The organism is Longimicrobium sp., from assembly GCF_048594345.1.
Lineage (GTDB): Bacteria > Gemmatimonadota > Gemmatimonadetes > Longimicrobiales > Longimicrobiaceae > Longimicrobium.
Genome location: NZ_JBMDXM010000278.1, coordinates 1 through 87,848 on the forward strand (window position 1 = coordinate 1; position 87,848 = coordinate 87,848).

Genomic DNA, 87,848 nt, shown 5'->3' on the forward strand with positions numbered 1-87,848 from the left:
GGGGCGGCGGCCTGCGGGGCCGGCGCGGGCGTCCGCGGCTGGCCCGGCGCGGGGGCCACGGTGGGCGCGCCGGTGCCGCCGGCCAGGGCCACGTCCGTCAGCGCCACCTCGGGGGTGGTGTCCGGCTTGAGGGCCAGGTCCAGATCGCGCTCCAGAGCCTCGCGCTCCAGCGCCGCCCGGTCGGTAGTGTCCTCACCGCCGCCGCAGGCGACCAACAGAGAGGACACCGGCAGGGCCAGCGCGAACGCCAGGGCCAGGTTTCTACGCGTCATCAAACTGCTCCTTTACCCGCGTGGTTGCTTGCTTTCCAGTCGGGGGCAGGGTACGATGCACTTCTCGGCGCGCCCCCCGGTTGAGTACACCAGAGGGGCAATGGGCGTGCCCCACTGCTACATCAGATGCCTCAAAGCTGCTACAAGCGGGATTCATGCGAGAATTGAAGGCGCTTTTGCCGTACCTGCGGCGCTACCGCGGCGCCATTGCCGTGGGGCTGGGGACGGTGGTGGTGTCCAACGCGGTGAACGTCGCCAGCCTGGAGTACATCAAGGCGGGGGTGGACGCCCTGGCGGAGCCGGGTGCCACGCGCTCCGTCGTAGGCAGGTACGCGCTGTTCTCCGCGCTTCTGGCCGTGGTCGCCGGCGTGGGGCGCTTCTACATGCGGCAGATCCTGAACGGCATCAGCCGCAAGGTCGAGCTGGACCTGCGCGACGACTTTTTTGCCCGCCTGCTGCGGCTGGACGCCGGGTTCTACGCCACCAATCCCACGGGCGAGATCATGTCGCGGGCCACCAACGACATCTCCGCGGTGCGGATGGTGGCGGGGCCTGCGTACATGTACCTGGTCAACACGCTGGTCTTTGGCGCCTTCGCCATCGTGCGGATGGCGATGATCGACCCGTGGATGACGCTCATCTCCCTGATCCCCCTGCTGCTGCTGCCGCCGGTGACGGTGGGCTTTGGCAACCTGATCCACAGCCGCTTCGAAAAGATCCAGGAGCAGCTGGGGATTCTGAGCACCATGGCGCAGGAGAACCTGGCGGGGCAGCGCATCGTCAAGGCGTACGGGCAGGAGGCGGCGCAGACCACGCGCTTTCGCGCGCTGGCGCACGAGTCCATGCGCCGCAACGTGGACCTGGCGCGCACGCAGGGCCTCTTCTTTCCCTCGCTGGGCCTTCTCGCCGGGTTGGGGATGGCGGTGGCGCTGTGGGTGGGCGGACGGGCGATGGTCGCCGGCCGCATCACGGTGGGCGACCTGGTCATCTTCCTCATCTACCTGGGGATGCTTTCCTGGCCGATGATCGCGCTGGGGTGGGTGGTGAACCTGTTCCAGCGTGGCGCGGCGTCGATGGGCCGCGTGTCACGGGTGCTGGAGACGCGCCCGTCCATCCAGGACGCGCCCGGCGCCGTGTCGCCCGCGGCGGTGCGCGGCGAGATCGAGTTCGCCGGCGTCACCTTCCGCTACCCCGGCACGGAGCGGGCGGTGCTGCAGGACGTTTCGTTCCGCGTCCCCGCGGGCGCCACCGTCGCGGTGGTCGGCCCCACGGGATCGGGAAAATCCACCGTGGTTTCGCTGCTCACGCGGCTGTACGACCCCACGGAGGGCGAGGTGCGGGTGGACGGCATTCCGCTGACGCAGTGGAAGCTGGAGCGTCTGCGCGAGGCGGTGGCGCTGGTGCCGCAGGACACCTTTCTGTTCTCCGACACCATCGCCGAGAACCTGGCGCTGGGCTTTGACGAGGCGGACGAGGCGCGGCGGCTGGAGCGCATCCGGGGCGCGGCGCGGGTGGCGGAGCTGGACACCACGGTCGAATCCTTTCCCGGCGGATACGACACGGTGCTGGGGGAGCGCGGCATCAACCTGAGCGGCGGGCAAAAGCAGCGCGCGGCGCTTGCCCGTGCGGTGGCGCGAGACGCGCCCATCCTGGTGCTGGACGACGCCCTGAGCGCGGTGGATACGCACACGGAGCACGGGATTCTTCAGGGGCTGCGCCGCGTGTTCGAAGGGCGTACCAGCCTGATCGTGAGCCACCGGGTAACGGCGGTGATGAACGCGGACGTCATCCTGGTGATGGATGGCGGGCGGCTGGTTGAGCGCGGAACGCACGCGGAGCTGCTGCGAGCCGGTGGCGTGTACGCGGCGCTCCAGCGGCGCCAGCTGCTGGCGGAGCAGGTAGAAGGAGACGACCTGCTTGCAGCGGCGCCAGGCGCCGTCTAGATTGGCGCCTACAAAGGTTCCCCCCTCTTCGACCCGCATGGACGACCTCCGCCTTTACCTTCAGGGCGATCAAGCGACCGCGGAGCGCCTGCGCGAGGTGCTTGCCCGCGAGGGTTTCCGCATCGTGGACGCGCCGCGCGCGGAGTCCGCGCCCGGCATCGTCCTGGAGATCGACGGCCTTCCCGGCACGCCGCCCTCCGTGCGCGAGGTGGCCGGCCGCGTGCAGGAGCTGGAGCGCGCGGTGCTGGAGCTGCGCAACCTGGACGTGGCCAAAAGCCAGTTCCTCACCAACGTGTCGCACGAGCTGCGCACGCCGCTCACGGCCATCGTCACCTACGGCGAGATCCTGCGCGACGGGCTGCTGGGCGAGATCAGCCCGCGGCAACGCGAGGCCATCGAATCGATGATCGGCAGCTGCCGGCAGCTGCTGGCGATGATCGAGGAGATCCTGACCTACGCGCGCACCAACGCCCCCGCCATCGACATCCGCCCCGCCGAGTTCCGCCTGCACGACGTGGTGGAGAACGTGCGCGAGATGAACGGCTCGCTGCTGGAGCGAAAGGGCCTTTCGTTCACCACGGAGTACGACGGCGACATCCCCGCGGCGTGGGCGGACCGGGACAAGGTGGCGCACGTGCTGGGAAACCTGATCGGCAACGCCATCAAGTTCACCCCCGAGGGCGGCTGGGTGAAGGTGGAGGCGCAGCCGGCGCCCGGGCAGCCCGGCTGGCTGCTGGTGGAGGTGCGGGACAGCGGCATCGGCATCGACCCCGAGCACCACGAGCTGATCTTCCGCGAGTTCGCGCAGGTGGACGCGTCGCGGGCGCGGGTGCACCACGGCACGGGGCTGGGGCTTTCCATCGCCCGGCGCTTCGTGGAGCTGCACGGCGGGCGCATCTGGGTGGAGAGCACGCTGGGCGAGGGAAGCCGCTTTTTCTTTACGCTGCCGTCGGTGCACGCGGCGGGGATGCCGGAAGAGCTCGTCAACGGCGGGACGGACGCGTGAGCGCGGATCCGGGGATGAAGACGGTTCTGCTGGTGGAGGACAGCGACGCCATCCGCGACGCGTTCACCATTCTGCTGGAGGACGCCGGCTACACGGTGCTGGGCGCGGAGAACGGCACGGACGCGCTGCGCCTGGCGGAGGAGCGGGTGCCGGACCTGGTGCTGCTGGACATGGGCCTTCCCGACATGACGGGGCTGGACGTGGTGCGACGGATGAAGGCCGAGCCGCACACGGCCTCCATCGCCGTCGTGGCCGTGACCGGCCGCGACGAGGAGGCGGACCGCCGGGCGTGCCTGGCGGCCGGCTGCGCCGCGTACGTCGTAAAGCCCGTGAACACGCAAAAGCTGGTGCGGGACCTGCCCGGGTGGATGGCGGCGGGTGTGTAGGTGAAGGGGGGAACGGGTGGCGGGGTGAACGGGTGACAGGTGATGGGTGGATTCAGGTTGAGGGAGTGCGCCGGCCGGCTCTTCCCCGGCGGTTGAAACCGCGGCTGGAACGTCACGAAGTCCGCCTGCGCGGACTGTAGCCGCATCTGCCCGCCGAACAGACGACCATGCATCCCACAAAGCCCCGCGCAGTTCGCGGGGCTTTCGCTTTTCCAGCCGCGGGTCCACCAGACTCCGCCGTAGTGCTCCCCCGCTCGCCCGTTCGCCCGTTCGCCCGTTCACCCGTTCACCCGTTCACCCGTTCACCCGTTCACCCGTTCACCCGTTCACCCGTTCACCCGTTCACCCGTTCACCCGTTCACCCGAAGATGGATGCTGGACGCGGCGGCCGTGAACCCGCATCCGCGCAGCCGGCGCCGATGCAGCCGTGCATCCGCGCGCACGCGGCGGAGAAGGAAAGTACGTGATTTGCGTCATCCCTCCGCATCCGCAGCCCGCCGGCTTTCCCTCGCCGGTTGTACGGCGCCGCGCGTCCTCATCGACCGAGATCCCCATGCCCGCCAAGACCGTATTCCGCACCGTGCTGCTGATGGCCGCGCTTTCGGCGTGCGCGGGGCAGGCGTCCCGCCCAACCGCCAACGGCGCGGCGTCGGGGGAGAGCGAGCACCAGAACCTGCAGGTTCTGCCGGACACCATCTCGCACGACGCGCTGATCGCGGTAATGCGCAACTTTACCGGCGCGCTGGGCGTGCGCTGCGCCCACTGCCACGTTCCGTACGACCCGGCCAAGCCCGACTCGCTGAATTTTGCCTCGGACGCAAAGCCGGCCAAGGACGTGGCGCGCGGGATGATGCGGATGGTTCGGGAGATCAACGGCGAGCTGCTTCCGGAGATCCCGGAGCTGGGCGAGAACCCGATGGCGGTGGGATGCGTGACCTGCCACCGCGGCGCGCCCCGCCCGCTGATGCTGGAGGACACGCTGCTGACGGTGGCGCGCACGCAGGGCGCGGATTCCGCCGTGGCGGCATACCGCGCGCTGCGGACGCAGTACTACGGCCGTTTCACGTACGACTTTGGCGAGCGGTCGCTGAACACGCTGGCCACGCGCCTGGCGGCGCAGGGGCGGCAGGCGGAGTCGCGGCGCATCCTGGAACTGAACGTGGAGCAGTTCCCCAACTCCGCCGGCGCGGCGTTCGAGCTGGGGCGCACGCTGGAGGCGCTGGGCGAGCGCGACCGCGCCATCGAGCAGTACCGCCACGCGGTCACGCTGCAGCCCAACCACCGCGGCGCGCAGGAGCGGCTGCGGGCGCTGGGGCAGCCGTAGGGGCTTGGTCGTGCGGCGTTTCCAGGAGGTTCGCGCGGGACCCGCAAGGGCGAATAAATTCGCTGCAACAACTACACAAAGTCCGCCTGCGCGGACTCGGCGGCATGGGTGGGTGCGGCGTCCCAGGCGGTTGCGCGTCCGCAACCAGGGAACCCGCTGGGGTGGCGCTCCTTCGAAATGACGATTCGTGGCGAGGCGCGACGGATCGCCCCCCCACGTGCAGTTGAAGCCCCGTCTGGCGAGCGCAAGCGAGCCGGACGGGGCTTATCGCTTTCCCAGCAGCGGGTTTACCCGCTCATCCCACGCTGATCCGCATCTGCTCATCCTCGCCCGCTCATCCTCGCCCGCTCATCCTCACCCACTCACCCTCACCCGCTCATCCGCATCTGCTCATCCGCATCTGCTCATCCTCACCCGGTCATCCTCACCCGCTCATCCTCACCCACTCATCCTCACCCATTCGTCCTCACCCACTCATCCTCACCCACTCATCCGCACCCGCTCATCTCCACCGCTCGCGCCTCAGCTCCTATCCGCCGGTGAGCAGACCGTACACGCCGCCCAGAAAGATCCCCGCCGAACCACCCAGGATGCAGCCGTTGAAGGCGACGGCGGCCTTCTCACCCTCGTCCGCGCCGCTGTGCATCACCAGCGCGCCGGCCGCGCAGCCAACAGCGGCCCCGATGAACATCCACTGCACGCTCGATCGCGCGGCCCACGCCGTGGCATCGCGCTCCCCCGCGGGCGCGGACGTGAGGTCCACGCGCAGCCGCGCATCCGGCACGGGCATCCGCATCCACGCGTCCGTGGCCGCCGCGGGCTCGCCCGGCTGCGCGGCAAGCGGCGCCGCGAACAGGATGGCGGCCAGCGCGATCATCATCATCCGCATCAACATTCTCCCGGTCTGATTCGGTGGACTAATCCAGCCTCACGATCACGCCCTCGTCGCCACGCAGTTCGATCGTCTGCTCCACGCGTCCGCCCTCCGTCTCCGGCAGCGTGCTCAGCACCGTTTCGCCCGCTCCCTCGAAGCCCAGGGACGCGGGCTCGGCACCAAGGTTCAGCGCGATCAGAAAGCGCGAATCACCGTGCGAGCGCAGGTAGGCGAGCACGTCGCCCTGCGCATCCACCGGCGCCCAATCGCCCACGGAGAGGGCGGGCTCGCGGCGGCGCAGGTCCATCAGCGCGCGGTGCAGGGCGAGCATGGAGGCGGGGTCTACCCGCTGCGCGGCCACGTTGTTCGCCGCGAAGTCGGCGGCGACGGGGAGCCAGGGCTCGCCGGTGGTGAAGCCGGCGCTGGGTTCGGCGCTCCACTGCATGGGCGTGCGCTCGGGGTCGCGCCCCAGGCCGCGGCCGGGAAGGTTCTTTTCCCACGGGTCCTGCACCCGGTCGGGCGGGATGGGAACGTCGCGCATCCCGATCTCGTCGCCGTAGTAGACGGTGGGCGTGCCGCGCAGGGTGAGCAGCAGCATGGCGGCCACGCGCGCCTGCGCCGGGCCCACGCGGCTGGCGATGCGGTGCCTGTCGTGGTTGCCCAGCACCCAGTTGGGCCACGCACCGGGGGGAAGCAGCTCTTCGTAACGCCGCACGGCCGCGTCGATGGTCCGCGCGTTCCAGGGGAGCTTGATGAGCTGGAAGTTGTAGGGAAAGTGCACGCCACGGCCATCCTGGCCGTAGTACGCCATCATCCGCTCCACCTCGTTGTAGATCTCGCCGATGAGCACACGGCCGTCGTACCCCTCCACCACCTGCCGCATCCGCTCGATCAGTGCGTGCACGTCCGGGCGGTCGGCGGAGTGCTGGCGGAGCAGCGCGTCGTACGGATCATCCACCCCCTCGCGGTAGTTAGGATTGGGCGGATTGTCGCGGAAACCGGCATCTTTCATCACCACCTGGATGGCGTCCACCCGCACGCCGTCCGCGCCGCGGTCCAGCCAGAAGCGGAGCACGTCCAGCATCTCCACCTCCACCGCCGTGTTGCGCCAGTTCAGGTCCGGCTGCTCGCGGAGAAAGGTGTGCAGGTAGTACTGCCCCGTGGGCGCGTCCCACTCCCACGCGCTGCCACCGAACGCGCTGAGCCAGTTGTTGGGCGGCCCGCCATCCGGCGCCGGGTCGCGCCAGACGTACCAGTCGCGGCGGCGGTTGTGGCGGGCGGCGCGCGCCTCCACGAACCACGGGTGGCGGAACGAGGTGTGGTTGGGGATGTAGTCCACGATCACGCGGATGCCGCGCGCGTGCGCCTGCTCCACGATCCGCCCGAAATCCACCATGCTGCCGTAGGCGCGGTCCACGGCGCGGTGGTCGGTGACGTCGTAGCCAAAGTCGTCCATGGGCGAGGGATAGAACGGGCTGATCCACACCGCGTCCACACCCAGCCACCGCAGGTAGTCCAGCCGCTGGACGATGCCGCGCAGGTCGCCCACGCCGTCGCCGTCCGTGTCCTGGAACGAGCGGGGATAGATCTGGTAGATGACGCCGCGCTGCCACCACGCCGGCCCCTCCCCCGCCCCGCCGCCCTCGATCCCCTGCGTCATCGCTGCACCGGGCTCAAAATGACGATTCCACCGCCGCGACCCTGCCGCGGCGGTGGACGAACTCCATCCGTGTCTCGCGGGTTGCTTTCCCGCACGCCCAGCGTCAGGGCTGCACGATCTCGACGCGAAGGCCGGAGAGGGCCCAGCGCAGGCGGACGCGCACCACGGTTCCAGCCGCCGGCGGCGCGCTGAACTGCAGCCCGTGGGCAATGGTGAGCGCGGGGACCCGGAAGTTCGTGTTGCTCACACGGATGTCCGTGGCCGATTGCACGGTGCCGTTCTCGTCGAGCGTAACCTCCATCAGCGCGTCGCCCCGGACGCCGGCGGACGCCATGCTGGGCGGATACACGCTCCGCATCTGCTCCAGCACCTTCTCCTCATTCACGATGCGCAGCGGACCGCCCACAACGGGCTGCGGCGCGCCGGGCGTGGCCACGGCGATCACGCCGGCGGGCGCGGGCACGGTGGCGGGACAGGTGCACTGGGGCGCGCAGGCGGCGGCGCCGGCGGAAAGGAGAAGGACGGCGGCGATCGCGAAAGGCGGACGGCTCATCGGCGTATCGGGGTTCCAGGCGTGGTCATGGGTTGGTTCCGCACTCAAAGGAGCGGGGGAGCGGCCCTACGTCAACGTTTCGCCAGCCGCGGCAGGACGCGCTCGCCAAACACGTCGATGAACCGCTCCTGCTGGTCGCGGTGCACGCAGTGCAGGTTGATCTCCTCGAAGCCCATCTCCACGTCGCCGGCCAGCCACTCCAGGTGCTGCTCCACGTCCGCGGAAACGCGCATCTTCTTCTTCACGTCTTCTTTGCTCAGCGACGCGCCCGCCGCGTCAAAGTGGGAGGGCAGGCGCAGGTCGGAGAGCACGGGGCTGGGCAGGTTGAGGGTGCGCCACTGCTCCCACGCCCCGTGCAGCGCCTCTTCCTCCGTCCGCGCGCAGGAAAGCTGCGCCTGCAGGTAGATGGGCTTCCCCTCCCCGCCACCGCGGCGAAAGGCGTCGATCATCCCCTGCATCGATTCCCGCGTGCCCACGACGGTGATCATCCCGTCCGCCCATCCGCCCATCCACTCCGCCGTCTGCGGGCTGAGCGCCGCGCCCACGATCCTGGGCGGCTCCTTGGGGAGCGAGTAGATGCGCGCTTCCTCCACGGTGATCAGCCCGTGGTGCGTCACCGTCTCCCCCGTCCACAGGGCGCGGATGATGTCGACGCCTTCGCGCAGCCGGGCGTTGCGCTCGGCCTTGGTGGGCCAGCGCTGGCCGGTGATCCCCTCGTTCAGCAGCTCGCCGCTGCCGGGGGCGATCCAGAAGCGGCCCGGATACATCTCCGCCAGCGTGGCCGCCGCCTGCGCGATGATGGCCGGGCTGTAGCGCCAGCCGCCCGGCACCGTGACCACGCCGAAGGAGAGCGACGTGGCCTGCAGCGCGGCGCCCAGCCAGCTCCACGCGAACCCGCTGTGCCCCTGCGTTTCGCCCCAGGGGTGAAAGTGGTCCGAGCACATCCCGCTTCCGAACCCCGCCTGTTCCGCGCGCCGCACCAGCCGCAGCAGTTCGCCCGGCGCGTACTGCTCGTGGCTGGCGTGGTAGCCGATGCGCGCCATCAGCGGCTGCTGGTCTTGCCCGTGATCGCCAGCACCTCGCCGGAGATGTAGCGCGCGTCGGCCGACGCCAGGTAGACGAAGCCGGCGGCGATCTCCACCGGCTGCGCCGCCCGCTTCCACATGCTGTCCTGGCCGAACTTCTTTACGTGCTCGTCTTCCAGCGTCGACGGGATCAGTGGCGTCCACACCGGGCCGGGCGCCACCACGTTCACGCGGATCCCCTTGTCGGCGACGCTCTGCGCCAGCGCCTTGGCAAAGGTGTGGATGGCGCCCTTGGTGGCGGAGTAGTCGATAAGCCCGGGGTTCCCCTCCAGCGCCGTCACGGAGCCGGTGTTCAGGATCACGCCGCCGGCCTTGAGGTGCTTGAGCGCCGCTTGGGCCATGTAGATGTAGCCGAAGATGTTCGTCCTGAAGGTGCGGTCCAGCTGCTCTTCGGTCACGTCCTCCAGCTTCTCCTGTTCCATCTGATAGGCGGCGTTGTTCACCAGGATGTCCAGCCGCCCGAACTCCCTGGCCGCGCGGTCCACAAAGTCGGTGCACGCCTGCTTTTCGCGCACGTCCAGCCGCTGCACGATGCACTTTCGCCCCGCCGCCTCCACCTGCCGCCGCGTCTCCTGCGCGTCCTCGTCCTCCGCTTCCGACAGGTAGCCGATGGCCACGTCGGCGCCTTCCTTTGCGAAGCAGATGGCGACCGCGCGCCCGATGCCGCTGTCGCCGCCGGTGATGACGGCGGCCAGCCCCTCCAGCTTGCCGCACCCCTGGTAGCTGGTTTCGCCGTGGTCGGCGCCGGGCTTGAGGGCGTCGTCGGTGCCGGGGTACGACTGGTCGGTCTGCTTGCCGGACGGGTCGGGGCCGGCCAGCGGGTTGCGGTCCAGCATATCGAACTTCCCTGCCTGCGGGTTGATGGATGCGGATTTTTCGGCGCGCGGCGCAGGTGCAGGGGTTGTGCCGGGGGTGGGGCAGGGTGTGGGGGTGTGAGGGTGAACGGGTGTGGGGGTGAACGGGTGTGGGGGTGAACGGGTGTGGGAGTGAACGGGTGTGGGGGTGACGGTCCGTAGGCGGGTTGATGGATGTGTGCCCCGCACGGCGCCGGTCGTGTTGGATGGATGTGTGCCCCGCCTCCGGTCCCCCGGGCTAAAGCCCGGGGCTATGAATGCCATAAGCCCCGTCTCGGCTCGCTTGCGCTTGCCGAACGGGGCTTCACCTGCATGCACGCCACATGCTCCTCGCCGGACCGAACGGACCTCGCGCTAGAACACGCCCGCGTGACGGCGGGAGGCCGACGAATCACACCCCGACCGTCTCCGCCTCCTCCAGCGGCTCGGGGCGGCGCGAGACAGGGGCGGGACGCTTCGGGGCGCGCCACTGGCGATAGCGGCGCCACGTGAGCGCCAGGCCCGTCCACACCAGGAACGCGGCGCCCAGTGACACCAGTCCCGCCAGCGTTTGCCCCGGAATCCCCAGCACCTCGCCCGTGTGCGCAAAGCGCAGGATGCCGCGCAGCCGCCGCCCAGGCGACTGCGAGGGGAACGGCTCCCACTTGCTCACCTCGCCCGTCGCCGGGTTCAGCGCCAGCGAGGCGCGCTTGTGCGGCTGCCCGCCATCCCCGCGATCGATGGAGAAGGCGATCGGCTCGGCGGCCTCCTTGGGGAGCGTGAGCGTGATGCTGCGCCATCCCTCCACCTGCCGCTCCGCCCGCGCGGCCAGCGTGCCGATCCCGTCCAGAGACACCGGCGGCTTCGCATCACCGCCGCCCCGCCCGCCGCGCTCGCCCTGCCCGCCCCGCTCACCCGAGGGCCGCGCCGCCGCGGACGCTCCGCCCGCCGCGCCCGGTCCGCCCGGCGCGCGGCCCTCGCCCTGGGGCGGCGGCGGAGTGTCGCCGACCACGCGGTAGACCAGGTTGCCCGCCCAGGGATAGGAGATCACGACGCCCGAGACCACGATCACGAACAGCGGCACCAGCGACCAGATGCCGATGACGTGGTGCCAGTTGAAGTCGCGCGCCTTGGGGGTGAGGCCCTTGCGGAACCACGCCACGTTGCGGAACGCCTTGCGCGTCCAGTTGCGGGGGAACCACAGGTACAGGCCGCTGATCACCAGGAACAGAAAGGCAAGGTTGGCCGCGCCGCTGATGGACTTGCCCAGTTCGCGCTTTTCCTCGCTCTCGGCCCCCACCCAGCGGTGCAGCGCCACCACCTTGCGAAAGAAGCCGCGCATGCCGGCGTGGCCTTCGCTCAGCACCTGGCCCGTGTAGGCGCTCACGAACAGCGTCTTCTCCCGCCCGAACGCCACCTGCGCCGGCGCGTCCGCATCCGCGAACCACTTGAGCGTCGTGGGCTTGCCGGGGTGCGCCTGCGCCACGCGCGCCAGCAGGGCGTCCGGCGCCAGCCGCGGGGCACCGGGCGCGGGCGGCCCCGCCTCCAGCCCGCGCAGGTCCGCCCAGGCCGTCATCTGCCGCTGGTACGTCAGCAGCACGCCCGTCACCGACATCAGCAGGATCACCAGCGCCGCGCTCACGGCGGTCACCAGGTGCATCCAGAACACCACCTTGCGAAACAGCTTCACGGACGGGCCCACGAGTCTGGAAGGATGCGCTGCCACACGGCCGGACGCGCGGTGAACGGCGGCGGGGATCAGCAGCAGAATGCGGTTGAGAATCTTTCTCAACTTCGGTGGATCGGGTTCTTCCGTCAAGACCCGGCGCCCTGACCATCACACCTCCGAAGGCTGGATCTTCACAAGCTCGAAAGACTTGCATTGAATCCCCAAAGAGGTGTCACGCGGAGGGCATGGAGACGCGGAGAGCCTCTTTTCGTGTCTCCGCGCCTCCGCGCCCTCCGCGACTCCGCGTGAGAGATGTTCTTTTTGCGGATCTCGCGCCGGGCAGATCCGTAGCCGCGACCGGACGGATGCCCTTGCACCTGTATCCTGTATACGGCATTATGCGCCGTCCTTCCCCGCGACACCCCGGCAACAGACATCTCCCAGGCCCGGCAGTCCGCCTGCGGGTGCTAAAAAACCTGGCCGCCGACGTGTCGCACCCTTCGCAACGCGTTCCGGAGAAGCACATGAAGCGTGCGTTGTGCGCCCTGGCGCTGGCGGCCGCCACGGCTGCCTGCTCGCAGGGGCAGGCGCGGCCCGCCAGCACACCGGCGTCCCAGGCGGCGCCGCAGTCGCCGGCAGACCCGTTCCCGTCCACCTACCGTCCCTTTCCCTCGCAGCCCACGCTCATCCGCGGCGGCACCGTGATGACGGCGGCGGGGCAGATCATCCCCAACGGCCAGGTGCTGATGGTGGATGGCCGGATCGCCGCCGTGGGGCAGACGGTGCAGGCCCCCGCCAACGCGGTGGTGGTGGACGCGACGGGCAAGTGGGTCACCCCGGGCGTCATCGACACCCACTCGCACCTGGGCGTGTACGCCAGCCCCGGCGTGCAGGCGCACAGCGACGGCAACGAGGCCACCAGCCCCAACACCGCCGAGGTGTGGGCCGAGCACTCGATCTGGCCGCACGACCCCGGCTTTACCCGGGCGCTGGAGGGCGGCATTACCTCCATGCAGATCCTTCCCGGCAGCGCCAACCTGTTTGGCGGGCGCAGCGTGACGATCAAGAACGTCCCCAGCCGCACCGCGCAGGGGATGAAGTTTCCCGGCGCGCCGTACGGGCTGAAGATGGCGTGCGGCGAAAACCCCAAGCGCGTGTACGGCGAGCGCGGCGGCCCCAGCACCCGCATGGGCAACGTGGCCGGTTTCCGCAACGCGTGGATCCGCGCCGCCGATTACCGGCGCCGCTACGACGAGTGGAACAGCAACGGTCGCAACGCGTCCAGCATGCCCGCCCGCGACCTGGAGCTGGAGACGCTGGCCGGAGTGCTGCGCGGCGAGATCCTGGTGCACAACCACTGCTACCGCGGCGACGAGATGGCGCAGATGATCGACATCTCGCGCGAGTTCGGCTACCGCATCCGCTCGTTCCACCACGGCGTCGAGGCGTACAAGGTGCGCGACCTGATGGCCCGCGACAGCATCAGCGGCAGCCTGTGGGCGGACTGGTGGGGCTTCAAGATGGAGGCGCTGGACTTTACCCGCGCCAACCTGGCCATGGTGCACCAGGCCGGCGCCCGCGCCATCGTGCACTCCGACGACCCCACCGGCATCCAGAAGCTGAACCAGGAGGCCGCCAAGGCCATCCAGGCCGGCCGCGAGGCGGGCATCGAGGTCAGCGAGAACGACGCGCTGCGCTGGATCACGGCCAACGCCGCGTGGGCGCTGGGCATCCACGAGCAGGTGGGCACGCTGGAGCCGGGCAAGCAGGCCGACGTGGTGATCTGGTCGCACAACCCGTTCAGCGTGTACGCCCGCGCCGACCGCGTGTACATCGACGGCGCCCTGATGTTCGACCGCCTCGATCCGTCGCGGCAGCCCCGCACCGACTTCGAGGTGGGACTTTTCCCGGCGGAGGCCTCGAATGACTAAGCGTTTCCTTGCCGCGGCCGCGGCCGCGGCGTTGGCGGCCGCCCCGGCGGCGGCGCAGACCATCGCGATCACGGGCGGCACGGTCCACCCCATCTCGGGGCCGGCCATCCCCAACGGCACCGTCATCATCACCAACGGCCGCATTACCGCGGTGGGTGCGGGGATCGCCGTTCCGGCCGGCGCGCAGCGCATCGACGCCACGGGCAAGATCGTCACGCCGGGGCTGATCGAATCGTCCACCAACATGGCGCTGGTCGAAGTGGAGTCGGTGGGCACCACCAACGACTACCGCTTTCAGGACAACGAGGACCAGGTGGCGGCGGCCTTCAACGTGGCCGACGGCATCAACCCCCGCTCCATGGTGATCCCCGTCACCCGCATCGCTGGCGTGACCACGGTGGTCAGCCGTCCCGCGGGCGGGCTGATCGCGGGCCAGGGCATCGGCATCGACCTGGTGGGCAACAACGTGGGCGACATGATGATCCGCCAGGCGCCCATGGCCATGTTCGCCTCGGTGAGCGAGAACGAGCACCAGGCGGGCGGCGGCACGCGCGGCGGGCTGTTCATGCGGCTGCGCGAGGTGCTGGAGGACGCGCGGGTGTGGAACCGCAACCCGCAGGCGTACGAGCGCGGCGAAACGCGCGAGTTCTCGGTGAGCCGGCTGGACCTGGCCGCGCTGCAGCCGGTGCTGCGCGGCGAGATGCCGCTGGTGGTGGAGGCACACCGCGCCAGCGACATCCAGACGGTGCTGCGGCTTGCGGACGAGTACGACCTGAAGGTGATCATCGCCGGCGGCACCGAGGGGTGGATGGTGGCCGACGACCTGGTGCGCGCGCGGGTGCCGGTGCTGGTGAAGGTGCTGCGCAACCTGCCCGAGAGCTTCGAGTCGCTGGGCGCCCGCTACGACAACGCGGCGCTGCTGCGGCGCGCCGGCGTGCAGGTGGCCATCACCACCGGCGAGACGTTCAAGGCCTTCAACATCCGCCAGGAGGCCGGCAACGCGGTGGCCTACGGCCTTCCGTACGACGAGGCGCTGCGCGCCATCACCCTCTACCCCGCGCAGATCTACGGGATGGCCGACCGCTACGGCACGCTCGAGGTGGGCAAGGTGGGCAACGTGGTGGTGTGGGGCGGCGATCCGCTGGAGCTGCTCACCCCCGTGGAGCACGTGATCATCCGCGGCCGCGAGGTGCCGCTGGTGAGCCGCGAAACCATGCTGCGCGACCGCTACATGAACCTGGACGAAAACGTGCGGACGTACCGGCAGCCGTAAGGGCGGTACGAAGGTACGGCGTACGAAGGTGCGGAAGTGCGTGAGTGCGTGAGTGCGTGAGTGCGTCCGGAAGTCTTAGTCTCACGCGTCGGATCAAGCTCCCGCAGAACGAACCGCCCCCGCGGACCGATGGGTCCGCGGGGGCGGTTTGCGTCAGGCATCCATAATCCGCCTCAGCAGGCACGGAAACCGGCGAAAAGCGCGCCTATGTGGCCAGGTAGCGGGCCCACTTTCCGCCAGCACTACCGGGCGCTTCCGGATGCTGTTATGCTCTGTTCACTGTGATCACGTCCAAGGGAGCGACATGGGTGAGCGGGGATGGCACGACGAGAGGCGCAGGACGAATGGCTGGCGGTGCTTCGGCCGGCCTACGCGGCGGCACGCGACCGGCATGCACGCATGCGGGCGAATGCCTACGACGTCGCGAGGCATGATGCGCTGGCAAGGCAAGCGTGCGGGCCGAATCTCCAGTTCACCGATATCGACGCATACGCGCTTGAGCGGTGGGCGCAATCGTGGCGCGGAGCTCATCCTTCAGGCTCGGGTGGATGGAAGTGGCCCTCACTTGTCGAGAGCATTCCACATCGTGCCGCGGTGTTGCCGGTCGCGATCTGGTACGGTGAGGACCTTTGCGGGCTGGCGATCGGACGTGCATCCCGCCGCCGGTTCAACAGGTCACGCCACACGGTGACGCTCACCCATCTGGAGAGAAGGCCGGAACCACCGAACGTCCCATTGCGCGGCCACGTCGCGGACCTCGCCGTCGGGGTGGCAAGAGCGTACGGAGAGGCGGTCGGCGCGCGAAGACTCCGGCTGCTGAACCCGGATCGCAACCTGCTCCCCTACTACGAGGGGATGGGATTCAGGACAATCTGGAGCGCCGGGATTCCACGGTACTGTGAAAAGGAGCTTTTTCCATGACATCAGAAGAAATTCTGGCGCGACCGATTGTCAGGCCGAGAGGCATCCGCGCCTTTTTCAAAAATCTGCTCTACTGGATTCTGGATTGGGACGACGAGATCACACTCGCAGAAGGCCGGCAGCGCATGCGCAACAGCCCCGGATTTTACGGCTCGCTGACGCCAGAACAGCGGGAGTTCCTGCGGACCCACGAAGGGCCGGATTTCCTGAGCCCGCCGTTGACGCGGCGGAACCGCCGTTTCCTGCTCCAGGAGAGCCCTCCGGCGCCGTAACGCGGCTCGCGCGTGTCCACGTGGCGCTTCCCCGACCTCGGGTCGAGGAAGCGCTTTTCATATCACATTGCCGGAGAGACGCCTGAACGCTGGCTACCCGCGCTCCCGCACTCCCGCACTCCCGCACTCCCGCACTCCTTCGCGTACGCATACGCACGCGCGGTCACGCGCACGTGTGCGCACCTGCGCGCGCACTGGCGAAAAGCCCGTCCAGAGCGTAGTTTGAGGGCCTTGCCAGCCCCCCTCTTTCCGGGGCACCGGACAGCCTACCCGGGGTATCAGTTACGCACGGCGCAAACGCGTCTGCGGCAGCAACTTCCCTGACGGTCCCACGACGCGACGAATGTCCGACGACTTCACGCCAGAGATCCCCGACATGGACGGCGGCGACGACAACGCGGGCGACATGCCCGCGACGGCGTCTCGCATCCTTCCGCGCCTGATCGAAGCCGAGATGCGCGAGTCGTTCCTCGATTACTCGATGAGCGTCATCGTGCAGCGCGCGCTTCCCGACGTGCGCGACGGGCTCAAGCCGGTGCACCGGCGCATCCTGTACGCCATGCAGGAGGCCGGCCTGGTCCCCACGCGGCCGTACAAGAAGAGCGCGACCGTGGTCGGCGACGTGCTGGGCAAGTACCACCCGCACGGCGACCAGTCCGTGTACGACGCCCTCGTGCGCATGGTGCAGGACTTTTCCCTGCGCTACCCGCTCATCGACGGCCAGGGCAACTTTGGCTCGCTGGACGGCGACAGCGCGGCGGCGTACCGGTACACCGAGGCGCGGCTGGCCCCGCTGGCCACGGAGATGCTGGCGGACATCGACAAGGAGACGGTGGACTTTGCGCCCAACTACGACGACCGGCTCATGGAGCCGCGCGTCCTGCCGGCCAAGTTCCCCAACCTTCTGGTCAATGGGTCCAGCGGCATCGCCGTTGGGATGGCGACCAACATTCCGCCGCACAACCTGCGCGAAGTGGTGGCGGCCTGCGTGCACCTGATCGACAACCCCGACTGCACCTGGGAAGACCTCCACAAGTTCGTAAAGGGGCCGGATTTTCCCACGGGCGGCGTGATCTACGGCATCGACGGCATTCGCGAGGCGTACGAGCACGGCCGCGGCCGCGTGGTGGTGCGCGCGCGGGCCACGATCGAGGAAAAGGAGGGCGGCAAGGGCGAGCGCATCATCATCACCGAAGTGCCGTTCCAGGTGAACAAGGCGCGGGTGATCGAGTACATCGCCGAGCTGGTGCGCGACAAGAAGATCGAGGGGATCGCCGACCTGCGCGACGAGAGCGACAAGAAGATCCGCGTGGTGATCGACCTCAAGCGCGACGCCATTCCCCACATCGTGCTCAACCAGCTGTACAAGCACACGCAGCTGCAGAGCACCTTTGGCGTGATCATGCTGGCGCTGGTGGGCGGGGTGCCGCGCGTGCTGGGGCTGCGCGACATCATCCACCACTTCGTGCAGCACCGGCACGAGGTGGTCATCCGCCGCACCACCTTCGAGCTGCGCAAGGCCAAGGAGCGGGAGCACATCCTGGAAGGCCTCAAGATCGCCGTCGACAACATCGACGAGGTGATCGCCATCATCCGCGGCAGCGAGACGACGGCCGAGGCGGGCGCAAGCCTGCGGACGCGCTTCGGCCTTTCGGACCGCCAGTCGGACGCCATCCTGAACATGCGGCTGGCGCGGCTCACGGGGCTGGAGATCGAGCAGCTGGAGGCGGAGCTGGGCGAGGTGCGCGCGACCATCGCCGACCTGGAGGACATCCTCTCCAACCTGGATCGCCGCAAGGGGATCATCAAGGACGAGCTGAACGAGGTCGCGGACAAGTTTGGCGACGAGCGGCGCACCGACCTGCTGGGGATGACGGGCAGCTTCTCCATCGAGGACCTGATCCCCGACGAGGAGATGGTGATCACCGTCTCGCACAGCGGCTACATCAAGCGTGTGCCGTCGGATACGTACCGGGCGCAGGCGCGGGGCGGGCGCGGGATCGAAGGGATGAAGACCAAGGAAGAGGACTGGGTGGAGCACCTGTTCCTGGCCAACACCCACGACTACCTGATGTTCTTTACCCGCGACGGCCAGTGCTACTGGCTCAAGGTGCACGAGATCCCGGTCGGTTCGCGCAACAGCCGCGGCAAGCCGGTGGTGAACCTGATCAACATCGCGCCGGACGAGAAGATCGCGGCGCTGGTGCCGGTGCGCACGTTCAGCCCCGACCGCTCGCTTATCTTCGCCACCCGCAAGGGGGTGGTGAAAAAGACGTCGCTGGCCAGCTACGGCAACCCGCGGCGCGTGGGGCTTAACGCCATGAACGTGCTGGAGGGCGACGAGCTGATCAGCGTGCACCTGGCCGACGGCACCTGCGACGTGGTGCTGGCCACGCGCGACGGCATGGCCATCCGCTTCGAGGAGCGCGACGTGCGCGAGATGGGGCGCGCCACCACGGGCGTGCGCGGCATCACGCTGATGGACGACGACGTGGTGATCGGGATGGTGGTGACCAAGCCCGGCTCGTCGCTCCTTGTCGTCAGCGAGCTGGGGATGGGCAAGCGCACGGTGCTGGAGGCGTACCGCTGCCAGCGCCGCGGCGGCAAGGGCGTCATCAACCTGCGCACGGGCGACAAGACGGGTCGCGTGGTGGCGGTCAAGGAGGTGCACCCGGGCGACGAGCTGATGATGATCACCCGTGAGGGCATCATCATCCGCAGCCCGGTGGACCAGATCCGCGTGATCGGGCGCAACACGCAGGGCGTGCGGCTCATCAACCTGGGTCCCAAGGACGCGGTGATGGACGTGGCGCGCGTGGTGAACGAGGACGAGGAGCCCCAGCCGATCTCGGTCGACATTCCCGAGGGCCAGGAGGTGGTGGATTCGGTAGCGCTGGAGGAGGAGCTTGGCATCGACGACCTGGATGACGACGACGCCGGCGACGAGCCCGACGACTTTATCGAGGAGGATGAAGGCCCCGACTCGGTGGACGAGCTGCTGGACGACGGCGAGGTCTGATTCTCGGCGTCGGTGGATGACGGATGATGCGAACGGGGCCGCGGCGACGCGGCCCCGTTCGCGTGTTGTTATTGATCGTTGCGCCGGTCGGATCGCGAGCAGGCCGATGGTTCTCCAGATCGCGCATCAGGTGGTGCGATCGACGTGCTTCCGCTACGCTCCGGACGCATCCACCGATCCTCATCCCTCGGCGCCTGCAGCCACGCGATGTGGATGGCGGGAATGGTGTTCCCCCCAAAAACGCGGATGGCCCCCTGCCGCATTCCATCTACTTCCCGCTTCCGACGCCCTCACAAAAGATCCTGCCTCGTCGACATCCCCCATCCGCACCCGACACCTGGTATCCTGCTTCAGCCCGCGAGAGCAGCGGAATCGCCACGTAAAACTCTGTTGACTCTGCTAACTCTGTGTGAGGCCCATGTCTTTGGTGACTCGGAGTGAATCCGGAAGAAACGGCACGAGAAAACTCCGTTCACTCCGTTGACTCCGTGTGAGCCCATTCTTCTCAGCGCTGCCGCGTCGACGGTCGCGCGGGCACAGGCCCGGTACGCGTTCGTTGCAGAGGGATTACGCGTGGGGCGTATGCTTCCCGTCGCCGGAACCGCGCATGGAACCGGCGTGGACCCAATCCTCTGCATCCGGAGATCATGAAGGTTCCCGTTTCGCCGCCTCGCCTGCGTTCCTGGCCGGGCGGCGTTCTGCGTGCAGGGCCCGCGCTGCCGCTGCGGTGGCAGCTCATCGTCATGAGCCAGGCGGTGGTGCTCTGCACGCTGCTGCTGATGCTGGTGCCGGCGTACGTGAGCACGCACACGCAGGTGCGCGAGGCGTACCGCGAACGGCTGCAGGCGCTGGCGCGCGGCGCCGGGCTCGACATCCCCGCGCAGACGGTGCGCGCCGTATCCGACGCCGGCCCGCGGATGAGCCTGCCGTACGCGCAGGTGCAGCGCCGGCTGCGCAGCTTCTGGCCGTACGCTGCGGCCGGCACGGCGCACGACGGGCTGGCGCTGGTGCGCCCCGAGGCGGGCGGCTACCGGGTGCTGGTGCACTCCGCGTGGCCGGAAGGGCCGTCCGCCGGCGCGCGGTGGCAGCCGCCCGCGGCGCTCGCCGACAGCCTGCGCGGCTTTCGCGCGGGGGAGGCGCCGGTGTTCTGGCTGGCGGACGGCGAGCGGATGGCCGCGGTGGTCCCCGTGCTGGACGCGGACAACCTGGTCGCCGGGCTCGTGGTCGCGTCCGTGGACGCGGGCGAGGCGGTGCGGATCGCGCGGGCGCGGCTGGTGCGGTCCGCGTGGCTGCCGGTGCTGGCGCTGGGCGTAGCGTTCCTGCTTTCGCTGCTCCTGGCACGGCAGGTGGCGCGGCGCATCGGGCGCGCGGTGTCGCAGGCGGAGGCGGTGGCGCGGGGCGAGCTGACGACAGGCTCCCAGCGCGGCGGCACGGACGAGATCGGGCGGCTGGAAGACGCCATGGGGGCGATGTCCGTGCGGCTGGCGGGGGTGATCGGCGAGGTGCGCGAGGGCGCGGCGTCCGTGTCCGCGGCATCGGCGCAGCTGAGCGCGACGTCACAGAGCCTGGCACGGGGGACGGTGGACCAGGGCGCCTCGGTGCAGGCGGCCGGGGACGCGCTGGAGCAGATGATCGCCTCCGTCACCGGCACGGCGGAGAACAGCCGGATGATGGAAGAGGCCGCGCTGCGCGGCGCCGCCCGGGCCGAAGAGGCGGCGGCGGCGGTGCACGAGACGGTGGCGGCGATGCACGCCATCACCACCCGCATCTCGGTGGTGCAGGAGATCGCCCGCAAGACGGACTTGCTGTCGCTGAACGCGGCCATCGAGGCGGCGCGGGCGGGCGAGCACGGCCGCGGTTTTCGCGTGGTGGCCGAGGAGGTTGGAAAGCTCTCCGCGCGCAGCAACACGGCGGCACGGGAGATCGCGGAGCTGGCGGTGCGCAGCCTTCAGGTGGCCGGCCGCTCCGAGCAGCTGATCGGCGAGCTGCTGCCGGCCATCCGCACGGCGGTGGCGCGCGTGCAGGAGGTGACGCGCGCCTCCACGCAACAGGCGGCGTCCGTCGATTCCATCGGGCAGGCGATGGAGCGCGTCGACAGCGTTGCCGAGCACAACGCCGCCGCCGCCGAGGAGCTGGCGGCCACCGCCCAACAGCTCTCCGCCCAGGCCGAGGCCCTGCACGCCGCGCTCGGCTTCTTCCATGTCCGCCGCGAGCACGATGCGCAGGATGACGCGTCATCCGCCTCGGCCACACCCTCCGCGGACGGGTCCCGCTGGGCCGCTCCCACTGAGGGCGTCCCCGAGCGGGAGATGGTGGGCGTCTGATCCCGAATCCCACAAGCCGGCAGCAACGATCTCGATCGACGATGAATGGGGGATGCGAATAGGGTCGCGGCGACGCGGCCCCATTTGCGTGTTGTTGTGGATCCTTGCGCCGGTCGGATCGCCAGCGGGCCGAACGTTCTCCAGATCGCGCATCAGATGGTGCCATCGACAGGCTTCGGCGCGCTCCGGACAGCATCCACCGATCCTCATCCCTCGGCACCTGCAGCCGCGCGATGTGGATGGCGGGAATGGTGTTCCCCCAAAAAACGCGGATGGCCCCCTGCCGCATTCCATCTGTTTCCCGTTCCCGAGATCCTGTACCCGACACCTCGGAGGCCCCACCCCGAGATCAGAGGACACGGCACGAGAAAACTCTGCTAACTTTGGTAACTCTGCGTGAGAACATTCTTTTCGCAGACTCGGCACGAACCAAGACGAATCGGCACGAGAAAACTCCGTTCACTCCGTTGACTCCGTGTGAGCCCATTCTTTTCAGCGCTGCGGCGCCGACGGTCGCGCGGACACAGGGCCGCCCGCCAGCCGCGGCATCTACCGCGTCGCGTCGCTCCAGGCGAAGACGGCGTCCGATCCGCGCACGATCGCGACGACGGTGGTGCGTGGGACCCGAGCGCGCGCGCCGCGGAACAGGAAGTCGGCGCGATGGCCGCGGATCCGCGAGGGCGGTTCAGCCTACACCACGATCATCCACCCCGGCATCCCCGGCAGCTTGACGGGGGTGCCGGGCACCAGGCGCGCGGGCGCGGTCCAGGCCATCGCCGGCGCGACCGTCTCGATTTCGGCGCGGCGGCGGGGGCGGCGCGCGGGGGGACGGCGGCGGCGGGCACGCTCGCGGGCACGGGCGGCGGCCGCGGCGCGCTCTGCGGCTTCGATGGCGGCGGGGCTGCCGGGGCGCGGGGTGACCGGCTGGTCCGTGATGGCCTTGGCCGCCAGGTCCGCCACGCGCCCGCGGATGCGCAGGATGTCGCCCTGCCCGCCGCCGGGATAGGTGCGGTTGGTGAGCACGATCACGAACAGCTCCTTCGTCGGATCGAGCCAGATGGAGGTGCCCGTGAAGCCCGTGTGCCCGAACGACCGCTCCGACAGATAGCTCCCCGCCGAGCTGCGCGCCGCGGGCGTATCCCACCCCAGGGCGCGGGTGGCGGCGTTGGGCTGGCGGCGGGTGAAGGAAGCCACGGTGCCGCCGTCCCAGACGCGCCGCGTGCCGTACGCGCCGCCGTTCAGCAGCGTCTGCGAATAGACGGCCAGGTCCCACGCGGTAGAGAACAGCCCCGCGTGCCCGGCCACGCCGCCCAGCCGGTACGCGTTGCCGTCGTGCACCACGCCGTCGATCTCGTACGGACGCTCCCGGCCCGGCTCGGCCGTGGGCACCGCGCGGCGCTGAAGCTCGGCCGGGGGAAGGTAGAAGGTGTTCTGCATCCCCAGCGGCCCAAAGACGCGGCGCGCCAGAAAGCGGTCCATCGGCTCCTCGGCCACGCGGCGCACGGCCTCGGCCATCAGAATCATCCCAAAGTCGCTGTACACCATCCGCTCGCCGGGCTGCGTCACCAGGTCCGTGCGCATTACCTGCCGCAGCGCCTGCTCCGGCGACGACGCGCTGCCGTACAGCCAGTCGCCGGCGGGAAGCCCGGCGGTGTGCGTCAGCAGCTGGCGGACGGTGATGTCGCCGCGCCCTTCGCCGCGGTAGCCGGGAACGTAGCGGCGGACGGGGGCGCCCAGCTCCAGCCGGTCGTCATCCACCAGCGCCATCACCGCCGCCGTCGTGCCGACCACTTTCGACAGCGACGCGATGTCGAACAGGGTGATGCGCGGGTCCACCGCCTGGCCGGAGGTGCGCCCGTACCCCTGCAGCTTCACCAGCCGCCCGCGCCGCCCGATGGCGACCGCCGCCGCGGTAAACACCGTGTCGGCGAGGGCGATGCGCATCACGCTGTCGATGCGCGCCAGCGAGTCCACGCGCATCCCCACGGAGTCCGGCGTGACGATCCGCAGCATCCGCGCGGGGGGCCAGACCATCCCCGCCGGCGACCGCCGCCCGGCGGAATCAGCCAGCGCCGCCGCCGCGGCGCGCTGGGCCAGGGGCCCGGTGCCGCGCGCCAGGACCAGCGACGTGGCCGTCGGCGCGGGCGCATCCACGGCGGGAAAAAAGTCGATCCACACGATGCGCCGCGCCGTCGTGTCCCGGCGCAACGCGGCCAGCCGCGACGCGGGGAGGGTGTCGCGCGCGGCGGAATCCGGCTGCGGCAGCGCGGGGACGATGCGGTCCACCACCCGCGGCCGCGCACCGGGGAACGCGGCGGCGACCACGCAGTCGGCGTCCGCCGCGGCAAAGGGAACGCGCGGCGAAACCAGCGGCCCGCGGCGCGGCAGGCGGCCCGTCCGCAGGTGCGTAAGCCCGGGGATGGCGGCGGTGAGCGCGGCGGAAAGCGGCCTGGCCAACACGCTGCGGTCCGTCACCAGCACCGTCGTGCGGCAGCCGCGGAGCGCTTCGCGCGGGGTGCGGCCCAGGACGCTCAGCGCGGCGCGGTGCGCGGCGGCGGCGAGCGTGTCGGCGCCCTGCGCGGAAGGCGGCGCATTCCCCGCAGGCTGCGATGCGTTGCCCTTGGCGTCCGTCTGCGCCGCCGGCTGCATCCCCAGCCCCAGCTTTTCCTTGGCGGCGAATACGCGGCCCACGGAGGCGTCGATCATCGTCTGCGCGATGCGGCCAGACTCCACCGCCTGGACGATGGCGTCGATGGCGATCCTGGGATCCTCGACGCCGACGAGCAGGTCCGCCCCCGCGGCCACCGCGCGTACGGCGGCCTCGCCCGGGCCGTAGCGCAAAACCAGCGGCGCGGGCGGGGCCAGGTCCTCGATCACCACCCCGTCAAACCCCAGGTCGCGCCGCAGCACGCCGGTGACGAACACCGGGTTGTCGGGCAGCGGCACGGAGTCGCGCGTGAGCGAGGGGATGGCGACGGAGGCCGGCTTTACACCGCCCACGCCGCGCTCCAGCAGCGTACGCAGCAGGTCCAATTGCAGCGCCTCGGCCGCGGCGCGGTCCCAGGCCAGCACGCGAAGCGACGAATCCGCCGGTTCCGGCCCCGGCGACAGCGCGCGGACCCCCACGACCAGCCCCGCATCGGCCAGCCCCGCCGCGTAGTCGGCGAACGCACGCTCCGCCTGGGCGCCGGAGGGGCCCGGAAGCCCCGCGGCGTAGGGAAACGAGGGCGCGGACAGGAGGCCGAAGTTGATGCCGATGCGGCCGGCACCCTCCGCCGCGCGCGCGGCGATCCGCCCCACCGTCTCGTCGTCCAGCGCACCGAGCGAGGCGGGAGGCGGAAGCTCCTCGGCGCCGGCCATGGTGCCGCCCACCCCGCGGTCCAGGTCGGCGATGACCAGCAGCGGGCGCCGCGCGAACCGCTGCAGCAGCGCCACGCGGCGCTCCGCCACCTCCGCCGAGCCGGGGAGAAGGCGCACGCCGCCCACCGCTTCCGTCGCCAGCCGCCGCGCCAGCACGGTGTCCTGCGCGGGGCGCGCGTCGGCGCCCACGTAAAGGGCGGGCGCCACCATCTGCGCCACCTTTTCGCGCAGCGTCATGCGGGCGACCCGCTCGTGCGCCCAGGGCGACGCCTCTTCGCGGCAGGCGGCCAGCGCCAGCGCGGCGGCGAGCACCAGAACGATGCGGCGGATGGGAACGCGGTGGCGGGTGGTGACGTGCAACGCTGCGAACGGTGCGGGTGTCTGGATCAAAAGGACGTCGTGCTCGAACCGGCGCGGGGCGCAGGAAACGGACCGGGGGCACGTGGGACATCGCTGGTGCAGCCCCGTGGCGCAAATGCCGCATTTTGCGACGCGTCCCACCCGCTCCGGCAAGGCGGGATCAGGGCGGGCGGGCGAACGGTGCATGGTCCGGCTCTTGCCTTGCGGCACGGACGCCGCCCGTATCCGCCGATGGTGGAGCGGGCGGAGGAGCGCCGCCCACTGCCCGGCTTCCCGGGCGCCGATCCAAACCCGACATCCCGGCCGTGCCCGCCGCGCGGGCCCCGCTTGCAGGAATTCATTCGCCCGGCCCACCCGTGCCGGCGCAACGACCGTCACACCCGATGAACGATAGTCCCGCCACCGTTTTTGTCGCCGACGACAACCCCTCCATTCTGCAGGGCCTGGATCGCGCGCTAAAGGTTACCGGCTACAACGTCCGTACCGCGGTAAGCGGCCGCGGCGTGCTGGACCTGCTGGAGCAGGCGGAAGAGATGCCCGACCTGCTGCTGCTGGACGTGATGATGCCCGAGATGAGCGGGCTGGAGGTGCTGCGGGCGCTGCGGATGGACCCGCGCTTCGTCGACATCCCCGTGGTGCTGATCACCGCCACCAACGACGGCGCCCTTCCCGTGTCGGCGCTGCGCGACGGCGCGGTAGACTTTCTGACCAAGCCGTTTCGCCTGGACGAGCTGCTGGCCCGCGTGGAAAGCCACGTGCGCCGCAACCGCGACCTGCGCCGCGCCCGCGAGGCCGCGCGCATGCGGCTGCAGGCCATCGACCTGATCCGCGAGCTGAACCGCGTGGTGACGGCGGACGAGATGTTTCACCTGGTCACCAGCCGCACGTCGGAGATCCTGGGCGTGAGCCGGTGCTCGGTGCTGGCGGTGCAGGAGGGCGAATCGGTGGCGCGCGTGGCCGCCAGCTCCGAGGCGGAGCTGACGGACGGGCTTGAGGTGGACCTGGCGCTGTACCCGGAGGTGCGGCAGGCGCTGCAGACACGGCGGCCCGTGCTGGTGCGCGACGTGGCCACCTCGCCGCTGTTTGACGGGGTGCGGATCGAGTGGGAAAAGCGCGAGATGCCGCTGCCGCTGCGCTCGGTGATCGTGGTTCCCTTCCCCATCACCGAGCAGCTGACGGGCGTGTTCGTGGAGCGGGCCACGGTGGACGAGCCGGTGCTGGGCGAGGAGGCGGCGGAGCTGGCGGAGCGGGTGGTGGAGGCGATCGTCCAGGCGTGCGGCCGGGTGCAGCTGTTTCAGAAGCTGGTGGAGCAGCGGAAACGATTGCACGACCTGGCGCACACGGACGAGCTTACGGGGTGCGACACGCGGCGGTCCATCATCACCTACCTGGAGTCGGAGCTGGACGAGGCGCGCGCCAGCGGCACGCCGCTCAGCATCGTGATCCTGGACCTGGACCGCTTCAAGGAGATCAACGACACCTGCGGCCACCTGGCGGGCGACGCGGTGCTGCGGGCGCTGGGCGCGTGGCTGGGCAACGAAGGGCTGCGGACGGTGGACCGCGCCGGGCGCTACGGCGGCGACGAGTTCGTGGTGGTGCTCCCCGGCACCCCGGCGGCGGGCGCGGCGGCGCTGGCGGAGCGCGCGCGCGTGCACTTTGCCGGCATCCCCTTTGTCTTTGGCGGCACGGCGGTCCGCGGGTCGCTGAGCGCCGGGGTAGCCGCCTGGCCCGAGAGCGACGCGGCCACCGCGGAGGAGCTGATCTCGCTGGCGGACACGGCGCTGTACCAGGCCAAGCAGCTGGGCCGCAACCGGACGTGCATCACGCCGGCGGCGGCGGTGGCGTAAGGGAGGTACGAAAGTACGAGGGTACGAGAGTACGGGAGAAGATTTCTTCCGTACTTCCGTACTTCCGTACTTTCGTACTTTCGTACTTCCGTACTTCCGTACTTCCGTACTTCCGTACTTTCGTACCTTCGTACCTTCGTACCTTCGTACCTTCGTACCTTCGTACCTTCGTACCTTCGTACCTTCGTACCTTCGTACCTCTTCTCCGGCGCGGAACCTGCGGATCGCGTGGCGTCGTGAACATCCACCAAACCCGCGCACCGCAATGACCTACCGTCCGCTCATCGCCGTCAGCACCACCATGTGGCCGGGGGGCGTGCACAACGTGCCCCGGGTGCAGCTGAATGCCGGCTACATCACGGCGGTCGAGGCGCCGGGGGCCACGGCGGTGCTGCTTACGCCTGCGCAGGGGGAGGAGTCCATCCGCCGCATCCTGGGCGTGTGCCACGGACTGCTGCTTACCGGCGGCGAGGACGTGGACCCGGCGCGCTACGGCCAGACGGCCCTTCCGCAGGTGGACGAGATCAACCCCCAGCGCGACGAGATGGAGATCGCCGCGGTGCACGAGGCGGTGCGCCGGGGGATGCCGGTCATGGCCATCTGCCGGGGGATCCAGGTGCTGAACGTGGCGCTGGGCGGCACGCTGTACCAGGACATTCCCTCGCAGCTGGGCGGCGACGTGCTGCACGAGCAGCAGGCGCCGGTGAACGAACGGTGGCACGCGGGGCGGGTGGAGCCCGGCTCGGGGCTGGAGCACATCTTCGGCACCACCACGCTGTTCATCAACTCGTTCCACCACCAGGCCGTGCGCGACCTGGCGCCCTCGCTGGCCGCGACGGTGTGGGCCGAGGACGGGATCATCGAAGGCGTCGAAGGGCGCGACCACCCGTGGATGTACGGCGTGCAGTGGCACCCGGAGCGCGGCGAAGCCCACGGCCCCGCCGGCGACCACCGCGACCCGGACCGCCGCCTGTTCTGGGCCTTTGTCCAGGCCTGCCGCGAGTTCGCCGACGGCGCGGGCGAGACGCACGAGTCGCCGCGCCTGGAGGAGGCCGGACGCGGCTGAAGCCGGCGGATCTTCGATGGATGAAAAGCGAGCGGTGCTTCCCCAAGGAGGCACCGCTCGATTCTTTGCCGATGCGATACGGGTGAATCCGAAAGAGTACTGCTACGATCCGGCGGATCGCTGTCCTTCTGAGGCTGAGGGAGGCGCCCGCGTGGCGCGGTGGGCCTCGCACCAACGCCCGTGCGCCGACCGAAGAATCTGCCGGATGGGCGCACCATCCTGTCAGCTACGACTGGATTTTGCCCGAGAGGCCGCCCGTTTCCTAAAGAGATTCTCCAGTCGGCGCACCGGCAATGGTGCACCGGGACGGGACCGGAGGTGCGCCTCCCTCAGGCTCAGAATGACACCGTTTGCCAGATCGGACCGAACCTATTTTCCGGATTCGATCCACTCTCGCACTTCCGCACTTCCGCACTTCTACGCCGAGCCCTCGAACCGTTCGAACGCGCGGGCGTTTTCTTCGATGGTGTCCAGCACCGCCTCGGGGTGCACGTCGCGGGCGAGCTCGTCCAGCTCGGGGTCCAGCGCGTCTTCGATCCCCATCCGCTCCGCCACCTGCTGCACCAGCGACAGCATCCGCGAGATCTCGTGCTCCGCAAGCAGGCTGATCTGCAGGTCCAGGTCGGCACGCTTGTCGGCCAGCTCCGCCATGCGGTTCTGGCTGATCAGGACGAAGGTGGAGAGGAAGATGGCTTCTACCGACGCCACCATCGCCAGGATCACGAATGACGGGTCGAAGCGCGGCAGCCCGGGGACGATTCCCAGGTTGATGAAGATCCAGCTTCCGAACAGCGCCATGTGGATGTAGACGAACCGCATGCTGCCGGTAAAGCGCGTCACCCCGTCGGCGATGCGCTCGGAGCGCGTTTTGGTGCGGTCCTCGTCGACGCGGCGGGCCAGCAGCGCGCGGACGTTGCGGTCCACCACGCGTGACAGTCCGCGGCGTCCGCGAACGCGCGAAGAAGGGTGCGGCTGGTCGTGCGTGCCCGGCATGCGGCCTCAGGAGGAACGAGAGCAGATACTCTCCTAAAGGCAAGAAGCAAACCGGTTTGGGATCACGTTCGCACGGTGGCGCCGAGGGGGCTACTCCGTTCCCTTTTCGCGCGTCGTGTCGGCCATGCGCACGCGCAGGTAGTCGTCCAGGTGCTCGTCGGGCACGCCGTACACCTCGTCCGCGAGAAAGCGGCGCGTCTCGGTCTCGTTGGTGTTCACCTGGCGCAGCACGTCGCTCAGGCGCTCCAGCGAAAGCCCCACCCGCCGCGCCGCCGCCGACAGCCGCTCGTACGCCTGCCGCCGCGCGTCCTGCTCGTCCGGCGTCTCGCCCGGGTGCCAGGGCTGGTTCACGTCCATCGTTTCCTTTCCTCGGTAGCGTACATCTCACAGGAAAAAGATCGACTCACACGGAGTCGACGGGGTCAACGGAGCGGCTGATCATCGCTGACTCCGTTGACTCCGCTGACTCCGTGTGAGACCATCGTTTCAGTCCGGGCGGATGAGGGAAAGGCGCACCTTCCGCTCGTCCAGCGTGACGACCAGGGTGTCGCCGGGCTTCACGGGATCCAGCGTGGCGGCGCCGATGAACTCGCACGTGGGCTCGTCCTCCACGGCCACCTCGCCGCGAAAGCCGCGCGCCCAGGCCACGGAATCGTCGTCGCGCTTCCTTGCGTTGCTGCGCAGGTACACGCCGCGGTCGTTCATCAGCCACAGGCCGGGCTCGGCGCCGGTGCCGGGGTGGTCCACCTCGCCGTTCCACTCCGCCTGCTCGGCGTGGATGTCGATCCCCGCCGCCAGGTAGCGCTGCGCCTCCGTCATCAGCCGCTCCGCCGCCGCGCGCGACTCCTCCACCAGCGCCCGTACCTCGGCGCCCTCGAACTCGTATCGCTTCACCATCGGCTCCTCCCCGTGCCCGTGCGTCCCCATCCACCATCGTCAGGATGGATGATGGCGAGAACGGCGCCACGCCGAAAGCGGGATGATGCGCGCGGACCCGAAAAAAGCCCGGCTGCCTTTCGCGAAGCGGCCGGGCTTCTCCAGTTTCCGCTGACGCAGACGCATCGTTGGCTTCCCGAGGGAGCGCCACACCGAATGCGAACGCCAGCAACCGCTTGCGCGCGACCGAAGGACCTCCTCTCGGCCACGCAGGGGCTGGATCACGGCATGGTACCAGCCCCGTCGTCCTGCTGGCGAGGTCCTTCAGTCGCGCGCAGGGGGTGGAGGTATGGCAGGGTTTTGCGTGGCGCTCCCTCAGGAAGTCAACGATGGGGGCCAGCGATCGCCCCGTTCACCCGTTCACCCGTTCACCCGTTCACCCGTTCACCCGTTCACCCGTTCACCCGTTCACCCGTTCACCCGTTCACCCCGACGCCAGGATCTGCCGCACCACGCCGACCAGCGCCATCGGCAGCTGGTCCGGCTGGCGCAGGACGACGTGGCCGGAGGCTCCGAAGATGCGCGTGAGGTACGACGAGCCTTTGCGGTCCACGGTCAGGCAGAACGGGTGCACCCCGGCGGCGCGCGCTTCGGCGATGGCCTGGCGCGCGTCCTCGATGGCGAACAGGCCCTGGTAGTGGTCCTGGTCGTTGGGCTTGCCGTCGGACAGGATCAGCAGCAGGCGGTGGCCGGACGCCGTGCGGCTGAACTGCGCGACGGCGTGGCGGATGGCGGCACCCATGCGTGTGTACCCCTCGGGCTTGAGCGCGGCGATGCGCTGCCGCACGGCCTTGCCGTTGTGCTCGCCGAAGTCCTTGAGGGTGCGCAGCCGCACGTCGCCCGCGCCCACGCCGGAAAAGGTGAGGATGGAGTACACGTCGCCCAGCGCGTCCAGCGCCTCGCTGGTGAGCAGGAGCGCCGTTTTTTCGATGTCGATGATGCGCGACTGGCCCACGAACTCGTCCGTGGACCCGCTGATGTCCACCAGCAGCGTGATGGCCAGCCCGCGCCGCGCCGGGCGCACGTCGGCGTACAGGCGGTCGTCCGGCGAGTGCCCGGTGCGCAGGTCCACCATCGCCCGAACGCAGGCGGCCAGATCCAGCTCGTCGCCCCGGCGCTGCTGCATCAGCCGCGTGCGCTGGGCCCGCATCCGCTCGAAGCGCTCGCGCAGCCGCCGCACCAGCGGGCCGTGCCGCGCCAGCAGCGCCGTGGCCCACCCCTCATCCCCCAGCGCCGCGGGGAGCATGCGGACCACGGCGGCGCGCGGCCGGTAGCGCGACTGCGAATGATCCCACTCCGGATACGGCGTCCCGCCCTCCGCCGCCGGCGCGGACGACGCGCCGCCGCCGGCGACCGCCGGCAGCGCGCCGCTTCCGGGCGCGGGGGCCCCGTCCGCGTGCTCGCCGCCCTCCTGTCCCTCCACCGGCTCCGCCGGCTCGGCCGAAGCGTCCCCGTCCGCCCTCTCGGGGTCCATCCGGTCGTCCCCCGCCGGGTCCGCGGCCTTTCCCTTGTCCTGGTCCAGCGCGAGCGGCGAGACGGCCGCCGTCTTTCCCTTCTCCTCCTTCTGTCCCTTGCTGATGCCTACCCCGGCCATCCCCGGCCCGCCCACGCTGCCCAGCATGGGCGGCAGGTCGGCGACCAGCATGGCGCCCGGGGGCAGGCCGCGCAGCACGGCGCCCCACGGCGCCACTCCGGCGATGCCGCGGTACCGGCCGCGCCCCAGCTCGGCGGCCAGCGCGCGGGCCCGCTGCAGCGACTCCGCGGGCGTGGCGCCGGGCTGCAGCTCCGGCGGCGCCTCACCCGGCGGAAGCTCCAGGAGGCGGCGCGCCAGCGCTTCCACCTTCCGTTCCGCGGGGGTCAGCGCGTCCGGGTCCGGGCGTGAGGCCAGGGCACGGGCGCGCTCCGCGTGCAACGCCGGCGCCAGCCCCGGCACCGCGCGCGCGATCGCCGCGTCCACCGCCGCGCCCTCCAGCAGCACGTACAGGTCGCGGATGGGCCCCGGGTTCTCGGTGTTGGTCAGCGCACCCGCGGCCACCAGGTGCCGGTTCCAGCGCGGGTTCAGGTCGGGGACGAAGAGCGGCGTGCCCCGCGCGATCCGCTCCGCCTGCGCGATGGCCAGCAGCCGGTAGCGCGCCAGCGCCGCCGCTTCGCCCTCCGACGCATCCAGCTGCGGCGGCAGGTGCACGCGCTCCGCGTCGGCGGCGGCCAGCAGCTCGTCGCGGCGCAGGTGGCCGGGCTCGGGGAAAAAGAGGCGCCGCGTCCAGTGCGTCCGCTCCGGCGGCGCGGTGGCGACGATGGGGATGGAGCGGCCGTACACCGCGGCGATCAGGATCTCCAGCCGCCGGCGCACGTCGTCCAGGCGCAGCACGGGTGCCTGGGGGGCGGGGCGCCAGCGGCGCAGGAGCGCGCGGCCGCGGCCGGCCAGGCCGGTGGGGGGCGGCATCGGCGCTACAGCGTGGCGGCGATCAGGTCGCCGATCGCCGCCAGCAGGTCCGGATCGTCCGTGAGCGGGTTGACCAGCGCGGCGCGGCACGCCTGCTCCGCGGGAATGCCGCCCGCCATCAGCCGCGCGGTGCTGATGAGCAGCCGCGTGCTGGGCGACTCCGCCAGCCCCTGGTCGCGCAAGCGGCGGACGCGACCCGCCAGCCGCACCAGCGGCGCCGCGGCTCGGGGGTCGATGCCGCCCTCGTGCGCCACGATGCGCGTCTCCAGCTCCTCCGGCGGAAAGTCGAACTCCAGCGCCACGAAGCGCTGGCGGGTGCTGGGCTTGAGGTCCTTGAGCGCGTGCTGGTAGCCGGGGTTGTACGAGATGACCAGCTGAAAGCCGTCGGCGGCGTGGATCAGCTCGCCGGTCTTGTCCACCGGCAGCAGCCGCCGGTCGTCGGTGAGGGGGTGGATGACGACGACGGTGTCCTGCCGCGCCTCGACCACCTCGTCCAGGTAGCAGAGGGCGCCCATGCGCGCGGCTACGGCCAGCGGCCCGTCCATCCACACCGTCTCGCCGCCGCGGATGAGGTAGCGGCCGGTAAGGTCGCTGGCGGACAGGTCGTCGTGGCAGGCGATGGTCACCAGCGGACGCTGCAGCCGCCACGCCATGTGCTCCACGAAGCGCGTCTTGCCGCAGCCGGTGGGGCCCTTGAGCATCACCGGAAGCCCCTGCGCGTGGCATTGCTCAAAGATCTGCACCTCCTGCCCCGCGGCCATGTAGTACGGCTCCTCCTCCAGCCAGCGGACGCCCTCGCCGCGGGGGTGGGACGACGCGGTGTGCGAGCGCAGGTGGACGGCGGTATCGGTCATTGGGGCGGATGCGGTGCGGGTGGATGCGGTGCGTAGCGTTGGGCCGGGATGAAAGCATGGGTTGCGCCGGGGTTACGGCGCTACCCCCCGCACGCAGGATTTACGACATCATGACAAGTGGGCCCTCACCCGCTCGCTTAGGCTCGCACCCTCTCCCGCAAGCGGGAGAGGGTATAAACGTCGCACAAATGCCTGCGGCGCATTTCCTCGAATCTGTCATTTGAAGGAGCGCGCACCCAGCACTTTCCGTCCCACTGAAATTTACGCGCGACTGAGGGGACCCTCACCCGCTCGCTTAGGCTCGCACCCTCTCCCGCGAGCGGGAGAGGGTATAAACGTCACAAATGCCTGCGGCGCGGTTCCTCCAAACTTTCTCTTCGAAGGAGCGCACAGCCGGCACTTTTCCGCCTCGCTGGAGTCTGCGCTCGACTGAGAAATCTACTGTCGGATGCTCGTGCCAGACTGGCGCGCGGGGCCCTCGGATTCGTCCGGCTGAGGGACTTGAACGCCTCCCGGGGGCCAGACCCTGCGCGACCCGACAAAGATCCTTCGGTCGCGCGCAAGCTTCTGTGGTCAAGAAAGTTATGGGCGTGCGCTCCCTCAGGATGACAGCGCAATCCCGTTGACGCGGATGAGGTTTGGCAACACCCCCTCAGGGCTTTTCCAGGATCCCGGCGTAGAACTCCAGGCCCACGCCCTCGCGGTCGTCGTCGGTGATGTGGCCGGCAGGGAGGCCCAGGAAGTCGGCGACGCGGGGAAGGCCGCCTTCCGGCAGACGCCACGGCGCGCACATCTCCATCGCCTCTTCGGGTGTGTAGAGGTAGAACGGAGAGCCGGTGGCCGCGAACATGTCAAGGAACTGCTGCAGGCGCGGCGTCATCTGCCCCGGCTGGCGCGTTTCCCAAGTGATGTACAGCCGCGACCCGGGCGCCGCCCAGTCGTACAGGTCGCGCAGCAGCGCGCGGATCTCGTCCGGCGAAAGAAAGACGGTGACGCCGCTGACCCCCAGCGCCACGCGCCGCTCGCCGCCCAGGAACTCCGTCAACCGCGGCGATTCCAGCAGCGTGCGCGCCTGCTTTACGTCGTGCTCCAGGTACAGCACGTCGGGCAACCCGGCCGTCAGCTCGCGCGCCACCTGCAGCGTGTACGGGTCCACGTCGCTGTAGACGACGCGCGCGCCGGGGACTACGGGGTGAATGTGGTCCTCCGTAGGCAGGCCCGACGCGAAATCGACAAAGTGGCGAAAGCCGTCGGCGTGCAAACGCCGCGCGGCCTGCTGCAGAAAGTCGCGCAGCATGCGCACCCACTTGGCCGTGGACGGCACCAGCGACGACATGTAGTCCGCGGCGGCCTGATCCGCGGGAAACCAGTGCGAGCCGCCCAGCATGTAGTTGTAGATGCGGGCGGCGTTGGGGATCTCGGTGGCGGATGGGACGGACGGCTGCATTCGGGGCTCTCCGGGGGTGCGATGGTGATGTTCTCGGATGGCGACAACATAGGAAACCGGCGCCATCCGTTCCAGTCATGTCGGGCGGACGACGTACGTTTGATTGCCGCCACCGCGAGTGCGGAGCGGAAGCGACCAAACGGCTCGTAAGGCTGGGTCCCACGCGACCCGACAAAGATCCTTCGGTCGCGCACAAGCTTCTGTGGTCATGAAAGTTACGGGCGTGCGCTCTCTCAGGATGACCGTGTGCTACTGTTGGGAGCGGGTGAGGTGTGGCAGCACCCTCTCAGGCTCAGAGTCCCCGTCCGACCCCACCTGTCATCCTGAGAGAGGCGCCCCCCGGAACCGTCGGTGACGCGCGGCAGCCCGTGCGCCGACCGAAGGATCTCTATCCGAAGCGCCTCAACCCCTGCCCCCACGCCCCCGTTGGGGCAGGCAAGGTTTGGCAACAGAGCGACTTGAACGGCTCCCATGGCTGGGCTTGGCGCGACCCGCTGGAGATCCTTCGCGCGCAAGCTTCTGTGGTCAGGAGAGTTACGAGAGTGCGCTCCTCAGGATGACAGTGTGCTACCGTCGCATAATCGAGGGGCCAGCTCCAGTGTTCAGGAGCCGGCCCCCCCGATTATGCCGGCGAGATCCTTCGGTCGCGCGCAGAGTGCGGTGCATCGCAAGGTGCGGCGCGGCGCTCCCTCAGGAAATCAACGTTTTGCGCAGCATCAACCGACTACAACGGATCGCGTGAGCATGGCGATCAGGAGAAGCGCGACGCCGCAGGCCAGCAGCAGCCAGGGGACGGCGGGAAGGTCGGAGTACAGCGTGCGGCCGCGCCTGGCATCCTGCGCCAGCTGGTGCACGTGCTCTACCGTGTTGGCGCCGTACAGGTCCGTCGCGTTGAAGAGCGCGGCCAGCCCGAACAGCGTCCCCGCCAGCCCCAGTCCCCACATCACCCCCTCCCACAGGCCGTAGCGCTGGGCCGGCGTCTGCGCCTCCAGCGCCTCGTACGGCAGCAGGTGCCATGCGCCAAACGCCAGCGCCGCCGCGATGGATCCCCCGATCAGGATTACCATCAGCGCGGAGCGGAGGATTCGCGAGGGGGCAATGGCCTGCATGGCGCGGCTCGTAGGAAGGTCGGCGCGGTTCGGCGGACGGGGAGACGTACGCGAAACGTACGTCGCGAGTTCCGGAAACGCGGCGAGGGACGGGCCCGGGCGGACCCGCCCCTCGCTTGCACGCGGCTGGCGCATCAGACCGCCGCCAGCTCCCGATCCTCGGCGTGCTCGCGCTTGCCGTTCGCGGGGCCCATGTCATACTCGCCGCCGGGGTAGACGAACGAATCCCTGGGCGCGTAGAACGACGAGCCGGCCACCACCTGCAGCGGCGACGCCGGGCGCAGCGCGTACACCGGGTGCGCGGGGTCCAGGAACTCGATGGAGAGCACGTTGAACTTGCTCACCAGCTCGCCCACGTACGGGTAGTTGCCGCTCACCAGCCGGTCGCGCACCTGGGTGATGTAGCGCAGGTGGCCGGCCAGCGTGATGTCGGCCACGTCGCCGACTTCCGCGCGGGTGCGGATGATGGGGCGGCCGTCCACGTGCGTGGTGGCGGTCACGATGCCGCCGGCCACCTCGAGCGTGGTGGTGCCCGGCGTGGCGGGGACGCCGCGCTCGCGGGCGTACTGGCGCACCACCTCGGACGAGTTGAAGTAGTTCGTAAAGAAGCGGCCCGGGGTCACGCCGTCGGGCGCCGGATGGCCGGCGACGTCGAGGCCCAGGTAGGTAAGCGAGTACGCGCCAAAGCCGGTGGTCTGCTCGGCCGAGTCGACGACGTACTGGTTCATGTAGATGGCGTGGTTCGCCGCCGGCTTGAGCGCCGGGGGAAGCAGGCGCGCCGCCGCGGCCGGGTCAGCCGGAATCCAGCTGGTGTAGAGCATCCGGCTGTTCAGCACCATCTGCGGAGAGGCGAGTTTGCTCGACATGGTCGGTGTCCTTTATCGGGTTCTGGAGGCGGCCGCCCGCCTCCCGGATTCAGAATGTTTCGGAGGCGTCCGCCGTCCGATGTGCCACACCCCAAGGCAGCTTGCGGACCGAAGTGCGGCATGCGGTGGCACATAAGCTTTAAACCATTAACTGACAACATATTATAACCTAAACAAAGATCGCCAAAGCGGGTGGGATTGGGACATCAGAGTGGGGCTGGGAAGGTACAATCGGGGAACGGATGCCACAGGCAAGAATTGGGAAAAAACTTCGGCGTGGGTGCAATGGGTCAGGTGACCCACGGGGCCTCACCCCGGCTCGTTCCTCGCCTGCCCCTCTCCCACAAACTGCGTGGGAGAGGGGCTGATGTCCCGAACGCCTGCGGTGCGTTTCCGCCGGTGCACGACGAAAGACCCTTCCGCGTGCGGCGCGCCGGCCCTGGCCCGCACGAGCAGGTGAAGCCCCGTTCGGCGATGCGTCAGCGTCGCCGAACGGGGCTTATCGCTTTCCCAGCAGCGGGTTTACCCGCTCATCCGGGGCCGCTCATCCGGGGCCGCTCATCCGGGGCCGCTCATCCGGGGCCGCTCATCCGGGACCGCTTATCCGGGGTCATTCATCCGGTGGCCGCTCATCCGAGAGCCGTCCCATCCGACTCCTCGGCCAGGCCTACCCCATCTTCACCCGCTTCTGCAGGGCATCCAGCGCGGCTTCGAAGAATTTGCGGCGTTCTTCGCGCTCGGCGGCGCCGGGGAGGTGCTCCTGGTGGAACGAGATGACCGTCTTCTCCTCGCCGGAGGGCATCACGCGCACCTGCAGGGTCGAGGCGCGGGGCCAGCCCTCCGGCTGCACGGTCATGCGCAGGTGGCTGCCGGGCTTGAACACGCGCACCTCGCCAGCGGATCCGTCCTTGAGCGTGTACGTCTCCCCCTTCTCCCACCGCGGCCCCTTGCCGCCCAGCCACGCCCCCACGCCCTCGGGCGACATCAACAGCTGCCAGGCGTCGTCCGCCGGGATCTGCAGGGTGCGCCGGACGCCGATCTCGAAGCCGGTGGCCGCCGTCTGGCCCAGGGCGCGCTTGCCTTTGCGCCGCTCGTAATCCACGGTGAGCATCTGCCTCCACCAGCCGCGCTCCACGCCCAGCTCCTGCAGTTGCGCCACAATCTGCTTGTGCAAGAGGTCCGCGGCGCCGCGCGCATCCAGCTGCGCCTCCCACTCCGCTGGCGTGCGCCCCGTGGCCGCCCGCACCGCATCGTCCGAAATACCCGCGCGTTCCTGGCTCATGGCTCCCAACGGTCAGGGTTGATGATCCTTATCATCATCCCCCGCCCACGCCGTCGCAATACTGGATGCGCCCAGGCACCATCTCCATCGTGCGAACCACGCCTTCAACCGGGATTTCTCCGGATCGATCGGCTCACGTCGCGCCCGGAATCGGGCCCCCGCGGGACCCGGCGCCGGGGTGGCGGTGGTTCCACCAGCCGCGCCACCAGGAGCGCTTGCCCAGGCCCAGGTACCCGGCCACGCGCCACGCCGCCAGCAGCAGAAGCTGCAGCGCGATGATGCGCCCATCGAAGTTCACCGAGGCCACGCCGGCAAAGATCAGGTTCAGGTTGAGCAGGATGGCGCAGATGGCGGCGGGGACCAGCATTACGCCGGTGAGGAACGCGGTGGCGACGGCGACCTCGGCGAGCGGGATAAGGATGCAGAGAATCGCATCCATCCCCGTGGCCACCAGGATCTCGGCCACGCGCGGATAGAAGGGGAACGGCGCCGGCGTCTGCCCCTCGGCCACGGCCTCGAGCAGGGCTTCCAGGGCGTCGCCGCGCAGCCAGCCGCCCTTGAGCTTGGCAACGCCGAACTGCATCCAGATGGAGGCAAGGTAGATGCGCAGCACCAGCCACACGGGCGAGGTCACGGTGCTGCGGAAGGGCCAGGAGATCAGGCCAAGGGGCCGGGACGTGCGGGAACGCATGGTAGTGCATCCTGTCAGTGAGGAAACGATTCTGCTTCCTCCCGACAGTATGCGCCCTACACCCCTGGCTCCGTATGAGGAGAACTACTCGACTTTGCGCGCGGCATCTCCCCATGCCCCGTACCGTAATCCCGCACACCGCGCCGCCGGCGGTGTGCGGGATTCTCCTTCGCGAAAAGACGAGGGGCCCGTTCCCTTCTCGATCAAGCCCGCGGCGCCCCGTTCACCTCAATCGCGGGCGCGAGCGGACGGTTCTACAGATCGCGCATCAGGTGGTGCGATCGACGTGCTTCCGCTGCGCTCCGGACATCATCCACCGATCCTCACCCCTCGGCGCCTGCAGCCACGCGATGCAGATGGCGGGAATGGTGTTCCCCCAAAAAACGCGGATGGCCCCCCTGCCGCATTCCATCTACTTCCCGTTCCCGACGCTCTCACAGAAGACCCTGCCTCGCCGACCTCCTCCACCCGCACCCGACACGTGGCAATCCGGCTTCACACCGCGAGAGCAGCGGCATCGGCACGAGCAAACTCTGCTAACTCTGGTAACTCTGCGTGAGACCCTTCTTTTGTGGATCCGCACGAACGCGGAGGCAACGGCACGAGAAAACTCCGTTAACTCCGTTGACTCCGTGTGAGACCCATTCTTTCAGTCGCGCGGCACCAGGCCCGCGGATCTACTCGGCCGTATCGGGGTCGCGCGGGCGAGGCTGCCAGGTGACCTCGTGCACGCCGGCGCGATGGTTCAGCAGGCGCGCGCAGACGAACAGAAAGTCGGAGAGACGATTCAGATAGGTGAGCACGTCCGCGCGCACCTCTTCCTCGTGCGCCAGCCGGACCACCGCGCGTTCCGCGGTGCGGCAGGTGGTGCGGGCCAGGTGCGCGCGCGCCGCCGTCTCGTGCCCGCCGGGGAGCACGAAGGTGCGCAGCGGCGGCACCTGCGCGTCGTAGGCGTCCAGCAGGCCCTCCAGCCGGCGCCAGTCCGCCTCGCCGATCAGCTGCGGCAGCTTGTACTGCAGCCGGCTGTCCGGCGGCGTCGCCAGCTCCGCGCCCAGGTCGAACAGGTCGTTCTGCACCTGCCGCAGCTCCGCCGCCACCTCGTCGTCCGAGAGGGAAACGACCAGCAGGCCGATCGTCGCGGAAAGGTGGTCCAGCTGCCCGTACGCCTCCACCCGCAGGTGATCCTTGGGCACGCGCTCGCCGCCGAACAGCGACGTCTCTCCCTGGTCGCCGTGGCGCGTGTACAGCTTGGACTTCTTTGGCATGATTCCGTTCAGCGCCGCTCGGCCACCAGCTGCAGGTAGCGCAGCCTGCCCGACGCATAAAGGTCGATGGTGTGCTGCACGGCGTCGCGAAAGTCGTCCGCCATGCGCTGGCCCCACGCCGCGTCCAGCGCGCGGATGCGCGGCGCGAAGTCGCGGTCGTAGGTGGACGGGAACAGGCGCCGCATCACCCCGGCGCCCACGTCCGTGTAGTCCTGCAGCTCGCGTAGCTCAAAGCCGGCCTGGCGGATGGCGTCCAGCAGTTCCTCGTCCGTCATCCAGTCCGGGCTGCTCCAGTGGTGGCGCAGCCCCGCGCGGTCCGCCTCGTCCGCATCCCCCGTGAGCACCCAGTCGTCGAACGCCAGGCGCCCGCCGGGGGCCACGACGCGGTGCATCTCCGCAAGTGCGCGCGGCTTGTCGGGGATGTGGTAGAACATGTTGAACGTCCACGCGCAGGTGAACGCCCGCTCGCGCGCGGGGATGCGCTGCGCGTCACCCAGCAGGTACGCCACGCGGCCCGCCGGTCCGCCCAGCGACGCCGCCGTCCGCAGCTGCAGCGCGCTCACGTTCAGCCCCGCCGCGCGGCAGCCGGTCTCCGCCGACACCTGCCGCACCGCCCCGCCCACCCCGCACCCCACGTCCAGCACCGTGTCCGCCGGGCCGATCCCCGCCATCCGGGCCAGGCGGCGCGTGCACTCCCGCGCGCCCTCCACCCACCGAGCGCCATCGCCCCACACACCGGCGTCGTCCACCATGGGCGGATGCAGCTGGTCGCCCAGCATCAGCCCCACGATCCCCGTCCCCGGCAGCTCCACCCCGTCCAGCCACGCCGCGTCGTAGTACTCCGCCGCCCGCGTGGCGTCCGCGGGACCGGCGCCCTCGTCCTCGCTCTGTCGCATCGATTTCCGGAGATCCCCGGCGTCCGCCAATCCACCGTTCGGCGGTGGATGAGCAAGGCCGGCGCGCGGCGGACAACCTAGCGCGTGCCCGCGCGGCGCCACAACCCGAACCGGCCACGGCGGGCCTCACCGAAAACCCCTCACGTAACCCGCCGGTTGTAACGCGCAGTTACAGGTGCATCGTGGCGTTACACCGGTCCATTACAGGTGCGCCGATCGGCACCGGGCGCAAACCGCAGTTCGAGTTCGTCTCAGGTTCGTACCTGTATGTACCTTACGGGGCTGCTCCCCGATTCCGTCGCACCCCGGCCCGCCTCCTGCCCTTCCCCCCGCCGTTCCCGCGGAGCCTGAACGTTCCTCTCACGCCACGGTCAGGACGCCACGGAGCGCTGCCCAGGCGGCTCGCTCCGCTCCGCGGATACGGCAGACACCGCCTCTCCACCGCCGACGCGCTCGCCGCGCGGGACGGGGACGGGACGGCGCAGCATCGCCCGCCGGGCCAGGCGCACCGCCGGGCGCAGCAGCACGCCGAAGCAGACCGGCCGCACCAACGCAGGCATCGAGGCCCATGACGGGCCGCGGAGCCGCAACGCCGTCCCTTTCCAGGTCCCGAGCCATGATCACGTTCCAGCTGTACCAGGGCGGGCTGTACCTGACCCCGGCGGGCATCGCCAACCCCGCGCAGGCGCGGGTGGGCTTTCTGTTCCAGGACGGCCGCACCGACCCCACCTACACGCTGTCGGCCACCTCGTGGACGGACCCGGCGCAGCAGGGTTACTTCGCCTTCTTCACCCCCTCGGCCACGCGCGACTGGACGGCGTTCGCGGGCGCCGTGCGCAACGCGTTCACGGCCAATCAGGGGACGCAGTTCGGCTGGTTCACCGGCACCGGGGCCGACGCCGCGGCGGTCAGCCTGGTGCCGGTGACCGATCCCGGGACCCCGTCGCCGTTCGTGTCGCCGCAGGGATTCACCCTGGGCTTCAACAACATCACCCTGGGGATGTCGGGGCTGCCGTTCGGCCCGCAGCCCACGATCAGCTATGACGACGGCGGCAACGCCTTCCAGATCGCCAACCCCAACCAGACCGTACAGCTCACGGCCCTGGCGCCCGGCGGGGGAACGGGGAGCTTTACCTCCACCTCGGCCACGCTCACGCTGCCGATGGACGACGCGGCGGCGCACGCCGGCGGGCTGAGCGCGGCGTTCCAGCTGAACACCGCGCAGCTGGCGACGTTCGAGGCGGGGTTCATGTACTTCTCCCCGCCGCAGGGGAACCAGCTTCCCGCGTACAGCTACCCCGCGTTCCGCGCCACGAGCGGCGAGAACGCGCCCATGGCGTTCAACGGGTGGTTCGACGTGCTGAACCCGCTGGACGACGTCCGCACCTGCCTGCAGTTCACCGACGCCACGCTGGGCTCGTACTTCACCACCAGCAACGGCGGCACCTTTACCCTTTCCACCACCAACGGCGACAGCACGGGCACCAGCCGGCTGGTGCTGGCCAACCGCCCGGTGAACGCGCCCACCGACACCCGGGCGTACTACCTGACGCCGGCCGGCCGCTTTGGGCTGGGGACGGCGGAGGCGCGGGCCAACCTGCTGTGCGGCGTCACGGGGACGGAGTTCCTGGACGTGGCCACGGCGGCAACGCCGGACGCGCTGGTCATGCAGCCGGGGAACGCGGCGTACCAGCTCACCACGCCCGCCACGCAGGCGGGGGAGACGCCGCAGTTTCTGGACGCGCAGGGGGGCAACGTCACCACCGCGTGGGTGCAGCTGGAAACCAGCGGCGGCAGCTACGTGTCGCAGCCGCAGGCGTCGCCGCTGTACCAGCAGAACGGGGACACGGCGGCGCTGCTGGGCGGCAGCCGCATGGAAAGCGGGCTGAACCTGTACCTGCTCGATTTCCTTCCCCTTCCCACCTGGGGCGGCTCCACCACCACGGCGCTGCGGGGGACGGAAGGCGCCTCGTCGACGGTCAGCGGCCCCCCGGTGCCCATGGTGCCGTACTCCGGGCTGCAGTTTTCCACCCCGGACCAGGCGGCGCCCTGGCTGGCGCTGGAGTCCACCGCCCTCAACCCCCAGCGCAAGAACGAGTTCACCGCGCAGCAGACGCAGGTGAACGCGCTGGCGCGCCGGGCCGGGCTGCTCAGGGCGCTGGACGCGCCGGCGGACCCGCCGCAGACGTGGGCCATGACGCCGCAGGGGCTGCTGGCGGGGCTGGACGCGTCCAGCGTGTGGACGGCCACGCGCATCGCGGTGAGCGAAAAGCTGGACAACTCCGGGCCGCAGTACCTGGAGATGGACGCCATGACGGAGCCCGTCCGGCAGGCGCTGCAGCAGAACCAGATCTTCATGGTGGTGAGCTCGCTCAGCAACCCGAGCGCGCCCCCCGCGGAACTGTTCGACTTCAGCAACGACGGGCTGAACATCGCCGGCTGGCCGTTCAGCCTTAGCCCGGACGGCACGGCGGACGAGAACGGCGTTCCGCCCATCTTCATGCTCAAGTTCTATCCCGGCCAGTCCATCGCCGACCTGGTGAACGACACCAGCCTGTGGTCGCAGGCCTTTACGTTCAACAACAACCCGGACTTCAAGCCCGACGCGGCGCAGGCGTACATCCAGGAGCAGATCCAGAAGGCGTGCGAAAGCGTGTACGGCGCGGGCAACTGCCCGTCCGGGGGCACGCCCACGGGGCAGCCCGACACCAGCTCGCTGTACTGGAACTTCTACCAGGTGGTGACGGACCCGGCGTTCAGCGGCGTGCTGGCGCTGAACGCCAACATGCAGCTCAACAACCTGCCCCCCGCCATCCGCGCCGTCACCGGCGGAATGACCAGGCCGGGGGATGACGGGCCGGAGAGCAACATCCAGGCGTTCCGCGTGCACCACGTGGGCGTGGCCATCAACGACACCGACCCCGACGCCACCATCCCCACCCTGGCGCAGAGCTCCCTGTTCGGCCTGGTCGACTACGAGAAGCCCACATCGGACACCGCCGCGGCGAAGGACGCGGTGGCGGTGGACTACAACTTCGAGGTGGAGTACCTGCGGGCGCTGTTCACCAACTCGGCGCTTACCGAGTTCTCGTGCCAGATCAACCTGACCATCAACGAGCTGTTCGGCACGGACGTGTCGCTGGGGTCGGAGGAGGACGGCAACGTCGTCGTCATCACGGGATCGTACCAGGCGCACTCCACCAGCGGCGACAGCTCCACCAGCGGGCAGGGCGTGTACTCGTTCGTGGCGGAGGGGAACTTCGACTTCACCTTCGCCGAGAACACGTACCTCAAGAGCATCGACCTTACCAAGATCCAGTTCTCGTTCCTGCAGGAAACCAGCACCAGCCCCATCACCAGCACCATCCAGGCGTCGTTCGGCATCTGGGGGGCCATGGTGTTCAACGAGATCCCGGTGCTGGACGTTTTCGCCTTCGAAAAGCTGACCTTCGAGGACCTGGGGATCGGGGTGCAGTTCGACCTGACCATCCCCGTGGCGCCGCCCAACCCGCCGCCCGCGCCCAGCACGGCCAACCTGTCGCTCACGTTCTCGCCCGGGAACCTGCGGCTGAACCTGGCCGACAGCCCCAGGCGCACGGGCGCCACCAGCATGCTGGACCTGCTGCCGTTCAAGCTGACCTCGTTCATCTACAACGAGTTCCCCGACAAGCAGACGGTAGAGTCGCTGCAGTACATCCCGCTCACCAGCCTGCCGGCCGGCACGCCGGTGGTGCTGCAGAACCAGTTCAACTACGGGCTTACCTTCGACCTGGACCTGGGGTCGTGGGGGGCGCTGGCGGGGCCGCTGCAGGCGTTCCAGTTCAGCTTTCTGATCGGATGGAAGACGGGGACCAACGAGCTCGCCTTCGGGGTGCAGCTGCCGCAGGCCAACGGCAAGCTGGAGATCAACATCCAGGGCGTCCTCAAGCTGGTCATCGACCACTTTGTCCTGCAGTACGACGACAGCGGCAGCGGGATGCTCGTGGTGGGGCTGCAGAAGTCGTACATGGAGATCCTGGGGCAGCGCATGCCCCCGGGAAACCTGTTCTTCAACTTCCTTCTCTTTTCCCCCAGCGACGACCAGGCGCGCATCGGCTGGATCGTGGCCCTGGAGGCGGGCGAAGAGGGCGGCGGCGGTGACGGGGCGCGCGCGCTGCCGGCGGGGTGGTCGCGGGGCGCCCGCGCGCTGGGCGCGGGGGAGGACGGCGACGACGCCAAGCCGGTATTCCAGCTGGAGTACCTGGGGCTGGGGCAGCGGGTGGGCCCCGACGCGGAAGAATCGGCCAAGCTGACGGACTTTGCCTCGTTCCTGGCCTACATGAAGGGGCCCTTCATGGAGGCGTTCAGCAGCGGCAAGTACGGCGACATCTACCACCCCGACGGGCAGTGGCTGGCGCTGGCGGACTTTACGCTGCTGGGGATCGTGGAGGTGGGCTTCGTCTTCTACGACACCACGCCGTTCTACAGCCTTACGCTGAGCGTGGAGAAGCTGTTCAGCTTCGAGATCACCTACACGCGCATCAGCGACACCATCGGCCTGTTCCAGGCCAGCTTTACCCTTCCCGACGCGCTGCGGACGTTCCAGGTGGGCGCCGCATCGCTCACCCTGCCGTCGCTGGCGGTGAGCGTGTACACCAACGGCAACTGGAAGGTGGACCTGGGCTTTCCCGCCGGGGACGACTGGAGCCGCTCGTTCCAGGTGCAGGCAATGGCGGGGCCGGTTCCGGTAACGGGCTCCGGCGGGTTCTACGTGGCCAGCCTGAGCTCGGCCACGGCGCCCGCGGACACCTTTACGCACGACTATCCCAGCATCCTGGCCTTTGGCTTTGCGGCGCGGCTGGGGGTGGGCAAGGACTTTACGGCGGGGCCGCTCAAGGCGGGGGTGAGCGTCACCTTCTTCGGCATCGTGGAAGGGGCGGCCGGATACCTGTCGTCGGGGAGCGACAACATCTTCCGCACGCCGGACGCGCTGTCGCTCAGCGGCCAGTTCGGCATCATCGGCGAGCTGTACGGCTCCATCGACTTCGTCGTCATCAAGGCGAGCGTCAACGTCCGGCTGCAGGCCAGCATCGGCATCATCCTCACCTACGAGCGGCTGGGCCCCGGCGACGGCAGCATCCTGCTGTACATCGAGGCCAGCGTAAGCGTGAGCGTAAAGGTGGAGATCGACCTGGGGCTGTTCTCCATCTCCATCTCCTTCTCCTTCAAGGCCTCGTTCCGCTTCGAGTGGCAGCTGCTGTCGCAGGGAAGCAGCAGCCAGCGCATGCTGACGATGGCGTCGCTGCGCACCCCGCGGCTGATGGCCGTGCAGACCACGCCGGTGCTGCCGCTGCTGGCCGGGCTCTCCAGCAACCTGGGTCTGTGGTTCCTGGCGGAGGGGACGGTGGTGTTCCCCCAGGCCACGGGGACGGGGACGCCCATGCTGGTGACGTCGCTGGGCATCGCCTACGACACGGCGCCGCCGCCGGCGCCCACCTACGCGCAGTTCAAGCCCTTCGAGGCCATGACGGCGCAGCTGGTGACCTGGGCGGTGGGCCACGCGCTCTCCCTCGCCGGCGGCACCTACACGGTGGACCAGGACCAGGTGGCGGCGCTGGACCAGACGCCGGACGTGCTGGTGGGGTGGATGGACTACCCCACCCTGCTGCAGCAGCTGGCCGTGTTCAACACCACCGGCCTGACGGTGCCCACGGCCTCGGCCAGCGCCACGACCTTCCCCATGCTCCCCTTCCTGCGGCTGCAGACCAGCGGGCGGCAGAACGGCGGCGGGGGCGCGGACGAGCTGAATTTCGTCTACCAGGACGAGAACGTGGTGCCCACCACCTACATCGACATGGTGGACGCGTACTTCAACCAGCTGTTCGTCAACCAGCAGAGCGCGGGCACGGACGGGGTGATGCTGATGGCGGCGGAGGACGATACGACGCCGCTGACGCAGGAGATCTTCCTGAACTACTTCCGCGGGCTGGTGCGGGGCGGCGTGCACGCGGTGCTGCACACCATGCAGGACAACGGTGCGCAGACCGGGCAGATCGACGCGCTGATCCAGGCGGCGGTGGGGGCGGGGCAGTTTCAGTCGCTGGCGGGGCAGATGAGCGCCTCGTTCCGCGGCGGCGTGCGGCTGCCGTCCACGCCCGGGGTTACGCTCACCCTCCCCGGCGGCACGGTGGTCCCCGACACGGACGGCACCACCACGGCGCTGTACGGGCTGCTCTGGCAGGAGTTCCCCGTCGGCTCGCTGGGGCAGGCCGGGCAGTACACGGTCACGCCGAGCAACCCCGACACCACGCAGGCGTGGGTCACGGTGAACGCGCCGTGGACGGTGACCAGCACCTGGCTGGCCCCGCTGGCGCAGGCGCAGGCCACGGACATCGTGGCGCCCACCGCGCCCACGCAGCTTCCCTTTACCGACGTGGGGCCGCAGGCCTTCTCGTACCAGAACGCGGTGGCGTGGACGCAGACGGGAGGCACGCCCGTCACCACCAGCCTGTTCCCCTTCCCCAGCACCCTGGCCACGCTGCAGGCGACGGCGGGGACGTGGCTCCCCATGCTGGTGCAGTCCCGGGCCGGCGGCGCCCCGTACCTGCCGGGCGGGACCAACCTGGCGCCCTCGGCCTTCACCTGGGCCACGCAGCTCACGCTCACGGCCACGCAGGTGCCGGGGGCGGACGGTCAGCCGCTGCCGGACGTGTACGCGCTGGGCGCGGCCAGCCAGCGTGACCAGGCGCTCATCGAGCAGGTGATCCAGATGCTGGCGTCGGGGGGGACCAGCCCCATCGCCTCCATCCAGGTGCTGTACCAGGAGTCGGCCGGCGCGCCGGGGCTTAGCTCCGCCGCCATCAACGCCGCGGACGTCTTCGTCCTGCGCACCAACACCACCACGGTGTCGGCGCCGCCCGCGGGGCCGCAGCTGCTGATGTACGCGGCCGAGGCGCCCACCGCCGCGGAGCCGCTGGTGGGCGCGGCGCTGACGGACGTGCCGGACTTTCTGGAGATCGTGCGCCAGGCGGCGGTGACCAACGCGCCGGGCTACTACCTGCGCTACGTGGACACGGCGGGGGACAGCCTGCCCGCGGCGCTGTTCCAGAACGGCCCGTCGCCGGTGACGCTGCTGATCACCTACACGCCGGACGGCTCGCTCAACACGCCGGCGTCGCCCGCGCAGGTGCAGCCGTACTACAACGCCATCTCCATCGCCAACGTGCAGGCGGGGCTGATGTACTACGCCGAGACGGCGAACGACTCGCTGCTCACGCAGTACGCCTCGGTGGCCGCCGGCTCCATGGGCGTGGTGCTGACGCAGAACGAGAGCAGCACGCTGATGACGCCCAGCGCGGCGCTGCGGTCGCGGGCACCGGGGCTGAACGCGGCGCCGGGGAAGAACGGGCGCGCCGGGTGGCGGCGCTCGGAGGTGGTGCAGGCGCTGGTGAGCGCGGGGGTCACGGACCCGGACGAGGTGCGCTCGCTGGTGGCCGCCTCGGGCGGCACGGCGTCGCAGCTGAACGCGCTGTACTCGCTGGTCACCTACCAGGTGCAGCCCACCGCCGGCTTCGTGCAGAGCAACCTGTCGGCGCCGGTGCAGCCGCAGCAGCCCGACGCCGCCAGCGCCCAGGCGGACGGGGTGGCGGCGGACGGCGGGACCCAGCTGTTCCGCGTGTACGCGCCGCTGTACGCCCTGGCCACGGCCAACCAGGGGGTCACCGGCCGCCCGGCCAACCGGTACGCCAGCATCGGTCAGCCGGTGAGCATGCGGTTCTACCAGAACGACGCGTTCGGCAACCAGATGCCGACGGCGCAGACGTTCGACGCCACCAACCTGTACTTCGACCCCATCGTCCCCATCGACGAGTGGCAGGGGGTGGTGACGGCGTACGACTTCGCGGGGGGTGCGGCGGGGACGGTGAACGTGTACCTGCAGCCCAGCGCGGCGGCGTTCACGGGGATGTCGACGGACCAGGCCGCGGCGGCGCTGCAGTCGTACTACACCATCCTGGACCAGCTCACCGGCCCCGGGGTCACGCTGTCGCTGGAAACCAACCTGGCGCTGGATTCGGCCGGGAACATGGTGAAGGTGGGGCTGACCACGCAGCAGACGGCGCAGGTGGTGGCGATGGTGCAGGGGATCGTCACGTACCTGGAGAACTTTACCCTCCCCGCGCCGGCCTTTGGCGTGGCGATGGTGACGCTGCCGGTGGCGGTGTCGGGCCCGGGAACGCTGCCGCCGGTGTTCGAGCTGTCGGTGCGGCTGGGGATCGAGCGCGACGTGAGCCTGATCTCGCCGATGCTGCTGCAGGGAACGATGGTAACCTACCCGGCGGCGCAGAACCGCTGGACGACGGTCGTCCCCACGGCGGGGGCGGTGCCGCTGACCGGGGGCGCCCCGGTTTCGCTGCCGGACTTCGCCGCCGACTTCGTCAAGTCGTTCGATTCGCTGATCCTGTCGGTGGGGCTGGGCGGAGCGCACCAGTCGCAGGCGCCCACCTCGGCGCAGCGGTCGCGGACGGCGCTGCGGGCGCTGGGGGGCACGGCGGACACGTCGGGATCGGGGGCGCCGGCGCCGCAGTCGCTGTGGGCGGTGCAGTCGTACCTCACCGACATCACCGTGGGGCAGGCGGAGGGGACGGGACCCTTCTACCTGTCGCCCACGCCGCTGGACAACACGCTCAACACGGCGCTGGTCCCCCGGCCCGCGCTGCCGGACGCGCTGATCCCGGCCGGCACCACCTGGCCGCAGCAGCAGATGTTCACCGACGTGGACCTGGACCGGCTGAACTCCGGCTTCTTTGCCGCGGTGGACGGCTTCCTGGCCCCGGCCTCGGCGGCGCAGGCGTTCGAGGTGCTGCCCGACGTCTACAACGTGGTGGCCCGCGGGCGGCGGTCGCTGGCCGACCTGTACTCGGCCAACGAGATCGACTGGCTGTTCGACGACGGCGCGCCGTACACCGGGCCGCAGACGCAGCTGGGGATGGGCCAGGAGGCGTTTGGCCAGCAGATGCGGGCGTCGCTGGCCACGGCGTACGCGGTGGACACGGTGGTCCAGTACACGGTGAACTGGGCCTCCACGCCGCCGGCCTCGGTGGGCGACGACTTCTCCCTCTTTGGCCAGGTGCAGCCCTCGGGCGGGGTCAAGCTGGACAACGGCTACTCGCTCTCCACGGCCGACGTGCCGGTAACGGAGTCGGGCCAAAGCGTGCTCACCTTCCTGTTCGGCGTGCAGAACGCGCAGGACGTCGCGGAGGTGGACCTGGCGCTGGAGTACAACGTGACCCACGTGCAGGTGTTCACCGAGCCGGCGGGCGACGTTCCCGAGGGCGAGGCCCGCTCCAGCTTCTGGCTGCAGCTGGTGAACCCGTATCCGCAGGGAGTGCCGCAGGTGGGGACGGGCGACGTGACCATCCCCATCGTCTTCCGGCAGTACCCCACCCCGCCCACGCTGCTTACCCAGCAGGGGCTGCAGGGCGCCGGCGACGCCACCACGCCCTCCGGCAACCCGCTGGTGGACGCGGCCGCCTGGCACCTGCTGTACCAGTACCAGACGCAGCTGACGGTGCACGACCAGATCACCACGGCCATCACCTACAACACCAACCTGAGCGCGTCGGGCGGCGGCGGCGGCGACCAGTCCAGCCTCAAGGGGCTGGCTGATCCCGTCACCTACTACACGCTGTTCGAGTCGCTGGCCCGCTTCAGCGCCACCTTCGCGGTCATCTCGCCGGTGCTGACGGACCTGACCAACGCCAACTGGCAGGCGGCGGCCACGGTGTTTGGCGGGCTGGTGCAGGACGTGGTGCGCAACACCACCTGGACGCCGCTGCCCAGCGCCATGTTCATGGCCTCGCGGCTGGCCACGGTGACGGACAGCTACACGGTGGTGGAGGTGCCCCAGAGCACCAGCGGAGACGACACCACCAGCCTGATCACGCTCACCTGGGCGGAGTACGAGTCCAGCTTTGCCGGCGCGTCGCTCTCCATCGTCGCGGTGTCACCCCAGACCGGCCAGCCGTACCCGGGCCAGACGCCGGGAACGGTGACGGACGGCATCACCACCCTGTACACGGCGCCCACCTCGGACTGGGTGATCCACCAGCTGGAGGTGGACGGGCTGAACGTGCTGGCGGCGGAGAACGCGCTGACGGGGGTGCAGGTGCAGCGCAACCTGATCGTGATGGGGGCGTACGCGGCCAAGGACGAGTACGTCTACAACACGCCGATGGTGCGGGCCACGCAGCCGGTCACGCCCTTTGTGGACAACGACGCGCCGATCGACGTGGCCAAGCTCCCCAACCAGGGGGTGGGCACCGGGTGCCCGACGACCACCACGCCGCCGGGGATCCCCGGGCTGTGCGCCCGCATCTACACGCTGATGTACGACCTGCTGGTGGCCGACGCCGGCGAAAGCCTGGCCCGTGCGCACGCGCTGGCGGGGATGGACGACGCGGGGGCGCCGCGGCGGGTCAAGGTGTCGTGCGGCTTTCAGTACCCGGTCGCGTCGGCCAGCGGGCTGCCCTCGGCCAACCCGGTCATGCCGCTGGTGCCGGTGGCGCTGGCGCGGTCGTTCGTGATCGACGGCACGCAGCCGGACCAGCTGAGCGACTTTTCGGGCGCGTTCGCCACGGCGGCGGCGCAGTGGGCTGAATCCAACGCGGTCACGCTGGGAAGCCAGGCGCAGACGGGCGCCCGGTTCGTCTTCGACATCACGCTGTACGCGCAGATCAGCGGGCTTAACACGCCGGTGCTGAGGCTGCGCAACCTGCAGCTCGCGCTGACCGACATCGCGGTCTGAGCGGGCCCGGACACACGGAGATCGCGGCCGCGGAACGGGGCCTGGCCAGCCCGACGCTGTACCGTTCCATCCACCCACGTACGACACACGAGACAAGGATCAACACCATGAGCGACTCCAGCACTGGCACCCCGGCGGCCGCGGCGGGCACGAGCACCAACCCCTGGACCGGCACCCCGATCACGCTGGCCACGGGCGACAACGCGGTGATGCCGCAGACCACCAACGGCACCATGATCTTCGCGGCGACCAACAAGTCGACCACGAACAACGACGGCACGGTGTACCTGACGTCGGGCGGCAGCGCGCCCACGCCGATCGACGTGCCGGCGCTGGCCAACGCGCCCACCATCCAGATCAACAACTGGCAGGCCAACAACCTGAGCGTGAGCAACCAGAGCACGGCCAACGTCACGCCCATCCTGATCCAGGCGGTGGGCCCGGGGCTGGCGGGGACCACGCCGGCCAACCTGCCCATCGGCAGCAGCATCACGCTTACGCCGGGCTCGGCGGCGCAGGGCACGGCCAGGCCGCAGTTCATGACCATGCGCATCCAGTCCACCGCCAGCACGGTGGGCGTGCTGGGGATCATCGGCGGCAAGCTGGACGGCACCGGCAACAACGGGTACGTGATCTCGGTGAACGACTCGCAGAACGGCAACACGGGCCCCAACACGGGCAAGACGCCGCCTCCGGGGTACTACGCCACCACCACCAACAACAGCTACAACTTCCAGTTCAACTGGGGTTCGTCGGCCGTGTTCATCTCCAACCTGTCGCCCTCGACGGCGGAGAACCTGTCGATCACGCTGAGCGCGCTGTAAGCCCGACGTCCGTCCCGCCCCGGCCGCCGGCCGGGGCGGACCACCCCCGAGAGCAGACCCATGGCATCCGAACCGCCCGCCGCGCCCCTGCAGGGAGCCGCCGTCACGGGAACGCCCATCGCCTGGACCGGCAACTGGCTCCTGCTGCCCGTGTCCGCTTCGGCGCTGATGCAGCAGACCGCCAACGGCACCACCATCTTCGTAAGCATGAACGGGTCGCAGCAGAACAACGCCGGGCTGCTGTACCTTACGTCGGGCGGCAGCCAGCCGCTGCCGGTGAACGTGCCCGCGCTCACCGCGCAGCCGGGTCTGCTGATGAACAACTGGCAGGCAAACAACCTGTCGGTCAACAACCAGAGCGACAACCAGCAGACGTCCATCTGGATCTCCCTGTACGGGCCGGGTATCCCGGGGCAGCAACCTCGCGCGCTCTCCGTGGGGACCCCCACCACGCTCACTGGAGGGCAGAGCGCGCAGGGAACGGCGAAGCCCCAGTTCATGCAGCTCACCTTGCAGTGCACGGACAGCACACTGTGCGTCTTCGGCGTGATCGGGGGGCGGCTGGACTCTACCGGGAACAACGGCTACGTGATCTCGCTGAACGACTCGCAGAACGGCAACACGGGCCCCAACACGGGCAAGACGCCGCCGGACGGGTACTACGCCACCACCAGCGGCAACACCTACAAATTCCAGTTCAACTGGGGATCGTCGACCGTGTACGTGGCGAACATGTCGGCCCCCAACGCGTCGTCGACGCAGGTCACCCTCTCCGCGTTCTAGCGGCGGGGATGGAGACGAGGGCGGAGCCGGAGGGATGGACGGCGCATCCGTCGACGGACGCCGCCGGACGCGCGGGCGGCGAAGGGCGGAGGAAGCTCCCCAAGGCGCGGTGGGTGGCGGCGTGGGCGCTGCTGGCGGTGGCGGGCCCCGCGTCGCCCGCGGCGGCGGAGGACGGGCGGGGCGGATACCCTGGCCTGCGCACGGAGCCGTTCTCCGTGCGGGGCACGCGCACCGTTACGCAGACGTGGAACGGCGCGCCGCTGGTGCTGCAGGTGCTCGACAACGCGCGTATGCCGCAGACGCCGGCGGGCTCAGTGGTGTTCGCGTACCTGAACGTGGCGCGGCAGAACAACCTGGGCGAGCTGGCGCTGGCTTCGGGGGGCGACAGCGTAGAGTACCGGTTCGCGCCGGCGCTGGCGACGCAGCCGGAGGCGGTGGTGCGCAACTGGGGATCGAACAACCTGAGCGTGACCAACGTAAGCGCCAACGACAGCACGCCCATCCGCATACAGGCCATCGGGCCGGGGATGCCGGGCACCACGCCGCTGGCGCTGCCGCAGAACACGCCGGTCACCCTGGCGCCGGGGGCGGCGGCGCAGGGGCCCACGGGCACGCGCGCCATGCAGCTGGTGGTGCGGGCGCCGGGCGAGGACCGCTCGGTGGTGGCGGTGATCGGCGGGCCGGCGGACGCGTCCGGCAACAACGCGTACGTCATCGCGGTGAACGCGGAAGCTATCACAGGCCCGCCCGGCTCCGGCAATCCTCCCCCGCCGCCGGGCTACTACGCGACGACGACCAGCAGCGGGTTCAGCATGGATCTTCAGTGGGGCGGATCCAGCGTGTTCGTGGCCAACCTGTCCTCGTCCGTGTCGCCCGCGCTGTCGGTGATCCTGCGCCGCAAGTAAGTGGCTGGCCGAGGCGTTCGATGCGCATCGCCGGGTCCGGGGGGACCCGCGAAAAATGTGGCCTCACACAGAGTTAGCAGAGTCAACAGAGTTTTCTCGCGTCCTCGGATCTCAATGTGGCGGCTTTATTGATTGGATTGATGGCGCCGGTCGACGAGGCACGAGGCGGCATGGGCGTCTCGGAAACGGGAGGGGGATGGAATGCGGGCAGGGGGCCATCCGCGTTTTTGGGGGAGGGATGCACACGGCTGGATGGGTGCCGAATCCCGAAAAGAATGGGCCTCACACGGAGTTAACGGAGTCAACGGAGTTTTCTCGTGCCGTTTTCTCCGGGTTCGCGCGGGATCCACAAAAGAAGGGTCTCACGCAGAGTTACCAGAGTTAGCAGAGTTTTCTCGTGCCGATGCCGCTGCTCCTGCGGTGTGAAGCCGGATTCCCACGTGTCGGGTGCGGGTGGGGGATGTCGACGAGGCGCGATCTTTTGTGAGGGTGTCGGGAACGGGAAGCAGATGGAATGCGGCAGGGGGCCATCCGCGTTTTTTTGAGGAGGGATGCAGATCGGCGGATCGGCTTCCGAAGCACGCGGGAGCCTGTCGATCGCACTACCTGATGCGCGATCTGGAGAACCGTCCGCCTGCTCGAGGCGAGCGGAAACGCACCCCGGCACCACCGCCCAGAGGCAAGCCGGTGATGCCGGGCGGACGCGTGCTTTGGCGGGCGGGCGCGCCAGCGTTATGATTGTAGCTTACTCCATCCTCGCCGGGCCGGCCGCACACCGCCGGACGGCGACGCAACCAGGACACACGACGCCATTGTGACCGGCTTTCAGGGCGGGGCCGAAGCATCCCCCGCCCTCCCGGATTTGCCGCGGGGTGCGGCACGCCCATGGGCCGGGCCGGTGACACACGTCGCCGGCCCGCCGCCGCGTGGGCTGGCGTGGCGCGCGCGGCGCTTGGCGGCGTGGGCGGTGCTGGCGCTGTCGGTGGCGGCGTGCGGGGATTCGCCCACGCAGGTGGGCTCCGGGCCGGACCCGGGGCCCGTCATCCCCGTCGCCCCGGGCTGGACGGGGACACCGCTGGTGCTGGCCGTCAACGAGAACGCCCGCATGCCGCAAACGCCGGCGGGCTCGATGGTGTTCTCGTTTCTGAACCTGTCGCGGCAGAACAACCTGGGCCAGCTGGCCATCACTTCCGGGGGCGGCGCGCCGGAGTTCCTGACGGCGCCCGCGCTTTCGTCGCAGCCGGAAATCCTGGTAAGGAACTGGAACGCGAACAACCTCAGCGTCACCAACGTCAGCCTCAACGACAGCACGCCCATCCGCGTCCAGGCCATAGGCCCGGGGATGCCGGGCACCACGCCGGTCGCGCTGCCGCTGAACACCAAGCTGGCGCTGCCGTCGGGCGAGACGGCGCAGGGGCCCACGGAGCCGCGCTTCATGCAGCTGCTGGTGCAGGCCACCAGCGGCGACCGCTCGGTGGTCGCGGTGATCGGCGGCCCGCAGGACGCGTCGGGGAACAACGCGTACGTCATCGCGGTGAACGCCGACTCCACCACGGGGCCGCCCGGCACCCTCCCCGCGCCGCCCGGCTACTTTGCGACGACGACCGGCAACAGCTTCGTGCTGAACTTCAACTGGGCCGGCGGCACCATCTTTGTCGCCAACCTCTCCGCCAGCGTGTCGCCCCCGGTGAGCGTGGTGCTGAGGGGGCTGTAGGCGGCCGGGCGGGTTCGTGGACGGGCCCAGATCGAGGCCGCATCGGGATGTTGCGGTTTTCACGCGGAGGCGCGGAGAAACGGAAGAGGCGCGGAGGAAACGATGAGTTCCTCCGCGCCTCGTCGTTTGTCTCCGCGCCTCCGCGTGAACGCTGTCGCCAGGCACGAGAAAGGGTGTTGCCGATCCGAAATACCCCAATCAGTCATCCTGAGGGAGGCGCCGCTCCGAAACCTGCTCATACACAATGCTCTGGCGCCGACCGAAGGACCTTGCCCGCAGATCCGTGGGGCCGGATCTCTGTTCAGGAGGGCCAGCTCCACGACGGCGGAGAGAAGGTCCTTCGGTCGCGCGCAGGCGGTTGTGATGGTTCAGCTTTGGTGTGGCGCTTCCTCAGGATGACTGGTTGCAGACGCAGGAATATGACTGGTTGCTGAATCAGGAATATGACTGGTTGCTGAAGCAGGAATATGACTGGTCGCGGAAGCAGGAATGGAGGTTGGCAACACACCCTTTCGGGACGGCGGCGGATCGGCGGGGCGGGCGTAGAGGCCGGGGCGGGTGCGCTCCATGGCGCGGCTGGCGTCGGCCAAAGGCTTGAAGCCGAACCGCGCGTACAGGCCGTGCGCATCCTTCGTCATCAGCATCCATCGCCTCAGCCCCTGCAGCTCCGGATGCGCGTCGAAGGTCTCCATCATCCACCGGCTCAATCCCCGCCCGCGATACGCCTCCAGCACGTAGACGTCGGCCAGGTACGCGAACGTGGCGCGGTCGGTGACGGCGCGCGCGAACGCCACCTGCGCCGCGCCGTCGAAGATCCCCACGCACAGCGAGTGCTGGACGGAGCGCGCCACCACCTCGCGCGGAACGCCCTTCGCCCAGTACGACTCGGCGCTCAGGTAGGCGTGGATGGCGTCCACGTCCATCTCGTCCGCAAGCGTGGAAAGGCGCAGGTTGCCGCGAGGATCGGTCATGGAGAAGCGTATCAGGTAAGGTCGTACTTTCGCGAGAACACGCGGGCAAAGCTGAAGCCCGCCACCTGCCAGAACCACACGCTGGTGGCCAGGAACCCGATTCCCAGCCCCAACAGTCCGACGAACGAAAGCGCCAGCGCGCACAGGGCGATCCCCCACGCCCGCCAGTACGCGCCGCCGCCCTGCAGCGCGCGCGACAGGGCGCGCGCGGGATTGTAGATCTCGGCGGCGTCGAAGGCGCGGCAGTAGTGCGTCATGTAGCCGGGAATGGCCAGCGTGGCCAGGAGCAGCAGCACGGCGCCCGTCCCCATCATCCACACCGAGCCGGTCCGCCAGCCCAGGTACGCCAGCGCGGCGCCCGGCAGGTAGTAGTACACCATCCCGCCAAACGTCACCACCCCGTGCCGCAGCAGCTGCCACGGGTCGCGCCACGCGGGCCACGCCGGCTCGCCCTGCATCATCCGGTGCACCATCACCACGCGGTGCCCCATGTTCAGCAGCCAGCCCACGAACGGCAGCAGGATGAGCGCGGCGCCAATGAGCACCTCGCGCCGCGCCTGCGCCGTCTGCAGCGGAAAGGCAAAGCTGGTGCGCAGCGACAGGGGCGTGCGAAGGTCGATCACGGGGCCGGAAAAATAAAAAGCGGGCGGAAGTGGCACGCGAGTATTACATTGTGCACACCAGACGGTACCCTCACAGCCCGGGAGGCTCCATGGGCGGAAACAAGATCGTCTACAAGCAAGCGTTCGAACAGGCCCGGTCCGGCAAGCCGCGGACGTTGCTGCAGCGGCTGCTGTTCCCCTTCCAGGACCACTACACGCAGGCTTCGCGCGTGCAGGGCGAGCAGGACGGCGCCGCGGCGCGCCTGCTCGCCACCGCCGCCATGGGAAGCGCCTCCACCGGCGCGGCGAGCTGAAGCAGCGGGCCCCGGCCGTCCCAGCCGGGGCCTTGTCGTTTCCGGCGGCCTGCGTATGAAAGCCTCTGCCCGTTCACTGGGGCAGGGGCCGTTGGATGCCGCGAAAGCGCACGGGTTGCCGCAAGCGGTCGAACAGAGGAAGGGTACAGAGGAACAGACAACAGCCAGAGATGCAGAGGACACCGGTCTTCCTCTGTATCTCTGGCTTTTGCTTGTTCCTCCGTACCCCGATGGTTGCTGTTCCGGATCCGTGCCGGCCCAGACGGATTCGGTCCGTCCGGGAGCCTACTGATCGCGCTGGTAGACCTCGGTAAAGGTTTCCTCGCGGTCGGCCGGGGCGCTTACGTAGGTGTGGACCAGCTTGTCGCCGCGCACCTCCAGCGTGCCGTGCTCCCACCAGGTAGGCACCGGCGTGCTGACGCTGGGGTTGGGGCCCACGGCGTACTTCTGCCACCCCTCGGCGCGGGTGATCCGCAGCATCAGACGGTCGCCGTCCATACGGTACTGCCCCTTGGTGCGCAGGTAGCCGGTGACCTCGTCCGCCGGCAGCCCGTAAAAGCCGATCCACAGGATCTCGCTGCTGTACGACCCGCCAGCGCCGAACGTGAGCCGCGTTTCGGTATGCGCACCCTCGTTGGCGGGATACGAAAGCATCCACTCGCCCTCTACGTTCACGGCGCCGCGGGTGACTTCGGGGAGCAGGTTGTCTACCTCGGAGCAGCCGGGGACGGCAAAAAGGATGGCTGCGAGCAGCGGGAGGATACGGATGGTGCGCATGGGATCGGTGAATTGGTGGATCGGGAAGGCATTCCGTCGATAAACGCGCGCCGCCAGATGTTCGTGACAGAGCCGCCCGGCGCACCCTCACGGATCCGACTCGGCCAACATCCACCGTCCAACGATGAACGTTCAGACACACTCCTTTCCTCTATTTACATGCGGAATCAATACCGCTATACTCGCAGACCCAGCGGCGGAAAGCGTGAGGTGCACGCGCGATTTTGCGATGCGCATCAACGCCGTTCTTCCCTGTTGGACGCGGAGGCGCTGAACTTCAGCGTGCTCTGCCGGGTCGCCGAACCTGCTCTCGCGTGCCTTGATGGACTCCACCCGCGCCGGCACCTCAGCGCACCGTATGCCCCTTCCCGTTCGCCGCCAGCGTGCGGCGGCGTGTTGTACCGTCGTCATCATCCCCCAGCAGTGTGCCCAGCGGCCGTACCCGAGTTCCGGGGCGGCCGTTTTGCCGGCCGCGTATCGGCGCAGGCCGGCGATTCAACCAACCCCGCCCCGGAGGACACGATGAACAAGCTGAAGCTGCAGCTGGAAGACCTGTCGGTGGAGAGCTTCGACACCACGAGCCACACCAGGGCCAAGGGCACCGTTTTCGGCGAGCAGTGCACGTGCTACACGCAGTGCACCTGCCCCGGCTGCCCCACCTGCGACGCCACCTGTGAAGCCACGTGTCCCAACACCTGTGCGTACACCTGCGACGACGCCAGCTGCGCCGGCACGTGCGAGACCTGCAACTTTTTCCAGTGCCGCACGGCCAACTGCACGGAGTACGAGGTCACCTGCAACGGCAACGGCACCTGCGGCGTGTACCCCTGCCGCCGCCAGTACCTTCAGAACTGAGCCGCGACACCTGACAACGAACGGCCGCGCCAGCCATCCGGCGCGGCCATCCATCCACCATCCTGTGACATGAGGCTCCCATGAACAAGCTGAAGCTGCAGTTGGAAGACCTGTCGGTGGAGAGCTTTGACACGACGAGCCACACCAGGGCCAAGGGAACCGTGTTCGGCGAGCAGTGCACCTGCTACACGCAGTGCACCTGCCCCGGCTGCCCCACCTGCTACGCGAGCTGTAACGGCACCTGTGACGCGTCGTGCAATGGCACCTGCGACGCCAGCTGCAACGGAACGTGCGATGCGTCGTGCGGCAGGGCGTGCGGCACCTGGGACTACACGTGCGACTGCACCAACGACTCGTGCGTCTACACGTGCCCCGGATGGATGACGGCTGCCCCCGGGATGGCGTGTATGGAGTGCGCGTACTGATCACGGCCAAAAGGATCCCGTGCCGCGTCGAGCTCTGATCGCGGCGCGAAGCCCTGACGGTTCGTTGTGAGTGACGCGAGCCCCGGCACCTCCTGCGCCGGGGCTCATCTCGTTTCACCCTCCAGGGCTCTACGACGGCAGTCCGGATCATCCGCTCGCCTCGGCCCTCCCCCGCTGCACGCCCACTCCCGCGCCAGAATCGGCGCCGAAGACAACATCGCTATTTACAGGTTCTACAAATACGGCTATCATAACTGAAATTTTGTCTGTAAAGATAATTCTGAATCTTCGCCACGCAGTTCAGCTCCGCTCCCCCTGGTGTGCATCAACGCACCGCGTTCGTGCCCCCCGCCATCGTGAAAGGATCCTGCTCTCGCGCGCTCGATGAACCGCATCTCCACCAGCATTGCGGCGCGCCGTTGTTCCCTTCCCGTTCGTACCGGTGCGCGGGAGGGTGTGGTACCGTCGTCATCATCCCCAGCGTTGTGCTCCGCGGCCGCACCGGATCTCCGGGCGGCCGTTTTGCCGGCCGCGCATCCGCCCAGCCGGCGATGTTCACCCCACCCCTGGAGGACACGATGAACAAGCTGAAGCTGCAGGTGGAAGATCTGGCGGTCGAGAGCTTTGACACCACCCGCCCCCAGAAGGCGAAGGGGACCGTGTTCGGCGAGCAGTGCACCTGCTACACACAGTGCACCTGCCCCGGCTGCCCCACCTGCTACGCGAGCTGTAACGGCACCTGCGACGCGTCGTGCAACGGCACCTGCGACGCCAGCTGCAACGGAACGTGTGATGCCACGTGCAACGGCTGTGACACCTGGGACGTTTCGTGCGGCTGCACCAACGATTCGTGCGGCCCCACCTGCTACGGGTGGATAACGGCTGACGCCAGGCACCAGTGTGTCGACTGCATGGCGGGAGTCTATTGATAAGGATGCCGCGCGTGGCGGTGTCTTGAACGGTGCGAGCGTCCGACTGCTCCGCCACGAACCATGCGAGCCCCGGCACCTCCTGGCGCCGGGGCTCACATCGTTTCGATCTTCAGGTCACCGCGATGGCGAGCCTGAAGGATACGATCGGGTCAGCCAGTCGTCCCAGTGGACGGTTCCGCGCTCGCCATCGGACGTGTTCTTTCCCGCGCGAAAGGCGGCGGCGAGGGGGCCGGGGAGCGGCAGGTGCACCGTCGGTTTGCGGATGCCGCACGCGGACTTCCATGGCGCGGCCATCTGCCCCCACGTGAGCACCTGTGGCCCTCCAAAATCCCGCAGCCGGCCGCGAGGCCCGTCCTCCGCCGCCCGTACGAAGCGCGCCGCCGCCTCGCCGGTATCGACGCTCTGAAAGCGGAAGGTGGCAGGGAGCGGAAGGATGAGCGGCACCCGCGCCGCGCCCGCCGTCATCGTGTCCACGAAGGAGTGAAACTGCGTGGCGCGCAGGATGGAGTGCGGCACACCGCCGGCGGCGACGATCTGCTCCGCCGCCAGCTTGGAGCGGTAGTAGCCGAACGGGATCTGGTCCACGCCCACGATGGAGACGTAGACCAGGTGCGCCGTCCCCGCGGCGCGGGCGGCCTGCACCAGCCGCCGCGTGCCCTCCACGTCGACGACGGCGTGGCGGCGGGGATCGCTGGCGGCGTGGATCACCGCGTCAACACTCTCCAGCGCCTCCGGCACGCCGGCGCCGGTCTCCACGTCCATCTGCGCCCACTCGCGCGCGGGCGGTGCGTCGTGTGGCCGTGCGCGGCGGCTGGCGATGCGCACGGTGTGCCCCGCCGCCTCCGCCGCGCGCACCACCTCGCGGCCCAGGCCACCCGTGCCCCCCGTAAGCAGGATCTTCATCGTCATTCGTCTCCATCCCATGCGCGTCCACCCGCGGAACTCCAGGGGAGCAAGTTCCCGCGTGGAGCCCCGCGGCGGAAGGGGTCAATCGACCCGGCGGAGTGTGAACGATCCGATCCAACCCCGGGAGGAGCGCGCCGGCAGATCCTCCCGCGGTCAGATGGCCGTACGCTGGAGAAGAAGCCGTGTGCAGATGCGGTGGCTCGGTGTCTGCGCACGCACGAGGCTCCATCATCCCCTGATTGCCCAACATGAGCGCCACGCGGATACAGGTCGTACGGAACGCACGCGTGATGCGCGCGGCGCTGCTCGTGTTTCTGGCGCTGGCGGCGGCGGGCTGCTCGCCGCGCAGGGTGGCGGAGGGTCTGCTGCTGGGCAGTCAGTTCGTCCGCACGGCGAACCTGGCGTACGGCGAGCAGGATCGGCAGCGGCTGGACGTGTACCGTCCGCGCACGGTGCGGCAGGGGGCGCCGGTGGTGGTGTTTCTGTATGGCGGGCGCTGGCAGAGCGGAAGCAAGGACGAGTACCGGCTGCTGGGCGACGCGCTCACCCGCCGCGGGATGGTGGCGGTAATCCCGGAGTACCGGCTGTATCCGCAGGTGCGCTTTCCCGCGTGGGTGCAGGACGCCGCCCTCGCCGTGCGCTGGGCGCGCGACAACGCCGCGCGCTACGGCGGCGATCCGGACAACCTGGTAGTGGTGGGGCACTCCGCCGGCGCGCACACGGCGGCGCTGCTGGCGCTGGACGAGCGGTGGCTGCGCGAGGCGGGGGTGCCGGCGGGCGCGGTGCGGGGGTTCGCCGCGCTGGCGGGGCCCGTTGACACCGTGTGGACGGATGCGGACGTGCAGGCGCTGATGGGCCCGGCGGAAGGATGGCCCGCAACGTATCCCGCCACGCACGTAGACGGCGTGGAGCCCCCGCTTCTGCTTCTTCACGGCTCGGGCGACCGCACGGTTTCGCCCCAGAGCTCAGCGCGGCTGGCCGCGCGCATCCGCGAGCGCGGCGGGTGCGCCCGCGCCATCCTGTATCCCGGCGTGGGCCACGTGCAGATCATCGTGGCGGCGGCGGTCCCGGGGACCTCCTCCGCGCCGGTGCTGGGCGACCTGACCACGTTCGTCCGCGACCCGCGCGCGATGGCGTGCCGGGGCGAATCGGCCCGGTGATGATGGCCGGGATACCCGAACGAGTATCCGATTGGGCGACGGACCTCGCAAATCGGCGATTGTATCGGCGCGTGCCCCGCACCGCGGGATTGTACCCGCCGCGTGACCGTCAACCGTGGGTATGATGTTGCCGCTCCCGCCGTACCACGGGTAAAAGCCCGCGGCTAGAACGGCCATAAGCCCCGTCTCGACGCCGCTGACGCATCACCGAACGGGGCTTCAACCGCTCGCGCCGTCGATGGCCTGCGCGCATCGCGGGCGTTTTCGCGCGCGACACACCTGCGGGCGGGCATGGAGCGTGTCGCCCACGTGCGGGTGAAGCCCGGTTCGGCGAGTGTAACGAGCCGAGGCCGGGCTTATGGCAGTTCCAGCCGCGGCTTTAGCCGCCCCTGGCCAGGTACGGGGCGATCCTGCCTCGCGATCCTCAGACGAACACCTCCGTCTGGTCCACGTAGCACCACGACCAGTCTTCGCCGGGCTCGGCGCTGGTGATGATGGGGTGCTGGGTGGCGTGAAAGTGCTTGGTCGCGTGGCGGTTGGGCGAGTTGTCGCAGCAGCCCACGTGGCCGCAGGTGCGGCACAGGCGCAGGTGCACCCACCCCGACCCCGTCTGCAGACACTCCTCGCAGCCGCCCGGCGTCCGCGCCTCTACGTCCTGCACCGCCCCCGTGTGCGTGCACTGCTGTGCCATATCGATCTCCCCTGCTCTGGTTGGCTGCCCCGACCGACGCTCCCGCCCCGTCACCATCACACCATCACACCATCACACCATCACACCATCACACCATCACACCATCACACCATCACACCATCACACCGCCGCGCCGATGTGCGCGTGGACGAACGACACCGACATCGACCCCTCGCCCACGGCGCTGGCCACGCGCTTGACCGACCCCGCGCGCACGTCGCCGGCGGCGAACACGCCGGGCTGGCTGGTCTCCAGAAAGAACGGCGTGCGGCCGACGTTCTTCCACGTGTCGGCGTCGCGCGCGTCCGGCGTCAGCGTCTCGCCGGTGAGAACGAAGCCGCGGCGGTCCAGCGCCACGCACCCGCTCAGCCACCCCGTGCGCGGCACCGCGCCAATGAAGAGGAAGAGGGCGCGGCTGGGGATGGCCACCTCCTCGCCCTTTTCCAGGCAGCGCAGCCGCACCTGGTTCAGCGTCTCGCCGCCTTCCACCGAGCTGACCACGTGGCCCTTGTGCACCTGGATGTTGCCCGCCTTGTCGATGCGGTCCACCAGGTAGCGCGACATGCTGTGGCCCAGGTCCTTGCCGCGGATGCAGATGTGCACCCGGCGGGCGTAGCGCGACAGGTACATGGCCGCCTGCCCCGCGCTGTTGCCGCCGCCCACGATCACCACCTCTACCTGGCTGCACAGCCGCGCCTCCATCTCCGTGGCGGCGTAGTACACACCGTTCCCCTCCAGCTCGCGCAGGCCGGGGATGTCGAGCGTGCGGTACTCGGCGCCGCTGGCCACCAGCACGCACCGCGCGGTGATCCTGGATCCGTCGTCCAGCTTGATGGTGCGAAGGCCACCCTCCAGCCCCAGCTTGACCGCGCTCTGCGGCACGGAGATGCGCGCGCCGAACTTCTGCGCCTGCAGCTGGGCGTTGCGCGCCAGGTCCGCGCCGCTGATCCCGGTCGGAAAGCCCAGGTAGTTCTCGATGCGCGAGCTGGTGCCCGCCTGGCCGCCGACCGCGGTGCCTTCCACCGTCAGCACGCGCAGCCCCTCGCTGCTGGCGTACACCGACGCCGCCAGCCCCGCCGGCCCCGCGCCCACAACCACCAGGTCGAACACCTCGCCGTCGGCCACGCGCGCGTCCAGGCCCATGTAGCGGGCCAGCTCGGCCACCGTGGGGCTGGTGAGCAGCTCGCCCCCGCGGCCGATGACCACGGGCGTCTGGTCCACCCCCACGTGGAACTGGCAGAGCAGCTCCTCGGCGTGGGGATCCTGCTCCACGTCGATCCAGGTGTACGCGATGTCGTTGCGGCTGCAGAACTCGCGCAGGTGGTGCGCGTCGGGGCTGAAGCGCGAGCCGATGATCTGGATCCCCCGAAACCCGTCGCCCAGCAGCAGCCGCCGCCGCATGAGAAACGCGCGCAGCAGCACCTCGCTGATCTCGGCCAGCTCGCTGATCACGCGGCGCAGCGCCTGCGAATCCAGCTCCAGCACCTGGCCGTCCGTGACCATGCGCGCGCTGATCAGGCTGACGCGGCCGGTGAGCATGTCCACGTCGCCGCTGAAGTGGCCGGGCTGGTGCACCACCACCTGGCGCGGCGCGTCGCCCGTGGCGTCGACGATCTCCATCTCCCCTTCGAGCACCACGAAGAACCCGAACCCCCGCTCGCCCTCGCTCCACATCACCTCGCCGGCCTCCACGTTCCGCACGCGGCCGCGCGGCCGCAGCGCGTCGATCTGCGCTTTGGTCAGCTTGGGAAAGGCGATGTCCTGGTCAGACGTCATGTGCGGGCCCCTGGTGTGGCGATGATCTTCCGGATGCGGATTCGTGCGCGTCCACAACATACGCGGGCGGTCAAGGCCGGCTCCGCAAAAGAGGATGGGGTACAGAGGAACACAGAAAGCCCGAGGAACAGAGGAAGGGATTGAACACGGTTCCTCTGTATCTCTGGCTTTTGTCTGTTCCTCTGTACCCCATCCTCTGTTTCCCCGGTTGGTCACCGGCGGCGGATGGCGGCGTAGCGCACCAGCGAGGATGATTCCGGATCGGCGTCGCGCCAGCGGTCCGAAAAGCGGTCAAAGTGGCCAAGTGCATCGCGGCGGCGGCCCAGGCGCTCCAGCACGCGCCCCTGCTCCAGCTCCGCCGCGACGGGGAACATCAATCCCCGGCTGATGTCTTCGGCCAGGCTGCCGTACCACGCCAGCGCCTCCGCGTCGCGCTCGGCGGCGGCCAGCAGCCGCGCGCGAAAATAGCGCTCCGCGACGGTGCTGTACGAATCATCCTTGACGAACAGTTCCGGCACCGGCCGCGGCCACCCCGCCTCCACCAGCCGCAGCGCCCCGGCCGAATCGCCCGCGGCGGCGTGGATGCGCGCCCGCAGCTGGTGGCGCAGGTGGCGCGCAAAGCGTCCCGCGGCGGCCGTGTCTTCCAGCTCCCCCAGGCCGTCCACGCGGCGCCGGGCCTCCGCGGTGTCGCCCAGGCGCACGGCCAGCGCGCCCAGCAGGTACTGGTGCCGCGCCGCGGGAAAGCGGCCACGCTCCTCGTCCGCCGGGCCGCCGGTGCCGCGCGCTTGCGGCACCGGCGTCGCCGCCAGCTGCTGAAATGCGCGCAGGACCTCGCCGCGCGGCAGCGCGCCGGGAAAGAAGGCGGCCAGAAAGGCCCAGGTGCGCGCGGCGTAGGCGGGATCGACCGTCGCGGCGGAGTCCGCCTGCGCGCGGGCGTCGCGCCAGCGGCCGCGCGCCATCTGCATGTGCGCGCGGGCGGCGTGGCCCACCAGCCGGCTCTGCTCGCCGCTGCCCGGCCCGACCAGCAGCGCCGAGATGCGCAGGCCGGCGGCGGGATCGTTCAGAAAGTCCGCCGTCCGCCACGCCGCGCCCCACGCGGGCAGGTCGTTGGCGTCGCGCGGCACCTGCGCACGCAGCGTGTCCAGCGCCGCCGCCTGCGCCCGCGCGTCACTCAGCGCGAACGCCCGCAGCGCCCGCAGGCGGCGCAGCGACTCGTGCCCCGGGCTAAGCCGCTCGATGGCGCGGACGTGTTCGTCCACCTCCCTGGCGCGGCCCTGCAGCGCGGCCACGGCCGCCAGGTGCACGCGGGCGTTCAGGTTGGCGGGGTCCAGCGCCACCACCTGCTCCCACGCCGGGCGCGCCGTCACCATGGGCCGCCCCTGCCACATGGCGCGGTGGTGCAGCACCTCACCCAGGTCGTTCCACGCTTCCACGTGGTCGGGCCGCGTGGCCACCAGCTCCCGCAGCAGCGCCTCGGCCACGGCCGCGTCGCCGGTGCGAAAGGCCACGCGCGCCCGCAGCAGCGTCTGCTCCGCCGCGGACAGCCGGTGGCCCAGCCGCAGGGCGCGCGCGGCGGCGGCGGACCCGTCCTCCGCCGCCCAGTCCTGCGCCACGCTCAGCCGGTACGAGGCGAGCGCGAAACCGCTGTCCCCCTGCACCGCCGCGCCAAAGCGCTCCGCCGCGGCCTTGAAGTCGCCCGTCCTGAAGGCGCGCTCCCCCGCCAGGTACGCCTTGAGGGCGGGGAGCGAGCCGGTCGTCAGCGCGGCGGTGCGGTCCAGCTGCTCCGGCGGCGTGTCCATCCCCTCCGCCACCAGCGTGCGCACCAGCGCGTCCACGGCGCCAAACAGGCTGTCCTCGCGCACCTCCGCCACCTCCGCGCGGGCCAGCCGGCGGCCGTCCGCCTCGTAGACGGCGGCGTTCAGGTGCAGCCGCCCGCCCGCCTCCACCACCGTCCCCAGGATGAAGCGCCCCGCCCCGAACCGCGCGGCGGCGGCGCGCCCGGCATCCAGCCCCGTCTCCCCCTCCCCCGCGGCGCGGAGGAAAGAGAGGAGGGCGAACGGGTCCACGGTGGTCAGCTCGCCCGTGCCGTCCAGCCGCACGGAAAGCAGGTCCGCCATCCCCTCGCCCAGGTACGCGTGCGCGGGTCCGGTGCGGACGGTGAACGGCAGGACGGCGATCCGCGTGGCCACCGCCGCCGTTTCCGCCGCGTCCGCGCCGCGACGCATCCGCGGCAGCGCCAGGGCGGCGATGAGCACGAGGCAGGCGGCGACGGCGGCGGTCCAGGCCCAGTGGCGAGGTGAACGGGTGAACGGGTGAACGGGTGAACGGGTGAGCGGGGGCGCGCCGGACGGCTGGCCGGCCTCGTCCGCATCCACGGCGACGGGAGCGACGACGGCGATGGGGAGGGACGGGGACGATGCGGTCGATGGATCGGGGTCCGCGGGAGGATCCGCAGCGGCCGGAACAGGCGTGTCGATCGATTCGATCGATTCGATCGATTCGGCGCGATGCGGCGGGGGGGCGGCGGGGCGCGGGGGATCGGGAAGGCGCTCGGCGCGGACGCGCAGGGCGCGGCGCAGGGCCTCGGTCTCCGGCGCGGGGTCCACCTCCAGCTCGCGCATCAGCCGCGCGGCAAAGCGCTCGTACTCGCGCAGGGCGCCGGCGGGGTCGCCCGCCTCGGCCAGCATCTCCATCAGCCGGCGGACGGAGGGCTCGTCGTCGGGGTCGATCTCGCAGGCGCGGCGGGCCAGGGCCACGGCGCCGTCCGCATCGCCCCGCCCCCGCGCCGCCTCCGCCGCCCCCCGTGCCGCGGCCAGGGCCACGTGGCACAGCCGCAGCCGCTCCGCGTCGCGCCACTGCTCCCAGGCGGGCGCATCGTCCACGTGCACGCCGGCCAGCAGGTCGCCCCCGTAGTGCGCCAGCGCCCCCGCCACGTCGCCCGCCCCCAGCGCCGCCTCCATCCGCCGCACGTCGCAGCCCAGCACGTCGTCCGCAATCTGCACCGCGTCGTCGGTGCGCGCGGCCAGAATGCCGGGCGCGGCTTTGCGAAGAAAGCTGAGGGCGTTGCGCAGGGCGGCGCGCGCGCGGTCGTCCGGCATCTCCGGCCAGAAGGTGGCCAGCAGGATGTCGCGCCGCACCGGCCCGTACGGACGGGCCAGCGCCAGGTACGCCAGCAGCGCGGCGCGCTTGGGCTGGGCCAGCAGAGGGGCCAGCGAGGCGCCGTCGGGACCACGCAGGTCCAGGGTGCCCAGGGTGCGGAGCTCGTACAACGGAAGGAGCGCGCGGGAGAGGAAACGGAAGGTTATGCAAACGTATCCGCCCGTCCGGCACTCCCGCAACGGCCAGGCGACGCGGGGGATACGGCTGGGATACGCCCGGATGCGACCGTTGGTACGCGGAACGGGGCCGGGAGGTCCACACTCCGTCCGCCGGGCCGTCGCGGCCCGCGAATCCTCCATCCGGAGCCATCCCGAATGTACGTCCTCTGCAACCACACCGTGCGCAAGCCGCGCGAGTTCTGGGAGCGCACCGCGCAGGCGCTGCCCAACCTCCCCGACGGCATCCGCATCCACAACGTGTATCCCAACGCCGACGGCTCGCGCGGCGTGTGCCTGTGGGAGGGCGACAGCATGGAGCACGTGCGCGCCTTTGTGGACGGCGCCACCGCCGACGTAAGCGACAACGACTACTTCGCCGTGCGGGCGGACCAGGCGCGGGGGCTGCCTCAGTGAGCGCGCGATGGACGATGGCCGCCCTGCTGGCCCTGGCCGCGGCGGCCCCGGCGCACGCGCAGGCGTGCGGCACCAAGACGGGGGGCGCGCCCACGCTCACCGCCGGGCAGACGGTGCGTGGCGCCCTGGCGCGCGAAGACTTTACGCTGGCGGGCGACCGCTACAACGGCACGGACGCGTGCACCGGGCGCCCCTACGACAGCTTCTTCTACGAGGCGCAGGCGGGCGAGCGGCTGACCTTCGTCATCGAATCGCGGCAGATTGACCCGTCCATCACCGCCACCACGCAGTGGCGCGGCGGCGGCACCAAGGACGTGGTGGAGCAGCGCGGCCGCCGCGGCCAGACGCTCACCGCCACGGGGACGGTTCCCGCGGCGGGGCGCATCCTGATCCAGGTGGAAAGCAACGTTTCGCTGGGCCGCCCCGGATCCACCGGCGACTACACCTTTACCCTGCGCTCCGACCGTCCCGCCACCCCGGCGCCGCGCCCCCAGGCCGACGGCGGCGGCTCGACGATCCGCTCCGGGCAGACGGTGCGCGGCGAGCTGACGTCGCGCAACGGCACGCTGGGGGACGACTCGTACTTCCAGGACTACACCTACCAGGCCCGGCGCGGCGAGACGCTGGTGGCGGGGCTCACGTCGGACGACTTTGACGCGTTTCTGCACGTGGGCCGGCGCGGCGCGGACGGCTCGCTGGAGAACAGGGTAAGCGATGACGACGGCGGCGGCGGGAGCAACTCGCTGGTGGAGTACACCGCGGACCAGAACGGCCCCGTCACCATTCGCGTCAACACGCTCTCGGCGGGCGAGACCGGCAGCTTTTCGCTGGAGGTGTATTCCACCGGCGGGGGCGAATCGGCCGCGAGCGAGCCGGAGCAGCCCGCATCCTCCACCCCCGCGCTGCGGGCGGGCCAGCCGGTGCGCGGCTCGCTGGCGCGCGGCGACGGTACGCTGGACGACGGATCGTGGTACGACACCTACACCTACACCGCGCGCCGCGGCGAGCGGATCGTGGTGCGGATGGAGTCCGACGAGTTCGACACGGTGCTGGGGGTGAGCGCGGCCCGTGAGAACGCGGACGACCTGGTGATGGACGACGACGGCGGCGGCGGCACCAACTCGCGCGTGGAGTACACCGCCACGGCCGACGGGCCCATCCTGATCCGCGCCAACGCGCTGAGCGCGGGCGACGGGGGCAGCTACACCATCGTGCTGGAGTCCGGGCGCCGGTCCGCGCTGCCGGCCGCGGATGGCGCGGAGCGTGTGGCCGCCGCGCCGGCCACGGCTACGTTCGCCGCGTCGTCCACCCGGCTTTCCGCGCTTCCCGCGGCGTTCACGGCCCATGTGGGGCCGGGCACCTCCGCCGCGCGCGCGCTCCAGGCACCCGGCCTGCCCGGCGGCCGCCGCGCCGCCGCCGCCAGCGGCGCCGGCGGGTGGCTGACGCTGGTGGCCGTGGGGGCGGGGTTGATCTACGGCGGGAGCAAGCTCGAGGACGGGCCCGCCGAGCCGCTGGGTGCCCTGATCCGCTACACCGGCTACGCCGTGATCGCCTTTGCGCCGTTCGGCGGCTGACGCGTTTCCAACCTGACCCGATCCCGATCGACCATGACGCGATTCTTTCGGACGGCCGCCGCGGCCGCCATCCTGCTCCTTGTCCTGGCCGCGCCCGCCGCGGCCCAGCAGACCGTTCTCGCCGCGCCGTCGTGGGACGCGCGGCTCACCCCGCCGCCCGTGGCGACGGCGGAGCGCGCGGCCGTCCGCGCGGCGGCGCTTCCCCGGCCGGTAAAGGGGATCGGCTTCATGCTGCTGGGAGCCGGGCTGATGTACGTCACCAAGCAAGCCGAGGGAGAAGATGGCGAAGAGGGCGTCCCCTTCATCCCCCTGCTTTCCGGCACCATGGGCGCCATGACCTTCTGGTACGGCGTGTACCACCTGGCCACCGGCGAAGGCTGACCCGTGCGCCTCGTCCTCGTGCTCCTGGCGGTGGCGGCCTGGGCGCCGCTCCACGCCCAGCCGTCCGCCCGCCGCCTGCCGGCGTGCATCGCCGAAGCGTCGCTCACCGCCGGCACCGAGCTCACGCGGCGCGGCTGCGCGGGCACGGGCCGCAATGAGGCAGTGCGCGTTTCCATCGCCCTGCCAACGAACTGGCAGATCGCGTTTCACGACACGGCGGACATGACTCTGACCGCCATGGACGGTGACAACGCGGTGTGGGTGGTGGGAAGCGACCGGCTGCCCGCGCCGGTGAACCGGGCGGACACCCTTAACTTCTGGGCCCGCGCCACGGAACTGCTGCTGGACCGCGACGTCACCACAAACGAGGTGCGGGACTTCCGCGAGTCCAACGGCGGGCGCGTAGCCTCGGCGCGGGACTGGATCACCCGCTCGCAGCTGAGGGAAAGCTCGCTTCTGGCGCTGGTGGCGGGGCTCTCCGTCTCCCTGGACGGACACACCGTGTTGCACAGCGAAAAGGGCGTGCGCTCGCTGGCGGGCGAGCCGGCCGGCTACCTTTCCGAGTCGCTGGAGCAGGGCGGGCAGCGCTGGCGGTTCACCTCGTACGCCACCGTGCGCGACGGGGCGCTGTTCATCGTCTCGCTGAACACGCTGGAAAGCGACTACGCCGCCATGCTTCCCCTGTTCGAGCGGATGCTGGCCTCGTTCAACCCGCGCACGGAGCGCTGGTGACGCACGCAGGCGGGGTGCGGCGAATGCGTGGCGCCTGGATCGTATGGGCCGCCGCGGTCCTGGCGCTCGCGGCGGCCCCGTTGCGCGCCCAGGCGGAGGACACGGCCTCCGCGTGCGTCCGGGCGGCGGGGGGGGAGGAATCCGCGGATTGGGTGCGCTGGGCGTGCGCGGGAACGGACTTCGACGCGGCGGTGCGGTTCGCCGTGTCGCTCCCCGCCGCGTGGGAGGTGGGGTCGCCGCGCGACGCGGGGCTGCAGGTGTGGGCGCTGAACGGCCGCGTGCAGATGTCCGTCGCGGCCCAGGACCAGCTGCACGCGCCGGCCACCCAGTCCGACACGCTGGGCTTCTGGATGCGCGCCACCGGCATCCGCCTGGGGCGCGAACCTGAGCTGCGGGACGTAGACTCGTTCCGCCGGGCCACGCAAAACCCGGACAAGGCGCGCCGGGCCGTCACCCGCGCGCAGCAGCGGGACACCGTGCTGCTGGCGATGGCGCACGGGCTGTCGCTTTCGCACGAGGGACAGACGGTGCTGGCAAGCACGGCGGAGGTCCGCCCGCTGGCCGGGGCGCCCGCCGGCTGGCTGGCCGAGACCACGGAGCAGAACGGGGAGGCGTGGCGCTCGGCCTCGTACGTCACCGTGCGCGACGCGGTGGTGTTCATCGCCACCCTGCGCGCGCCGGACGAGGAGTTCGACGCCGCGCTCCCGCTGTGGGAGCAAACGATGGCGACGCTGGAAATGCGGACGGACCGGTCCGCGCCCGCCACGCCCCCATGAGAGGATTCTGGATGACGAGGATCGACGGGACGCTCGCCCTTCTTCTTCTGGCGGTGGGTGCGTGCGCCCCGGCGGCGCCGCCCGTGCCCGCGCCGCCCCCCGTCGTGGCGGAACCCGGTACGTGCGCCTCCGCGTCGGCGGCGGCGGACGCGCAGGTGGTGCGATACGCCTGCCGGGGGAGCGGCGCCAACCAGGCCGCCGGGTTCACCGTCTCCATTCCGGCCGGGTGGACGGTGCAGGTGACGGACTCGCTGGACATCACGCTGTTTGCCAGCGACGGTGACCGCGCGGTGTGGGTGACGGGCGGCGACCAGCTTCCCGCGCCCGTCACGCCGGACGACACGCTGAACTTCTGGCTTGCCGCCAACGAGATCGCGCTGCGCCGCACGCCCACGCGGCAGGACGTGGCCGACTTTCGCTTTGTGCTGGACGACGACCCGGCCCGCGCCCGGCGCTGGGTGACGGACGAGCAGATGGAAGCGCTGCGGGTGACCGGGCTGGTGGCCCGGCTTACCGCCGAGCGCGAGGGACGCCCGGTCCTGCGCCGCACCACCGAGGTGCGCCCCCTGGCCGGCGGCACCGCCGGCTACCTGGACGAGGTGGTGGACGTGCAGGGCCCGTGGCACACCACCGCGTACCTCACCGTGCGCGACGCGGTGCTGTACATTATCTCCTTCAACGCGCCCGAGGAGGACGTGGAGGCGCTGCTGCCGCTGTGGGAGCAGGTTGCCGCCTCGTTCGTTCCCGACACCAGGCGCCCGTAGGCGTTGGCTCCTTTGCCGGCCGCGCACCCCCGGGCGGCCGTGCACGTACGCAACAACACGGAAATCGACATCCACATGACGCATCGGATCTTACCCCGCGCCGCGGCGCTGCTCTTCGCCGGGGTGCTGGGCGGCTGCGGGCAGGCGACGCAGCTGGCCGAGGGGCTGGGCAACGCGGTGAACGCCGCCCGCGGCTGCAGCGGCCCGCAGATGAAGGAGGGCGGACGCGAGAACCTGGGCACGTGCATCAACAGCACCTACGCCGACATCGTCCCGCAGATCTCTCCGGACGGCCGCATCCTGTACTTCGACCGCAAGGACAGCCCGGACAACACGGGCGGAACGGAAGATCCGGACGACATCTGGTTCTCCACCCTGCAGGCCGACGGCAGCTGGGGCCCCGCGCGCAACATCGGCGGCCCGCTCAACACCCGCGGCCCCAACTCGGTGATGGCGGTGCTCCCCGACGGCAACACGCTGCTGGTGACGGGCATCTACCAGCCGGACGGCCGCATCGCCACGGGCGTGTCGCTCAGCCGGCGCACCGCCGACGGCTGGGGCCGGCCGGAGCAGATCAGCATCCCGGGCCTGCAGAACCGCAGCCAGTTCGTGAACTACTACCTGTCGCAGGACGGCCAGGCGCTGCTGATGTCCATCCAGAAGGACGGCGGGCACGGCGATCGCGACCTGTGGGTGAGCCGGCGTCAGGGCGAGGGGCCGTGGAGCGAGCCGGTAAACCTGGGACGCACCATCAACAGCGACAGCGCGGACACCTCCCCCTTTCTGGCCAGTGACGGAGTAACGCTGTACTTCTCCAGTTCCGGCCACGGGGGGCAGGGCGGGCGCGACATCCTGGTGTCGCGGCGGCTGGACGACAGCTGGACCAGCTGGTCGCGGCCGGAGAACCTGGGCACGTCCATCAACACCAGCGGCCACGACGCGGGATTCGTGATCCCCGCATCGGGCGACTACGCCTACTTTGTCTCCAACCGCGACTCGTACGGCCGCAGCGACATCTTTCGCGCGCGGCTGCCCGAGAACATGCGGCCGCGGCCGGTGGTGCTGGTGCGCGGGCGGGTGCTCGACGCGCGCACGCGGCAGCCGCTCGAAGCCTCGGTGGTGTACGAGGGGCTGGGGAACGGGCAGCGGGGTGTCGCGCGCAGCAACGCGGCCACGGGCGAGTACCAGATCGTGCTGCCGGCCGGCGCGCGCTTCGGCTTTCGCGGCGAGGCGCCGCGCTACTATCCCGAGAACGTGAACGTAGACCTGTCCGGCGTGACGGCATACGCCGAGCGCACGCAGGACCTGCTGCTGGTGCCGCTTGAGGTGGGGAGCACGGTGCGGCTCAACAACATCTTCTTCGACACCAACCGCGCCACGCTGCGGCCGGAAAGTGCGCTGGAGCTGGACCGCCTGGCGGACTACCTGCGCGCCAACCCCACCCTGGAGGTGGAGATCGGCGGCCACACCGACAACGTGGGGTCCGACGAGGCCAACCGCACGCTCTCCCAGTCGCGCGCCCGCGCGGTGGCGGAGTACCTGGCCGGCAAGGGGATCGCCGCCCGCCGCGTGCAGTCGCGCGGCTACGGCGAGGCCGTGCCCACCGCGTCCAACGACACGGAGGAAGGCCGCCAACAGAACCGCCGCGTGGAGTTCAAGGTGATCCGCCTGTAGCGGGATCGATCCGCAACGCACGACACCGTTCCGGGCGGCGGCCTCATGTGCCGCCGCCCGGACTTTCTTTCTTCACAACGAAGGATCATGATCGTCCCAATCCCCCGCCGCCCACTCGCCGCCGCGGCAGTCCTTCTGCTCGCGGCGGGATGCGCGCAGACGCCTCCGCCGGCTCCCGCGTCCGTGCCCGCGCCCGTAGCCGCCACCGTCCGGACGAGCGAGGAGCCGCGCTGCGTGGCCGCGCACCGTGCAGAGGGCTCCGTGGTGGTGCGGCACACGTGCGCCGGCAACGACGACCTTTCGCGGGCGGTGCGGTTTTCGGTGGATCTGCCCGCCGGGTGGGAGTTCAGCGAGCAGGTGGAGCGCAACGTGATCCTGACGGCCACCCGCGGCTGGTCCGTCATCGTGCTCAACGCGGGCGACCAGCTTCCCGATCCCGTGACGGCCCAGGACTCCGCCAGCTACTGGAGCACCGCGGCGGAACTGATGCTGGAGCGCACCCCTACCGCCGCGGAAACGGAGGCCCTGCGCCGCGAGGCCCGCGACGCAGCCGGCGCGCGGCGCGTGCTCACGCGCGCCCAGCTGGCCGACGACGCGCTGCGGCGGCTGGCCGCGCATCTTACAGCCGAACGCGAGGGCGTCCGCGTAATCCGGCACGAGCCGGAGGTGCGCACCCTGGCCGGTGGCCCCGCCGGCTACCTGTTGGAGGTCACGGACCGCGCGGGGCGGGAGTACACCTCCGCCGGGTACGTCACCGTGCGTGACGGCGTGTTCTACGGCCTGGTGTATACCGCCCGCGAAGCGGAGTTCGAGGCGAACCGGGCGCGGTGGGAGCAAGCCGTCGCCTCCTTCGTCATCCACCCGCGACCGTAGGTCGCTGTTTGATGACAGCCGCCGCGCCGCCAACTGTCATTTCGAAGGAGGCGCCGCGCGGAACCATTCTCCACGGTGAACGCTGGCGCCGACTGAGAAATCTAGCATCGGATGCTCGTGACCTGTCGCGAGCCGCCGAGTGCCGGACGCGTGAACGCGGCAGGACAGGTTCTCCGCGCGGCGGCCGACTACCAGCCGCGGAGTAGATTTCTCGGTCAGCGCCACAGTGATGTGCGTGCTTCAGGGACCGTGCGGCGCCTCCTTCGAAATGACAGACGGGTGGACGCTGGCGGGATGACAGCCAGGCCTGCCTGTCGTCAGTCCCCGGTGCCGGTGAGGCCGTACTCGGCCAGCCAGCCTTCCCTGGTGAGCGCGCGGATGTCGGCGTAGTAGGCTTCGCGGCTCACGGGGACGTTGGTTTCCGTGGCGCGGTGCATGTGCTTGGCGAGCACGGCGCCCACGGCGTGAAGGGCGTCGTGGCGGCTCATCCCCTCGCCCATCAACCGGTCCAGGGCGTCGCGGACGGGCGTCTTTTCGCCCAGCGCCACCTGGTTCTCCACCATCACGTGGTAGGACGCGTGCACCCGCTCGTTGGGCAGCGGAATCTGCTCGCGCCGGTGGTAGCGCTGCACGATCTCCATCAGCTGCATCTCGTCCTGCGCCAGCCAGCGCTCCGGGTCGGGCGCATGGTCCGGATCGTACTTCGTCAGCAACGGCTTTCTCCATTTTGTTCGATGCGCGGCGTTTCGCGGATGCCGCGCGCGTCCTCTACGGATCGGTCGCGGGATCGCCGCGGGGGCCGATCGTTTCGCATTCGCCGCGAAGGAATCAACGCCGGAGCCGATCTCCGGCGCAAGTGCTTGCATGAGGAGGATCCGCATCATGGATCCACAAAACCGCGCCGCTGTCCCCAAGAGAGCGAGAGCGCTTGTGAACATGCGTTCGCTCTGATACACTTTTCTCCCGACAGATTACGTGAGTCGATATCCGGAACGACCTCAACCCGCGCTCCCCGCCCAGCAAGACCGGCGAATGGAATCTCCCATCCAGCTCATTCAGCGCAACGGCCAGCAGATCGTGCTGCTGGACCTGACCAACGTCAGCAATCCCGCGGAAGGCGTGGAGCGGATCAGGCGCGCCAAGGCCTGGTTTGCCAGGCAGACGCCGGACGGCAGCCTGCGCGTGTGCACCGACGCCACGGGCAGCCGCTACGACGCGGCGATCCTGGAGGCGCTCAAGGACATTGCCGCGCACAACATCCCGTACGTGGGCGTGGCGGCGGTGGTGGTGCCCACCTCGGTGCACCGCGTGGCGATGAACGTTGCCAGCCTGTTCAGCAAGCGGCGCTTCACGGCGTTCCGCACCCGCGACCCCGCGCTGGACTGGCTGGCGTCGCAGTAGGGCGTGTCCGGGTGTTGAGTCGAGGGCGGCAGAAGGAGTTCGGCACAGGCGGTTGATGCCGTGCGCCTGGGCTGGCAACGTGCAATCCGCCTGCAAGGGCGAATGAATTCGCTGCAACAACCACACGAAGTCCGCCTTCGCGGACTGGCGGCCCGGATGCGGGGGGAAGGTTTGGTGGGCGTGGCGGGATTCGCTCGAGGCCGCTCTGACTCGGTGACCCGGCGGTGTGCGGCTTCCTCATGCGGCTGCGCGTCCGCAACCGGTGCGAGGCCGCCAGAAACGTAGCGAGTCCGCCTGCAGGAGCGAATAAATTCGCCGCTACAACTGCACAAAGTCCACCTGCGTGGACTCGGCGGCCCGACGACGTGCGGCGTCTCACGCACCTGCGCGTCCGCAACCGGAGCGTTCGGCCGATGCGGGGTGCGTCACGGCGCGCAGCACCCGCGGCTACCGTCCACGAAGGTGGACTTCGCGATTTTCCAACGGCGAATGCATTCGCTCCTGGTGGTGACTTGGCGATCTGACTGGGCTTTGGATTGCTGGGTTCAGTCGGTTGCAGTGATCTGATCTCTGTTGGGAGAATGACAGTGGCCCCGCGGCAGGCGTGCCGCGGGGCCACTGTTACTCAGGCAAACACTCGCGTCCGGCTCCCGGAAGTCTACAGGATGCACTGGCAGGTTGGATAGCCGTTTGGCAGTTGAGGATTATAGGAGGCGCATATTGCCTGCGTGCCCGGCCCGTGAGCGGCCTTACACACCTCCAGGCATGCGGCGGAATCCGGGTAGTAGCTGGGGTCGCAGTAATCCCCCACGAACATGGGTGTCGACCCGGCCGCCGCCTGGCGCGTACCGAAAGCCAAGGCGGACAACACCACGACACAAAAAGATCTAACGACGTAATACCTTGTCGTACTCATCGCTTGTCACTCCATGTTCGTGGGGGGAAGATTGCGTCGGCACGACGCCCCGTCGTCCACACACGCTATGGCGTCTTTCGCCCTACGTCAACGGTTTCGCAGTGAGACACCCTGGCGAACACGTCCGGGCAGCCTGGTGAACTTCCGTGGGGTTCGGCACGCCGTACGATTGCGTTGGGAAGGGGGCGCAATGCGGCTACCGTAATGACGCGGCTGCAGCGTGGCCCAGCTCGGCGCCCCACAGCGCGTAGCCGTAGGGGGAGGGATGAAAGCGGTCGGCGCAGAAGAAGTCGTCCACGGCGCCGGGGGGAAGGGGCACGGAGACGTGGCGCACGGCATCCATCTGCGCGGCCAGACGGGCGGCGGCGCGGTCCAGCACGGCGGCGCGCAGGCCCAGCACGCCCCGCAGCGGCTGCGGAAGCCCCGGAAATACGCCCATCGGCGGCACGGCGGCCAGCATGATGGGGACGGGCCCGCACCGCTCGCGCAGCAGATCGATCAGCCGGCGCAGATCCGACGTCCACCGGCCGGGTGAGCGCAGCCGCAGGGTGTCGTTCACCCCCAGCGCCACCACCGCCACGTCCGCCGCCAGACCCGTGGCGGGAGCCAGCAGCTCGTCGCGCGCGTCGGCGGCGGTGGCGCCGTTGCGGGCGAGCACCCGCCAGCGCACCGCGCGGCCAGACGCCGTGGCCAGCGTGCGCGCCACCTGCCCCGCCAGCGCCTCCTGGTGATCCGCCGCCCCCACCCCCGCCGCGGGCGATTCGCCCACCACCCGCAGCTCCACGCGTGCCCCGGCGCCGGCGATCTCGCCCGTGCGCGGTCCGGGCGCTTCGGGGAGGCGCGGCGTGGTGGCGCGCACCCGCCGCCCCTGGTGCACAAGCACCGGCGCCAGCAGGCCGACGCTCAGCGTGGACGCGGCGCCGAGCAGCAGCCCGGGTACGTTCGCGCGCACGATCATCGCGGGGCGCGAGGAAGCGTTTCCATCCGCCAACCATGAGTGGGACGGATGGGGGTTGGCGGGGCGCTCAGCGGACGCCCCACTCCGAGATTCCGTACGCGATTTTTCGCTCCAGCGGGTGGCCGGCCTGCTTGAGGGTGAGCGCGATCTGCCCGCGGTGGTGGGACTCGTGCGAGACCAGATAGCCAAGAAAAGCGGCCGCGTGCGGCTTGAAGCCCTTGATGCGCCCGCCAGCCTGCAGCCCGCGCCGCAGCAGCTCCTCTATCGCCCGGCCGGACCCCTCCAGCCCCGCGCGGAGGCCCTGCGCGTCCCCCGCGCCATCCTTCTCGATCTTCTCCAGCCCCGCAAGCAGCTCCGGCGCCGCCTGCTTGAGCCACATCAGCCGCACGTTGTGCACGTGCGCAAACTGCTCGCCCACCGTGCGCCCCTTCGACGCGGATACAGCCGCCAGCGCCTCCGCCGGCACCGCCGCCAGCAGGTAGCGGTTGATGCGGTCGTGGATGCGCCACGTCTCCAGCACCTGCTCCGCCAGCTCCTCGCTCATCTGCCTCTCCGGGTTCAGGACGCCTCCACTTGGGCGTTTTCCACGATGCGGATCCAACCTTTCCGGAGCGCCCAACGCCTCCGCGGATGATGGACGGCGCAGACCGATTCTCCATCCCCGCATCCTCGTGGGACCCCTCCCCGCTCCGTTCCTCGCGGAGAGGGGAGACGTCGATCGCGCTTCGGGAGAGTTCGAGCGATCGCCCGCGCCGGCACGACCTGAGGTAAGGCAGGCTTCATCGCGTTGCCGTGTGTCACCGACGAATCAGGGGGGCGCCTCTCTCAGCCTCAGAGGATGTTTGAAAACATTGACCCTTCCAGTCATCCTGAGGGAGGCGCCGCGCCGCAATCTGCTGATACACAACACTTTGGCGCCGACCGAAGGACCTTGCCCGCATAACCAGCAGCCTTGAACGGCTCCCCAAGGCTGGGTCTCGCGCGACCCGACAAAGATCCTTCGGTCGCGCGCAAAGTTCTGTGATCATGAGGGTTGCGGATGTGCGCTCCCTCAGGATGACACCGCGCTTCTGTGAGGACATCTCAGGTTTTCAACACCGTCTCAGGCTCAGGATGACACGTGGAGGCAGACCATAGGGCTCTGACGAGCCTCGTTCATCCGCCGTCTCCGGGTGCTTGCGCCGCCGGACGCGCCTGGTCCGGGTGCGTGACGGGGCGGTCGCGGGTCCACCGCTGCCAGCCGGTGAACGTCTGCGCCTCAAAGTAGTAGCGCGGCGGGTTGGTCTTGCGCCAGAACATCGACTCGCGCGCCAGCAGCGCGTTGCCCAGTTCGGGCGCGGGAGGGCCGTAGCTCGCCTCGCCGCCGGCGTCCTCGTCCGGGCGGGGCGTGCGGAACGCCCATCGCGCCGACTGCAGCGTGGTGTCCGCGGCAAGCACAAGCGTCCCCTCCACCCGCCCCGTGCGCCCCATCCGCCCGCGCGGGCAAAAGGCGATCGTCATCCCGTCCGCGGCCAGGTGGACGATGGAGAAGGTGTGCGCCGCGCCAAAATGGTCGCCGGTAAAGTCCTGCATCGCCCCGCCGTCCAGCGCGCGGTACGACCAGTACGCCGTGCGATCGCCCACACCGCCCGCCGCGGAGGTAGCGTAGCCGGAGAGCGCCATGAACTCGGGGTGTGCGATGATCAGCGCCCCCGTGGTCCATCCCACGGTGACGCGGCCCGCTCGCGGATCGTACACATCGGCTTTGGCGCCCGTGCCGCTGCGGGTTTCCAGAAAGCCGAAGACGAACACGGAATCTTCCGATGGCCGCCAGTAGCGGCCGCGCATGCGCTCCCACAGCGCGCGCGCCCGCGGATCCTCGGCGTTGGGGCATGGCGGACGATGTGTGGCGGCCACGGAAAGCGGCTGCAGCACCACCGGCTGCACCTCCATCCGCACCACCAGCGCCGTGTCCGCCCCCTCCAGCGCCACCGTCCGCGTCCGCAGCCCGATCCGGCGGACGGTGAGCATCATCCCGCCGTCTGTATCGACGCCGCCGATCCGGAATCCACCGCCCTCGTCCGTCTCCGCACGTCCGGCGGCCCGCGCATCCCTCCACAATTCCACGATCGCGCCCGCCACCGGCCGGTCCGCTGAATCCACCACCCGCCCCCCCACCTGCGCGCCCGCCGGCGTGGCAAAGGCGGCCAGGATGGCAGCGAGGAGCAGGCGCAAGCGGGCGGGTGCGGTACGGATCAACATGTATGAGCCTGGTTGCGAATCTGGATAACCGGCGTCCGCAACCGTGCCGTTTACCTCCAGCGGCGAGGTGGCGGATGGTTCACGGGATCGCGCATCAGGTGGTGCGATCGACGTACTCGCGTCCGCTTTCCCCAATCATCGAGCGATCCGCATCCCTCTCCAAAAAAATTCTCATGGCCCCCTGCCGCATTCCATCTGCTTCCCGTTCCCGACGCCCTCACAAAAGACCGTGCCTCGTCGACATCCCCACCTGCACCCGACACCTGGGAATCCCGCATCGAGAAAGTAGAGGAAACGCCACGTAAAACTCTGTTGACTCTGCTAACTCTGTGTGAGGCCCATTCTTTTTGTCTCACACCGCAAACCCGGAGGAAACGGCACGAGAAAACTCCGTTGACTCCGTTGACTCCGTGTGAGACCTATCTGTTTGTGACCCGGAAGAAGCACGAGGTGTGCGGATCGCCGAATCTTGCGGCGCGGACGGCGCGTGGACAAGCCCGGCACTCGCGCGTTCCGCCACGCACGATTATCCTTCCTGCATCTGTTCCCCCGGCCTTATCCGGTCCCTCCCCGCCCCATCCATAGAAAATCTCCATGCGGCCGCAGCACTCCCTCCGCATCGTTTTCGCGTTTCTGCTCGCCATCGCCGCGGCCGCCTGCGACTCGCCGACCGATGGAAAGTCGCGTGAGCTGCCGGTTCTGGGCGCCGGCGCGCCCGTGTCGGGGAACGTGGCGCCCGCAGCGGCCGACAGCTTTGCGCTGGCGCTGCCCGGCGGCGAGTTCCGGGTCCTGCTGCGCGCCACCAGCGGCAGCCTGGCGGACTCGCTGGTGGTGTCGGTGATCAGCGAATCCGGCGCCGTGATCACCACCGCGCTCAGCGTGGGCACCGACACCGACATCACCGCCCAGGCCACCGCGTGGCTCAACCCTCAGGCCGACGCCCGGTGGAAGGTGGAGGTGCGCGGCCAGGGCCCCAACGACGGCGGCGCGTACACCCTGCAGCTGTTTCAGCGCAACGCCGCCCCCGAGCGCGCCGCCGCCGCGCTGACGCCGGGGCAGGCGGTGGACGGCGAGGTGCTGGACGTGCCCGGCGACGTGGACGAGTTCACCATCGACGGCTCGGCGGGGGAGGAATGGATCCTCTTCGGGCAGTCGCTCGCCCAGGCGGGCGCCGTGCTGCGGATGGAGCTGGTGGAGCGTAGCTCGGGCCAGGTGATCGGCACCGGGACGGCCGCCGCGCCGACGCCGGCCCTGGAGTCGCAGTCCACCGGCCGCGTGGTGCTGCCCCGCGCGGGCGCGTACCTGGTGCGCATCTTTGCCGAGCAGAAGGAGGGCGTGCGCGGCGCGTACCGCATTCGCCTGGACCGGGTGAACCGCGCGCCGGAGACGCGGACCGCGCCGGCCGTGCTGGGCGACGTGCTGGCGGAGACCATTGGCTCCGTGGGCGATGTGGACGAGTTCACCTTCACGGCCGTGGCCGGGCAGGAGATGAACGTGCTGGTGCAGCTGCAGCAGGGGATGTCGTCCGGACTGCACGTGCAGGTGCTGCGCCTGGGGCAGCTGGTCCGTGAGATGGAGGCCACCGCGCCGGCGGCGTCGCTGGACGTGGAGGGGACGGGGCGCTTCACGCTGGAGTCGGCGGGGCCGTACACCGTGCGCGTGTTCGGCCAGCCGCAGGGCACGGCGGCCACGGCCACCGGCGCCTACCGTCTGGAGCTGTACCCGGTGGACCGGCGCGCGGAGGCGGGTGGCCAGCTGCGGCTGGACGGCGCGCCCGTGGCCGGCGCCATCGACCGTCCGGGCGACGTGGACGAGTACGAGTTCCCGGGAACGGCCGGGCAGCTGGTGGTGATTGCGGCCACGCACCCGGCCGGGAGCGGCGCGCTGCAGGCGGTGCTGATGGGGCCCGTCAACTCCCTCACGACGGCGGAGCTCTCGCCCGACCAGACGTCCGGCTACTCGTTCCGCGTGATCCTTCCCGTCAACGGCACCTACAAGATGCGCGTGTGGGCGCCTGCCAGCGACCCCATGGCGTTCGGCCCGTTCACGGTGGAGGCGTACACGGTAAGCCCCGCGCCGGAGCACGTGTCCGCCACCCTCGCCATCGGCCAGACGGTCACGGCGGAGCGCATCGACCGCCCGGGTGACCTGGACGTGTTCACCTTCGCGGGCCAGGCCGGGCGCACGGTGAACCTGTTCGCGGGCGTCCCCGCCAACGCGCCGGGCATCCCGGTCGCGGTCAGGGCAGAGCCGCATCCGCACACGTTCATCTTCACCTACGGCGGGCCCATGTCGATGGATGGCCCGTCCACCGGCCGCATCGCGCTGGAGAACGTCAACTACGTGGTGACGGTGGATCCGCAGCAGCTGGGAAGCGATTCGCAGCGCTACCAGGGGCCGTACGGGCTGCGTCTGTTCGGGATCGACCGGCGCCCGGAATCCGGCTCCGCCGCGTACGTGCTGGGCGATACGGTCTCGGGCGAGCCGATCTACCCCGCGGGCGACATCGACGAGTACCGGTTCCAGCTGTCGGAAACCACGGCCCTGCGCGCGTTCTGGGACGCTCCCTTCACGGGCCCCATCGACCCCGTGGCCGCCGTGCTGTACGACGAGGACACCAACAGGCCGGTGTGGCACGCCTTCAGCACCGTCAACGGCGAGTATCTGCGCGAGTTCACGCTCCCCCCGGGCCGGTACCGGCTCTCCGTGCTCAACCAGAACGTGAACGCGCCCAGCGAGGCGGCGCGGTTCGGCGTGGCGCGGCTGAACTATCGTTTCGCGATCATGCGGCAGTAATCCCGGCTTCACAAAAGAAGGGGCCTCACACGGAGTCAACGGAGTCAACGGAGTTTTCTCGTGCCGTTTCCTCTGCGCTCACGGTTCGGCAAAAGAATGGGGCCTCACGCAGAGTTACCAGAGTTAGCAGAGTTTTACGTGCCGATCCCTCCGAGTCCGCGGTGTGAAGCCGGATTCCCAAGTGTCGGGTGCAGATGGGGGATGTCGACGAGGCGGGATCTTTTGTAAGGGTGTCGGGAACGGGAAGCAGGTGGAATGCGGCAGGGGGCCATCCGCGTTTTTTTGAAGAGGATGCAGATCGCTCCATGATCTCGTAAACCACACGGAAGCACGTGGATCGCACCACCTGATGCGCGATCTTGTGAACCGTCCCCCACCTCGCCGCGGGAGGTGAACGGCGCGGTTGTGGACGCAATCCGCCTGGGATTCGTTACACCGGGTGGCCCGAAGTTCGCGATGCAGAGACGAAGGCCCTGGCACGCCGCCGGGGCCTTCGTCGTTATCCGCCTGTCCCTCTGCCGGCGGTTGAGGCCTGCCGGGGAACGGACGACGGGTATACACTATACATCAACCGGCTGCAATCACCCCCACACCGACCGGACGTTCGCGGATGAAAGACTGGACCACCCGGCTCATCCACACCGACGCGCATCCGCCCGAAGGCTTTCGCTCGCTGGTGCCGCCGGTGTACCGGGCGTCGACCATCGTCTTTCCCAGCACGGCGGAGGTCACGGAAGACTGGCGCAGCCGCGACGGCTACACCTACGGGCTGTACGGCACGCCGACGACCCGCGAGCTGGCCGGACGCATCGCCGAGCTGGAGGGCGGGGAGTACACGTTTATCACACCGGGAGGCCAGGCCGCCATCGCGCTGATCGCCTTTGCGTTCACCCGCGCCGGCGACCACGTGCTGTACCCCGACAGCGCCTACGGCCCCACCAAGCAGTTCGCGGAGGAGGTGCTGGCCCGGTTTGGCGTGCAGGTGGAAAGCTACGCCCCGGGGATCGGCGCGGGAATCGAGGCGCTGATGCGGCCCAACACGCGGCTGGTGTGGTGCGAAAGCCCCGGATCGGTGACGATGGAGGTGCAGGACGTACCCGCGATCGCCGAAGCGGCGCACCGGCACGGCGCCGTGGTGGCGCTGGACAACACGTACGCGGCCGGCGTGTACTTTGACGCGTTTGTGCACGGGGTAGACGTGAGCATGCAGGCGCTCACCAAGTACATCGGCGGGCACAGCGACCTGCTGCTGGGCTCCGTGACGGCGAGCACCGCGGCGGAGTACGAGGCGCTGGGGCTGATGCACGCGCGGCTGGGGCTGGGCGCCTCGCCCGACGACTGCTCGCTGGCGCTGCGGGGGATGCAGACGCTGGGCGTGCGGCTGGCGGCGCTGCAGCAGAGCACGCTGCACGTGGCGCGCTGGCTGGCGGAGCACCCCGCCGTGGCCACGGTGCTGCACCCCGCGCTCCCCAGCTGCCCCGGCCACGAGCTGTGGCGGCGGGATTTCACCGGCTCCACCAGCGTGTTCTCCATCGTGCTGGCGGAGGGAGCCACGCGCGAGTCGGTGGCGGCGTTCGTGGACGCGCTGCAGCTGTTCGAGCTGGGCTACAGCTGGGGCGGCGTCACCAGCCTGGCCGTGCCCTGGTTTGAGCTGGCGCGCGCCCACGGCCCCTGGTACGATGGCCGCCTGGTGCGCCTGAACATTGGCCTTGAGCACGTGGACGACCTGACCGCCGACCTGGACCAGGCCTTTCGCCGCGCCGGCCTCCCCGCGCGCTGACCGGCGGCCTCGACGGCTGGCACTCTGCTGGCCGATGGTTCACGCGATCGCGCATCAGGTGGTGCAATCGACATGCTCCACCGCGCTCCGGAGATCATCCACCGATCCTCATCCCTCTCAGCCCGCGCGGATGCGGAGATGGCGGGAATGGTGTTCCCCCAAAAAACGCGGATGGCCCCCTGCCGCATTCCATCTACCTCCCGTTCCCGACACCCTCACACAACGCGTCGCCGACGGAATCCGCTTCCATCCACCAGGCTTCTCACCGCGAGCGTGGAGGAAACGGCACGTAGAAACTCTGCTAACTCTGGTAACTCTGCGTGAAACCCCTTCTTTTTGTCGCACAGTGAAGCCAGAGAAACCGGCACGAGAAAACTCCGTTAACTCCGTTGACTCCGTGTGATGCCCATTGTTTTGCGGACCCGTGATCAACTCGTGAGCTGCGCGGCGGACGGCGCGTGGCGATGCGCGCGGCGGACGGTGCCGGGCCCCACGCCGCGCAGCCGCGCGAACGCCTTGCTGAACGCCACGGGATTTCCGTAGCCCACCTGCTCCGCCACGCGCGCCACGCTGGCGCCCTCGCGCAACAGTTGCTCGGCGCGCGTCATCCGCCACTGCGCCAAGTACTGCAGCGGCGGCTCGCCCAGCAGCTCGGTAAAGCGCGCGGCAAAGGCGGAGCGCGACATGGACACCGACGCGGCCAGCCGCTCCAGCGTCCACGGCTCGGCGAAGCGGCCGTGCATCAGCCGCAGCGCCGCGCCGATGGCGGTGTCCGTCACCGCGCGCATTCCACACGCCGACGCTCCCTCCGTGGCGACCCAGTAGCGGATGCCGTGCACGAACAGCAGGTCCGCCAGCCGGCCCAGGACAATGCTGCTCCCCGGCCCCGGCGCCTCGCTTTCCCCCAGGATCAGCGCGATCACCCCGGCCAGCTGCGGGCCCACCGCGGGCGCGCCGGCGGGGATGTGGATGGCCGGCGGCAGCGAATCCAGCAGCACGTTGCGCCGCACGCCGCCCATGCTGAAGTGCCCCGCCACCATCGCCGTCACCTCGCCGTCGCCGCCAAAGCGGCCGGATTGGCCCGTGGGCACACGCGGGCACCCCTCGTAGTCAAACTCGCGCGGCGCGGCACGCGTGGCGCCCGCGCTGGACAGCACGTGCGCCGACACCCGCGGAAGCAGCACCGCGTCCCCCGCGGCCAGATCGAAGGGACCCCGGTGCGCGGGGTGGGCGTCCGGCACCTCCAGCCGCGCCCCGCCGCGGCTCACCACGTAAAAGCTCAGGTAGTCGCGCGCCGGCACCCGCAGCCGCCACGGGTCGCCCAGCTCCATCCGCCCGAACACCGCCGGGCTCAGGTGCACCGACTCCATCACCTCCGCGATCACGTCGACGGCCGGCGCCTCTGGACGATTGGACATCATTTCCGGTGTTTTGTGCATGGATGATCTATATCCACATCTCCATCTTCCGTCAATGGATGAACGGCCCCGCCACCACGGCGCGGGCCAGGCGAACCCGGACGAAGGAGGATGGGATGCAAGCGATGCACACGCCCGACGCGCAGATGGTGAGCTCCGGATTGTTGGCCGCCCGGCTGGTGCTGGGCCCGCTGATGGCCGCCCACGGGGCACAGAAGCTGTTCGGCTGGTTTGGCGGGCCGGGGCTCAAGGGCACCGCCGGCGGGATGGAGCACCTGGGATTCCGCCCCGGGCTGCCGTTCGCCGTGGCGGCGGGTGCGACGGAGATCGCGTCCGGCGTGCTGGTGGCGCTGGGGCTGCTGGGCCCCGTGGGGCCGGCGCTGATGGTGTCGGTCATGCTGGTGGCCGCCGTGAGCGCGCACCTCAAGAACGGCCTGTGGGCGCAGAACGGCGGGTACGAGATGGCGCTGCTGTACGGAGCCATGGCGGCCGCGCTCGCGTTCACCGGCCCCGGCGCGTACTCCGCGGACGCGGCGCTGGGGCTGTGGAGCCTGTGGACGCCCGGGCTGGCGTGGTTCGCGCTGGCGGTTGGCGTGGCCGGCGGCGCCGCGAACCTCCTCGCCCGCCGCCCCCTCCCCGCCGCCGCCGCGACGCC

66 protein-coding genes and 1 pseudogene are annotated in these 87,848 nt (G+C 70.0%); 34 read left to right on the forward strand and 33 right to left on the reverse strand.

From position 1 onward, the window contains the following. Window positions 1-272, reverse strand: a pseudogene (locus ACOJUJ_RS28830) (hypothetical protein); the annotation flags it as partial. A 155-nt stretch (window positions 273-427) separates the two neighbouring features. Between ACOJUJ_RS28830 and ACOJUJ_RS28835 the strand changes: the two are divergent. From ACOJUJ_RS28835 to ACOJUJ_RS28850, 4 genes are all read left to right on the forward strand, one after another. Further along, window positions 428-2,215: an ABC transporter ATP-binding protein gene (locus ACOJUJ_RS28835; RefSeq protein ID WP_420130385.1), complete on the forward strand. Its 1,788-nt coding sequence runs from the start codon at window positions 428-430 to the stop codon at window positions 2,213-2,215. A gap of 37 nt (window positions 2,216-2,252) precedes the next feature. Further along, window positions 2,253-3,221 carry a sensor histidine kinase gene (locus ACOJUJ_RS28840; protein ID WP_420130386.1) on the forward strand — a complete coding sequence of 323 codons (969 nt, stop codon included), beginning with the start codon at window positions 2,253-2,255 and terminating at the stop codon, window positions 3,219-3,221. A 14-nt stretch (window positions 3,222-3,235) separates the two neighbouring features. After that, window positions 3,236-3,607, forward strand: a complete 372-nt coding sequence (locus ACOJUJ_RS28845; protein WP_420130387.1) for a response regulator — start codon at window positions 3,236-3,238, stop codon at window positions 3,605-3,607. A gap of 553 nt (window positions 3,608-4,160) precedes the next feature. Beyond that, a complete protein-coding gene (locus tag ACOJUJ_RS28850) occupies window positions 4,161-4,931 on the forward strand; it encodes a c-type cytochrome (RefSeq protein ID WP_420130388.1) in 771 nt (256 codons plus the stop codon). 529 nt (window positions 4,932-5,460) lie between these two features. On the opposite strand, the gene ACOJUJ_RS28855 is transcribed toward ACOJUJ_RS28850, so the two are convergent. The 6 genes from ACOJUJ_RS28855 to ACOJUJ_RS28880 all read right to left on the reverse strand — a co-directional run bounded on the left by ACOJUJ_RS28855 (window position 5,461) and on the right by ACOJUJ_RS28880 (window position 11,626). Then, the gene (locus tag ACOJUJ_RS28855) at window positions 5,461-5,820 is read right to left on the reverse strand and encodes a hypothetical protein (protein WP_420130389.1); all 360 of its coding nucleotides are present in this window, start codon (window positions 5,818-5,820) and stop codon (window positions 5,461-5,463) included. A 28-nt stretch (window positions 5,821-5,848) separates the two neighbouring features. Then, complete coding sequence (locus ACOJUJ_RS28860) at window positions 5,849-7,465, reverse strand: alpha-amylase family glycosyl hydrolase (protein ID WP_420130390.1); 1,617 nt, start codon at window positions 7,463-7,465, stop codon at window positions 5,849-5,851. A 103-nt stretch (window positions 7,466-7,568) separates the two neighbouring features. Further along, a complete protein-coding gene (locus ACOJUJ_RS28865) occupies window positions 7,569-8,018 on the reverse strand; it encodes a hypothetical protein (protein ID WP_420130391.1) in 450 nt (149 codons plus the stop codon). Window positions 8,019-8,089: 71 nt separating this feature from the next. Continuing rightward, a complete protein-coding gene (locus tag ACOJUJ_RS28870) occupies window positions 8,090-9,061 on the reverse strand; it encodes a TIGR03885 family FMN-dependent LLM class oxidoreductase (protein WP_420130392.1) in 972 nt (323 codons plus the stop codon). Next, window positions 9,061-9,939, reverse strand: a complete 879-nt coding sequence (locus ACOJUJ_RS28875; RefSeq protein ID WP_420130393.1) for an SDR family oxidoreductase — start codon at window positions 9,937-9,939, stop codon at window positions 9,061-9,063. The genes ACOJUJ_RS28870 and ACOJUJ_RS28875 overlap by 1 nt, the downstream gene beginning before the upstream one ends. Before the next feature lie 409 nt (window positions 9,940-10,348). Then, complete coding sequence (locus ACOJUJ_RS28880) at window positions 10,349-11,626, reverse strand: PepSY-associated TM helix domain-containing protein (RefSeq protein WP_420130394.1); 1,278 nt, start codon at window positions 11,624-11,626, stop codon at window positions 10,349-10,351. 503 nt (window positions 11,627-12,129) lie between these two features. Between ACOJUJ_RS28880 and ACOJUJ_RS28885 the strand changes: the two genes are divergently transcribed. The 6 genes from ACOJUJ_RS28885 to ACOJUJ_RS28910 all read left to right on the forward strand — a co-directional run bounded on the left by ACOJUJ_RS28885 (window position 12,130) and on the right by ACOJUJ_RS28910 (window position 21,345). Then, window positions 12,130-13,536, forward strand: a complete 1,407-nt coding sequence (locus ACOJUJ_RS28885; protein WP_420130395.1) for an amidohydrolase — start codon at window positions 12,130-12,132, stop codon at window positions 13,534-13,536. Further along, window positions 13,529-14,809: an amidohydrolase family protein gene (locus ACOJUJ_RS28890; protein ID WP_420130396.1), complete on the forward strand. Its 1,281-nt coding sequence runs from the start codon at window positions 13,529-13,531 to the stop codon at window positions 14,807-14,809. Before ACOJUJ_RS28885 ends, ACOJUJ_RS28890 begins: the two co-directional genes overlap by 8 nt. Before the next feature lie 318 nt (window positions 14,810-15,127). Then, window positions 15,128-15,730, forward strand: a complete 603-nt coding sequence (locus tag ACOJUJ_RS28895) for a hypothetical protein (protein ID WP_420130397.1) — start codon at window positions 15,128-15,130, stop codon at window positions 15,728-15,730. Then, window positions 15,727-16,002: a hypothetical protein gene (locus ACOJUJ_RS28900; RefSeq protein ID WP_420130398.1), complete on the forward strand. Its 276-nt coding sequence runs from the start codon at window positions 15,727-15,729 to the stop codon at window positions 16,000-16,002. Before ACOJUJ_RS28895 ends, ACOJUJ_RS28900 begins: the two co-directional genes overlap by 4 nt. Before the next feature lie 406 nt (window positions 16,003-16,408). Beyond that, window positions 16,409-19,021 (forward strand): DNA gyrase subunit A, encoded by a 2,613-nt coding sequence (gene gyrA, locus ACOJUJ_RS28905; RefSeq protein ID WP_420130449.1) that lies wholly within the window; start codon window positions 16,409-16,411, stop codon window positions 19,019-19,021. A 647-nt stretch (window positions 19,022-19,668) separates the two neighbouring features. Then, window positions 19,669-21,345 (forward strand): methyl-accepting chemotaxis protein, encoded by a 1,677-nt coding sequence (locus ACOJUJ_RS28910; RefSeq protein WP_420130399.1) that lies wholly within the window; start codon window positions 19,669-19,671, stop codon window positions 21,343-21,345. A gap of 690 nt (window positions 21,346-22,035) precedes the next feature. Here the strand turns inward: ACOJUJ_RS28910 and ACOJUJ_RS28915 are convergent. Beyond that, the gene (locus tag ACOJUJ_RS28915) at window positions 22,036-25,065 is read right to left on the reverse strand and encodes a serine hydrolase (protein ID WP_420130400.1); all 3,030 of its coding nucleotides are present in this window, start codon (window positions 25,063-25,065) and stop codon (window positions 22,036-22,038) included. Between the two features lie 383 nt (window positions 25,066-25,448). Here ACOJUJ_RS28915 and ACOJUJ_RS28920 point away from each other — a divergent pair, with 383 nt between their 5' ends. Continuing rightward, a complete protein-coding gene (locus tag ACOJUJ_RS28920; protein ID WP_420130401.1) occupies window positions 25,449-26,912 on the forward strand; it encodes a diguanylate cyclase in 1,464 nt (487 codons plus the stop codon). 265 nt (window positions 26,913-27,177) lie between these two features. Then, a complete protein-coding gene (locus ACOJUJ_RS28925) occupies window positions 27,178-27,978 on the forward strand; it encodes a gamma-glutamyl-gamma-aminobutyrate hydrolase family protein (protein WP_420130402.1) in 801 nt (266 codons plus the stop codon). A 417-nt stretch (window positions 27,979-28,395) separates the two neighbouring features. Here ACOJUJ_RS28925 and ACOJUJ_RS28930 read toward each other — a convergent pair whose 3' ends face one another. The 13 genes from ACOJUJ_RS28930 to ACOJUJ_RS28990 all read right to left on the reverse strand — a co-directional run bounded on the left by ACOJUJ_RS28930 (window position 28,396) and on the right by ACOJUJ_RS28990 (window position 41,320). After that, window positions 28,396-28,971: a DUF1003 domain-containing protein gene (locus tag ACOJUJ_RS28930; RefSeq protein WP_420130403.1), complete on the reverse strand. Its 576-nt coding sequence runs from the start codon at window positions 28,969-28,971 to the stop codon at window positions 28,396-28,398. Window positions 28,972-29,061: 90 nt separating this feature from the next. After that, a complete protein-coding gene (locus ACOJUJ_RS28935) occupies window positions 29,062-29,328 on the reverse strand; it encodes a hypothetical protein (protein WP_420130404.1) in 267 nt (88 codons plus the stop codon). 129 nt (window positions 29,329-29,457) lie between these two features. Then, window positions 29,458-29,868 (reverse strand): hypothetical protein, encoded by a 411-nt coding sequence (locus tag ACOJUJ_RS28940; protein ID WP_420130405.1) that lies wholly within the window; start codon window positions 29,866-29,868, stop codon window positions 29,458-29,460. Window positions 29,869-30,331: 463 nt separating this feature from the next. Next, window positions 30,332-32,350 carry a nitric oxide reductase activation protein NorD gene (locus ACOJUJ_RS28945; RefSeq protein WP_420130406.1) on the reverse strand — a complete coding sequence of 673 codons (2,019 nt, stop codon included), beginning with the start codon at window positions 32,348-32,350 and terminating at the stop codon, window positions 30,332-30,334. Between the two features lie 5 nt (window positions 32,351-32,355). Continuing rightward, window positions 32,356-33,111: a CbbQ/NirQ/NorQ/GpvN family protein gene (locus tag ACOJUJ_RS28950; RefSeq protein WP_420130450.1), complete on the reverse strand. Its 756-nt coding sequence runs from the start codon at window positions 33,109-33,111 to the stop codon at window positions 32,356-32,358. Between the two features lie 745 nt (window positions 33,112-33,856). Beyond that, window positions 33,857-34,651, reverse strand: coding sequence for an SAM-dependent methyltransferase (locus ACOJUJ_RS28955; protein WP_420130407.1), 795 nt, complete (start codon window positions 34,649-34,651; stop codon window positions 33,857-33,859). Between the two features lie 716 nt (window positions 34,652-35,367). Further along, the gene (locus tag ACOJUJ_RS28960; RefSeq protein ID WP_420130408.1) at window positions 35,368-35,760 is read right to left on the reverse strand and encodes a hypothetical protein; all 393 of its coding nucleotides are present in this window, start codon (window positions 35,758-35,760) and stop codon (window positions 35,368-35,370) included. A 134-nt stretch (window positions 35,761-35,894) separates the two neighbouring features. After that, entirely contained in the window at window positions 35,895-36,626 is a 732-nt protein-coding gene (locus tag ACOJUJ_RS28965) for an acetoacetate decarboxylase family protein (RefSeq protein ID WP_420130409.1), read from the reverse strand. A gap of 667 nt (window positions 36,627-37,293) precedes the next feature. Continuing rightward, complete coding sequence (locus tag ACOJUJ_RS28970; RefSeq protein WP_420130410.1) at window positions 37,294-37,908, reverse strand: SRPBCC family protein; 615 nt, start codon at window positions 37,906-37,908, stop codon at window positions 37,294-37,296. 133 nt (window positions 37,909-38,041) lie between these two features. Further along, complete coding sequence (locus tag ACOJUJ_RS28975; protein WP_420130411.1) at window positions 38,042-38,599, reverse strand: hypothetical protein; 558 nt, start codon at window positions 38,597-38,599, stop codon at window positions 38,042-38,044. A gap of 677 nt (window positions 38,600-39,276) precedes the next feature. Next, entirely contained in the window at window positions 39,277-39,864 is a 588-nt protein-coding gene (locus tag ACOJUJ_RS28980; protein WP_420130412.1) for a cob(I)yrinic acid a,c-diamide adenosyltransferase, read from the reverse strand. 8 nt (window positions 39,865-39,872) lie between these two features. After that, entirely contained in the window at window positions 39,873-40,760 is an 888-nt protein-coding gene (locus ACOJUJ_RS28985; RefSeq protein WP_420130413.1) for a class I SAM-dependent methyltransferase, read from the reverse strand. Between the two features lie 371 nt (window positions 40,761-41,131). After that, entirely contained in the window at window positions 41,132-41,320 is a 189-nt protein-coding gene (locus ACOJUJ_RS28990; protein WP_420130414.1) for a hypothetical protein, read from the reverse strand. 56 nt (window positions 41,321-41,376) lie between these two features. On the opposite strand from ACOJUJ_RS28990, the gene ACOJUJ_RS28995 reads away from it, so the two are divergent. The 5 genes from ACOJUJ_RS28995 (at window position 41,377) to ACOJUJ_RS29015 (ending at window position 55,769) form a co-directional block, all read left to right on the forward strand. After that, the gene (locus tag ACOJUJ_RS28995) at window positions 41,377-51,543 is read left to right on the forward strand and encodes a hypothetical protein (RefSeq protein WP_420130415.1); all 10,167 of its coding nucleotides are present in this window, start codon (window positions 41,377-41,379) and stop codon (window positions 51,541-51,543) included. A 107-nt stretch (window positions 51,544-51,650) separates the two neighbouring features. Further along, window positions 51,651-52,367, forward strand: a complete 717-nt coding sequence (locus ACOJUJ_RS29000) for a hypothetical protein (protein ID WP_420130416.1) — start codon at window positions 51,651-51,653, stop codon at window positions 52,365-52,367. A gap of 60 nt (window positions 52,368-52,427) precedes the next feature. Next, entirely contained in the window at window positions 52,428-53,150 is a 723-nt protein-coding gene (locus tag ACOJUJ_RS29005; protein WP_420130417.1) for a hypothetical protein, read from the forward strand. 8 nt (window positions 53,151-53,158) lie between these two features. Further along, a complete protein-coding gene (locus ACOJUJ_RS29010; protein ID WP_420130418.1) occupies window positions 53,159-54,055 on the forward strand; it encodes a hypothetical protein in 897 nt (298 codons plus the stop codon). 898 nt (window positions 54,056-54,953) lie between these two features. Then, window positions 54,954-55,769: a hypothetical protein gene (locus tag ACOJUJ_RS29015; protein ID WP_420130419.1), complete on the forward strand. Its 816-nt coding sequence runs from the start codon at window positions 54,954-54,956 to the stop codon at window positions 55,767-55,769. Between the two features lie 368 nt (window positions 55,770-56,137). Here the strand turns inward: ACOJUJ_RS29015 and ACOJUJ_RS29020 are convergent, their stop codons facing one another. Beyond that, window positions 56,138-56,740 (reverse strand): GNAT family N-acetyltransferase, encoded by a 603-nt coding sequence (locus ACOJUJ_RS29020; RefSeq protein WP_420130420.1) that lies wholly within the window; start codon window positions 56,738-56,740, stop codon window positions 56,138-56,140. Between the two features lie 11 nt (window positions 56,741-56,751). Beyond that, window positions 56,752-57,363 carry a hypothetical protein gene (locus tag ACOJUJ_RS29025; RefSeq protein WP_420130421.1) on the reverse strand — a complete coding sequence of 204 codons (612 nt, stop codon included), beginning with the start codon at window positions 57,361-57,363 and terminating at the stop codon, window positions 56,752-56,754. 89 nt (window positions 57,364-57,452) lie between these two features. Here ACOJUJ_RS29025 and ACOJUJ_RS29030 point away from each other — a divergent pair, with 89 nt between their 5' ends. Further along, a complete protein-coding gene (locus ACOJUJ_RS29030) occupies window positions 57,453-57,656 on the forward strand; it encodes a hypothetical protein (RefSeq protein WP_420130422.1) in 204 nt (67 codons plus the stop codon). Window positions 57,657-57,941: 285 nt separating this feature from the next. Here the strand turns inward: ACOJUJ_RS29030 and ACOJUJ_RS29035 are convergent, their stop codons facing one another. Beyond that, entirely contained in the window at window positions 57,942-58,433 is a 492-nt protein-coding gene (locus ACOJUJ_RS29035) for a hypothetical protein (protein ID WP_420130423.1), read from the reverse strand. Window positions 58,434-58,955: 522 nt separating this feature from the next. On the opposite strand from ACOJUJ_RS29035, the gene ACOJUJ_RS29040 reads away from it, so the two are divergent. The 3 genes from ACOJUJ_RS29040 (at window position 58,956) to ACOJUJ_RS29050 (ending at window position 60,642) form a co-directional block, all read left to right on the forward strand. Continuing rightward, window positions 58,956-59,288 (forward strand): hypothetical protein, encoded by a 333-nt coding sequence (locus ACOJUJ_RS29040; RefSeq protein WP_420130424.1) that lies wholly within the window; start codon window positions 58,956-58,958, stop codon window positions 59,286-59,288. Window positions 59,289-59,368: 80 nt separating this feature from the next. Further along, a complete protein-coding gene (locus tag ACOJUJ_RS29045) occupies window positions 59,369-59,713 on the forward strand; it encodes a hypothetical protein (protein ID WP_420130425.1) in 345 nt (114 codons plus the stop codon). Window positions 59,714-60,291: 578 nt separating this feature from the next. Beyond that, window positions 60,292-60,642 carry a hypothetical protein gene (locus tag ACOJUJ_RS29050; RefSeq protein WP_420130426.1) on the forward strand — a complete coding sequence of 117 codons (351 nt, stop codon included), beginning with the start codon at window positions 60,292-60,294 and terminating at the stop codon, window positions 60,640-60,642. Between the two features lie 117 nt (window positions 60,643-60,759). Here ACOJUJ_RS29050 and ACOJUJ_RS29055 read toward each other — a convergent pair whose 3' ends face one another. Then, window positions 60,760-61,554, reverse strand: a complete 795-nt coding sequence (locus ACOJUJ_RS29055) for an SDR family oxidoreductase (RefSeq protein WP_420130427.1) — start codon at window positions 61,552-61,554, stop codon at window positions 60,760-60,762. Between the two features lie 245 nt (window positions 61,555-61,799). Between ACOJUJ_RS29055 and ACOJUJ_RS29060 the strand changes: the two genes are divergently transcribed. Then, complete coding sequence (locus ACOJUJ_RS29060; protein ID WP_420130428.1) at window positions 61,800-62,711, forward strand: alpha/beta hydrolase; 912 nt, start codon at window positions 61,800-61,802, stop codon at window positions 62,709-62,711. Window positions 62,712-63,135: 424 nt separating this feature from the next. Here the strand turns inward: ACOJUJ_RS29060 and ACOJUJ_RS29065 are convergent, their stop codons facing one another. The 3 genes from ACOJUJ_RS29065 to ACOJUJ_RS29075 all read right to left on the reverse strand — a co-directional run bounded on the left by ACOJUJ_RS29065 (window position 63,136) and on the right by ACOJUJ_RS29075 (window position 68,447). Continuing rightward, on the reverse strand, window positions 63,136-63,402 hold the full coding sequence (locus tag ACOJUJ_RS29065) for a UBP-type zinc finger domain-containing protein (RefSeq protein ID WP_420130429.1): 267 nt from the start codon (window positions 63,400-63,402) through the stop codon (window positions 63,136-63,138). Between the two features lie 120 nt (window positions 63,403-63,522). Continuing rightward, window positions 63,523-65,178 (reverse strand): FAD-dependent oxidoreductase, encoded by a 1,656-nt coding sequence (locus ACOJUJ_RS29070; RefSeq protein ID WP_420130430.1) that lies wholly within the window; start codon window positions 65,176-65,178, stop codon window positions 63,523-63,525. A gap of 212 nt (window positions 65,179-65,390) precedes the next feature. Further along, on the reverse strand, window positions 65,391-68,447 hold the full coding sequence (locus tag ACOJUJ_RS29075; protein ID WP_420130431.1) for a BTAD domain-containing putative transcriptional regulator: 3,057 nt from the start codon (window positions 68,445-68,447) through the stop codon (window positions 65,391-65,393). Window positions 68,448-68,651: 204 nt separating this feature from the next. On the opposite strand from ACOJUJ_RS29075, the gene ACOJUJ_RS29080 reads away from it, so the two are divergent. The 8 genes from ACOJUJ_RS29080 (at window position 68,652) to ACOJUJ_RS29115 (ending at window position 75,683) form a co-directional block, all read left to right on the forward strand. Next, a complete protein-coding gene (locus ACOJUJ_RS29080; protein WP_420130432.1) occupies window positions 68,652-68,909 on the forward strand; it encodes a hypothetical protein in 258 nt (85 codons plus the stop codon). A gap of 14 nt (window positions 68,910-68,923) precedes the next feature. After that, the gene (locus ACOJUJ_RS29085; protein WP_420130433.1) at window positions 68,924-70,483 is read left to right on the forward strand and encodes a hypothetical protein; all 1,560 of its coding nucleotides are present in this window, start codon (window positions 68,924-68,926) and stop codon (window positions 70,481-70,483) included. 33 nt (window positions 70,484-70,516) lie between these two features. Next, the gene (locus ACOJUJ_RS29090; protein ID WP_420130434.1) at window positions 70,517-70,864 is read left to right on the forward strand and encodes a hypothetical protein; all 348 of its coding nucleotides are present in this window, start codon (window positions 70,517-70,519) and stop codon (window positions 70,862-70,864) included. A 3-nt stretch (window positions 70,865-70,867) separates the two neighbouring features. After that, window positions 70,868-71,596 (forward strand): hypothetical protein, encoded by a 729-nt coding sequence (locus ACOJUJ_RS29095; protein WP_420130435.1) that lies wholly within the window; start codon window positions 70,868-70,870, stop codon window positions 71,594-71,596. Beyond that, window positions 71,593-72,372 carry a hypothetical protein gene (locus ACOJUJ_RS29100; RefSeq protein ID WP_420130436.1) on the forward strand — a complete coding sequence of 260 codons (780 nt, stop codon included), beginning with the start codon at window positions 71,593-71,595 and terminating at the stop codon, window positions 72,370-72,372. Before ACOJUJ_RS29095 ends, ACOJUJ_RS29100 begins: the two co-directional genes overlap by 4 nt. An 11-nt stretch (window positions 72,373-72,383) precedes the next feature. Further along, the gene (locus ACOJUJ_RS29105; RefSeq protein ID WP_420130437.1) at window positions 72,384-73,136 is read left to right on the forward strand and encodes a hypothetical protein; all 753 of its coding nucleotides are present in this window, start codon (window positions 72,384-72,386) and stop codon (window positions 73,134-73,136) included. Between the two features lie 75 nt (window positions 73,137-73,211). Beyond that, window positions 73,212-74,810, forward strand: coding sequence for an OmpA family protein (locus ACOJUJ_RS29110; RefSeq protein ID WP_420130438.1), 1,599 nt, complete (start codon window positions 73,212-73,214; stop codon window positions 74,808-74,810). Between the two features lie 87 nt (window positions 74,811-74,897). Next, complete coding sequence (locus tag ACOJUJ_RS29115; RefSeq protein ID WP_420130439.1) at window positions 74,898-75,683, forward strand: hypothetical protein; 786 nt, start codon at window positions 74,898-74,900, stop codon at window positions 75,681-75,683. Window positions 75,684-76,000: 317 nt separating this feature from the next. On the opposite strand, the gene ACOJUJ_RS29120 is transcribed toward ACOJUJ_RS29115, so the two are convergent. After that, window positions 76,001-76,396 (reverse strand): DUF1841 family protein, encoded by a 396-nt coding sequence (locus ACOJUJ_RS29120; protein ID WP_420130440.1) that lies wholly within the window; start codon window positions 76,394-76,396, stop codon window positions 76,001-76,003. Window positions 76,397-76,715: 319 nt separating this feature from the next. On the opposite strand from ACOJUJ_RS29120, the gene ACOJUJ_RS29125 reads away from it, so the two are divergent. Continuing rightward, on the forward strand, window positions 76,716-77,084 hold the full coding sequence (locus ACOJUJ_RS29125; protein WP_420130441.1) for a hypothetical protein: 369 nt from the start codon (window positions 76,716-76,718) through the stop codon (window positions 77,082-77,084). Window positions 77,085-78,196: 1,112 nt separating this feature from the next. Here the strand turns inward: ACOJUJ_RS29125 and ACOJUJ_RS29130 are convergent. The 3 genes from ACOJUJ_RS29130 to ACOJUJ_RS29140 all read right to left on the reverse strand — a co-directional run bounded on the left by ACOJUJ_RS29130 (window position 78,197) and on the right by ACOJUJ_RS29140 (window position 81,196). Further along, window positions 78,197-78,952 (reverse strand): SGNH/GDSL hydrolase family protein, encoded by a 756-nt coding sequence (locus ACOJUJ_RS29130; RefSeq protein ID WP_420130442.1) that lies wholly within the window; start codon window positions 78,950-78,952, stop codon window positions 78,197-78,199. A 73-nt stretch (window positions 78,953-79,025) separates the two neighbouring features. Further along, window positions 79,026-79,502, reverse strand: a complete 477-nt coding sequence (locus tag ACOJUJ_RS29135; RefSeq protein ID WP_420130443.1) for a DinB family protein — start codon at window positions 79,500-79,502, stop codon at window positions 79,026-79,028. Between the two features lie 611 nt (window positions 79,503-80,113). Continuing rightward, window positions 80,114-81,196 (reverse strand): carboxypeptidase-like regulatory domain-containing protein, encoded by a 1,083-nt coding sequence (locus ACOJUJ_RS29140; protein WP_420130444.1) that lies wholly within the window; start codon window positions 81,194-81,196, stop codon window positions 80,114-80,116. A 597-nt stretch (window positions 81,197-81,793) separates the two neighbouring features. Here ACOJUJ_RS29140 and ACOJUJ_RS29145 point away from each other — a divergent pair. After that, window positions 81,794-83,995, forward strand: a complete 2,202-nt coding sequence (locus ACOJUJ_RS29145; RefSeq protein ID WP_420130445.1) for a hypothetical protein — start codon at window positions 81,794-81,796, stop codon at window positions 83,993-83,995. Between the two features lie 610 nt (window positions 83,996-84,605). Next, entirely contained in the window at window positions 84,606-85,775 is a 1,170-nt protein-coding gene (locus ACOJUJ_RS29150) for a cystathionine beta-lyase (RefSeq protein WP_420130446.1), read from the forward strand. 428 nt (window positions 85,776-86,203) lie between these two features. On the opposite strand, the gene ACOJUJ_RS29155 is transcribed toward ACOJUJ_RS29150, so the two are convergent. Further along, on the reverse strand, window positions 86,204-87,193 hold the full coding sequence (locus ACOJUJ_RS29155) for a cupin domain-containing protein (protein ID WP_420130447.1): 990 nt from the start codon (window positions 87,191-87,193) through the stop codon (window positions 86,204-86,206). Window positions 87,194-87,309: 116 nt separating this feature from the next. On the opposite strand from ACOJUJ_RS29155, the gene ACOJUJ_RS29160 reads away from it, so the two are divergent. Beyond that, window positions 87,310-87,848: DoxX family protein (locus tag ACOJUJ_RS29160; protein ID WP_420130448.1), on the forward strand; the 539-nt coding region annotated here is incomplete at its 3' end.

What these genes read in the sequence shown, in the direction of transcription:
- ACOJUJ_RS28985 (WP_420130413.1), bottom strand. Translation starts at nt 40,760, where the DNA reads ATGCGACAGAGCGAGGACGAGGGCGCCGGTCCCGCGGACGCCACGCGG.
- ACOJUJ_RS28975 (WP_420130411.1), bottom strand. Translation starts at nt 38,599, where the DNA reads ATGCGTTCCCGCACGTCCCGGCCCCTTGGCCTGATCTCCTGGCCCTTC.
- ACOJUJ_RS29070 (WP_420130430.1), bottom strand. Translation starts at nt 65,178, where the DNA reads ATGACGTCTGACCAGGACATCGCCTTTCCCAAGCTGACCAAAGCGCAG.
- ACOJUJ_RS28900 (WP_420130398.1), top strand. Translation starts at nt 15,727, where the DNA reads ATGACATCAGAAGAAATTCTGGCGCGACCGATTGTCAGGCCGAGAGGC.
- ACOJUJ_RS28885 (WP_420130395.1), top strand. Translation starts at nt 12,130, where the DNA reads ATGAAGCGTGCGTTGTGCGCCCTGGCGCTGGCGGCCGCCACGGCTGCC.
- ACOJUJ_RS28850 (WP_420130388.1), top strand. Translation starts at nt 4,161, where the DNA reads ATGCCCGCCAAGACCGTATTCCGCACCGTGCTGCTGATGGCCGCGCTT.
- ACOJUJ_RS29050 (WP_420130426.1), top strand. Translation starts at nt 60,292, where the DNA reads ATGAACAAGCTGAAGCTGCAGGTGGAAGATCTGGCGGTCGAGAGCTTT.
- ACOJUJ_RS29060 (WP_420130428.1), top strand. Translation starts at nt 61,800, where the DNA reads ATGAGCGCCACGCGGATACAGGTCGTACGGAACGCACGCGTGATGCGC.
- ACOJUJ_RS28895 (WP_420130397.1), top strand. Translation starts at nt 15,128, where the DNA reads ATGGCACGACGAGAGGCGCAGGACGAATGGCTGGCGGTGCTTCGGCCG.
- ACOJUJ_RS28845 (WP_420130387.1), top strand. Translation starts at nt 3,236, where the DNA reads ATGAAGACGGTTCTGCTGGTGGAGGACAGCGACGCCATCCGCGACGCG.
- ACOJUJ_RS29155 (WP_420130447.1), bottom strand. Translation starts at nt 87,193, where the DNA reads ATGTCCAATCGTCCAGAGGCGCCGGCCGTCGACGTGATCGCGGAGGTG.
- ACOJUJ_RS28995 (WP_420130415.1), top strand. Translation starts at nt 41,377, where the DNA reads ATGATCACGTTCCAGCTGTACCAGGGCGGGCTGTACCTGACCCCGGCG.
- ACOJUJ_RS29125 (WP_420130441.1), top strand. Translation starts at nt 76,716, where the DNA reads ATGGAATCTCCCATCCAGCTCATTCAGCGCAACGGCCAGCAGATCGTG.
- ACOJUJ_RS28950 (WP_420130450.1), bottom strand. Translation starts at nt 33,111, where the DNA reads ATGGCCGCGGGGCAGGAGGTGCAGATCTTTGAGCAATGCCACGCGCAG.
- ACOJUJ_RS28940 (WP_420130405.1), bottom strand. Translation starts at nt 29,868, where the DNA reads ATGGTGAAGCGATACGAGTTCGAGGGCGCCGAGGTACGGGCGCTGGTG.
- ACOJUJ_RS28890 (WP_420130396.1), top strand. Translation starts at nt 13,529, where the DNA reads ATGACTAAGCGTTTCCTTGCCGCGGCCGCGGCCGCGGCGTTGGCGGCC.
- ACOJUJ_RS28990 (WP_420130414.1), bottom strand. Translation starts at nt 41,320, where the DNA reads ATGCCTGCGTTGGTGCGGCCGGTCTGCTTCGGCGTGCTGCTGCGCCCG.
- ACOJUJ_RS29055 (WP_420130427.1), bottom strand. Translation starts at nt 61,554, where the DNA reads ATGACGATGAAGATCCTGCTTACGGGGGGCACGGGTGGCCTGGGCCGC.
- ACOJUJ_RS28960 (WP_420130408.1), bottom strand. Translation starts at nt 35,760, where the DNA reads ATGCAGGCCATTGCCCCCTCGCGAATCCTCCGCTCCGCGCTGATGGTA.
- ACOJUJ_RS28840 (WP_420130386.1), top strand. Translation starts at nt 2,253, where the DNA reads ATGGACGACCTCCGCCTTTACCTTCAGGGCGATCAAGCGACCGCGGAG.
- ACOJUJ_RS28930 (WP_420130403.1), bottom strand. Translation starts at nt 28,971, where the DNA reads ATGCCGGGCACGCACGACCAGCCGCACCCTTCTTCGCGCGTTCGCGGA.
- ACOJUJ_RS28835 (WP_420130385.1), top strand. Translation starts at nt 428, where the DNA reads ATGCGAGAATTGAAGGCGCTTTTGCCGTACCTGCGGCGCTACCGCGGC.
- ACOJUJ_RS28925 (WP_420130402.1), top strand. Translation starts at nt 27,178, where the DNA reads ATGACCTACCGTCCGCTCATCGCCGTCAGCACCACCATGTGGCCGGGG.
- ACOJUJ_RS28945 (WP_420130406.1), bottom strand. Translation starts at nt 32,350, where the DNA reads ATGCCGCCCCCCACCGGCCTGGCCGGCCGCGGCCGCGCGCTCCTGCGC.
- ACOJUJ_RS28875 (WP_420130393.1), bottom strand. Translation starts at nt 9,939, where the DNA reads ATGCTGGACCGCAACCCGCTGGCCGGCCCCGACCCGTCCGGCAAGCAG.
- ACOJUJ_RS29085 (WP_420130433.1), top strand. Translation starts at nt 68,924, where the DNA reads ATGGCCGCCCTGCTGGCCCTGGCCGCGGCGGCCCCGGCGCACGCGCAG.
- ACOJUJ_RS28980 (WP_420130412.1), bottom strand. Translation starts at nt 39,864, where the DNA reads ATGCCAAAGAAGTCCAAGCTGTACACGCGCCACGGCGACCAGGGAGAG.
- ACOJUJ_RS29115 (WP_420130439.1), top strand. Translation starts at nt 74,898, where the DNA reads ATGATCGTCCCAATCCCCCGCCGCCCACTCGCCGCCGCGGCAGTCCTT.
- ACOJUJ_RS29035 (WP_420130423.1), bottom strand. Translation starts at nt 58,433, where the DNA reads ATGCGCACCATCCGTATCCTCCCGCTGCTCGCAGCCATCCTTTTTGCC.
- gyrA (WP_420130449.1), top strand. Translation starts at nt 16,409, where the DNA reads ATGCCCGCGACGGCGTCTCGCATCCTTCCGCGCCTGATCGAAGCCGAG.
- ACOJUJ_RS29030 (WP_420130422.1), top strand. Translation starts at nt 57,453, where the DNA reads ATGGGCGGAAACAAGATCGTCTACAAGCAAGCGTTCGAACAGGCCCGG.
- ACOJUJ_RS29110 (WP_420130438.1), top strand. Translation starts at nt 73,212, where the DNA reads ATGACGCATCGGATCTTACCCCGCGCCGCGGCGCTGCTCTTCGCCGGG.
- ACOJUJ_RS28920 (WP_420130401.1), top strand. Translation starts at nt 25,449, where the DNA reads ATGAACGATAGTCCCGCCACCGTTTTTGTCGCCGACGACAACCCCTCC.
- ACOJUJ_RS28965 (WP_420130409.1), bottom strand. Translation starts at nt 36,626, where the DNA reads ATGTCGAGCAAACTCGCCTCTCCGCAGATGGTGCTGAACAGCCGGATG.
- ACOJUJ_RS28865 (WP_420130391.1), bottom strand. Translation starts at nt 8,018, where the DNA reads ATGAGCCGTCCGCCTTTCGCGATCGCCGCCGTCCTTCTCCTTTCCGCC.
- ACOJUJ_RS28855 (WP_420130389.1), bottom strand. Translation starts at nt 5,820, where the DNA reads ATGCGGATGATGATGATCGCGCTGGCCGCCATCCTGTTCGCGGCGCCG.
- ACOJUJ_RS29145 (WP_420130445.1), top strand. Translation starts at nt 81,794, where the DNA reads ATGCGGCCGCAGCACTCCCTCCGCATCGTTTTCGCGTTTCTGCTCGCC.
- ACOJUJ_RS29010 (WP_420130418.1), top strand. Translation starts at nt 53,159, where the DNA reads ATGGAGACGAGGGCGGAGCCGGAGGGATGGACGGCGCATCCGTCGACG.
- ACOJUJ_RS28935 (WP_420130404.1), bottom strand. Translation starts at nt 29,328, where the DNA reads ATGGACGTGAACCAGCCCTGGCACCCGGGCGAGACGCCGGACGAGCAG.
- ACOJUJ_RS29135 (WP_420130443.1), bottom strand. Translation starts at nt 79,502, where the DNA reads ATGAGCGAGGAGCTGGCGGAGCAGGTGCTGGAGACGTGGCGCATCCAC.
- ACOJUJ_RS29000 (WP_420130416.1), top strand. Translation starts at nt 51,651, where the DNA reads ATGAGCGACTCCAGCACTGGCACCCCGGCGGCCGCGGCGGGCACGAGC.
- ACOJUJ_RS29150 (WP_420130446.1), top strand. Translation starts at nt 84,606, where the DNA reads ATGAAAGACTGGACCACCCGGCTCATCCACACCGACGCGCATCCGCCC.
- ACOJUJ_RS29080 (WP_420130432.1), top strand. Translation starts at nt 68,652, where the DNA reads ATGTACGTCCTCTGCAACCACACCGTGCGCAAGCCGCGCGAGTTCTGG.
- ACOJUJ_RS28870 (WP_420130392.1), bottom strand. Translation starts at nt 9,061, where the DNA reads ATGGCGCGCATCGGCTACCACGCCAGCCACGAGCAGTACGCGCCGGGC.
- ACOJUJ_RS29090 (WP_420130434.1), top strand. Translation starts at nt 70,517, where the DNA reads ATGACGCGATTCTTTCGGACGGCCGCCGCGGCCGCCATCCTGCTCCTT.
- ACOJUJ_RS29040 (WP_420130424.1), top strand. Translation starts at nt 58,956, where the DNA reads ATGAACAAGCTGAAGCTGCAGCTGGAAGACCTGTCGGTGGAGAGCTTC.
- ACOJUJ_RS29020 (WP_420130420.1), bottom strand. Translation starts at nt 56,740, where the DNA reads ATGACCGATCCTCGCGGCAACCTGCGCCTTTCCACGCTTGCGGACGAG.
- ACOJUJ_RS29105 (WP_420130437.1), top strand. Translation starts at nt 72,384, where the DNA reads ATGACGAGGATCGACGGGACGCTCGCCCTTCTTCTTCTGGCGGTGGGT.
- ACOJUJ_RS29005 (WP_420130417.1), top strand. Translation starts at nt 52,428, where the DNA reads ATGGCATCCGAACCGCCCGCCGCGCCCCTGCAGGGAGCCGCCGTCACG.
- ACOJUJ_RS28955 (WP_420130407.1), bottom strand. Translation starts at nt 34,651, where the DNA reads ATGCAGCCGTCCGTCCCATCCGCCACCGAGATCCCCAACGCCGCCCGC.
- ACOJUJ_RS28910 (WP_420130399.1), top strand. Translation starts at nt 19,669, where the DNA reads ATGAAGGTTCCCGTTTCGCCGCCTCGCCTGCGTTCCTGGCCGGGCGGC.
- ACOJUJ_RS29045 (WP_420130425.1), top strand. Translation starts at nt 59,369, where the DNA reads ATGAACAAGCTGAAGCTGCAGTTGGAAGACCTGTCGGTGGAGAGCTTT.
- ACOJUJ_RS28970 (WP_420130410.1), bottom strand. Translation starts at nt 37,908, where the DNA reads ATGAGCCAGGAACGCGCGGGTATTTCGGACGATGCGGTGCGGGCGGCC.
- ACOJUJ_RS29065 (WP_420130429.1), bottom strand. Translation starts at nt 63,402, where the DNA reads ATGGCACAGCAGTGCACGCACACGGGGGCGGTGCAGGACGTAGAGGCG.
- ACOJUJ_RS28860 (WP_420130390.1), bottom strand. Translation starts at nt 7,465, where the DNA reads ATGACGCAGGGGATCGAGGGCGGCGGGGCGGGGGAGGGGCCGGCGTGG.